Origin of the sequence: Prescottella subtropica (assembly GCF_005434945.1) — a bacterium.
In the GTDB taxonomy this organism is placed as follows: domain Bacteria; phylum Actinomycetota; class Actinomycetes; order Mycobacteriales; family Mycobacteriaceae; genus Prescottella; species Prescottella subtropica.
In genome coordinates this window covers 1-113566 of record NZ_SKCH01000008.1, presented here as the reverse complement: position 1 = coordinate 113566, position 113566 = coordinate 1, and the positions used below count along the sequence as shown (strand labels likewise).

The following is a 113566-nucleotide window of genomic DNA, read 5'->3' as shown; positions in this document are numbered from 1 at the left end:
GTTGTCCGACGCCCCGAAATAGCCGGGCACCGGCGTGACCGTGTCGTCCTGGACCCGGACCAGGCCACCGGACCGCAACGCGTGCAACACGACCGACGCGCCCGTCGTGGCCAGCGGATTGAACGACGCCACGTCCGCGGAGGTCCACCCGTCGGGGTACCTCGAGTCGAGGGGTTGACCGTCCGCGAGCAGGACGTACGGGCCGGAGATGCCGGCGTTCGTGAGCGTCCACACCACCTGTGCGGCAAGCAGTTCCCGGGTCTGGGTGTTCATCGTCCCGAGTCCCTGGAAGTCGACCCGGATCCCGCCGAGGCCGACTCCGACCTGGCTGGATCTGCCGTCGGCCTTCGTGACCGACCCGAGGATCGACGCACCGGACCCGAGTTCGTTGCGGACCGCACCCGCCAGCGACGGTTTCGGACCGTCGACGAGCAGTCCGATCAGTTGGGCGGCGACCTGGTCGGGGGCCGCCGCGATCCACCGCGGATCCGGGACCACCGTCTGTGCCGTCGGGTCGAGAAAGTACAGCGACCGGCGTTGGTACGAGTTCAGGAACTCGGGCCGGTCCAGGGTGACGCCGTTCGGTAGTTCGTCGATCCGCCACTGCCCGTCGACCCGGACCCAGCTGAACTTGGCCTCGTAATCGCCGTCCATCGCCTGGTACAGCCCGCCGACCTCGAGTCGGCCGACACGGTTGGCCCGCACCTTGTACACGGCCCGGTCCGACGAGCGGGATTCGAGGATCAGGTCGATCTTCTCGACGATCGTGGCACTCGACGCGTCGTCCCACCGTTCCGAGGCACCCTTGGTCAGATACTGGCGTGCCGCGAGATGCCGGTTGGCCGGATCGGTGCCGGCCCGGAAGAAGTCCCGCAGCAGCAGATCCGGCTCGCGCCCCGGGGCCGGTGCCTCGACGCTCGTCGTCACCGGGGACCGGACGATCGTGCCGATCGCCTGCGGCGCCGACGAATCCGGCAGGTTCGCACAACCCGCGACCACGGTCGCCACGATCGTGAGCACCGCCGGCAGCACCGTCGTGCGGGCACGACGCCGCACCCGACGCGACAATGCACCTCTCACGATTCGGGCTCCCCGTCCGCCGACGGTGACGGCAGCGGACGGTCCGGATCACTCCGGGACACAGCCGAATTCGCGTCCGCCGGATAGTCCACGGCGGGGCGGGACGGCGCCGCCGCACCCTCGTCGCCCGGTCCCCCCGACTCGTACGACTCGTCCTGCTCGTCCTGCTCCGGCACGGGGTCCGCAGTGCGGGGCCCGGTGTGCCGCGGTGCGGGCACGTCGATCGCGGTCGTACCCTCCGCGAGCAGCGCCGCCTCCGCCGTGGTCCCCGGCAGGGGCCGGCCCTGCACCAGTTTCCCGACCGTCGGTTTGAGCGGCAGCGGGCTGCGTGTCACCTTGCGGCCCCGCACCCGCGGCAGCGTCAACCGGAAGCACGCGCCGCTGCCGATCTCACCCCACGCCTCGAGCGCCCCGTTGTGCAGGTTCGCGTCCTCCACGCTGATCGCGAGACCGAGACCGGTTCCGCCGGAGCGTCGCACCCGAGACGGATCCGACCGCCAGAACCGGTTGAACACCAACTTCTCCTCCCCGGGGCGCAGTCCGACACCCTGGTCTCGCACGATGACGGCGGCCGCGTCGTCGTCGGCCCGCAGTCGCAGCAGCACCGGCTTGCCCTCGCTGTGGTCGATCGCATTGGCCAGCAGGTTGCGCAGGATCCGTTCGACCCGCCGCGGATCGACCTCGGCGATCACCGGTTCCTCCGGCAGGTCGACGATCAGTTCGGTGGACGTCTCCTTCGCGAGATGGCGCACCGTCGACACCGCGGCCCGCGCGCACATCCGCAGGTCCAACTGTTCGGAGGCGAGTTCGGCGACACCGGCGTCGTGCCGGGAGATCTCCAGCAGATCCCCGAGCAGGCTCTCGAACCGGTCGAGTTCCGCGACCAGCAACTCCGACGACCGTTTGAGGATCGGATCGAGGTCGTCGCTGCTGTCGTGGATGAGGTCCGCGGCCATCCGGACCGTCGTCAACGGGGTGCGCAGTTCGTGACTGACGTCGGACGTGAACCGCTTCTGCAGGTTGCCGAACTCCTCGAGCTGGGTGATCTGCTTGGACAGGCTCTCGGCCATCTCGTTGAACGACATCGCCAGCCGCGCCATGTCGTCCTCACCGCGGACGGGCATGCGTTCCTTGAGCCGGCCGTCGGCGAACCGCACCGCGATCCGCGACGCCGACCGGATCGGCAGCACCACCTGTCGGGCGACGAGCATCGAGATCGCGGCCAGCAGCACCGCGAGCACCGCGCCGCCGATGAGCATCGTGCCGCGCACCAACGACAGACTGCGGTCCTCGCTCGCGAGCGGGAACACCAGATACAGCTCGAGCGTCGAGATGTCCGACGCCGTCGGGCTGCCGATGATCAGCGCCGGGCCGGTGTAGCCGTCCGGGTCGGCGACCGTCGCGAACTGGTAGGCGATCTGGTTGGCGCGCACGAAATCCCGCAGGCTCGACGGGATCTGTGCCGCCGGACCCGCGGACGTGGGTTCGCGGGGGCCGTCGCCCGGGACGATGAGCACCGGATCGAACGTGCCCGCCGAACCCGCGTTCTGCCCGCTGTCCGGTTCGCGGTTCGTCAGGACCAGCCGGGCCGCCTCCAGCCGCACCTTGAGCGAACCGCTGTCGTCGGCACCGGCCAACTGCGCCTCGACGGTGCCCCGGGCACGGTCCATCTCCTCCGTCGCGGCGGTGATCTTCGCCTCGAGCAACCGGTCGGTGATCTGACTGGTGAGCACGACACCGAGAATCGTGATCACGATCAGGGACAACGACAGGGTCGACACGACGACCCGAAGCTGGAGCGAGCGCCGCCACACGTGGGCGAGCCAGTTGCTCGACGCCCTGCCCCAGCGGACCAGCGGCGCGAACACACGGTTCGGCCGCCGCCGGTTCCGGCGAGATCCGATCACGGCGGTCCGGCCTTGTAGCCGACCCCCCTGACCGTCAGGACCACCTCAGGATTCTCGGGATCCCTCTCGACCTTCGCCCGCAGTCGCTGCACGTGCACGTTGACCAGACGGGTGTCGGCCGCATGCCGGTACCCCCACACCTGCTCGAGCAGCACCTCACGGGTGAACACCTGCCGCGGCTTGCGGGCCAGCGCGACGAGCAGATCGAACTCGAGCGGCGTGAGCGAGATGAGCGCGTTGTCGCGCGTCACCTTGTGCGCCGGCACGTCGATCATGATCTCGCCGATGTTCAGGATCTCGGCGGGCTCCTCCTCGGTGCGGCGCAACCGCGCCCGCACCCGGGCGACGAGTTCCTTCGGCTTGAACGGCTTCATGATGTAGTCGTCCGCACCGGATTCGAGACCCAGGACGACGTCGACGGTGTCGGTCTTCGCGGTCAGCATGACGATCGGGACACCCGATTCGCCGCGCAGCACGCGGCACACGTCGATGCCGTTCATGCCGGGAAGCATGAGGTCGAGCAGCACCAGATCCGGCCGCGTCTCGCGCACCGCGGCCAACGCCTGGCTGCCGTCCCCCACCACGTACGGCTCGAAACCCTCACCGCGCAGCACGATGGTGAGCATCTCGGCGAGCGCCGTGTCATCGTCGACGACCAGAATCCTTGGCTTCATATCCCTATCGTTACATCTTCGGGGCTGCGAAATGTGGAAAGGCGCGCTCACGAATTCGGTGATCCGTCCGGCGCACTGTCCGATTACTGCACGAGTGTCAGCCTATCGGCCAGATCGTCCGGATCGGTATCGGGCGAAACGGTCCACCACTCGGAATTCCAGTTCGCCGTGGCCAACTCACGGTAGACCGCACCGGTCCGCGTCTGCAGACCGCTGTCCTTCTCGTAGGCGTCGAGGGTGCGCGCACTGTCCTGCGCCTCACGGCGACGGGCCCGCTCCTCGGCGAGCGCGACGGGCACGTCCAAGTACAGCTGCAGGTCGGGGCGCGGCATCCCCAACCGGCCGAACTCGAGCGCGTCCACCCACGCCACGAACTCCCCGTCGGCACCCTGGTGCAGGCGGGCCGCACCGTACGCCGCGTTGGAGGCGACGTACCGATCCAGGATGACGACGTCGTGGGCGGCGACCATGCCCCGCAGACCGTCGGCGGTGCCGGCCCGGTCGAGCGCGAACATCACGGCCATCGCGTGCACCGACCCGGCCAGATCACCGTGACCGCCCTTGAGGGCCTCCGACGCCAGATCCGCATGGATCGACGCCCCGTAACGCGGGAAATCGAGTGTCGCGACCCGCACACCCCGCTGCTCGAGTCGGGCGACGACCTTGCCGACGAGTGTGCGCTTGCCCGCACCGTCCAGCCCCTCCAGGGCGATCAGAGTTCCCACGGGAGACACAGTAGGCAGCTGCGCTGCTTGTGCGCACTTCTGGTAGTACCCACTACCAAAAGTGCGCACAGGCGGCTCTGCCGCTAATACCGGTAGTGCTCGGGCTTGTACGGGCCCTCGACGTCCACGCCGATGTAGTCGGCCTGATCCTTGGTCAGCTTCGTGAGCGACGCGCCGAGTGCCTCGACGTGGATGCGGGCGACCTTCTCGTCGAGATGCTTCGGCAGGCGGTACACCTCGTTGTCGTACTCGTCCGGCTTGGTCCACAGCTCGATCTGCGCGATCGTCTGGTTCGCGAACGAGTTCGACATCACGAACGACGGATGCCCGGTGGCGTTGCCCAGGTTCAGCAGGCGTCCCTCGGACAGCACGATGATGGAATGTCCGTCGGCGAACGTGAACTCGTCGACCTGCGGCTTGATGTTGACGCGGGTGACCTCCGGTGACCGCTCGAGCGTCGCCATGTCGATCTCGTTGTCGAAGTGGCCGATGTTGCCGAGGATCGCCTGATGCTTCATCTGCTTCATGTGTTCGAAGGAGATGATGTCCTTGTTGCCGGTCGCGGTGACGACGATGTCGGCCTGGCCGATGAACTCCTCGACGGTCTTGACGTCGTAGCCGTCCATCAGGGCCTGCAGCGCGTTGATCGGATCGACCTCGGTGACGGTGACGCGGGCGCCCTGGCCGCGCAGCGACTCCGCGCAGCCCTTGCCGACGTCGCCGTAGCCGCACACCAGTGCCGCCTTGCCGCCGATGAGGACGTCGGTGCCGCGGTTGATGCCGTCGATCAGCGAGTGGCGGGTGCCGTACTTGTTGTCGAACTTGCTCTTGGTGACCGAGTCGTTGACGTTGATCGCCGGGAACGCGAGTTCCCCGGCCGCCGCGAACTGGTACAGGCGCAGGACACCGGTCGTGGTCTCCTCGGTGACACCCTTGACGGACTCGGCGATCGCGGTCCACTTGCCGCCGTCGGCCGCGAGGGACCGACGCAGCAGCGCCAGGAACACCTTGTGCTCGTCGGAGTCGCCGTCCTCGGCGGACGGGACGACGCCGGCCTTCTCGTACTGCGCGCCGCGCAGCACCAGCATCGTGGCGTCACCACCGTCGTCGAGAATCATGTTGGCGGTCGTGCCCGGCCACGTGAGCATCTGCTCGGCAGCCCACCAGTACTCCTCGAGGGTCTCGCCCTTCCACGCGAACACGGGGACGCCCTTCGGCTCCTCCGGCGTACCGTGCGGGCCGACGACGACCGCGGCCGCCGCGTGATCCTGCGTCGAGAAGATGTTGCACGACGCCCAGCGAACTTCGGCGCCGAGCGCGACCAGGGTCTCGATGAGGACCGCGGTCTGGATGGTCATGTGCAGCGACCCGGAGATGCGGGCGCCCTTCAGTGGTGCCGCGTCCGCGTACTCGCGGCGCAGTTCCATCAGGCCGGGCATCTCGTGCTCGGCGAGGCGGATCTCCTTGCGCCCGAACTCCGCCAGCGACAGATCCGCCACCGTGAAGTCGATACCGCCCCGATGCTCGACCACCGGGCCTGCCGCTGCTGCTGATTCCGAAGGAACTGACGTCGTCATACTGCTTCTCCTGTCAACCGGCTGAACTGACCCACAGGTTATCGGGTGACGATCACCGGCCGGGGACGGGCGGCGGTCAGGTGCGGGTGACGACGTGCACGAACGGGGCCAGCAGCGCCGCCAGTTCCCGCGCATCGTCACGATCGGATGTCGGTGGCATCGACACGTAACTGAGGGCGACCCGGACGACGCCGTGCCCCAGAATGTCGGCGTCCGCATCCGATGCCCGAATCCAGCTGTGCCGGAACGCCTCCGCCAACCGCCTCGACGCCCGATCGATGAGCGGGGCACTGTCGATCGTGACGATCCGCAGCAGATCGGGCTTGGCGGCGCCACTGCGCAGCGACCGCACCAGCGGGTCGACGGCACTCGCCGCGAAGAACGCCGCGAACCCGTCGACGAGCGCGGCGTGCGCATCACCCGGATGCGCGTACACGGCCGCGGTGACCGCGTCGACGAACCGGTCGGCCAGGTGCAGGGCATACCCTTCGGCGAGGCCCTGCCGGCTGCCGAACTCGTTGTAGAGCGTCTGCCGGCTGACCCCGACCGCCGCCGCCACGTCCGTCATCGTCACCGACGGCCAGTCCCGTTCCAGCAGAAGGTCGTGTACCGCAGCGATGATCGACTCGCGCAGCAACTGCCGGGACGCCTCCGGGTACGGCGTCCGCCGTGGTGACTCGCTCATGGGACCGAGCCTAGAGACCGGTCTCAGCTGCGTTCGACCTCCACCATGAAGAAGTCCTCCTTGGCCGCACCGCAGTCCGGGCAGCACCAGTCGTCGGGGATGTCCTCCCACCGGGTGCCCGGGGCGATGCCCTCGTCAGGCCAGCCGAGTTCCTCGTCGTACTCGAATCCGCACTGCGCACACTGGTAGAGCTTGTAGTCCTTCATGATCACGGTCCCACCTGTTCGAAATCGATCTTCTCCCGGACCCCGCAGTCGGGGCAGCACCAGTCGTCGGGCACCGACGTCCAGTCCGTCCCGGCGGGAAATCCTTCCCGGGGTGCGCCGACGGATTCGTCGAACACGTACTCGCACACCGGGCATCGGTACGCGCTCATGCCGCACCGCCGTCCGCGCCGTACGCCGCGAGCAACTTCTCCCGCTTGCTCGGCTGCAGGTTCACCTTCGTGATGTCGCCGTCGTAGTGGGCGAGCACCCGCTTGTCCATGACGGCGCGCCACAGCGGCGGCACATAGGCGAGCATGATCATGCTCGCGTACCCGCTCGGCAGGTTCGGGGCGAGGTCCATGCTGCGCAACGTCTGGAACCGCCGTGTCGGATTCGCGTGATGGTCGCTGTGCCGCTGCAGGTGGTACAGGAAGATGTTGGTGCAGATGTGGTCGCTGTTCCAGCTGTGCGCCGGCGTGCAGCGCTCGTAGCGGCCGCTCGCGGTGTGCTGCCGGAGCAGCCCGTAGTGCTCGAGATAGTTGACGGTCTCGAGCAGCGTGAACCCGAACACGGCCTGCAGCACCAGGTACGGCGTCACCCCGATCCCGAAGACCGCGATCAGTACACCGAACAGCACCACCGACATCACCCACGCATTGAGAACGTCGTTGTGCAGCGTCCACGGACTCTTGCCGAGTCGTTCGAGCCGAGCCTTCTCCAGCCGCCACGACGAACGCAGGCTCCCCCACACGCTGCGCGGCAGGAACGCCCAGAAACTCTCCCCGAACCGGGAGCTCGCCGGGTCCTCCGGCGTCGCGACCCGCACGTGGTGGCCGCGGTTGTGCTCGATGTAGAAGTGGCCGTAGAACGACTGCGCGAGCGTCACCTTCGACAGCCAGCGCTCGAGGTCGTCCTTCTTGTGGCCGAGTTCGTGGGCGGTGTTGATACCGATGCCGGCGACGCAGCCGACGCTGATCGCGAGCCCGATCTTCGACACCACGCCCAGTCCGCCGTCGATCCCGAGCCAGGACAGGTCGTCCGCCGACCACAGGTAGCACGCGGCGACGAGGGTGAGCAGTTGCAGCGGGATGTACGCGTACGTGCACCACCGGTAGTAGCGGTCGTTCTCGAGCTGCTCCATCACCTCGTCGGGCGGATTCTGCCCGTCCGGCCCGAACCACAGATCGAGGATCGGCAGCAGCCCGTAGACGAGCAGCGGCCCGATCCACCACCAGACCGGGGCGACGGCGTCCAGCCCCACCCGGTTGCTCGCCCACACCAGGACCGTCGCGACGAACAGTGCGGTGGGCGGGATCAGGCCCAGCAGCCACAGGTACCGCTTCCTGTCCCGCCACACCGGTGCCGCGACGGCCCGGTCGCCCACATCGCTCGACATCGTCGTCCCCTTCCCGAAGGTCGCTGCTGTGAGCGACCTCACTCGAGAATGGACGATACGCGCCTAGATGTAAGCCGTCTAGACAATCGAGCTTATTTGTAAAGTCAGTTGTCGGTGCCGCCCCCGGCCGCCTCGGCTGCGGCAGCCTGCCGTTCCCGCACCGCGATCATCGAATGCTTGCGGCTGTAGGCGAAGTAGACGGCCACACCGAGCGCCATCCACACCAGGAACCGCAGCCACGTCTCGACCGACAGGTTGACCATCAGCCACAGGCACGACACGACGGCCAGGATCGGGACCAGCGGCACCAGCGGCACCCGGAAGCCACGCGGCAGATCCGGGCGGGTGCGGCGCAGGATCACCACACCGATCGACACCAGCACGAACGCGAACAGCGTGCCGATGTTGACCATCTCCTCGAGCGTGCCGATCGGGAAGACGGCCGCGAGAACGGCGACGACGACACCGACGATCACCGTGATCCGCACGGGGGTGCCGCGCTTGCTCGTCGGGGCGAGCGACCGCGGCATCAGTCCGTCCCGCGACATCGCGAACAGCACGCGGGTCTGGCCGAGCATGAGCACCATGACGACGGTCGTCAGACCGGCCAGGGCACCGAAGGAGATGAGGTTCTTGGCCCAGTCCATGCCGTTGAGCGCGAACGCCGTCGCGAGCGTCGAGTCGTCGCCCGCGAGCTCGGTGTAGTTGACCATGCCGGTGAGCACGAGCGAGACCGCGACGTACAGCACGGCCACGATCGCGAGCGATCCGAGGATGCCGCGCGGCAGTGCCTTCTGCGGGTTCTTCGTCTCCTCCGCGGTGGTCGCGACGACGTCGAAGCCGATGAACGCGAAGAACACCAGGCTCGCCGCGGCCAGCAGTCCGTACCAGCCGAACGCGCTGCCGCCGGCGCCGGTGACGTACGAGAACAGCGACTGGTGGATGCCCTGGCCGGTGTCCGTCGCCTCCGACGGCGGAATGTACGGCGAATAGTTCTCCGCCTTGATGTAGAACGCGCCGAGCACCACCACGAACAGCACGACGGCGACCTTGATCGCGGTGACCACCGCGGAGACCCGCGACGACACCTTGGTTCCGGTGGCCAGCAGCACCGTGATGATCGCGACGATGATCAGCGCACCCCAGTCGATGTCCAGCGGGCCGAGATGGAGGATCGTCCGCGAACCGCCGAGCACCTCACCGAGATACAGCGACCACCCCTTCGAGACGACGGCCGCCGCGAGCGCGAATTCCAGGATGAGGTCCCACCCGATGATCCACGCGACGAACTCACCGAACGTGGCGTACGAGAACGTGTACGCGCTGCCGGCGACGGGCACGGTGGACGCGAACTCGGCGTAGCACAGGGCCGCGAACGCGCACGCGATCGACGCGAACACGAACGCGAGGGACACCGACGGCCCGGCGACGTTGCCGGCGGTCCGCGCCGTCAGCGTGAAGATGCCCGCGCCGATCACCACCGCGACACCGAAGACCGTCAGATCCCACCCCGTCAGATCCTTGCGGAGTTTGGTCTCGGGTTCGTCGGTCTCGCGGATCGACTGCTCGATCGATTTGGTGCGGAACAGTCCGGAGCGAGTACTCGCGGGCTTCCTGGCGGGTGTCGCCATCGGGTCCTCCTCGGGAGGGGTGAGATGAGGGAAAGCCTATGCCGGGACACCGCCTGTCGGTACGGTCTCCCGACACCGCTATCCCACGGTGGTGCGGTACAGATCGGGTTCGATGTAGATCAACGTGGCGGCGGGTAGTGCGGTACGAATCCTCTTCTCTGCGTCGTCGATCGCGGTCGCGACGTCCCCGATGTCCAGCCCCGGCACGATCGCGACCTTGGCCGCGACCAGAATCTCCTCCGGCCCCAGGTACTGCGTGCGGCAGTGGATGACCCGGTCGATGCGTTTCCCGTCCACGAGGGCGGCGAGGATCGCGGCCTCCTCGTCCGGCTTCGCGGCCTCCCCGATCAGCAGGCTCTTCATCTCCACGATGAGGACGACGGCGATGACGCCGAGCAGTACACCGATGCACAGCGTGCCGATGCCGTCCCACACCGGGTTCCCGGTGAGCATCGTCAGGCCGACGCCGCCGAGCGCGAGGACCAGGCCCACGAGCGCGCCGCTGTCCTCGAGCAGCACGACCGGCAGCTCTGGGCTGCGCGACGTGCGGATGAACCCCCACCAGCTCGCGTTCCCCTTGAGCGGACGCGATTCCCCGACGGCGGTGCGGAAGCTGTATCCCTCGAGCGCGATCGCGATCACGAGGATGACGACGGCCACGAGCGGCGACGACAGGCCCTCGGGATGCTGGATCTTGTGGACGCCCTCGTAGATCGCGAACAGCGACCCGAGCGTGAACAGCACCAGCGCGACGACGAACGAATAGAAGTAGCGGTTGCGGCCGTACCCGAACTGGTGCAGGTCGTCGGCCTGCTTCTCGGCACGCTTCTGGCCGAGCAGCAGCAGCCCCTGGTTGGATGTGTCGGCCACCGAGTGAACCGATTCAGCCAGCATCGACGACGATCCGGTGACGAGGAATCCGGTGAACTTCGCGACCGCGATGCCCGCGTTCGCGGTCAGTGCCGCGAAGATCGCTTTCTTACCCCCATGAGCCGACACCGGCCACTCCTCCCGTCGAAAATGAGCGGGTCACAGGGTACGGCACGGAATTGCGTCGATCACAGCTCACCCGACGGCGGAGCCGACCCCGGCGACGAACAGCCGGGTGCGCTCGGCGCATGCCTGGATCCGGATGTCGCTGTCCGACGCCGAGATCCACACCGAGCCGCCACTCTCGAGGGCGAGGGACCGCGTCGCGCACGTCACCTTCGCGGCGCCGGACGTGCACAGCAGGATCTGCGGGCCGTCCGGTACGAACCCGGTCGCGGCCCCGTCGGCGGTGTCGAGATCGATCTTCGCGAGCCGGAACTCCGGGGCCTGGGTCGGGTAGACGCCCCATCCGGTCTCCGCCGCGGCGACCGGTGCCAGCACCGGGACGTCGACCGAGTCGAAGTCGAGCACCCGCAACAGCTCGGGGACGTCGACGTGCTTCGGGGTCAGCCCGCCGCGCAGGACGTTGTCCGAGTTCGCCATGATCTCGACGGCGGTGCCGTGCAGGTAGGCGTGCAGGTTGCCGGCGTCGAGGAACAGTCCCTGCCCGGGTTCGAGGGTGACCCGGTTGAGCAGCAGCGACGCCAGGACACCGGCGTCCCCCGGGTAACCCTCACTCAACTCGAGGGCTGTGCGCACCTCCGCCACGAACTCGGCGCCGTGCCCGTCGGGGTCGGACAGGTAGGTGACGCAGCCGTCGAGGACCGCCGGTAGCAGCGCCGACAGGGACGGCGACGGCAGGGTGATCCAGGTCGTGAACAGGGCGCGCAATCCACCCGAATCGGGTTGCCCGGCAAGCAGTCCCACATACGGGTCGAGTTCGCGCACGTCGAGGGCCTCGAGCAGTCGGACGGTCCGGTGCGGGTCCCGGAAACCCGCGAGCGCCTCGAATCGGGTGAGGGCCACGACGAGTTCGGGCTTGTGACTCGCGTCCCGGTAGTTGCGTTCGGGCGAATCGATCGGGATACCGGCCGCCTCCTCCCGCGCGAACCCCTCCCGGGCCTGCTCCGCACTGGGATGCGCCTGCAGCGACAGCGGCTCCTCGGCCGCGAGCACCTTGAGCAGGAACGGCAGCCGCACCCCGAAGTCGGTGATGCACCGGTCCCCGAGTTCGCGGGCCGGGTCGGCGTCGACGACGTCCCGCAGCGACCGGACGGCGCCGTCCTCGACGACCCGGGCCGGGTCGCCGGGATGCGCTCCCAGCCACAGCTCTGCTTCCGGATGCGCGCTGGGGCTGGGACGGCCGCGCAGTTCCGCGAGCGCGGTCCGTGATCCCCAGGCGTAGGACCGGAGCGCACCTTCGAGTGGGCGCACTAGTTACCACCGATCAAACGTAGATAGGCCGCACTCATCTCGAGTCGGCCGACGAGAACTGCCATCTGCTCGATGTCCCCGCGCGGGTCGGACACCGTCACCGGCTCCGGCCCGGGACCGCTCGCCGCGATGTCCGCCGGGTGGACGTGCTCGTGCACCGCCACGAGCACGTCCACGTCGGGCAGTGCCGCGACACGGCGTTCGGTCAGCAGTCGGGTCGCCTCCGTCGCGAGGACGAACACCCGCACCGGCAGACCGGGGACGGGGCCGTCGAGCTGCTCGTCGTGGAACAGCGGGTCGTATCCGGCCGCGTCGGACACGGTGGACGCCGTGAACCGCGGGACACCCGCGACCGCCTCCGCCAGGTCCGTCGCGGCGGCGATCGCGGCACCGGACCGCAGCAGGATCTCGCTGCCGTGCCGTGCCAGCTCGGTGGTGGCCGGTCCGTCGCCGGCCAGGACCACCCGCCGGCCCTGCATGCGGGCGGCGAGCGCCTTCGCCGGATTGTGGAAGACCTCGTTGCGGGGATGTGCCCGCAACGACTCGTCGTCGACGGCGTCGGCGAGCAGGCCCAGGTCCGGGCACACCGCGGCCGTCCGCTCGGATCCGAGGGCGGCGAGCACCGCGAGGAACACCGTGAGATACCGCAGCAGACCGTGCTGGTCGGGGACCGCGACCCGCGGCGGGAGTGGCACCGCACCACCGGCGCCCGCAGCCCGCAACGGGCCCTCGTCGGGTGCCGCGACGACCACCTCGGCACCACGCCGCAGCGCCCGGTCCACGGACTCGACGAGCCGCGGATCGCCGGCGTCGCCACCGGCGACGACGACCACGTCGAGCGGCCCGACCCACCGCGGGGTCACCGGACATTCGACGAGCGGCACACCGATCCGGCTGCCGACCGTCGCCGTGAACAGGCCGGCGGCCCGCGCCGCCCGGCCTGCACCGGTGACGAACACGATGCTGCGCGGCTGCAACCCGCGGAGCCGGGCGAGGGCACCCTCCTCGACGGCGGCGTGCGTCGCCCGGATCTGGGCGCCGCCGAGGGCCGCGAAACGAAGTGTGCCGTCGACATCCGCGGCGAGCAGCGCGTCGGTGTCGTCGAGGTCGAGCAGAGACGACGGTGCCGTCATGACCGACACACCTCCCTTTCTCCCACTCCCCTGTCCCCCCGACCGCTCCAGGTCACTCGAGTATCCCAGCTATTGCGCCGGCCGGGCGCGCACCACGGCGAGGATCTCGGTGACGATCGCGTCGACCGCGGCGGGAGTGCGTGCCTCGACGTTCAGGCGCAGCAGCGGCTCGGTGTTGGACGCCCGCAGGTTGAACCAGGCCCCGTCGGCGAGGTCGACGGTGACGCCGTCGAGCCGGTCCACGGCCGCCGTCCGGTCGGCGAACGCCTCGACCACCGCGGCGGTCCGCTCGGTGGCGTCGGCGACCGTCGAGTTGATCTCCCCGGACGCGGCGTAGCCCTCGTAGGCGCGCATCAGCTCCGAGAGGGGACGGTCCTGCTCGCCGAGCGCGGCCAGCACGTGCAGCGCCGCGAGCATGCCCGAATCGGCACCCCAGAAGTCGCGGAAGTAGTAGTGCGCGGAGTGCTCGCCACCGAACACGGCCGCCGTCTCGGCCATCTGCTGCTTGATGAACGAATGCCCGACGCGGGTACGGACGGCGGTGCCACCGAGCCTGCCGACCAGTTCGGGCACGAACCGGGAGGTGATGAGGTTGTGGATGATCGTGCCGCCGGGTTCCTTCCCCAGTTCCCGCTCGGCGACGAGCGCGGTCACCGCGGACGGCGACACCGGGTCACCGTTCTCGTCGACGACGAAGCAGCGGTCGGCGTCACCGTCGAACGCCAGACCGATGTCCGCGCCGGTCTCCCGCACGAACGCCTGCAGATCCACCAGGTTCGCGGGGTCGAGCGGATTGGCCTCGTGGTTGGGGAACGAGCCGTCGAGCTCGAAGTACAGCGGCAGGATCTCCACCGGCATCGGCCCGAACACGGCCGGCACGGTGTGCCCGCCCATGCCGTTGCCGGCGTCGACCGCGATCCGCAGCGGACGCAGCTCGGACAGATCCACCAGGCCGCGCACGAACGCCGAGTAGCGGTCGAGGACATCGTCCTCGGTGACCGTTCCGGCCGGCCCGTCGAACGCCGGGACACCCTCGGCGACCTCGCGGGCGATCACGGTCAGACCGGTGTCCTGGCCGACGGGCTTGGCACCCGCGCGGCACAACTTGATGCCGTTGTACTTCGCCGGATTGTGGCTCGCGGTGAACATCGCGCCCGGGCAGTCCAGCACCCCCGACGCGAAGTACAGCTGATCGGTGGACGCCAGGCCGATGTGCACCACGTCGAGGCCCTGCGACACGACACCGTCGGCGAACGCCCGGGACAGGGCGGGGGACGACTCCCGCATGTCGTGGCCGATCGCGACCCGCGTCACACGCTCACCGGCGGCCGGCTCGTCGCGGACCAGGCGCGCGAACGACGCCCCGACGTCACGGACGAAGTCGGCGTCGATCTGCTCGCCTACGACGCCACGCACGTCGTAGGCCTTGATCACGGCATTGACGGATTCGGCGGACCGCTCCACTGCTGAGTTCTCCTGCTGTTCGTTGATGCGACGCGCATTGTTCGCCGCACCGCTTGTCCGACCCGGTCGCGCGGACGCAATCGGGTCGGTCACCGAGCCTAGTGGGGAATGCCCCGGTCGCGCTTCCCGAGCGAAATGTCGGGGTTCGACGGGTCGGTCGGCAGCCGGAACGGGGAGAGACGCCTCAGTTGGCGGGATCGGGCAGAACCCGAAGATGACCGCGACGTCCGGTGCGTGCGGTCGGCGGGGTCGACGGCGCAGCCACAGCCGTCGACGTCTCGGCGGCCGATCCGGTGTCGGGGCGATGACGCTCCCCCAGGCCGGCCTCGCGGACGGCCTCGGCGAGCGCGGTGAGATCGTCCTCGTCCGGCGTGCTCGAGGAGAAACCACCCTCGTACCGCACCAGTTCCCAGCCCTTGGGGGCGGTGATCCGCGACGCGTGGCTCTCGCACAGGTCCCACGAATGCGGTTCCGCGACCGTCGCCAACGGCCCGACCACCGCGGTGGAATCGGAGTACACGTACGTCAGGGTCGCGACAGCAGGGTTCTTGCACCCAGGCCGGCAACAACGACGCAGTGATCTCACAAGCAAGGAGACTAACCCCAACTCCGCGGTTGGCCTACTCCGACACACGGGACTATCCCCCACCAGCATCGGCCGTCTCACCGGAGCGACCGCCGGGGGCCGTCACGGTAGGGTCCCCTCCATGTCCAGAGCTCGTCGTCCCCGCCCCCTGACGTCACGTTCGGTCACGCGGCGTGGCCGGGGAATCCGCGGACCGCTGCTGCCGCCGGGCCTGCCGGCGGCACGCACCCGCGCCGAGAAGTTCGACCATCTGGTCCTGAACGCGTTCGAACCCGTCGACGCACGCTGGCACGACCGGCTCACCAAGCTCGACATCGCGGTCGACGACGTGCCGCGCATCCGGGCGATCGACCCGGACTCGGTGAACTGGCCGCCGGAGGTGGTCGCGGACGGACCGGTACCACTGTCACGGCTGATCCCGGCCGGCATCGACCGGCACGGCACCACGACGCGCGCCCGTATCGTGCTGTTCCGGCGCCCCCTCGAACTGCGTGCGAAGACACCCGCCGACCTCGAGGACCTCGTGCACGACGTCCTGACCGAGCAGGTCGCGACGTATCTGGGGGTGGACCCGGACGTGATCGACCCCGGCCAGGTCTAGACGGCCGGGGTCTGTCGGAACACGGTGCGGGTCAGATGATTCCGCGCTTGAGGCGGCGGCGCTCCCGCTCCGACAGGCCACCCCAGATCCCGAACCGCTCGTCGTTCGAGAGCGCGTACTCGAGGCAGTCGGTCCGCACCTCGCACCCCAGGCAGATGCGCTTGGCCTCGCGGGTCGATCCGCCCTTCTCGGGGAAGAACGCCTCGGGGTCGGTCTGCGCGCACAGCGCGCGGTCCTGCCACTGCTCGTCCTCGTCGTCGTACACCGCGTCGAGGCCCGGAAGCAGGCTCAATCGGGGAGCACTCACTCCGAGATCGATATCGTCGAAACCCTCACTCGCCGGCAGACCCACTACCGCCCCCATCTTCGACTCGGTGTGCAATCGCTCACCGACCACGGTCAGAGGAGTTCCGGGAGTGTCGAACCCGTACTTCTGAACGTGCATCGCTCCGCCTCCTCACTTGTCGTCACTGCAGAGAGCCGAGGACACCCTCGAACCCTCGCTGTTCCTGCACTGCTGTTCCCACCCGACATTCGTCCCGACAAGTGCCCGAACGACGGTTCGAGTAGAGGCTCATACCGGGTGAACTCGCCCCACGAACCCGGAATGACATAAATGTGATTAGACACGCGCTGGCGTGTCGGGTCAAGCCGAAACGGGAAAGTCGTTTACCATCCCGCGCACGTCCCGCAATCGTGGTAGAACCCGACCGATTCGACGGCACCGCATAGGCTTCGGAACGTGAACGTGACTGTATTGGTTGGCGGCGTCGGCGGGGCTCGATTCCTCCAAGGAGTTCGGAACCTGCTCGAAGATGCCGGGAACGGCGGGGACGGCCCCGCGCATCGGATCACCGCCGTCGTCAACGTCGGCGACGACGTGTGGATGCACGGCCTGCGGATCTGCCCGGATCTCGACACCTGCATGTACACCCTCGGCGGCGGCATCGACCCCGAACGCGGGTGGGGTCATGCCGGTGAAACCTGGAATGCCAAAGAGGAACTCGCGGCCTACGGCGCCCAGCCGGACTGGTTCGGCCTCGGCGACCGGGACATCGCCACGCATCTGATCCGCAGCCAGATGCTGCGCACCGGCTACCCGCTCTCGGCGGTGACCGAGGCACTGTGCAACCGCTGGCAGCCGGGTGTCACACTGCTGCCGGTCAGCGACGACCGCAGCGAAACCCACGTCGTCGTCACCGATCCCGAGTCCGACCCTGCCGATCCGACGCAGAAGGCGATCCACTTCCAGGAGTGGTGGGTCCGCCACAAGGCGCAGATCCCCACCCACAGCTTCGCGCACATCGGCGCCGAGCAGGCGACACCGGCGCCGGGCGTGCTCGAGGCCATCGAGACCGCGGACGTCGTACTGTTGGCCCCGTCGAACCCGGTCGTGAGCATCGGCGCGATCCTCGCCGTCCCCGGCATCCGCGGCGCGCTGCGCACCACGGCCGCGAAGGTCGTCGGCCTGTCCCCGGTGATCGACGGGAAACCGTTACGCGGCATGGCCGACGAATGCCTGTCCGTGATCGGGGTGGAGACGTCCGCCGAGGCCATCGGCCGCCACTACGGGGCGCGCTCGGCGACCGGCATCCTCGACGGCTGGCTGATCCACTCCACCGACACCGCCGACGTGCCGGGGGTCGAGGTGCGCAGCGTTCCGCTGCTCATGACCGATCCCGACGCGACCGCCGACATGGTGCGCGCCGCCCTCGACATCGCCGGGGTTGCGCTGTGACCGTGCGCGATCACGGGGCCGGGCGGGCGATCGAGATCCTGCCGGTGCCGGGGCTGCCCGAGTTCCGGCCCGGCGACGACCTGTCCGCGGCGATCACCGACGCGGCGCCGTGGCTGGCCGACGGCGACGTCGTGGTCGTCACCAGCAAGGTGTTCTCCAAGGTGGAGGGCCGGATCGTGGCCTCCCCCACCGACCCCGACGAGCGGGATGCTGCACGTAGGCGTCTCGTCGACCAGGAGGCGGTACGGGTCGTGGCCCGCAAGGGCCGCACCCTCATCACCGAGAACAAGCTCGGCATCGTGCAGGCCGCGTCGGGCATCGACGGCTCCAACGTCGACGGCGCCGAACTCGCACTGCTGCCGGAGGACCCGGACGGCAGTGCCCGAAAGCTGCGGCAGGACATCGAGAACCGTCTCGGGGTGCGGGTCGCGGTCGTCGTGACCGACACGATGGGGCGGGCGTGGCGGATCGGGCAGATCGACGCCGCGATCGGGGCGTCCGGCATTCCGGTGCTGCACGCGTACGCCGGTTCGGTGGACGGTCAGGGCAACGAGCTGCTGGTGACCGAGGTGGCCGTGGCCGACGAGATCGCCGCCGCCGCCGACCTCGTCAAGGGCAAGCTGGGCGGCATGCCGGTCGCGGTCGTGCGCGGTCTCGCCGTGGACGGTCTCGACGCAGACGGTCTCGACGACGGCTCGTCGGCGCAGGATCTGATCCGCCGCGGCCCGGAGGACCTGTTCTGGTTGGGCACCGCCGAATCGTTCGAGCAGGGCCGGCGTGAGGCGCTGCTGCTGCGCCGGTCGGTGCGCGAATTCTCCGACGAGCCGGTGGACCCCGACGTGCTGCGCGCCGCGATCGCGGACGCGCTCACCGCGCCGGCCCCGCACCACACCCGTCCGGTGCGGTTCGTGTGGCTGCGCAGTCCCGACGTCCGGGCCCGCCTGCTGGACGCGATGCGCGAGCGCTGGCGCACGGATCTCGCGTCCGACGGCCTGGACGCCGAGCGGATCGAGATGCGGATCGCGCGCGGCGACATCCTGTTCCACGCCCCCGAGGTGGTGATCCCGTTCTGTGTACCGGACGGCGCCCACGACTATCCGGACGAGCGGCGCACCCGCGCCGAGTCGACGATGTTCACGGTCGCGGTCGGTGCCGCCGTGCAGGGGCTGCTGGTGTCGCTCGCGACCCGCGGCGTCGGCAGCTGCTGGATCGGGTCGACGATCTTCGCGGCCGACACCGTCCGGACCGCCCTGGATCTGCCCGCCGACTGGCAGCCGCTCGGGGCGATCGCCGTCGGACATCCACTCGAGCCGTTGACGCCGCGGGATGCGCGTGAGCCCGGCGACGCGCTGGTGGAGCTTTGAGTGCCCGGTCGCTGCACGCATCGGCGCGGGCGGCGCTCACGGACTGGGTCGCCGACTCCGACGACGCGGACTCGTTGCGGCACACCATGCTCGCGTTCCTCGACTCCGCCCCCGACGGCTGCCTGCGCGCGCACGCGCCCGGGCACGTCACGGCGTCGTCACTCGTCCTCGACGCCACCGGCGAACACGTGCTGCTCACCCTGCACCCGCGGGTGGGCCGCTGGATCCAACTCGGCGGGCACTGCGAGGAGGGCGACGACACCGTCGTCGACGCGGCCCTGCGGGAGGCGCGGGAGGAGTCCGGCATCGACGGTCTACGGATCGATCCGCGACTGCTGTCGGCGCACACGCACCCCATCACGTGCTCACTCGGCGTCCCCACCCGGCACCTGGATCTACGGTTCCTCGTCACCGCACCCGGCCCGGCCGCCGAGACGCCCGCCACCATCAGCGACGAATCCCAGGACCTGCGCTGGTGGCCCGTCGACGCCCTCCCCGACGGCGCCGAGAAGAACACCATCGACCACCTGGTCACATTGGCGCGGCGGCGGTGAGCACTCGCTGTGCGCCTTTTTGGTAGTGGGAGCTACCAAAAAGGCGCACGGGTGGCGTAGCCGCCTACAGCAGCGTCGCGGCGGTGGCGGCGACGACGTCGTCGACGGTGATGCCGGGGGCGGTTTCGACGAGGCGTAGTCCGTCGGGGGTGACGTCGAGGACGGCCATGTCGGTGATGATCCGCTGCACGCAGCCCTTGCCGGTGAGCGGCAGGGTGCATTCGTCGAGGATCTTGGGGTCGCCCTTCTTGGAGACGTGTTCCATCATCACGATGACGCGTTTGGCGCCGTGGACGAGGTCCATCGCGCCGCCCATGCCCTTGACCATGTGGCCGGGGATCATCCAGTTGGCGAGGTCACCGGTGGCGGACACCTGCATGGCGCCGAGGACGGCGACGTCGACCTGGCCGCCGCGGATCATGCCGAACGACTGCGACGAGTCGAAGAACGAGGCGCCGGGCATCGCCGTGATGGTTTCCTTGCCGGCGTTGATGAGTTCGGGGTCGAGTTCGTCCTCGGTGGGGTACGGGCCGACGCCGAGGACACCGTTCTCCGAGTGCAGGACGACGGTGATGTCGTCGGGCACGAAGTTGGGGACCAGGGTCGGCATGCCGATGCCGAGGTTGACGTACTGTCCGTCGGACAGTTCCTGTGCGACGCGCGCGGCCATCTGCTCGCGGGTCAGCTTCCGGGTGATCGTCTGAGTCATGCTCGTACCGTTCGCTTCTCGATTCCGACAGTGACCTTGCCCACGGGCACGACGCGCTGCACGTGGATGCCCGGGGTGTGGATCTGCTCGGGATCCAGTTCGCCCGGTTCGACGAGGTGTTCGACCTGCGCGATGGTGATGCGGCCGGACGCGGCGGCGGGCGGGTTGAAGTTGCGGGCGCTGCGCCGGTACACGAGGTTGCCGTGCCGGTCGCCCTTCCATGCGTGGACGAGGGCGTAGTCGGCGACTATGCCGTGTTCGAGGACGTACGTCTTGCCGTCGAACTCGCGGGTCTCCTTGGGCGGGCTGGCGACCGCGATGCCGCCGTTGCCGTCGTAGCGGCGCGGCAGTCCGCCGTCGGCGACCTGGGTGCCGACACCGGCCGGGGTGAAGAACGCGGGGATGCCGGCGCCGCCGGCCCGGAGCCGCTCGGCGAGGGTGCCCTGCGGCGTCAGCTCCACCTCGAGTTCACCGGAGAGGTACTGGCGCGCGAACTCCTTGTTGCTGCCGACGTACGACCCGATGGTGCGGCGGATGCGCCCCTGCTCGAGCAGCACACCGAGGCCGAAGCCGTCGGTGCCGCAGTTGTTGCTGACGGTCTCGAGGTCCGTCGCCCCCTGCGCGAGGAGTGCGTCGATGAGGATCTCCGGCACTCCGACCAGGCCGAATCCGCCGACGGCGATCGTGGCACCGTCCGGGATGTCGGCGACAGCCTCGGCTGCTGTGGCAATGACTTTGTCCATCATGGCGGCCAGCATACGACTATCTGTACGCGTTGTGAACTCTCGTCCGCATTACGAACACTCCCGCTCGAGATCGTTGATCGACCCTCGCGAACCGGCTAGGGTGTTCGCATAGCGTCTATACGTCCGCATTGCGAACGTCCTGCTCGTACCCTGCCCGCTGATTCCGTCACCGAGGTCCCCATGCTTCATCTACCCCCGCAGTACCCGCCGCTCGGTTCCGGCGTGAATGCGCCGCTCGATTTCGCCGACTACAAGACCACCCGCCTGCGCAGTCCGCGTCAGCCGCTGAAGTTGCTGCCGCAGCGACTCGGCGAACTCACCGGGCCCGTGTTCGGCGAGGACCGGGTCGCCCCCGGCGACGCCGACCTGACCATGGCCAACGGCGGCGAGGCGCAGGGACAGCGGATCGTCGTCCACGGCCGCGTCCTCGACTCGAACGGCACGCCCGTCCCCAACACTCTGCTCGAGGTGTGGCAGGCGAACGCCGCCGGACGCTACCGCCACATCGGTGACAACTGGCCGGCCCCGCTCGACCCGCACTTCGACGGGGTGGGCCGCTGCGCCACCGACGCCGACGGCCGGTACTCGTTCACGACGATCAAGCCGGGCGCGTACCCGTGGCGCAACCACGACAGCGCGTGGCGGCCGTCGCACATCCACTTCTCGCTGTTCGGGACGTCGTTCACGCAGCGTCTGGTGACGCAGATGTACTTCCCGGACGACCCGCTGTTCTTCCAGGACCCGATCTACAACTCGGTGCCCGCCGAGGCCCGGCACCGGATGGTCGGCGTGTTCGACTACGACGCGACCGTCGCCGACTGGGCCCTGGGTTTCCGTTTCGACATCGTCCTGCGCGGACGCGAGGCCACCCCGTTCGAGGACGACGAGGATCACGATGACTGACAGCACCGCCAACACCGCGCCGATCTACGACGTCACCCCCGGCGACTTCACCACCGCGGAGTTCGGGGTCACCCCGTCGCAGACGGTGGGCCCGTACTGGCACATCGGCCTGCCGTGGGCCGACGGCCCCGACGCCGCACCCGAGGGCACGCCCGGCCGGATCACGCTGCAGGTCACCGTGTTCGACGGGGATCGGGTCCCGGTCGCCGACGCGCTGATCGAGACGTGGCAGGCCGACGCCGCCGGACGCTTCACGCACCCGGACGATCCGCGGGGCGCGGCCGAGTCGGTGCCCGCGGGATTCCGCGGCTTCGGACGCGCCGGCGCCGACGAGACCGGCACCGCCGCGATCCACACCGTCAAGCCGGGTGCGCTGCCCGCCGAGAACCACACCGTCGAGGCACCGCACGTGAACGTCGGGATCCTCGCGCGCGGCATGCTCGAGCGTCTGTACACGCGCCTGTACTTCCCGGAGGACACCGCGGCGCATGCCGTCGACCCGGTGCTGTCGTCGCTGCCGGAGTCGCAGCGCGCCAAGCTGATCGCGCGCAAGACCGACGACGGCTACCACCTGACCGTCTATGTTCAGGACAGCGACCCCGACGGTGTCGAGACGCCGTTCTTCGAGTTGTGATCAGGAGTTTCCCGTGACGCACACCCGCGGCGACCTGTTCGACCCGATCTTCGGGGCCGGTGAGCTCGCCGAGACGGTCTCCGACCACGCCTGGGTGGGTGCACTCCTCGAGGTCGAGGCCGCGCTCACCCGCGCGGCCGCCACCGTCGGACTCGTCGACGCCGCCCACGCGGCGACGGTGACCGCCGTCGCCGCGCGCTTGGCCGCACCCGGTCGGATCGACGTCGCCGACCTGGGTCGGGCATCCGCGGCCGGCGGCAACCCGGTGATCCCGCTGGTGAAGATCCTGCGGGCCGCGTGCGCGGCGGAGGGGGTTCCGGCGGCGGCCGTGCACGTCGGCGCCACCAGCCAGGACGTCCTGGACTCGGCGCTGATGCTGCTGTCCAGCAACGCCGGACGCATCGTCACCGGCAACCTGCGGGCCGCGGCCGACGCCGCCGCCGACCTCGCCGGCCGACACCGCAGTACCCCCATGGTGGCGCGCACCCTCGGCCAGCAGGCACTGCCCACCACGTTCGGTGCGCTGGCGGTGTCGTGGTGCACCGGACTCGACGCCGCGGCCGATGCCGTCGAGACGGCCCTGTCCGCACTGCCCGCCGCGTTCGGCGGCGCGGCAGGCACTCTCGCGGCCGTCCACCCGCACGGCCTCGTCATGGCCGATGCCCTCGCCGACGATCTCGGTCTCGCCCGGCAGACCGTGCCGTGGCACACCGTCCGCACCCCGATCGCCGCCCTGGCGTCGGCGCTGGGACTCGCGGCGGGCACGGTGTCCAAGCCGGCCACCGACGTCGTCGCGATGGCGTCCACCGAGTTCGGTGAGGTCGCCGAGGACGCGCCCGGCGGCTCGTCGGCCATGCCGCACAAGCGCAATCCGGTCGCCGCGATCACCGCCCGCGCCGCGGCCCGGCGGGTGCCGGGCCTGGTGTCGACGATCCTGTCGTCGATGGACCACGAGTTCGCCCGCGCGGCCGGGGCGTGGCACGCCGAATGGGAGACGCTCACCGATCTGCTGCGGCTCACCGGCGGCGCCGCAGGACGGCTCGCGTCGAGCCTGACCCGACTGCACGTCCACCCCGGCGCGCTGGCCCGCAACCTCGAGGCGACCGGCGGGCTGATCCTCGCCGAACGCGTCACCCGAGCCCTGTCCGAGCACACCGATGCCGCCCGCGACATCGTCACCTCCGCAGCCGCATCCGGTGCCGCACTCGACGCCGACCCGGCGATCACCGCGCACCTGTCCCCGGAGACACTGCGCGACCTGCTCGACCCCGTGCACTACCTCGGCCACGCCGTCGACCTCGTCGACCGGGCCCTCGCCACCCGAACCACCGGAGGACATCCGTGACGGTAGACCTGCACCACGAGACCCACGGCGACCCGGCCGCACCGCCGGTCGTGCTGCTCGGCTCCCTCGGCTCCGACCTGCACATGTGGGATCCGCAGATCCACGCGCTCGCCGCTCGCTACCGGGTGATCGCCGTCGACCACCGCGGCCACGGCCGCTCCCCCGCCCCCGCCGGCCCGTACACGGTCGCCGACCTCGGCGGCGACGTGGTCGCGCTCCTCGACACGCTCGGGGTGGACGCCGCGCACATCGTGGGCCTGTCCCTCGGCGGCGCCGTCGGCCAGTGGCTGGCCGCGCACCGTCCGGCCCGGGTGCGGACACTGACGCTGCTGTGCACGTCGGCGCAGTTCGCCCCCGCCCAGCCGTGGCTGGACCGGGCCGCGGCCGTCCGCGCCGACGGTGTCGCGTCGATCGCCGAGTCGATCGTCGGACGCTGGTTCACTCCCGAACTGGCGCAGCGGGATCCGGAACTCGTCGAGCGGCACGTCGCGATGGTGTCCGGCACCTCCGACGAGGGCTACGCCGGCTGCTGCGAGGCGCTGGCGCAGTGGGACGGGCGGGCCGACCTGGCCCGTATCGTCGCCCCCACCCTCGTGATCGCCGGCGAGCAGGACGGCCCCACACCGCCGCCGGTGCTGGCGACGATCGCCGACGGTATCGCCGGTGCACACCTGCACGTCGTCTCCCCCGGCGCGCACCTCGCCAACGTCGAACAGGCCGGCCCCGTCACCCGGCTGATCGACCGGCACCTCGCCGGCTCCGACGCCGCCGCAGTCGCCGACGCCCGCCGCACCGTCCACGCCGTCGGCGAACGGGTACGCCGGTCCGTCCTCGGCGACACCCACGTGGACCGTTCGATCGCGGGCAGCACCGCATTCACCGAACCGTTCCAGGACTTCATCACCCGCACCGCGTGGGGCGACATCTGGGCCCGCGACGGCCTCGACCACCCCACCCGACGCCTGCTCACCCTCGCGGTCCTCACCGCCGTCGGCAACGACCACGAACTCGACATGCACATCCGGTCCGCGCTGCGGGCCGGGATCGACCCCGCACAGCTCGTGGAAGTATTCCTGCACACCGCGGTGTACGCGGGTGTGCCGAACAGTAACCGGGCGTTCGCGCTCGGCAAGCAGGCGATCGCCGACCTGGCGGACGCCGAGGGGAGTAGCTGACACGTGACCGACACGAGCGAGACGAACACGAGCGGGACCGCCGCGGCCTCCACCGATTACGTGCAGTCCCTGGCACGCGGGCTGTCCGTCATCCGGGCGTTCGACGCGGAGCATCCGCGCCGCACCCTCAGTGACGTGGCCCGGGCCACGGACCTGACCCGCGCCACCGCCCGCCGGTTCCTGCTCACCCTCGTCGAACTCGGCTACGTGCGCACCGACGGCTCCGTGTTCTGGCTGACCCCGCGGGTCCTCGAACTCGGCTACAGCTACCTGTCGAGCCTGTCCCTGCCCGAGATCGCCCGCCCGCACCTCGAGGCGCTGTCGCAGCGGGTCCACGAATCGACGTCGGTGTCGATCCTCGACGGCGGGGACGTCGTGTACGTCGCGCGTGTCCCGGTCAGCCGCATCATGACGGTGTCCATCACGATCGGCACCCGCTTCCCCGCGTTCGCGACGTCGATGGGTCGGGTGCTGCTGGCCGGGCTCGCCCCGGCCGCACTCGACGCTTACCTCGCCGGGGTCGATCTGGCGCCGCTCACCGGGCGCACCGTCGCCACCCGCGACGACCTGCGGGCCGCACTCGATCGGATTCGCGCGCAAGGGTTCTGCGTCGTCGACCAGGAACTCGAGGAGGGCCTGCGCTCGCTGGCCGCCCCGATCGTCGACGCGTCCGGCACCGTCGTCGCGGCCGTGAACATCTCGACCCAGGCGGCCCGGTACACGATCGAGGCGGTGCACGAGACGCTCGTGCCCGCCGCGGTCGAGACCGCCACCGCCATCTCCGCCGATCTGGCCCGAACCCAGACGAAATAATCTGTCGCACCGAGGAAGAACACATGCCTGACGCAGTCATCTGCGAGCCCCTCCGCACCCCCGTCGGCCGTTTCGGCGGCGTCTTCCGGGACATCGCGCCCGAGGATCTGGCGGCCACCGTCATCACCGAACTCGTCTCCCGCACCGGCATCTCCGGCGGCGACGTCGACGACGTGATCCTCGGTCAGGGTTCCCCCGGCGGCGAGGCCCCGGCGATCGGCCGGATCGCGGCCCTCAACTCCGGTCTGGGCGTGGACGTTCCGGGCCTGCAGGTGGACCGGCGTTGCGGCTCCGGTCTGCAGGCGATCATCCAGGCCGTCATGCAGGTCCAGTCCGGGGGCAGCGACCTCGTCCTCGCCGGCGGTGTCGAATCGATGAGCCAGGCCGAGTTCTACGCCACCGGCATGCGGTACGGCGTCCGCGGTGAGGCCGTCGCACTCAGCGACCGGCTGGCCCGTGCCCGGGTCACCGCCGGCGGCCGCAACTACCCGGTGCCCGGCGGCATGATCGAGACCGCCGAGAACCTGCGCGCCGAATTCTCGATCAGCCGCACCGACCAGGACGCCCTCGCCGTGCAGTCGCACCGGCGGGCCGTCGCCGCCCAGACCAACGGGGTGTTCGCGCAGGAGATCGTCCCGGTGACCGTCCCCCAGCGCAAGGGGGACCCGATCGTCGTCGACACCGACGAACATCCCCGCCCCGACACCAGCCTCGACTCCCTCGCGAAGCTGCGCCCGATCCGCGGCGCTGTCGACCCCGACGCCACCGTCACCGCCGGCAACGCCAGCGGCCAGAACGACGGCGCCGCGATCGCGATCGTCACCACGCCGGAGAAGGCGACGGCCCTCGGCCTGCGGCCCCTGGCCAGGCTCGCCAGCTGGGCCGTCGCCGGGGTGCCGCCGCGGACGATGGGCATCGGCCCGGTCCCGTCGACCGAGAAGGCCCTCGGCCGGATCGGCCTGAGCCTCGCCGACATGGGCGTCATCGAACTCAACGAGGCGTTCGCCGCCCAGGCTCTCGCCGTGACCCGCACGTGGGGTCTCGAAGCGGATGATCCGCGCCTGAACCCGAACGGCTCCGGGATCTCCCTCGGCCACCCCGTCGGTGCGACCGGCGCCCGCATCCTCGCCACGCTGTTGCGTGAGATGGACCGCCGCGAGACCCGCTGGGGCCTGGAAACCATGTGCATCGGCGGCGGCCAGGGCCTGGCCGCGGTGTTCGAGCGGATCGGCTGACGCGTCAGCCCGCCGTCGCCGCCTGCACGAGTGCGTACATTTCGGCGACGGCGCGGGCGCAGTCGTCCTTCGTGTAGCCGAGTCGGGCGGTCTCGGCGGGGTCGGTCTCGTAGGAGATGACGTTGCCGCGGCCCTGGACGATGAAGCTGTCCGGCAGCAGCGGATGTTCCTCGTCGCGGGACTCGATGGTGCGGTCCCCGCCGGCGGCGTCGACGAGCAGCTGGAAGTATTCGGCGAATGTGAGGTTCCGGTCGCCGATCAGGTAGGCCGTGCCGGATTCGCCCGCGGTCAGGGCTCCGCCGATGGCCTCGGCCAGGGAGCGCGCCGACATGTAGTTGGTGCCGCCGGCCGGGGCGAAGTCGGGGATCTGCGGCTCGTTGCCGGCGGCCCAGGAGAACAGTTTGCGGTACCGCTTCGCGGACACCCCGGCGTTGGCGCCGAGGATCGACGGCGGGTTCAGCGTCATCGCGGCGAAGTTCTCGTCGGCGAGCGCGCGGGCCCCCTCGTCGGCGGCCTTGCGGGCCGCGACGTACGGCATCGTGTCCGCGTACTCGGGACGCAGGTGGTGGTAGTAGCTGCCCACCTGCACGAACCGCGGCACCCCCGCCGACTTGGCGAGCGCCGCGAACCGCGGCACGCCCCCGGTCTGCGTCCGCTCCCAGAACGCGGCCTCGCCCGCGGCGTCCAGGCCCCGATCCATGTGCCGGATGTCCTGGCCCGCCGCGAACACGATGCCCTCGAACGGTGCCAGCTGGGCGGCGGTGAACGTCTGCTGCGTGTAGTCGCCGAGGAGCACCGGGAAGTCCCGCACCGGGGAGTCGTCGGCGAGCGGGTTGCGGGCGGCGACGGTGACGTCGTCGCCCCGATCCCGCAGATGCCGCGCCGCGTGGGCGCCGATCATGCCGGTACCGCCGACGATCAGGACCTTCATCGAATACCTCTTCCGTAGGTGGAGTGCGGGTGCACTGCCGAACCTACGGAAGAGGCGGGACCCGATGTGTCCTACATCTCACCGAGCGAGAGGATGCGGCCGTGTTCAGCCGAGCGGGGTGCCCACGTAGTTCTCGGCGAGCAGGGTGCGGCCCGCGACCGACCGGGTCACCATGTCGAGTTCGGCGACCTGACGGCGGTAGTCGAACCCGGACGCGTCGGGCAGCCGGTGCATCATCGACGACATCCACCACGAGAAGTGCTGGGTGCGCCACACCCGCGGCAGCACCGTCTCGGTGTACCCGTCGAGGCGTCCGCGGTGCCCGGTCTCGAAGAACGCGCCCATCGCCTTCGACAACTCGTACACGTCGGCGACGGCCAGGTTGAGGCCCTTCGCGCCGGTCGGGGGGACGGTGTGGGCGGCGTCGCCGGCGAGGAACAGGTTGCCGTGCTGCATCGGCTCGCACACGAAGCTGCGGAACTGCAGGATCGACTTCTCGAAGATCCGGCCGTCCTTGATCTCCGCGCCCTCCCCGTCGACGCGGGCGTGCAGCTCCGACCAGATGCGGTCGTCGGACCAGTTGTCCACCGAGTCGGTCGGATCGACCTGCAGGTAGTGCCGCTGGATCTCGGGGGTGCGGGTGCTGACGAGCGCGAAGCCACGCGGATGGTTGGCGTAGATGAGCTCGTCCGACGACTGCGGCGCCTCGGCGAGGATGCCGAACCACGCGAACGGGTACTGCCGGAAATGGTCCTGGCGGATCGACGGCTCCGGGATCAGCTTGCGGGTCTTGGTCCGCGAGCCGTCGCAGCCGGCCACCAGCACGCACGTGACGGTCTGCGGGTTGCCGTCGGCGTCGGTGTAGGTGATCGACGGGGTGTCGGACGTGTGGCCCAGCACCTCCACGTCGGAGACCCCGAACCGGATGTCGCCGCCGTCGGCGAGACGCTTGGCGATCAGGTCCTTCAATACCTCGTGCTGCGGGTACACGGTGACGGCGCGGCCGGGGACGAGTTCGTCGAACGCGATGCGGTGCCCGCGGCCACCGAACCGCAGTTCGATGCCGTGGTGCTCGTGGCCCTCGGCCCTCACCCGGTCACCCAGACCGGTCTCCACCATGAGGTCGACGGTGTTCTGTTCGAGCACCCCGGCCCGGATGGTGCCTTCCACCTGCTCGCGCGTGCGGGCCTCGAGGACGACGGAGTCGATGCCGCGCAGGTGCAGGAGATGGGACAGCATCAGTCCGGCCGGTCCGGCTCCGACGATGCCGACCTGGGTGCTCGGGTGAGTCATGGGTGGTTACTCCTCGGTAGGCGTGATCGCCCCCACTGTCCCGATCCGCACCCGACCACAGAACCCCAACTTTCACTCAGTGAAAGATCGTTTCGCGGCAGTGCCGGGAGATTTCGGTCACGCCAGATGCCGCGAGATTCCGCGCGCCGCGGCCCGCAGCGCCGGGATCAGCGGGGCCGGATCGTCGTCGGCGCCGACGACGACCGAGATCGACGCGACCACCTCCCCCGTCGACCGCGCGACCGGGGCGGCGACCGCGAGGGTCCCGATGTTGAGGTGTTCCCGGCACACCACGAACCCGGTGCGCCGGATGTCGTCGAGCACCTGCCGCAGCCGGTGCTCCGACGTGACCGTGGCGGGTGTGAACCGCTCCAGCCCGGCACCGAGGACTTCGTCGAGCAGTTCGGTGCCGCCGTGCGCGAGCAGCACCAGCCCGCCGCTCGACGCGTGCAGCGGGAGCCGGCCCCCGGCCCGCCCCACCACCGGGACCGCCCCACGCGCGGACAATCGTTCGATGTAGAGCGCCTCGAAGCCCTCCCGCACGATCAGCTGGACGTTCTCGCGGGTCGCCTCGTACAGGTCCTCGAGGTAGGGCATCGCGACCTGACGCAGTCCGTGCGCGCGGGGGGCGAGGGCCCCGAGTTCCCACAGCCGGACCCCGATCGCGTAGCGGCCGGCGTCGTCGCGCTCGAGGGCGCCGTGGGTCACGAGTTGTCCGCACAGCCGGTGGACCGTCGGCAGCGGCAGCCCGGTGCGCCGGCTCAGGTCCGACTGCGTCAGCCGCGGCCGGGCGGCGGTGAAGCAGCCGAGCACCGCGAAGGCCCGGCCGAGCATGCTGCGGTCCGGATCACGCGTGTCGCTCACGCTTCGAGTATCGCGACGTGTCCCGGAACTTCGGAAACGACCCGACAAACCACTTGGTACGGAGTTTGACATCGGCGTGTGACCCACCAAACAATGACCGTGTTCTAAAAATGAACGGTGGTTCGCATTGCGAACACGATAGTTTCGGAGATGGAATGAGCACCCTCGAACGACCCGTGACGCGCGGCGGCTCCGCGCTCTGGGTGGCCCCCCTGTGTTGGATCGCCGTCCTCCTCGACGGCTTCGACATGGTCGTGCTCGGCACGGTCATCCCGTCCCTGCGCGAGCACGGCGACTGGAACCTGAGCACCGGCACCATCACGAGCATCACGACGTTCGGTCTCGTCGGCATGATGATCGGCGCGCTCACCATCGGCACCCTCACCGACATCGTCGGCCGCCGTCGCGCCCTGATCTTCGCGGTCACCGCGTTCTCGGTGCTCACCCTGCTCTGTGCGCTCGCGCCGAACCCGTTCTTCTTCGGACTGTTCCGCTTCCTGTCCGGCATCGGCCTGGGCGGCGCCCTGCCCACCGCGCTCGCACTGGTCAACGAGTTCTCCAAGAAGCAGGGCGGCGGATCCGCGTCGACCCTGCTGATGACCGGCTACCACGTCGGCGCCGTCGCGACCGCCGCGCTCGCGCTCGTGCTCATCGACCCGTTCGGCTGGCACTCGATGTTCGTCGTCGGTGCGCTGCCGGCCATCGTGCTCGTCCCGCTGATGATCCGGTACCTGCCGGAATCCCCGTCGTACCTGCTCGCCCAGGGCCGGCGCGCCGAGGCCGAGCAGATCGCCGCCCAGTACGGTCTGACGCTCGACGAGACCGCGACGACCGCCGCCCCCGCGGCCGCGTCCGCCCCGGCCCGTGCCCTGTTCTCGCCGAAGTTCCTGCGCAACAGCATCGCGATCTGGGTCACGTCGTTCATGGGCCTGCTGCTGGTCTACGGCCTGAACACCTGGCTGCCGACGATCATGCGCGAGGCCGGCTACGACCTCGGCGCCGCCCTGACCCTGCTGCTCGTCCTCAATGCCGGCGCCGTCGTGGGCCTGCTCGTCGCCGGTGGTGTCGCCGACCGGATCGGCCCGCGAGCCGCATGCATCGCCTGGTTCGCCGGGGCCGCACTGTTCCTGGCGCTGCTCAGCGTGAACGTCGGGGGCGGCATCTACGTCATGGTGTTCCTGGCCGGCTGCTTCGTCTTCAGCGCCCAGGTGCTCGTGTACGCCTTCACCAGCGCCAGCCACCCCGCGAACATCCGCGCCACCGCGCTCGGCTGGTCGGCGGGTGTCGGCCGGATCGGCGCGATCTGCGGACCGCTGCTCGGCGGCCTGCTCCTCGACGCCGGCTACGCCGTGCCGTGGGGCTTCTACGCCTTCGCCCTCGTCGGACTCATCGGCCTGGTCGCGATCTCCACGAGTCGCGCCGTCACGCACGCCTGAGACTCCCCCTCGGGAACGACGAACGCCGATCGGATCAACTCCGATCGGCGTTCGTCGTTTTCTGCTGTCCCTACCGGATCGGGGCGAGGGCGGGCCGCTTCGCGGCGACACCGTCCCCCGACGACGTGCCGCGTACCCGGCGGCCGATCCACGGCAGCAGGAAGTCCTTCGTCCACACCAGGTCGGCGCGCCGCTGCGACGCCCGGTCGGCGGGCAGGTCCGGGCCGAGCGGGTCGACGACGATGTGGTGCTGCACGCCGAGCGTGTCGAGCACCCGGATCGCCATGTTCTGGTGGCCGGGTGTGGACATGTGCAGCCGGTCCCAGTCCCACATCCGCAGATCCCGGTACTCGTCGAAGCGCCAGAAGTCGACGAGCGTCGCGCCGTGCCGGTCCGCGACCTCACGCACCAGTTCGTTGTAGATCGCCGAGCGGCCGCGGATCTTCGAGAAGACCGACGAGAAGCCGGCGTCGAACGCCGTCCACACCAGCACCGTCGCACCGGTCGCGGCCAGTTTGCCGATCACCTCGTCGTACCGGGCCACCAGCGCGTCGAGGTCGACCGACGGGCGCATCAGATCGTTGCCGCCCGCATAGATCGTCACCAGGTCCGGCTCGAGTACGATCGCCGCGTCGAGTTGCTCGTCGGCGATCGGGCCGAGCAGCCGGCCACGCACCGCGAGGTTGGCGTACCCGAAGTCGGCGCTGCGGGTCGCCAGTTCCTCGGCGACCCGGTCCGCCCAGCCGCGCAGTCCGTTGGGACGGGTGGGATCGGGATCGCCGACGCCCTCGGTGAACGAGTCACCGAGCGCGACGTACCTGCGATAGACGGGTTCCTGCGACATCATTCCCCCAGTATTTCAGTAGCAAGACTAAGGAATGGCGGACTGTGCCGGATCCCACGCCGCCGGATCACACGTCGGTGCTGAACCGGACCCCACCGTCGGGCAGCGTGACACCCGGCCACACCCGCGCGCCACCGATCAGCTCGCAGCGGGCACCGACGTCGGCGCCGTCCCCGATCACCGCGTCACGGATCAGCGCGCGCGGACCGATCCGGGCACCGAACCCGATGATCGACCGTTCGACCACCGCACCGGCCTCCACGTGGGCGCCGTCGAACAGGATCGCCCCGTCGAGCCGGGCCCCGGCCCCGACCTCGGCGCCACGTCCGACGACGGTGCCGCCGATCAGCAGCGCACCCGGTGCCACCCCCGCACCGGGATGGACGAGGGATTCACCGCGCGGGCCGTCGAGCGCCGGCGACGGCGCGATACCGCGCACCAGGTCCGCGGACCCGCGGACGAAGTCGTCGGGGGTGCCCATGTCCCGCCAGTACGAGGTGTCGACGTGACCGAACACGCGCGCGCCGTCGGCGAGCAGCGCCGGGAACACCTCACGTTCGACGGACACCGGACGGTCCGACGGGATCTTCTCGATGATCTCGCGGCGGAACACGTAGCAGCCGGCGTTGATCTGGTCGGTCGGTGGATCCTGCGTCTTCTCCAGGAACGCCTTGACGCGGCCGTCGTCGTCGGTGGGGACGCAGCCGAACGCGCGCGGGTCACCGACCCGCACCAGGTGCAGGGTGACGTCGGCGTCGGTGCGGAAGTGGGTGTCGAGGACCGCGGTCAGGTCGGTGCCGCCGAGGACGTCACCGTTGAAGACCATGATGTTGTCGGCGCGCAGGCTCGGCAGCACGTTGCGGATACCGCCGCCGGTGCCCATCGGCTCGATCTCGGTGACGTACTCGATCTCGAGACCGAGATCGCTGCCGTCACCGAAATGCTCCTCGAAGACCTCCGCCTTGAACGACGTGCCCAGCACGACGTGGTCGATGCCCGCCTGCTTGATCCGCGCCAGCAGATGCGTCAGGAACGGCACCCCCGCGGTGGGGAGCATCGGCTTGGGTGCGGACAGCGTCAGTGGACGCAGCCGCGTGCCCTGGCCTCCCACCAGAACCACGGCATCGGTCGCCGAAGCAGTAGTCATTCTTTCCCCTCGATCTCGTTGTCCCGATTCTCGTCGGCGGTGCGCTGCCGGACGGCGGCCGCGACCGCGAGCTTCGACCGCAGGGCGAGTCCGCCCCGCAACGCCCACCGCAGCGGCGCCTGCCACCACTCGGGGTGGCGGTCGGCCTGGAAACGGTAGGCACTCTCGTGGTGGGCGGGCAGCATCAGTTCCGGATGCCGGCCCGCCGCATGTCCCTTCGCGTGGGTGACCTCGGCGGACGGCACGAACACGTTGAGCCAGCCGGCCCGGCCGAGACGGTCCCCCAGGTCGACGTCCTCCATGTACATGAAGTAGCGCGAATCGAAGCCGTCGATCGCGTCGAACGCGGCCCGGCGCAGCAGCAGGCACGATCCCGACAGCCAGCCTGCCGGACGCTCGGCGATCGTCTCACTGTCCTGCCGGTACCGCAGCGTCCACGGGTTCGACGGCCACACCGAACCGAGCACTGCGTGCCCGGCACCGGAAACGAGGTCGGGGACGGCCCGCGCCGACGGGTAGACGCTGCCGTCGGGTTCGCGGACCATCGGCCCCAGGGCGCCGGCGCGCGGCCACCGCTGCGCCGCGGCCAGCAGCTCGTCGATCGACCCGGGCGACCAGCGCACATCCGGGTTGACGACGAGCACGAACTCGATGCCGGGGTCGATCTCGGCGACGGCGCGGTTGATCGCACCGCCGTAGCCGATGTTGCCGCCGGTGCGCAGCAGCCGGACATGATCGTGAGCGGCGGCCGCGGCCTCGGGGGCGCCGTCGACCGAGCCGTTGTCGGCGAGGATCACCTGCGGATTCTCGGTCGTGGCATCGGCCAGCGTGCTCAGGAAATGCTCCAGATGCTCGCCCGGCGAGTAGGTCACCGTCACCACGGCCAGCTGCGAACTCACGCGGGCAAGCCTAGCCGCAGCGCCCGTATCGTCCTCATCCGAGCCGGGCCAGCGCGTCGGCCAGTGCGTCCCGCCACGGCCGCAGCGGTGTCAGACCCGCATCCGCCCACGACCGCGGCGACAGCACCGAGTAACCCGGACGCGGTGCGGGCCGGACGAACTCGGCGCTCGTGCACGGCCGCACCCGCTCCGGGTCGGCGCCGACACCGGCGAACACGGCCCGCGCCAGGTCGAACCAGGTGGCTGCGCCCGCGTTGGTGGCGTGCAGGGTCGTCACGCCGCGGCCGCCGGTGCGGGCGAGTTCGAGCAGCCCCGCCGCCAGATCGACCGCGTAGGTGGGCGAACCGAGCTGATCGTCCACGACCTGCACGGTGTCGCGTTCCCGCTCGAGACGCAGCATCGTCGCCACGAAATCCGTGCCCGCCCCGGAGTACACCCACGCGGTCCGCACGATCTGCGCGCCGGGCAGCATCTCCCGGACCGCCCGCTCCCCCGCGAGCTTGGTACGGCCGTAGACGGTGCGGGGGCCGGTGGGATCACCGGGTTCGTAGGGGGCGGCCGTGTCCCCCACCCGATCCCCCGCGAACACGTAGTCGGTGGAGACGTGGATCAGGTGGGCGCCGGTGCGGGCGCACGCGGTCGCCAGCGTGCGCGGCCCGACCTCGTTGACCGCGGTGGCCGACGCCTCGTCGGACTCGGCGGCGTCGACGGCCGTGTACGCGGCACAGTTGACCACGACCGTGTCCGGGCGCACCCGGGCCGCGACGGCGTCCGGGTCGGTGATGTCGAGATCCGTCGAACCGACACCGTCGGCGGCGACGCCCGCGTCCCGCGCACACTGCAGCAGTCGGCTGCCGAGTTGACCCCGCGCCCCCGTCACCAAAATCCTTCGCACAGCGACCGAGTCTGGCACGTCGGACCGCTGCGTGCCGTACCGGAGCACGATCACCGTTAGCCTGGAGCACAGTATGAGAACCGACCGTCATGGAGGCCGACGCGTGCCACAGGAGTCCACCGCACGGGAGGTGCCGCGGCCCCCCGCCCCGACCTCACGCAGACAGATCGCCATCGCGATCGCGGCGGTCCTCGTACTCGTGTTGACCGGATTCGCGTGGCGCAGCGTCGATTCCCTGCGCTCGAGCCTCGCCACGATCGGCGGTCTCGGACTCGGCGGCGGCAAGGACGGCGCCATCGACATCCTGCTCGTCGGCACCGACAGCCGCACCGACGCGCACGGGAACCCGCTCACCTCGACCGAACTCGAATCGCTGCGCGCCGGCGAGGAAGTGGCGTCGAACACCGACACGATCATCCTGGTCCGGGTGCCGAACGACGGCAGCTCCGCCACCGCCATCTCCATTCCCCGCGACGCGTACGTCAAGGTTCCCGGCATCGGCATGTCGAAGATCAACGCAGCCTACGGGGCCACGAAGGAGGCCGAGCGGCAACGTCTCGTCGAGGACGGCGAATCCGAGTCGTCGGCGGAGAAGAAGTCGACACAGGCCGGCCGGGAGGCGCTCATCGAATCGGTCGGCGACCTCACCGGCATCACCGTCGACCACTACGCCGAGATCGGCCTGCTCGGGTTCGTACTGCTCACCGACGCCGTCGGCGGTGTCGACGTGTGCCTCAACGCCGCTGTCGACGAACCGCTCTCGGGTGCGAACTTCCCGGCCGGCGAACAGACCCTCGACGGATCCGACGCCCTGAGTTTCGTCCGGCAGCGGCATGGACTGCCGCGCGGCGATCTCGACCGGATCGTCCGCCAGCAGGTGTTCATGGCATCCCTCGCGAGCGAGGTGCTCAGCGCCAAGACCCTCACCAACCCCGGCAAGCTCGGCAAGCTGACCTCCGCCGTGCAGCGTTCGGTGGTCCTCGACTCCGACTGGGACGTCATCGACTTCGCCACCCAGTTGCAGGACCTCGCCGGTGGCAGCGTCACGTTCGAGACCATCCCGGTCGTCGACATCAACGGCACCACCGACTACGGCGAGTCGATCGTCAAGGTCGACCCGAAAGCGGTCCGGAAGTACGTGGCCGGGCTCGCCGGGGAGGAACCGGCCTCCGACGACACCGAGACGTCCGACTCGACCGTCCCCACCACGATGCCCGACATCGACGTGTCCACGGTCACCGTCGACGTCGCCAACGACTCCAGCGTCGGTGGCCTCGCCACCAGCGTCGGCAACCTGCTCGAGAACGAAGGATTCGGGCTCGGCACCGTCGGCAACAACACCGGAAAATCGGTGTCGCGCAGCACCGTGTTCGCGAAGTCGGCCGACAGCGACGCCGCCCGCGCCGTGTCCGTGACCCTCGGCGGCCTGCCCGTCGAAACCGACTCGTCCCTGAAATCCGGTGCGGTGCGGGTCGTGGTCACCGGGGACTACTCGACGCCCACCACGTCCACGTCGACCACATCGAGGTCGGCCGAGTCGTCGGGGTCCTCACGGACGAGCACCACTGCCACCTCCCCCACCCCCGCCGAACCCGGCCCCCCGATCGACGCCGGCGGCACCGGCCCGCGCTGCGTCAACTGAAGGATATGTCTGTGACCGACCTGACCACCGCCCTGCTCGACCCGATCCTCGCCGCCGACCCGGCGGGCCCGCGGATCACCTACTACGACGACGCCACCGGTGAGCGCATCGAACTGTCCGCGATCACCCTCGCGAACTGGGCGGCGAAGACCGCGAACCTGCTGTGCGACGAGTTCGGACTGCTGCCCGGCGCTCGGGTGTCGGTGCTGCTGCCCGCGCACTGGCAGACCGCCGCCGTCCTGCTCGGCGCGTGGTGGGCCGGACTCGAGGTGACCCTGGGTGCCGACCCGGACGCCGACGCCGCCCTCGTCACCGTCGACCGACTGGACGACGTCGCGGATCTGCCGGAGGTGGCGGTGCTGTCGCTGGACGCGTTCGGCCGCCCCGTCCCGGACCTGCCCATCGGGGTCACCGACTATGCGACCGCGGTCCGCGTGCACGGCGACCAGTTCCGCGGCCTGGCACCGGGTTCCGCAACTCTCGACGGCCGCACGGTGGACGACGTCCTGTCCGCGGCCCGCGCCGCAGCCGCCGCCGACGGGGTCACCGGGACCGACCGGGTGCTGTCCACCCGATCCTGGTCCGACGCCGACGAACTCGTCACCGGACTGCTGTCGGTGCTGGCCGTCGGGGCATCGCTGGTACAGGTGAGCAATCCCGACGCCGAGAAGGTCGAGCGCCGCGTCGACGCCGAGAAGGTCACCCGCCGGCTGTCGTGAGGCCGGGTCAGTCGCTGCCGAGCAGATCCTGCGGCCGCACCAGGCCCACCTGGAACGCGTACAGCACGGCCTGCACGCGGTCGCGGGAGCCGGTCTTCGAGAGCACCCGTCCGACATGGGTTTTCACGGTGGCCTCGGAGACCACGAACGTCGCGGCGATCTCGGTGTTGGACAGTCCGTGGGCCATCGCCGCGAGGACTTCGACCTCGCGGGGGGTGAGGTCCTCGGGCAGCGTCGGCCGCACCGTGCCGCCGAGCATCGGCCCGACGTGCTGCAGCAGTTTCCGGGTGGAGCGGGCCTCGATGACGGCGTCGCCGCGGTGCACGGTGCGGATCGCGTCGAGCAGTTCCTCGGGCGGCACGTCCTTGAGGAGGAAGCCGCTGGCACCGGCGCTGATCGCGGACAGCACGTACTCGTCGTCCTCGAACGTGGTGAGCACCACCACTTTCGGTGACTCGTCGGCCGCGGTGAGACGCCGGGTGGCCTCGATGCCGTCCATGATCGGCATCTGCACGTCCATGAGCACGACATCGGCCGCGGTGTGGGCCAATGCTGCCACCGCGGCGGATCCGTCGCCCGATTCGAGGACCACCTCGAGGTCCGGTTGCGAATCGATCACCATGCGGAACCCCGCCCGCACGAGCTGCTGGTCGTCGACGAGGGCCACGCGAATCATGGTCGCCAGCCTAGGTGGCGGTGTACGGCAGCAGACCCTGCACCCGGTAGCCGCCGCCGGTGACCGGTCCGGCGGCCAGTCGTCCGCCGTGCAGTGCGGCGCGTTCGGTCATGCCGATCACGCCCTGCCCGCCCGGTGACGATGCGACGAGCGCAGCCGCACCGCCGCGGCCGTCGTCGATGATCGTGAGGTCGAGTTCCCGCTCACCCCACGACATCTCGACCCGTACCCGGGCGCCGGGGCCGGCATGCTTGAGGACGTTGGTGAGGGATTCCTGCACGATCCGGTACGCGGTCAACCCGGCGCCGGTGGACAGTTCCCGCGGCTCCCCCGACACCGTGAGGTCGACGGCGAGGCCGCCGCGCCGCAGGTCCTCCACCAGCCCGCCGATGTCGTCGGTACCGGGTAGAGCGGAGAACTCGCGGGGCCGGTCCTCCCGCAGCACCGACAGCAGTCCCCGCATGTCGGTGAGGGCCTGCCGGCCGGTCGCGGCGATCGTCGCGAGGGCGTCGAGCGCGGCCTGCGGATCCTTCGCGGCGCCGTAGCGGCCGCCGTCGGCCTGCGCGATGACGACGGTGAGCGAGTGCGCGACGATGTCGTGCATTTCGCGGGCGATGCGGGTGCGTTCACCGAGCGCGGCGAGTTCGGCTTCCTGGGCGCGTTCGAGTTCGAGGAGCCGGGCACGTTCGGCGAGCCCCTCGACCTCCTGGATACGCACCCGGCGCAGGTCCCCGAACGCCCACACCGCGATGACGAACACGACCAGCATTCCCGCGTTGGCGGTCGCGCCCTGCCACGTGCGTCCGTCGTACCCGAAGTATTCGACGCCCGCCACCGCGGCACCGAGCATCGCTACTACCAGTGCGGTGTAACTGCTCCAGCGCGGTCCGTAGGCGGCGAACGCGTACAGCGCGATCGGCACCGCGATCGCACTCGGCATCAGAACACCCGAGACCAGGAACAGGTGCGCGACCGCGAACCCGGCGACCACGAACCCGGAGACGACGGTGTGCGAGCGCCGCCACGCGAGCGGCACCGTCATGCCGAGCGAGACGATCACGTGCTCGGTGCCGCCGCCGACGGTCGCTGCCAGGCAGAACAACGACAGGAGCGCCGCCTCGGCACGGTCGATTCCGACCGCGTGGGCGGCGCTCCAGCGGTACCAGCGCTCACTCAGCCGAGAGCGCGCCGGACGGGGCGTCATGTGTCAGCCGAGCAGTTTCGCGCGCAGGGCCGCGTCCTTCTCGAGGACCATCTGTTCGAGCCCGGCCTGGAAGTCGGCCATGCGCTGACGCAGCGCGTCGTCGGACGCGCCGAGGATGCGGGCGGCGAGCAGACCGGCGTTGCGGGCGCCGCCGATCGACACGGTCGCGACGGGAACACCGGCGGGCATCTGCACGATCGACAGCAGCGAGTCCATGCCGTCGAGGTATTTCAGGGGCACGGGGACACCGATCACCGGCAGTGGCGTCGCCGAGGCGACCATGCCGGGCAGGTGGGCGGCGCCACCGGCACCGGCGATGATGACCTTGATCCCCCGGTCGGCGGCGTCACGCGCGTAGTCGAGCATGCGCTGCGGGGTGCGGTGCGCCGAGACGACACCGACCTCGAAGCGGACACCGAACTCGGCGAGCGCTTCGGCGGCGGCCTCCATCGTCGGCCAGTCCGAGTCGCTGCCCATGATCAGCCCGACGAGGGGCCCGTTCGATTCCGTCACTTGCTGTCTGCTCCCGTGTGCTCGTCGTAGTTGTCGGTCCATTCGGCGTGCGACAGCCAGTGCGCCGCCCGCTCGGCGCGCTCACGCACCGCCGCGACGTAGGCCGGATCGTCGATCGAACCGGACGCCGCACCCAGCACGTTGACGTGCCCGATCTTGCGGTCCTTGCGCTCACCCTTGCCGTACAGGTGCACCTTGGCGTCGGGCATACGGGCGAACAGGTGGTGCAGCCGCTCGTCCATGCTCATGAGGGGCGCTGTGGGCGCCCCCAATACGTTCGCCATGACGGTGATCGGCGCGAGTGGCGACGGGTCCCCGAGCGGATAGTCCAGGACGGCCCGCAGGTGCTGCTCGAACTGCGACGTGCGGGCGCCGTCCTGCGTCCAGTGGCCGGAGTTGTGGGGGCGCATCGCGAGCTCGTTCACGATCAGCGCGCCGTCGGTGGTCTCGAACAGTTCGACGGCCATCGCGCCGACGACCCCGAGTTCGGACGCGATCCGCAGTGCCAGCTGCTCGGCTTCGACGGCCCGGTCGGCGGGCAGGTTCGGGGCCGGGGCCAGCACGACCGCGCACTGTCCGTTGATCTGCACGGTCTCGACGACGGGCCACGACGCGCCCTGCCCGAACGGGGAGCGGGCGACCATCGCGGACAGTTCGCGGGTGAAGTCGACGGCCTGCTCGACCATGAGTTGCACGCCCTTGTCGAGCTGCGCGGTGACGATCCGTTCGGCCTCGTCGGAGTCGTCGGTGATCCACACACCGCGGCCGTCGTAGCCGCCGCGAACGGCCTTGATCACGACCGGCCAGCCGTGTTCGGCACCGAACCGCACGACGTCCTCGGCCCAGGTGACCTCGGTGAACGCCGGGATCGGGGCGCCCATCGCACCGAGCTTGCGGCGCATCGCCAGCTTGTCCTGCGCGTACACGAGGGCCTGCGGCGGCGGCTGCACGTTGACGCCCTCGGCGACGAGCACGTCGAGGTGCTCGGTGGGGACGTGCTCGTGGTCGAAGGTGAGCGCGTGGGACCCGATCGCGGCCGTGCGCAGCGCCTCGAGGTCGGTGTGGCTGCCGAGCACGACGTTCGGGCTGACCTGTGCGGCGGGCTCGTCGACGCTGCCGGCGAGCACCCGCAGGGTCTGCCCCAGCTCGATCGCGGCCTGGTGGGTCATGCGTGCGAGCTGTCCGCCGCCGATCATCGTCACCACGGGCATCCCGGTGGGGAGGTCACGCGGCGGGGTGGGGCGGGATTCGGATTCAGATTTGCCGGTCACGACACACCATGGTGTCATGTCTGCCCGCGGGAAGTGCCGTCGAGGTCGACGGGCGCCGCATCCTGTGAGGAACCTGAAAGATCCCGGTCCGGTGCATCCGGCGGAGCGCGGCTTCGTACAATACTTCGTTGTGTCATTCGTCGACGCGGCGCTGAGCCGAGTTCCCGAGCCCTTCCGGGCCCTCGTCCTGCGCCACCACGAGCTGGTCAAGTTCGCGATCGTCGGTGGCACGACCATGCTGTTCGACCTCGCGATCTTCTATTCGCTGAGCCTGACGGTGCTCGAACAGAAGCCGGTGGTCGCCAAGATCCTGTCCGGTGTCATGGCCACGATCTTGAGCTACATCCTCAACCGCGAGTGGTCGTTCAAGAACCGGGGCGGCCGTGAACGCCACCACGAGGCGCTGCTGTTCTTCACGATCAGCGGGATCGGTGTCATCATCGCCGCCGCACCGTTGTGGATCGCGAACAACGTCTTCGACGTCCGCTCGTCGGTCAGTTTCACGACGCTGATGGTCATCGACTTCGCACTCAACTACATCATCGGCAACCTGCTGCAGATGGTGTTCCGGTTCTGGTCGTTCCGCCGCTGGGTGTTCCCGGAGGAGACCGGCCACGAGAGCATCGACCGCGAAACCGTCTAACGCGGTTCGTGGATGCCCGTGACGCGGGTCGGCGCCTCCGCCCGGACCGGCGCCAGGAACGCGGCGAACAGTGCGGGCCGGCGACGTTGCAGCTCGAGCCGTCCCCCGTCGGCCTCGACGAGTGCCCGCGCGAGTGCCAGTCCGACGCCCGTCGAACCGGCCCCGGAGAAGCCGCGGTCGAAGATGTGCGGGGCGAGTTCGTCGCTGACACCTTCCCCTTCGTCGGACACTTCCACGCACACCCGTGACCCGCGCCCGCTCGACCCGGACACCTGACGCACCGACACCGTGCACGTGCCCGCCCCGTGTTTGAGCGAGTTGTCGATCAGCACCGACACCGCTTCCCGCAGCCGCGACCCGGTGGTCGCCGACATCAGGCGGGGCTCGCCGCGCAGTCGCAGGATCCGTCCGGCGTCCTTGAACGGTCCCTGCCAGTCGGCGACGACGCTCGCGAGTTCCCCGACCACCGACACCGGTTCCCGGTTGGCCGCGTCACTGGCCCGTGACGATCGCACCAGTTCGTCGACGGCGACGGTGAGCCGGTCGACCTGTGCCATCGCCTCCTCCGCCTCGTGGACGACGGCGGGATCGTCGTGCACGGACAGTTCGTCGAGGCGGAGCCGGATCGCGGTCAGCCGGCTGCGCAACTGGTGCGACACGTCCCCGACGAGCGCGTGCTCACGCTGCAGCCGCCGGGAGATCTCCACGGTCGCGGCGTCGAGGACGTCGGACACGCGGTCGAGTTCGGGGATGGCGTGGCGGCGCGAGTCGGGCCGGAAGTCGCCCTCGGCGAGCCGCGCGGCCCGTTCGGCGACGTCGCGCAGCGGGTCGGCGAGCCGTTTCGCGGTGACCACCGCGACCCCGGCGCCGGCGCCGATGGACGCGAGGACCAGCATCGTGACCGCACCCGCCGCCTGCCGTTGCAGTGAGCGCATGCGGTTCGACGGCGCCTCGAGCCGCAGCGACCCGGACGTGCCCATCGACAGGGATTCGACGAGCGGCGACGGCACCGACGCGGCACCGATGTCGAGGCGCGCCGCACCCTCGTAGGGCGTCGGGTAGACGACGACGAGTTTGCCGCCCTCGGGGACCACGAGCCGCAGCGATGTCGTGTCCAGGCCGCCTTCGACGACGCCGGTGTCGCCTTCCTGGCGGATGATCTCGGCGGCCATCCGGTCGAGGCGGGACTGCATCTCGTTGCGGGTGAAGTCCTCCACCCACAGCCACGCCGTGTAGATGAGCGGGACACCGAGCAGCAGTCCGGTGAGCAGGACGACGGCAAGGATCGACAGCAGGATTCTGCGGCGCACGGGCGTCCGGGCCTAGTCGGTGTTGATCCGGAACCCGACGCCGCGGACGGTCGCGATGCGCCGGTCCGCGGCGGCGCCCTCGTCGCCGATCTTGCGGCGCAGCCACGACATGTGCATGTCGAGGGTCTTCGAGCCGCGCAGTTCGACGTCGCCCCACACCTCGCGCAGGATCGTCTCTCGGGACACGACCTGGCCGGCGTGTTCGAGCAGCACCCGCAGCAGTTCGTATTCCTTGTTGGCCAGCATGACTTCGGAGCCGTTGACCAGTACCCGCCGCGCGGCGGGTTCGAGCCGGATCCCGGGCACCTCGACGACGACGTCCTCGCCGCCGCCGCTGCGGCGCAACAGGGCTCGCACCCGGGCCATCAGTTCGGCGAGCCGGAACGGTTTGCCGACGTAGTCGTCGGCGCCGGCGTCGAGTCCGACGACGAAGTCGACCTCGTCGGTGCGGGCGGTGAGCATGAGCACGGCCAGGTCGGGTCCGCCTGCCCGGAGTTGACGGCACACCTCGAGTCCGTCCATGCCGGGCAGCCCGAGATCGAGGATGAGGAGTTCGTAGTCCCCGGTGAGTGCCTGCTCGAGCGCGGCGGGGCCGGTCTGTTCGACGGTGACGGTGTAACCCTCACGGCCGAGCGCACGCGACAGGGGTGCGGCGATGGCCTCGTCGTCTTCGGCAAGCAGTACGGCAGTCACGCCCGACAGCCTACGGTCGCGGCGACGGAAGCGGTTCGATTACCAACGATTCCGATCATCGTGACGTTCGCGACCGGGCTCGTGGCCGGACTCGTGGCCCGACCGGCGGGGCGCGGTGTCGTCGGGTGCTCCCGCGTCGAGCACCTGGTGGTAGAGCAGTGAATGCACCTTCTGGACGTCGGGGATATCGTGGAACTCGAGGGGGTCGTCGGACGATGCGACGATCATCAGGGTTCCGGTGCGCAGCAGACGGTCGACGAGGCCGTGCCGGAACTGGACGTTGCTGATCCGGTTCATCGGGATGTCGATACCGGTGTGGGTGAGGACGCCGTGCCGGATCATGACGCGGCGGTCGGTGACGAGGAAGTGCGTCGACTTCCACTGCAGCGCCGGGACGAGGACCTTCCAGCCGACGAGCGCCAGCCACGCGACGCCGACCAGGATCGATACGGTCACGACGGCGCCGCCGGCCAGCCGGGACTGTGCGACCCCGAGCGCGAATCCGGCTATCGCCGTTGCCAGTACGAAGATCGCCGACGGGACGACGAGCATCTTCCAGTGCGGATGCCGGTGCAGCACCAGTTCCTCGTCCTCGGCGAGCGCATCCTGCGGGTATCCCATGACACGAGTGTGGCAGGCCCGACGGACACCTGAATACCCGGACGAATCACTCAATTCGTATTGTTCTGTGGCGCAGTCGGTCTCGCGCTATAGTTCGCGCAGCCGATACATGTCCGAGACGTCCCATGAGGTAGCGCTGCGGCGATCGTGTGTTTTGGGCACTGCCTCGTGCTCGGTGGTGGGAACGTCGTTCAGCACGAGGGGTGATCGAGTGAAGGTCGGATCGACGAGACGCCGAGCGCACCGGCTCCGCGCCGGAATGGCCGCAGTGGGTGCGCTGATATTGATGGCCGGTGCGGGAGCAGGTGTGGCCGCGGCCGCACCGACAGGACCCCCGGGGTCACTCGGATCGAACGGGTCGTCGGGGTCCAGCGGCTCCCTCGGATCGCTCGACCTGGGCGGCTCCCTGGGATCGAGCGGATCCCTGGGGTCGAACGGCCCGGCGGATCCGGCCACGGCCGCCGCGGCGGCGGACAGCTTCCGCGCACCGGCGTGTGACGCGACTGAATGGACTCCGACCGATCTGCAGTTGAACCTCACGGGGGAACGCCTGGCCAGCTACGAGGCCGGCAACGTGGTCCCGCTGTACGGCAACATGCACCCCACCCCGTACTTCGAGGAAGCTCCGGTCTGCGGTGTCCGTATGGTCGACGGCCAACCGGTCACCCAGTGGATGTACTGCACCGACGCGGCCCGCAGCACGTGCGCCAACCTCGATGCCGACGGAAATCCGATCAACGGCAATACCGGGGACCCGGTCGGGCCGATGCTCCCGCAGCCGAACAATCCACGGCTCACCGCCGACCAGGAACGGATCATCAGCTATCTGCTCCAACACGGTGTCGATTGGCCTGTCACCTACGAACCCGAGTTCGGCGGCACCGCCACCCACACAGACAACACCACGCAGGCCAATCGGCAAGGTCTCCAGATCGCAATCTGGTGTGTCACCGACTACGCGATCGTCACGGAGAACCCCGAGAACAAGCCGGCCTGCGACACGTACATGAGCGAGGAGATCCAGCAGGAGATCCTCGCCAAGGTTCCCGGCGTCGACCCGGTCCTCGACCTGACCCGTATCGAGCCGAGTCCCGGTGACGAGACGCCGGTCGGCAGCACGGCCCGGTTCACCCTCGAGACCAACATCCTGAACAAGCCTCTCGATCTGACCGTGGTCCCGGCGGGCGCGACCGTGACGGTGTGCGAGGGCGATGCCACCATCACCGGCGACACGATCACGGTGAACGGGACCACGGGGCAGACCGTCACCGTGACCCTGTGCGTCACGTACGACCAGGTGGGCACCGTCGATCTCACCGTCGAGGGAGTTCCGAACGGTGACAAGAACATCGAGTGGGATCAGGCCAACGCCGACAACCTGCACCCGTACCCCGACGAGGCGTACCTCGACTGCCAGGTCTTCGCGACCCTCGTCGAGAAGCCGCTGTCCGACGAAGCGGAGGTCACGTTCGTCGAGGAGGGCACCGGTTCCCTCGGCAGCCTCGGTTCACTGGGCAGCCTCGGCGGCTCCCTCGACGGCGGTTCGCTGGACGGCGGTTCGCTGGACGGCGGGTCCTTGGATACCGGTTCGCTCGAGACCGGCAGCGGCGACGCCGGATCCCTCGGCGCACTGGGCAGTCTCGGCGCCGGCAGTGCCGGCGCGGGCTCGCTCGGCAGCCTGGGCGCACTGGGCAGCCTCGGTGCCGGCAGCGCCGGTGCCGGCTCCCTGGGATCACTCGGCAGTCTCGGCGCCGGTAGCGCCGGTGCCGGCTCCCTCGGCAGCCTGGGATCCCTCGGCAGTCTCGGGTCGGTGGGTCCGGAAGGCCCGATCGTTCCCGAGGAGCCGGGTCCCGCACCCGGACCCGCGCCGGAAACCCCGCAGCAGCCGGGACCGGGCCAACAGCCTCAGCCCGCTCCACAGGGTGAACGCCCGAACGGCATCGACGGCGGTTCCGCCGAGATGAGCGCGGCAGCCAAGACCGGCGTCGGACTCGCGATCGCGCTCCTCGCACTCGGTGGCGTCGGAACCCTCGTGACGCTGCGACGCCTGCGGCGCGGCTGACCTGACCCGAACGACAAGCCCGGCCCGGTGCACTCTCACCGGGCCGGGCTTTTCGCTGCCCGCACACTGCGCGGGATGTCGACTTTGTCACAGCCGATACCTGTAACGGTCCGGAACAGCTTCCCGTTCTCCGGTAAACCCCCAGATCAACGATTCGAACGAACAGCCGACCGACCCGATCAGGCGTTTTCGATGCCCTGTTGCAATTCTGTTACATCGGGGCGTTTGACCTAGTCTTTGCCCCGACTGCAGGGGTCGGGGCCTCGGGACAACGTCGTCAAGAGTCATTGGGAGTGTTTATGCGTGCGAGAAGTCTGATGTCGCGTGGTGTGAGGGGAGGGATCGCCGCACTCGGCGCACTGGCACTCGTCGGTGGCGCCAGCGTGGGTGTGGCCGCCGCAGATCCCGCGGCCCCCGCCCTCCCGAAGATCGAGATCCCGGGGATCACCACCGCCGCGAGTTTCACCGCGCCGACGTGTGAGGCCACTGATTGGAACCCCACCGATCAGCAGCTGACCCTCACCGGGTCTCGTCTCGAGAGCTACAACGCCGGCAACGTGGTGCCGATGTACGGCAACTGGCCGGAAACGGCCTACACGGTGGAGCCGCCCGTCTGCGGTGTCCGCCAGGTCGACGGCCAACCGGTCGCCGAGTGGATGTACTGCACCGACGCGATTCGGAGCACATGCTCCAATCTCGACGGTGACGGCAACGTGCTGAACAGCACCACCGGGACCCCGGCTGGGCCGATGCTCCCGCAGGAAACGAACAAGCGGCTCACCGACGACCAGGTGAAGATCGTCAGCTACCTGCTGCAGCACGGCATCGACTGGGACGCGAACTACCCCACCTACGGCGGCCGGTCCACGCGGACCGACAACTCGTCGCAGCCCAACCGACAGGCGCTGCAGATGGCCGTCTGGTGTGTAACCGACGGCCGTAACTACGGCTCGCCCGAGGATGCAGTCAACTGTGACACCTATCTGAGCACGGCCAAGAAGGACGAGATCCTCGCACTCGCGCCCGCCGCCGAGTCCGTCCTCGATCTGGTCCGCACCGAGCCGACCCCCGGCGACGAGCTCCCCGTCGGCGAGACCGCGAAGTTCACGCTGACGACCAACCTGGTCGACCAGCCGCTGGCGCTCACCGTGCCCGCCGGCGCGACCGTCGAGGTCTGCGAAGGCGACGCTGTCATCGACGGTGACACCCTCACCATCGCGAAGACCGCCGGCGACACCGCCACCGTGGTCCTGTGCGTGACGTCCGAGCAGGAAGGCACCGTCGACCTGTCCGTCGCGGGCGCTCCGTCGGGCGACAAGAGCATCAGCTGGAATCAGTCGGATGCCGACACCCTGCACGACTACGAGACCGAGGGATATCTCGACTGCCAGGTCTTCGCGACGTTCGACAAGAAGAAGCAGCTGACTTCCGCGGCCGCCGTCACCTTCGTCGACGAGGACGGCACCGGTTCGGGCATCGTCGGCTCGGAGGACACCGGTTCGCTGGGTCTGGGCAGCCTCGGCAGCCTGGCGCTCGGTTCGCTGGGTCTCGGTAGCCTCGGCGCCGGTTCGCTCGGTGATCTCGGCAGCGCCGACCTGGGCAGCAGTGATCTGAACGGTTCGCTCGGCGGCGATCAGGGCAGCCTCGGCGGTTCGCTCGGGTCGACCGATCCCGAGGGCCCGAGCCAGCCGGGCACGCCCGAGCAGCCCGGCCAGCCGGAGAAGCCGACGACCCCGTCGACTCCGTCGCAGCCGGCCCCGGACAACGGCGGCCAGAACAACGGTCAGGGCAACGGCGGCGACCAGTCGGGCAACCAGGGCCCGCAGGGTGAGCGTCCGCACGCCATCGACGGCGGCGGCGCCGAGATGAGCACCGCAGCCAAGACCGGTGCCGGCCTGGCGATCGCTCTCCTCGCCCTCGGCGGTGTCGGCGCGATCGTGGCCGTGCGACGTATGCGTGGCTAATCTGATCTGAACACCTTCAGTGCAATGCCCGGCCCGGTGTATCCATCACCGGGCCGGGCATTGCGCTAGGCGCACTCGAGGGAAACGACATGGGCACACGTGGCAAGCACCGGCGTCGGCCGAACCTGTTCTGGACGTTGACGATCGGACTGGTCGCGCTCGTCGTCCTCGCGGCCGGCGGCATGCTGTTGCTGCGTGAACCGCAGCCGCAGAACACGGTCGATCCGAACCCGCCGAGTGTGTCCGATGCGGCGACGCCGACCGCGCCGCTCCCCGACATCGGAGAACTGGCCCCGCGTTCGCTGGTGCTGGGCCGGGTCGGGGTGACCGCCCCGATCGGGGTGTCGACCGTCCCCGGCGGTGTCCTCACCCCACCGAACGACGTGTCGACCGTCGGCATCTGGCTCGACGGTGCCACCCTCGACGCCGGCGAGGGCACCACCCTGCTGGCCGGGCACGTCAACATGATCGGCCAGGGCAACGGCGCCCTGTTCAATCTGGCGCTCATGCAGCCCGGCGACTTCATCTACACCTCCGACGACACCGGCTCACCCACAGCGTGGCGGGTGAGCCGGGTGGTCGAGCGGGCCAAGGCCGACGGTGTCGAGGAAAGCGTCCTCGACGGCCCCACCGGTCCGCGACGTCTGGCCGTCGTCACATGCGGCGGCGAGTTGACGTACGACAACGGTGTCGGCGACTACGAGGACAACATCTACCTCTACGCCGACCTGGTGGAGTGACGACCGAAACCGGTCAGGACAGTGCGCGACGCGCGACGAACGGTGCGGCGACGACGATGACGCCGTAGAGGATCATCCAGACGGCGACCACGACGACGAACACGCCGAGCGACATGGTCGGCTGCAGCAGCACGATCGCGCCGGCGACGACGCTGATCACACCGAGCACGATGCTCACGGCCCGGTTACCCGGCACCTCGGTGGCACCCGCGACGATGTCGAGCACACCGCGGAACACCCACCAGGCGCCGATCACGAGCGTGATGACGATGAGGGTCTGCAGCGGGCTGCGCAGGACCAGGAAGCCCAGCAGGACCGCCAGCGCACCGGACAGTCCGGTGAGGGTGCGGGATGCGGTGGGCGCGTTGACCTCCGCGAACGACCGGACGATCTGGACGATACCGAACGCGAACACCTGGATCGCGATGATCACGGCGGCGACGAGCAGTGTCGCATTCGGCCATACCAGCATCGCGATGCCGAGTCCGAGGGTGAGCAGACCGAACACGACGGTCAGGCCCGTCAGGAATCGGCCCGCGGCCTCGAGATCTCCGTCGGCGTCGGCCACCCAGACGCCACCGGCCTGGATCGGCGCTTCGTGTTGCGCATTCATCACGGCTCCCCTCGTCGCACACTGTGTCGAATCAGCGAAACCGTAACAGTCGGACGACTCCACCGACGGATGAAAACGCTTGCGGCGTTTCACCCGTCGCGGATGAAGTCACGGATGACATCACGGCGAACACTGACCTCGGAAGGCGCCACCGTGCCACCGTGACGGCCAGGATCGACCGAAAGGATCCGCGATGACGACCAGCACACCACCCACGCACAGTTCCGGCGGCACCAAGCAGGGTTTCGCGGCGGGTGCGTCGATCGCCGCCGCGATTCTCCTCATGACCGTGGGAATCCTGCAGATCTTCCAGGGCATCTCCGCGATCGCGAACGACGACGTGTTCGTCGTCGGACCGCAGTACGTCTACCAGTTCGACCTCGGCACGTGGGGCTGGATCCACCTGATCGTCGGCATCCTCGGCATCCTCATCGGCCTCGGCCTGCTCACCGGGGCGACGTGGGCGCGGGTGTGCGCCATCGTGATCGCGGCACTGTCGATCATCGCGAACTTCCTGTGGATCCCCTGGTACCCGCTGTGGTCGATCCTGATCATCGCGCTCGACATCGTCGTGATCTGGGCGGTGTCCACCTGGGATTCCGAGCGCGCGTAGGTATTTCGATACCGCTACACGGCACGCAGATGGGTGATGTCACCGGCCGACACCGCGACCGGTGACTCACCCGTCGGTGTGATGACCACGCGCCCTTCGTGATCGATGTCGGTCGCGATCCCCACCAGTTCCCGATCGCCCGGCAGCTCCGCGCGCACCTTCCGGCCGAGTGTGCCGCACCGCTCCCGGTAGTCCGACGCGAGACCGTCGACCTTCCAGCCTGCGGACTGCCATTCCCGCCACCGTGCGGCGAGCGCCCGCAGCAGCGCCCGCGCCAGCACCGACCGGTCCGTCACCTCGGCGCCCTCGAGCAGCAGCGACGTCGCCGTCGGGACCGGGCGTTCGTCCTCCGTCAGGGTCACGTTCAACCCGACACCGACGACGACGGTCGGGACCGGGGTCGTCGCCGCCACCTCCACGAGGATCCCGGCGAGCTTGCGTCCGTCGATGTGAACATCGTTGGGCCACTTGAGTTCCGCATCCACACCCGCGACGTCGCGCAGCGTGTCGACGACGGCGACCCCCACCAGCAGCGGTAGCCAACCGATGTCCGACAGATCCAGGCCCGGCAGGTCCAGCACCGCGGACACCGTGAGCAGGGCACGCGGCGGACTCACCCACGGTCGCGCGTGCCGGCCGCGCCCGTTCGTCTGGTATTCGGCGATCAGGACGCTGCGCGGGTAGTCCGGAGTCTTCGGCCGGGCGAGCAGATCGGCGTTGGTGGACCCGGTCTCGGCGACGACGTCGACACACGACCAGAAGGCGTCCGGATCACCGCCCGCGCCGCACACCAGGGCGCGTCGCAACACGTCGACATCGAGCGGGGGTCGGTTCAGGTCGGTCCACATCCGTCCAGCGTATGGTGCGATTGAAAAGTGACTCGTCAGTAGCTTAGGTTGAACAATTCAACTCGAAGCGACCTCACTCGAAAGCTGCCCGTCGGCCCTGGTTATGCTCCAGAACCATGACCAGTGTTCAGGAGCCGGCCGCGGCAGTGGCGGCGAATACCCCGGATATCCACACCACGGCGGGAAAGCTCGCTGACCTGCGTAACCGCCAGGCGCAGGCAATGCAGCCGATGGGCGAGAAGGCCATCGAGAAGGTCCACGCCAAGGGCAAGCTGACGGCCCGCGAGCGCATCGAGGCACTCCTCGACGAGGGCTCGTTCGTCGAGCTCGACGCCCTGGCCCGGCACCGGAGCACCAACTTCGGCCTGGCCGACAACCGTCCCGTCGGCGACGGCGTCGTCACCGGCTACGGCACCATCGACGGCCGCGACGTCTGCGTGTTCTCGCAGGACGCCACCGTGTTCGGCGGCAGCCTCGGCGAGATCTACGGCGAGAAGATCGTCAAGGTCATGGACCTGGCGCTCAAGACCGGCCGCCCGCTGATCGGCATCAACGAGGGTGCCGGCGCCCGCATCCAGGAGGGCGTCGTCTCGCTCGGCCTGTACGGCGAGATCTTCCACCGCAACATCCAGGCCTCGGGTGTCATCCCGCAGATCTCTCTGATCATGGGCCCGGCCGCCGGCGGCCACGTCTACTCCCCCGCGCTCACCGACTTCGTCGTCATGGTCGACGAGGCCAGCCAGATGTTCGTCACCGGACCCGACGTCATCAAGACCGTCACGGGTGAGGACGTCACCATGGAGGATCTGGGCGGCGCCCGGACCCACATGGCCAAGTCGGGTGTCGCGCACTACGTCGCCTCCGACGAGCAGGACGCCCTCGACTACGTCAAGGACCTGCTGTCCTACCTGCCGAGCAACAACCAGGCCGCGGCTCCGCGCATGCTGCCGTCGGATCCGATCGTCGGCTCGATCGAGGACTCGCTCACCGACGAGGACCGCGATCTCGACACGATCATCCCGGACTCGGCGAACCAGCCGTACGACATGCACGAGGTCATCCGCCGCCTCATCGACGACGGCGAGTTCCTCGAGGTGCAGGCCGGCCGCGCCGCCAACGTCATCGTCGGCTTCGGTCGCATCGACGGCCGCAGCGTCGGCATCGTCGCGAACCAGCCGATGCAGTTCGCCGGCTGCCTCGACATCGACGCCTCCGAGAAGGCGGCACGTTTCGTCCGCACCTGCGACGCGTTCAACGTCCCGATCGTCACCCTCGTCGACGTCCCGGGCTTCCTGCCCGGCACCGACCAGGAGTACAACGGCATCATCCGCCGCGGCGCCAAGCTGCTGTACGCGTACGGCGAGGCCACGGTCGGCAAGATCACCGTCATCACCCGCAAGGCGTACGGTGGCGCTTACGACGTCATGGGCTCGAAGCACATGGGCGCTGACGTCAACCTGGCGTGGCCGACCGCGCAGATCGCCGTCATGGGCGCATCCGGTGCTGTCGGCTTCGTCTACCGCAAGGAAATCAAGGCGGCCGAGGCGAACGGCGAGAACGTCGACGCACTGCGCCTGGAGCTGCAGCAGGAGTACGAGGACACCCTGGTGAACCCGTACGTTGCAGCCGAGCGCGGCTACGTCGATGCCGTGATCCCGCCGTCGCACACCCGCGGACAGATCGTCTCCGCGCTGCGTCTGCTCGAGCGCAAGATGGTCTCGCTTCCGCCCAAGAAGCATGGGAACATTCCGCTGTGACAGCCACCACTCGCGAAGATGTGCTCACCGACGCCGCGCTGCTCGAGGCGTCGACGCTCGAAGGAGCCGCGTTGGCCGACGCCGTCGCCGAACTCGAACCTGCCGCCACACCGTCGGCGGCCCCCGCGTTCAGCATCGTCAAGGGCAATCCGACGGACGAGGAGGTCGCGGTCCTGGTGACGGTGCTGGCGACCGCCTCGGCTGCGGCGGCACCGGCCGGCGACGGCCTGCCGCCCGAGACGTGGGGTGCACCCACCCGGATGCACCGCGGGTACGCGCCGTTCTCGCCGTACTCGTTCAACGCCCCGGTCGCGGCGCGACCGTTCTGATCGAACGGTCGTCCGAGTGACTCGACTGGTTCTCGCCTCGGCGTCCCCGGCACGGTTGACCGTGCTGCGGGGCGCCGGGGTCGAGCCCACCGTCCGTGTCTCCGGCGTCGACGAGGACGCCGTCATCGACCGTCTGGGCCCGTCCGCGGCCCCCGAGACGGTCGTCACCACGCTCGCCGAGGCCAAGGCCCGCGACGTGATTCCCGCGCTGATCGCCGACGGTCTCACCGACGCCGTCGTGATCGGCTGCGATTCGATGCTGCACATCGACGGGCAGTTGCAGGGCAAACCGCACACCGTCGAGGTCGCGCGGAAGCGCTGGCAGTCCATGGCCGGCCGCAGCGCCACCCTGCTCACCGGACACAGTGTGCTGCGGCTCGAGTCCGGCACGGTCGTCGCCGACGCATCCGACTGCAGCGGCACCGTCGTCCATTTCGGTTCCCCGTCCGACGAGGATCTCGAGGCGTACCTCGCGTCGGGGGAACCGTTGAAGGTGGCCGGCGCCTTCACTCTCGACAGTCTCGGCGGCTGGTTCGTCGAACGACTCGAGGGCGACCCGTCGAGTGTCATCGGGATCGGGTTGCCGCTGGTGCGGCGTCTGCTCGGTGAGGTCGGGGTATCCGTGGCCGAGTTGTGGGCCACCAACCCGGTCCCGCGTTAGCCGCGGCTCCGACTGCCGCTCCAACTGCCGCTCCAACTGCGTTCCATAGCAGCCACCATCGCGGCCGCCTTCGTCTTGGCACGGTCGGCGTCCGGTCCGGTGAACATCTCGTCGACCGTCGCGCACCACAGGTTCAGCCACCGCGCCAGTTTCTCCCCCGCCAGATCGTGCTGCCGGTGCAGCGCGTCGTGCACCGCCGCGAACGCGCCCTGGTAGCGGACGGTGCGGAACAGGATCTGCTCCCAGAAGTCGCCGACGACGGGCAGGTGCTCGTCGAGTCCGACGATCGCGAGGATCTCGAACGCGGACTCCAGGACCGGGTCGGTCAGGGCGCGCTCGTAGAACGCCGCCACGAGCCGGTCGATGTCGGCACGTCCGGTCAGGTCGCGGCGGCCGGTGGTGGGCACGCTCAGGGGCACGGTCACGGGACCCGATGGTACCGCCACCACTACCGGCCGGTAAGGTGCTTCGGTTCCGTTCGTTCCACCGAGCGATCGACCGCATAGAATCGTGGGTGGACCACCCTCCGCCACACACCCCCGCCTCAGGAGCCCATTCGTGCCCGTCGCACCCGACCCCCATCCCGCCTTCTCCGCGTATGCCCACCCGGAGCGTCTCGTCTCGACCGAGTGGCTGTCCGTCCATCTGGGCTCACCCGGCGTGAAGGTGGTGGAGTCGGACGAGGACGTGCTGCTCTACGACATCGGCCACATCCCCGGCGCGGTGAAGATCGACTGGCATCTCGACCTCAACGATCCGGTCACCCGCGACTACATCGACGGTGCGGCGTTCGCCGACCTGATGAGCCGCAAGGGCATCGAACGCACCGACACCGTGGTCATCTACGGCGACAAGTCCAACTGGTGGGCGGCGTACGCGCTGTGGGTGTTCACACTGTTCGGGCACGAGGACGTCCGCCTGCTCGACGGCGGCCGCGACGCGTGGCTGTCGGAGAACCGGGAGACCACGTTCGACGTCCCCGAACCGGCCGAGACCGGCTACCCGGTGGTGGCGCGGGACGACAGCGAGATCCGCGCGTTCAAGGACGACGTGCTCGCACACCTGGGCCGGGGTCCGCTCGTGGACGTCCGGTCACCGCAGGAATACACCGGCGAACGCACCCACATGCCGGACTACCCGGAGGAGGGTGCGCTGCGCGGCGGGCACATCCCGACCGCGGAGTCGATCCCGTGGGCGCGTGCCGCGGCCCCCGACGGCCGGTTCCGGGGACGGGCCGAGCTCGACGAGATCTACGGGCATCTGTCGCCGGAATCCGATGTGGTCGCCTACTGCCGGATCGGGGAGCGGTCGAGCCACACCTGGTTCGTGCTCACCCATCTGCTCGGTTTCCCGAACGTGCGCAACTACGACGGTTCGTGGACCGAGTGGGGCAACGTGGTGCGGGTGCCGATCGTCAAGGGTGAGCAGCCCGGCAGCCTGCCCGGTGCCGCAACGGAATCGGTGTCGTGAGCCTGCCGGAGAGCCTCGCCGAGATCGTCGACGACTTCGCCGCCGTCGACGGTCAGGACAAGCTGCAGTTGCTGCTCGAGTTCAGCCGCGAGCTGGCGCCGCTGCCGGCGGAGCTCGAGCAGGGCGCGATGGAGCCGGTCCCCGAATGCCAGTCGCCGCTGTTCCTGTCCGTCGACGACCGTGACCGGGATCGGGTGCGGCTGCATTTCAGCGCCCCACCCGAGGCGCCCACCACCCGCGGGTTCGCATCGATTCTCCATCAGGGCCTCGACGGGCACAGCGCCGCAACGATTCTCGCGGTTCCCGACGACTTCTACTCGGCGCTCGGGCTGGCGGACGCCGTCAGCCCGCTGCGCCTGCGCGGCATGAGCGCGATGCTCGCGCGCATCAAGCGGCATCTGCGTTCCTGACCGGAATTTCCGCCGTACCACCCCACCGGGCGAGCGATCCTCCCCGACAACTTCACTGTGACATCGTTCACTGCCGATACTGTTCACCGCCGCCACCGCGGCGGGACAAGAGATGGATTCTCCACGATGGAATTCACCGAGCTCGCGGACTACGCGATCTCTCCCGGCATGCTCACCGAGTGGTTACCCGAGGCCACCTCGCCCTGGGTCGACGACGCGCGCCCGGCGTCGTACATCCACGAGGCCCATCTGCGGCGCACCGCGGACGGCACCCACGACGACGGCCGCGAATCGTGGCTGGGTGCGGCCTTCCGGATGGAGGGTCCACTCGACCACGACGCGTTCCGTACCGCGGTGCGCGAGTGGATCGACCGGCACGAGCCGCTGCGCAGTCACGCCGAACTCGAGGCCGACGGCACGATCCGCCGGCGCACGGTCGCCCCGGGCGGCATCGACCTCGACGAGGTCCGGCACGAGTTCGAGTTCGACGAGGACACCGTCTACGAGCGGGTCCGTGACCTGTTCGACGAGTTGACGTCCCCGCACCGGTGGCCGGCGTACCTGTTCGTGACGCTCGAACACTCCGATCCCGACGGCGGATGCACGGTGTTCTTCGCCGCCGACCACTCGCTCATCGACGGGTTCTCGGTGGTGCTGGTGGCCAACGAGATCACCGCGCTGTACACCGAGGCCACCGCCGGCCCGCCGGCGCTGCTGGTCCCGGCGGGCAGCTACATCGACTTCGGCGCCGCGGAGCGAGCCGCGGCGACGGGCGTCGACCACCGGCATCCCGCCGTCGAGGTGTGGCGCGGCGCGCTGGTGCGGAGCAAGGGGCAGTTGGCGGAGTTCCCGCTGGATCTGGGTCCGCGTCCCGTCGAGCGGGTCGCGCAGCGGGCGGTGTCGGAGTGGGTGTTCGACGCGGCGCAGGCTGCGGCGTTCAACACGCTGTGCCACCGGGCGGGGCAGAACTTCTTCGCCGGGATCCTCGCGTGTCTCGCGGAGGCGAACCTCGACCTGACCGGCAGCACCCTGCTGCGCACGGTGACCCCCGTCCACACCCGGCACGATCAGCGGTGGGCGACGTCGCTGGGCTGGTTCGTCGGCCTGGCCCCCATCGAGTTCGACATCGCCGGCGCCCCCGAATTCGTGTCGGCCACCGCCCGTGCGGCCGAAGCGATCTCGGCGACGAGGCCGGCCGCGAAGATTCCGTTCGCTCGCGTCGAGGAGGTGCTCGGCGTGCCGATCCGGCCGCATTTCGTGGTGTCGTTCATGGACGTGCGGTTCGTGCCGATGGCGCAGGAATGGCCGGAGATCCAGGCGCGGGCACTGCGCAGTCGGCACTACACCCACGACGTCTACTTCTGGGTGAACCGGACACCGCACGGGGTGAACGTCTCGGCCCGTTTCCCCGGAACACCGATCGCCACCGAGAACGTGACCCGCTTCCTGGGCCGCGTCCGGCAGGCGTTGACGGCGACTCTCGCAGCGGAAACCTCTACTGGTCAGTAGGGTTGTGGCCTCCGGTCGAGCACCTAATGTGTAACCGCTATCCGGTTTCATCGTCCCTCGGAGCGGTGCTTACACTCCGAAGAAGATGCCAACCGACACCTGCCGGTGATGCCCCCGGGCAAGCCGCAGTGCCCGACCATGCGAAACACAGGAGGCTCAGTGCCCACTCCAGCCAGCGCGCAGATCACGAAGGTGCTCGTCGCCAACCGCGGCGAAATCGCTGTGCGGGTCATCCGAGCCGCGAAGGACGCCGGCTACGGTAGCGTCGCCGTCTACGCCGAGCCCGACGCGGACGCGCAGTTCGTGAAGCTCGCTGACGAGGCGTTCGCCCTCGGTGGCCAGACGTCAGCCGAGTCCTACCTGGTCTTCGACAAGATCCTCGACGCCGCGAAGAAGTCCGGCGCCGACGCGATCCACCCCGGCTACGGCTTCCTGTCCGAGAACGCCGACTTCGCGCAGGCCGTCCTCGACGCGGGCCTGATCTGGATCGGCCCCTCGCCGCAGTCCATCCGCGACCTCGGTGACAAGGTCACCGCCCGCCACATCGCCGAGCGTGCCCAGGCCCCGATGGCGGCCGGCACCAAGGATCCGGTCAAGAACGCCGACGAGGTCGTCGCGTTCGCGAAGGAGTACGGCGTCCCGGTCGCGATCAAGGCGGCCTTCGGTGGCGGCGGACGCGGCATGAAGGTCGCGCAGACCATCGAGGAGATCCCCGAGCTGTTCGAGTCGGCCACCCGTGAGGCCATCGCCGCCTTCGGTCGCGGCGAGTGCTTCGTCGAGCAGTACCTGGACAAGGCCCGCCACGTCGAGGCCCAGGTCATCGCCGACATGCACGGCAACGTCGTCGTCGCCGGCACCCGCGACTGCTCGCTGCAGCGCCGCTTCCAGAAGCTCGTCGAGGAGGCCCCCGCGCCGTTCCTGACCGACGATCAGCGTGCCCGCATCCACGCGTCCGCGAAGGCCATCTGCAAGGAAGCCGGCTACTACGGTGCCGGCACCGTCGAGTACCTGGTCCAGGGCGACACGGTCTCGTTCCTCGAGGTCAACACCCGCCTGCAGGTCGAGCACCCGGTCACCGAGGAGACCGCCGGCATCGACCTGGTGCGCCAGCAGTTCCTCATCGCCAACGGTGAGGAACTGTCCATCAAGGAGGATCCGACCCCGCGCGGCCACTCCTTCGAGTTCCGCATCAACGGCGAGGACGCCGGCCGTGGCTTCATGCCTGCCCCCGGCCCCATCACCGTCTACAAGGAGCCGACGGGCCCCGGCGTCCGCGTCGACTCGGGTGTCGTCGCCGGCGACGTCATCGGCGGCCAGTTCGACTCGATGCTCGCCAAGCTGATCGTCACCGGTGAGACCCGCGAGCAGGCGCTGCAGCGTGCCGCCCGCGCGCTCGCCGAGTTCGAGGTCGACGGCCTCGCCACGGTCATCCCGTTCCACCGCCACATCGTCGAGAACCCCGCGTTCATCGGCGACGGCGAGGGCTTCGAGGTCTACACCAAGTGGATCGAGACCGAGTGGGACAACACCATCGAGCCGTTCACCCCGTCGGGTGCCGCCGCGGACGACGACGAGAACCTGCCCCGTCAGTCGGTCGTCGTCGAGGTCGGTGGCCGTCGCGTCGAGGTGTCGCTGCCCGGTTCGTTCTCGGTCGGCAACTCGGGTGGCGCCGCCGGTGTCGTCCGTAAGAAGCCGAAGGCCCGTAAGCGCGGTGGCGCCGGTGCCGGTGCCGCGTCCGGTGACGCCGTGACCGCCCCGATGCAGGGCACCGTCGTCAAGGTTGCCGTCGAAGAGGGCCAGGAGGTCGCCGAGGGCGATCTGATCGCTGTCCTCGAGGCCATGAAGATGGAGAACCCGGTCACCGCCCACAAGGCCGGTGTCGTCACGGGTCTGTCGGTCGAGGCCGGCGCCGCCATCACCCAGGGCACGGTTCTCGCCGAACTGAAGTGATCTCCCTCCAGGGATAACCCGATCCACACTGTGCGCCCCGCGTTTCCGCGGGGCGCACAGTGCTTTCCGGACGGTAATCTCGACCGTATGGCCGACCTTCCCGACATGCGCATCAGCACCACCGAACGCGAACAGGCACTCGACACCCTGACCCGTCATTTCGGGGACGGGCGGCTCACGGTCACCGAATTCGACGAACGCAGCGGGCAGATCGCGGCGGCCGTGACGCGCGGTCAGCTCGACACGGTGTTCGCCGACCTGCCGGCGCTCACCCCGCCCCCGCCCGCGGTGTCCGACACCGACACCGACATCGACACCCGGCACGGCGGGGCGTCGTGGCGGGGCACCGCGATCACGGTGGTGCCGCTCGTGGCACTCGCCCTGTTCTTCCTCGTGCCGATCGCCAACAGCTGGGTGTTCTTCCTCCTGATCCCACTGACCGTCATGCTGCTCGGGAAGAAGGGTCGCGGCGGCTGCTGATGGCACCGATCCGAATCGACACCGGCCGACGCTACGTGCCACTCGCGATCGCCACGGTGATCGTGCTCGTGATGCTGTTCTCCCCCGGTTCCACCGTGCCGAGCGGCCCGGAGAACAGCGACAAGGTCACCCACGCGCTGATGTTCGCGGCGCTCGCGATCACGTCCCGCTACGCCGGCATCTCGGTGGCGTGGACCGCCGGCTGGCTGCTGGTGTTCGCGGGCCTGTCGGAGGTGCTGCAGGGGGCGCTGCCGATTCAGCGCAGCTGCTCGATCTGGGATGCGGTCGCCGACGCCGTCGGTATCGGGCTCGGGTTGGTGGCCGCGCGGGTGTTCGCGCGGCCACTGCGGATCACCGGGTAGGCGTCAGCCGTCGAGCAGGTGGGCGCGGATCTGCTGCTGCCGTGCCGCGTCGAGGCCGAGGCCGTCGGCGAAGTAGCCCTCGATCGTGCCGAACGTCTCCCGCATCCGCGTCAGCGCCGCATGCAGGTACTCGGCCCGCACCCCGAGGATGTCCTTCAGGACCTCCGGATCGCCGCCGGCCGCACCGAACTTGTCGAACGCGCTCGCGAACGTCGGCAGCAGCAACTCGTTGGTGAGCAGGTAGTCGTGGAAGACATCGTCCTCGTCCACCCCGAGGAGCAGCAGCAGTGACGCCGTCGCCCACCCGGTGCGGTCCTTGCCGGTGGTGCAGTGCACGAGCGCCGGCAGGGTGCCGGCGTCCGCGAGATCGGTGAACATCGTCCGGTACGACGCGACCGCGCTCGGCATGGTCACGAAGTCGCGGTAGTTGTCCAGCATGTAGCCGTGTGCCGGACGTTCCCCCATCATCGACACCGCGATCGACGGATCTTCCAGGAACGCCTTCATCTGCGCCGGCACGGCCTTGGTGGCGCGGTCGGCGAGTACGTCGAGCGCCACCTCCCGTGCCGACGCCGGCAACCGGTCCGGGGCGGCCACCCGTTCGGCGTGCGTGCGCAGGTCGAACACCGTGACCAGACCGAGGTCCGCGATCCGCGGTGCGTCGTCGACGGTGACCCGGCTCAGGTCCGTCGACCGGTAGAACCGGCCGGCGGCCACCGCCCCGCCGTCGCGGGTGCGGTAGCCGCCGATGTCCCGCAGGTTCGGGACGGAGTCGATCACAATGCTCGTACCCGGCGTCTCCGGTGTCGTCGTCATGCGGTCAAACTAGCCCAATTTCTTCGTCCGCAACTCGTGACCCTTCGACGTCTTGCAGCGTCCGGTCTCGAGATCCCACTGCCAGCCGTGCAGGTTGCAGGTCAGGTTGCTGCCCTCGACGACACCGAACTTGGACAGGTCGGCCTTGAGGTGCGGGCAGCGGCGCGCGATCTCGTAGCCGCCCACCTCGATGGACGCGCTGTCGTCGTGGGCCTCGGCGAACCAGCCGTCGGCGTACGCGATGCGCTCGTCGGTGAGGCACTTGAAGAACGTGTACAGGAACTCGTTGTAACCGCCGACCCGCCACGCCTCGAACCGGGTGGACAGGAAGATCGTGTTGACCCAGTCCGGTTCGTCGTCGCGCAGCACGGTGCGCACCAGTTCCGGGGCGATGCGGAAGCCGTACCGGTACTTGCCGTCGCCGTCCTGCGGCTCGCGCACGGTGCGGTTCGGGAAATCGAGGACGACGGTCTCGTCTCCCATGACGAGGCCGACGGGGTAGCCGATGCCGTCGCAGATCAGGTCGGACTGCGCCATGATCGGCTCGAACTTGGCCCGCAGTGGCCCGAGCAGCGGCTCGCCGTCGGCGGGCGCCCACGTGGCCTTCTCCGCCTCGATGACCGGCGCCAACCGGCGGGCCATGTCCTCGATGTAGGCGGCCTTGTCGGTGAAGATCGCATCGACGTCGGCGTCCGGGATCGGATGCGACAGGGTGGCCTTCTCCCCGTGGACGTCGACGGTCGAGCCGGGAATCATCAGCAGGCCGCCGTCGTTGCCGTGCAGGCGCATCTGCTCGAGGAACACGATCTGGTCGGGGAAGATGTTGCCCTCGTCGCCGTGGTCGTCGTTCAGGTCGCGCAGCGCGGGGTCGAGGAACACCGGCGGGCCCGCGGACGGCACCACCCAGGTGGCGCCGACCTGCTCGATGTAGCTGCGGCAGCGGTCCATGCCGCGCTGACGCTTCTGCTTGCCGAAGTTGCGCTTGGTGCCGGCCGGGATGTCGTACACCATCGGGTACCAGATGGCGCCCGAGTACTGCAGCAGGTGGATGTCGACGTGGCCGAACGCGTCGAGCAGCGGATCCATGTCGACGGGGCGGGCGTCGTTCATGTTGAAGCACACGGTCTCGCCGTCGGAGACGACCAGGCCGGAGTCGCCGATCGGGCCGTCGGCGGGGGCGCGCAGGGCGATGATCATGACGTCGAGCTCGCCCGGCTGGAGCGGAGCCTGCGGAGCGACCTCGATACCGGCGCCGCTGATCCGATGTTTCACGGAGTCCTGCGTCTCGAAGAACTTCGTGAAGCCGAGCCCCCGGAGTTCCCGCTCGAGGTCCGGCACCGGGTAGTCCGGCAACAGGACGGTGGCGTCCTTGTTGACGTGCTTCGCGAGCGTCTCCGGATCGAAATGGTCCTTGTGGAGGTGCGAGACGTACAGGTAGTCGACGTCGCCGAGGGCGTCCCAGTCGAGACCGGTGTTGTCCGGGAACGGGAACCACGACGCGAAGTACGCGGGATTGACCCACGGGTCGCAGAGAATCGACCCCGCCTCGGTCTGGATGTGGAATCCGGCGTGTCCGACGCTGGTGATCTGCACTCGTCTGCCTCCTCGATAGACCGTGTCAATCGTAACGAGGCCGTCGGACATCTCACGGCTGCGCACCGCCGATGTGGGCCGGAACACCGGGGATCGGGGTCTTCGGACCCACCCGGGGCCTACCGGGGATCGAGCAGGAGCCCGCGGGTGAGGAGCTCGAGTTGGGTCGCGACGTCGCGGCGGTCGCGTCCGTCGGTCGCGGCGACGCGCATGCCCGCCTCGTTGATCGCGCCGAGCAGCAACTGCGCGGCGAGGTCCGGGTCGACGCCGGGGACGAGTTGTCCGCGGTCGTCCAGTGCGGTGAGGAGATCCGCGATCAGCGCCAGGGAGCGTCCCTGGTCGATCGCCCGCCACCGGGACCATCCCAGAGCCGAGGGCGCCTCGAGGAACACGATGCGCCGGGCGGTGGGGTCCGCGGTGAGCACGTCGAGGAACGCCGTCCCCAGCGCGAGGAGGCGGTCGCGGGGATCGCCGTCCGTGCCGAGTGCGCGGTGGACGCGGTCGACGAGCGCCCCTTCCGTGCGGGCGAGGACGGCCTCCATGACCTCACCCATGTTGGCGAAGTGGTGGTAGAGGGCACCCCGGGTCATACCGGCGGCCTGACACAGGGTGGTCGTCGTGACGTCGGCGAACCCGTCTCGGGCGAACAGGTCCGTCGCGACGTCGACCAGTCGGTGCCGGGTCGCCTGCGCCTGCTCCTGCCTCAACGTCGCCATGACGCGAAATCCTACCCTTGACATACATACTGCATGTGAGATTCAGTCTGCATGTGAACAGAGAGCAGATCCGGCAGCTCGCCGGCAACGGAACCGAACTGATGCAGCACTTCGTGCCGCAGTCGCCGTTCGTGCAACTACTCGGCGTGACGGTCGAGGAACTGGCCGACGACGAGGCCACCCTGCGACTGCCGTGGCGACCCGAACTCGCGACGGTCGACGACATGGTCCACGGCGGGGCCATCGCGGCCCTCGCCGACATCACCGCAATGGCCGCCGCATGGTGCGGGCGCGCCCTGCCCGAGCAGCTGCGGGGCGTGACCACCTCCCTGGCGCTCGAGTTCCTCGAACCGGCGCGGGCCGAGGACCTGATCGGGCGGGGACGCCCGCTGCGGCGCGGCACCACCCTGACCGCCTGCGAGGTCGACATCGTCACCGCGTCCGGCGTCCCCGTCGCGAAGGCGCTGGCCAACTACAAGGTGGGCTGAACCGTGCTGACGATGAAGACCCGCTGCGAACTCTGCCGGACCCACCTGCCCGGCGACCGCGAGGCATGGATCTGCTCGTACGAGTGCACCTACTACGCGGCGTGCCGCGCCGGACTCGGCAGCTGCCCCAACTGCGCCGGTGAACTCGTCCCCCGCCCCCGGCGCACCACGGGAGCGACCGCCGTCGCGTCCCGGCTGCCCGCCCGGATCACCCGCAAGGTCGGTCTGACCCGTGGGAGGCCGTCGCCTACCGCTCGCCCGTGACGGCCGGATCGCGCAGGCACCGGTCGAGGGCGTCGACGGCGGCATCGAGTTCGGCGACCGTGACCGTCAGCGGCGGCCGGAACCGGATGCCGCGCACCCCCGTGGGCAGGATCAGCACGTGCTCGCGTTCCCTGAGGACAGTCACTGTGCGGTCCCGAATTTCCGCGGTGGGCAGCGTGATCGCGCACATCAGTCCGCGGCCGCGGGGTTCGGTGACCGCCGGGTGCCGCGCCGCCAGGTTCCCGAGCCTGCCGAGCAGGTGTGCGCCGCACCGCCGGGCCCGGTCGATCAGCCGGTCGGACTCGATCACCTCGAGGATCCGCCGGGCCCGCACCATGTCGGTGAGGTTGCCACCCCACGTCGAGTTGATCCGTGAACTCACCGTGAACACGTTGTCGGGGACATCGTCGACGCGGCCGCCGGCCATGATCCCGCACACCTGGACCTTCTTGCCGAACGCGACGACGTCCGGGGTGACGCCCAACTGTTGGTAGGCCCATGCGGTGCCGGTGAGACCGCAGCCGGTCTGCACCTCGTCGAAGATCAGCAGCGCGTCGTGCTCGAGGCACACCTGACGCATCCGCGCGAAGAACTCGGGCCGGAAGTGGTGGTCGCCGCCCTCCCCCTGGATCGGCTCGGCGAGGAAGCACGCGATGTCGTGCGGGTGTGCCGCGAACGCGCGCCGGGCCTGGGTGAGTGCGTGTTCCTCCGCGGCGACGACGTCCCGTCCGTCGGCGAGATAGGGCGCGTCGATCCGCGGCCAGTCGAACTTCGGGAAGCGGGCGATCTTGACGGGGTCGGTGTTGGTGAGCGACAGCGTGTAGCCGCTGCGGCCGTGGAACGCCTCGGTCAGGTGCAGCACTCGGGTGCCTCGCGCAGGATCGATCCCGCGGATCTCGTTCAAGCGGCTCTTCCAGTCGAACGCCACCTTGAGCGCGTTCTCCACCGCGAGCGCGCCGCCGTCGACGAAGAACAGGTGCGGCAGCGCCGGGTCGCCGAGGACACGGGCGAACGTGTCGACGAACCGCGCCATCGGGACGGTGTACATGTCGGAGTTGCTGGGCTTGTTGACCGCGGCCGCCGCGAGTTCGTCCCGGAACTCGTCGTCGTCGGCGAGCGCCGGATGGTTCATGCCGAGCGCCGACGACGCGAAGAACCCGAACATGTCGAGATAGCCTGTGCCGTCCCGCAGGTCGACGGTGTGGACGCCGCGGGAGTTCTCGAGGTCGAGGACGAGGTCGTATCCGTCCGTGAGCATGTGGGTGCTCAGGACGTCGTGCACTCGCCCGGCCGGCAGGTCCGAGTCACCGGCCGCGGGGCGGACCGCGGTGCTCATGTATCCAGGTTACGTCGGCACAACCGCCCCCGTCCGGTGTTCGACGCTCGTACGATCGAGGTGCGATGGCCGAAATCCACGAACTGCGGTCGAGATTCGCTGCGGCGCTGTCTCGCATGTACGGCCGTGAGGTGCCCGCCTACACGACACTCGTCGACGTCACCGAAGCCGTCAATACGGACTTCCTTGCCGCGCATCCGGATTCGGCGCAGCGACTCGGGAGCATAGAACGGGTGACGACGGAACGGCACGGCGCGATCCGGGTCGGCACCCCCGCCGAGATGCACGCTGTCGCCGTACTGTTCGCCGGTTTCGGAATGTATCCGGTGGGGTTCTACGACCTGCGGGAGGCGACCCCGCCGGTTCCGGTGGTCTCCACCGCTTTCCGGCCGATCGACCCCGGCGAACTGGCCCGCAATCCGTTCCGGGTGTTCACCTCGATGCTCACCACCGCCGACCGCCGCTTCTTCGATGCCGATCTGGGCCGACGGCTCGAGGCGTTCCTGACGCGTCGCCGCCTGTTCCCGGACGTGCTGTTGTCGCTGGCCCGCCGGTCCGCGGACGACGGCGGCCTCGACGAGTCGGCCGCGCACCGGTTCGTCTCGCTCGCGACGGCGGTGTTCGAGCTGTCCCACGAGCCCGTCGACCTGGCCTGGTACCGGGAGCTCGAGGCGGTGTCGGCGGTGGCCGCGGACATCGGCGGGGTGTCGAGTACTCACATCAACCACCTCACGCCGCGGGTCCTGGACATCGACGAGTTGTATGCGCGGATGTCGGCGCGTGGGATCACGATGATCGACCGCATCCAGGGGCCGCCGCGGCTCTCCGGTCCGGCGGTGCTGTTGCGTCAGACGTCGTTCCGGGCGCTGGCCGAGCCGCGCACGTTCGCGCTGCCGGACGGGTCGGTCGTCGACGGCGAACTGCGGGTGCGGTTCGGGGAGGTCGAGGCCCGCGGGATCGCGCTCACCCCGGCCGGTCGGGCCCTCTACGACGAGTTGACGGCGGCGGATCCGTCGAACACGGACGGATTGTGGGACAGCAGATTTCCGGCGTCGGAGGAGCTTCTGGAACGCGACGGGCTGGCCTATTTCACGTACCACGGCGGGGTCCGGGAGCCGATCGTGTACGAGGATTTCCTGCCGGCCTCGGCGGCCGGGATCTTCCGGTCGAATCTGGAGGCCGACGGTGCGGTCGCCGACGGTGTGGCCGGGGCCGTGTACGACGCCGGCACCCTCGCAGGCGCGATCCGCCGCGAGGTCCACGACCCGTACGAGCTGTACCGGCTCCAGCAGGAGCGGTCGAGAGAGGGACGATCATGACGCAACCGGGGTCCGGCACCTTCGCGGCGCGGGCGATGTCCGCGCTGGCACGGTGCGGCGCACCACTTCCCGACATCGCCGGTGATGCCGGGCCGGTACCGCTCACGGCCCGCACCCCGATCGACGGGTCGGTGCTCGCCTACCTGCATCCGAGCACGTCCACCGACGTGGACGCGGCGGTCGGCGGGGCATGTGACGCGTTCGCGGTGTGGCGGACGACGCCGGCCCCGGTCCGGGGTGCGGTGGTGCGCCGACTCGGGCAGTTGCTCGTCGAACACAAGGCGGATCTCGCGGATCTGGTGACCCTCGAGGTCGGCAAGATCCGCTCCGAGGCGCTCGGCGAGGTACAGGAGATGATCGACGTCTGCGAGTTCGCGGTCGGCCTGTCGCGGCAGTTGTACGGGCGGACGATGGCGTCGGAGCGGCCCGGCCACCGGCTGGCGGAGACGTGGCATCCGCTCGGGGTGGTGGCGGTGATCTCGGCGTTCAACTTCCCGGTCGCGGTGTGGGCGTGGAACACGGCGCTCGCGCTGGTGTGCGGGGATCCGGTGGTGTGGAAGCCGTCCGAGACGACACCGTTGACCGCGATGGCGTGTGATGTGCTGTTACGCCGGGCGATCGCCGACACCGGCGCCCCGGACGGTCTGCACCATGCGCTGTTCGGGGGGACGGTCACCGGGGAGCATCTGGTCGACGATCCGCGGGTGGCGTTGGTGAGCGCGACGGGGTCGGTGGCGATGGGGCGGGCGGTGGCGCCGCGGGTGGCGGCCCGGTTCGGCCGGTGCCTGCTCGAGTTGGGCGGCAACAACGCCGCGGTCGTGGCGCCGTCGGCGAACCTGGATCTGGTGGTGCGGGCGGTGGTGTTCGCGGCGGCGGGGACGGCGGGCCAGCGGTGCACGACGCTGCGCCGGCTGCTCGTGCACCGGTCGATCGTCGACGACGTGACCGAGCGGATCGCGTCCGCGTATCGGCAACTGCGCGTGGGTGATCCGTTCGACGACGACGTCCTGGTGGGGCCGTTGATCTCCGGGTCGGCGTTGCACGCGATGCATGCGGCGCTCGATGCGGCCCGCGCGGACGGCGGGACCGTCGTGACGGGCGGCGAGCGGGTCGGTTCCGGGGAATCGTTCTATGCGACGCCCGCCCTGGTGCGGATGCCGGGGCAGACGGCGATCGTGCGGGCCGAGACGTTCGCACCGATCCTGTACGTGCTCGCGTACGACGCGTTCGACGAGGCAATCGCCCTGCACAACGATGTGCCGCAAGGGCTTTCGTCGTCGATCTTCACCACCGACCAGCGGGAGGCGGAACGGTTCCTCGCCGCCGACGGCTCCGACTGCGGCATCGCGAACGTCAACATCGGAACGTCCGGCGCCGAGATCGGGGGCGCGTTCGGCGGCGAGAAATACACCGGTGGTGGCCGCGAATCCGGGTCGGACGCCTGGAAGGCGTACATGCGGCGCGCCACGAACACCGTCAACTATTCGGACCGCCTGCCGTTGGCGCAGGGGGTGGAGTTCGGGAGCTGACCGCACGATCGACCGCGGTGCGGGTGCTGCGCAGCGCATGCTCGAGCGTCGCGAGCCGGCGGCGGTCGTCCATGAAGTTCGGCCCCATCACCGCCAGGTCGGCGGCGGTGGCGTCGATCCGGATCACCCGGGTGCCCGACGCCGCGAGCGCCGCGACCTCGGCATCCAGGCCGGCGCTCATCCAGTTCCGCAGCATCCGCCGTTCGACCGCCGCCGGACCCCGGCCCGGGATACGGCCACGGGATGCCATGGGTGCCAGCACGATCACCTCGTCCAACCCGCGCCCGACCAACAGGTCGACGGACGCGGTGGACGCCGTCCCGCCGTCCACGTAGCGTCGGCCGTCGATCTCCACAGGCGGCATCCACCCGGGAATCGCCCACGACGCCCGCAACGCCTGCGACAGGGTCGCGATCGGCGCCCCGGTCGCACCGAACGCGACCCTCGTCCCGGATGCGTAATCCATGGCGACCAGCCAGGTTTCGGGATGCGTCACCCACCCGGAGTCGTCGGCCAGGGCGCGGGCCAGCCGGTCCAGCCAGCGCGCGTCGCCACCGCCGTCGGGCAGCAGACCGCTGAGCCCGGTGATCGTGGGCAGGCCGCGGCGCAGCAGACCCGGGGATCCGAGGCGGGGACGCGGCAACGGCGGGAACCGTCCGGGCGCACCGGCGAGATGCCGGGTGAGCGCCGGATGGGTGGGCTGCCCGAGGTGCATCGCGAGGATCTCGTCGACCCCGATCCCGCTACCGAGCATCGTGACCAGTTCCGCGCCGGCCGATGTTCCGGCCAGCACGTCGGCGTCCCGCGGATCCCAGCCGAGCGCATCCTGCACCGCGACCAGCGCGGCGACGGTCCAGGCGGCGCCGAGCGTGCCGCCGCATCCGATCACGAGCCCACGACGGAGATGTGTGTCACCCGAAGTCATATGCAGAAGCTAACACCGCCGACGCGGATACGGGCCCGCTCCGCCCCGACTCGGAGCGGGACCGCACGGCATCGGTTACAGCGTCGCGATGAAATCGAAGATCGCGGGCTGCACCGCCGGGTTCGCGGCATTGATGCCGTTGGAGGCGCCGATCGCGCCCCCGATCATGGCGCCGGGAATGCACCCGACGAACAGGAACAGCACACATCCGACGACCGCACCGACACCCGCACCGATCTGCGCGTTCATCTGGCCGCCGTTGTTCCAGCCCTTCTCGATCTCGCGCACCATGTTGGTGTAGGCGTCCTGCCGGGCGTCCACATTGTGCAGTGCCGAGACACTCTGCGCCGGGATCTCCGGGGTGAGGGTGAGACGGTTGCCGTCGACGGCCGCGGACAACGGCACGGTGGTGCCGGCGACCGGGTACGTGAGCGGGATGGTGCCGACCGTGGCACCGGACGGATCGACGACGTCGACGACATCGCCCGCGACCCGGAACGTGCCGGCATCGAAGACGGTGTCGAGCGACGTGCCGTTCGCGCCGATCTGGGTTTGATAGTGGATCGTCGCGGGTGGCGCAACCGGGTCCGCGGAGGCGGTACCGGTGGCGACGCCGAGCGCCGCGATCGCCAGTACGGACACGGCTGCAGTTCTGTGGAGTTTCACGGGGAGCTCCCCTCCTTGCAAGAAGACGGCCCCGACCAGGCCAAAGACCGTCCGGAACATCCACTAGACTAGTGAAGTCGAGGCCGGTCTGTACGGCCTAACGGAGATTCGATATCGAATTTCGAGCGACGGGACGACGCGGGGCGCCGTCCACCCCGTAGCGTCCACCGATGTCCGATTCAACCGCTTTTTCCGTGGGTTCCTGTCGGCGCCCACGGGCAGGACGGATCGCAGGAACGCCGTCCGTTGACCGTGACTCACGGTCACTCCTAGTCTGGCAACAGGAGCAGTTCCTTCCAGGAAGGCGGCAGCACGTGACCCGTTCGAATGTCCCAGCCGCCCCGGCACCCGCCCCCCTCGGCCCGGATTCGCTCACGTGGCGGTACTTCGGTGACTGGCGCGGCATGCTGCAGGGCCTGTGGGCGGGGTCGATGCAGAACATGCATCCCGGACTCGGGGCGGGCGTCGAACAGCATTCGCGGTTCTTCGAGGAACGGTGGGAGCGGCTGCTGCGGTCGCTGTATCCGATCGGCGGTGTCGTGTTCGACGGCGAGCGCGCCCACCACACCGCCGAGGAGGTCCGCGACTACCACCGCACCATCAAGGGCGTCGACGCTCGCGGCCGCCGCTACCACGCCCTCGACCCGGACACGTTCTACTGGGCGCACGCCACATTCTTCATGGGCACGATCCTCACCGCCGAGAACTTCATGGGTGGCCTCACCGAGGCACAGAAGCGCCAACTGTTCACCGAGCACGTCCAGTGGTACCGGCTGTACGGGATGAGCATGCGGCCCGTCCCGGCGACGTGGGAAGACTTCCAGGTCTACTGGGACCACATGTGCCGGGACGTTCTCGAGGACAACAAGGCCACCCGTGACGTCCTCGACCTCACCGGTCTGGAGCGGCCGCCGTTCCTACCGTGGCTGCCCGAGCCCGTGTGGCGGCTCGCCCGGATCCCGGTCGCGAAGGGGTTCGTGTGGCTCACCGTCGGCATGTACGACCCGCCGGTGCGGGACCTGCTCGGCTACCGGTGGAGCCCGCTCGACGCGTGGCTGCACCGCCGCACCGGGCAACTCGTGAACGCGGCGTTCCATCTGGTGCCGCCGCGACGACGCAAGCATCCGCGGGCCCGCGGCGGTCTGGACCGGGTCGGTGGACGCAGCCCGGCCGACGCCCCGCTCGTGCACACTCCGGCCCGGAATCTGCCGCCGGTGGGCCGCCGCGACGATCCCATCCACTACGCGCCACCGGTGAGCTGACTGTGCCACGCTGATCCGCATGGAATCGGATCTGCGTTCTGTGCTGCACCGGCCGCTGCTGAGCCGACGGGTCCCCCTCGACCGGGAGAACGCGGCGGCCCGCATCAGCGCCTACGTGTACGGCAACATCCTGATCCTCGCCGCACTGATCCCGATCACGGTGGCGCGCAGCGATTCCCGCGTCGTCGCGATCGTCGCCGGCACCGCGATCTCGACATTCCTCGCCCACATCTTCGCGGAGAGTGTCGGCAAATCGGTCCGCTCCGGTGAACAGTTGTCGACGCGGGAACGACTCGCCGAGGTCCGCGACTCGCTGCCGGTCCTCAGTTCCGCGGTCGTGCCGATCCTGGTGCTGGCCACCGCCTACGTCGGGTGGCTCGAACCGTTCACCGCGCAGGTGATCGCCGAGGTCACCATCCTCATCCGGATCGCGTCGATGGTCTTCGTCATCACCCGGCTACGCGGTCAGCGCCCCTCGGGGTCGACGCTGCTCGCCGCCGCTGTCCTGGCGATCGCCGCGACCGCCGTCGTCGTCCTCAAGGTCGTGCTGACCCACTGACCGTCACGGTGTGGTCCCCGGCACCGGTTCGAGGATTTCCACCCGCGCCTCGGGTGCGGCTGCGCGCAGGGCGTCGGCGGAGGCGTCGTCGGGGCGGGTCTGCGAGCACACCTCGGCCTCGACCCGCGCCCGGTACGTCTCGATCTCCCGGTCGATGGTCGCCTCGTCCCAGCCGAGGACGGGGGCGACCAGTCGGGCCACCTGTTCGGCGCAGTCGACGCCACGGTGCGGGTACTCGATCGAGATGCGGGTGCGCCGGGCCAGGATGTCCTCGAGGTGCAGCGCACCCTCCGCGGCGGCCGCGTACACGGCCTCGACCTGCAGGTAGTCGGGGGCGTCGGTGAGCGGGTCCAGCAGTTCCGGGGTGCCGGCGGCGAGGTCGAGGACCTCGTCGATCAGTGCGCCGTACCGGCCGAGCAGGTGTTTGATCCGGTACGGGTGCAGACCGTGCAGCTCCCCGAGTTGCACCGCCTGGTTGACGAGCGCGAAGTAGCCGTCGGCGCCGACGAGCGGCACCTTCTCGGTGATCGACGGCGCCACCCGCGCCGGAATGTCCTCGGCGGCAATGTCGACGGCGTCCTGACCCATCACCCGGTAGGTGGTGTACTTGCCGCCGGCGATCGCCACCAGTCCGGGCGCGACACGGGCGACGGCGTGTTCACGGGACAGCTTCGACGTCTCGTCGCTCTCCCCGGCCAGCAGCGGCCGCAGCCCGGCGTAGACGCCGTCGATGTCGTCGTGCGTGAGCGGGGTGACGAGCACGTTGTTGACGTGCCCGAGGATGTAGTCGATGTCGGCCTTCGTGGCCGCCGGATGCGCGAGGTCGAGATTCCAGTCGGTGTCGGTGGTGCCGATGATCCAGTGGTTGCCCCACGGGATCACGAACAGCACCGACTTCTCGGTGCGCAGGATGATCGCCGAATCGCTGACGATCCGGTCCCGCGGCACCACGATGTGCACCCCCTTGGACGCCCGTACCCGGAACCGGCCGCGCTGCCGCGACAGCGACTGGATCTCGTCGGTCCACACGCCCGTCGCGTTGATCACGACGTGCCCGCACACCTCGGTGATCACGCCGGTCTCCGAGTCCCGCACCCGCACCCCGGACACCCGGTCGGCCTCCCGCAGGAACCCGACGACCTGGGTCGACGTCCGCACCACCGCACCGTAGTGTGCAGCGGTCCGGGCGACCGTCATGGTGTGCCGGGCGTCGTCGACGACCGTGTCGTAGTAGCGGATGCCGCCGATCAGCGCGTTCCGTTTGAGTCCGGGAGCCATGCGCAGCGCCCCGGCCCGCGTCAGATGTTTCTGCGCGGGAACCGATTTCGATCCGCCCATCCGGTCGTACAGCAGGAAGCCGGCCGCCATGTAGGGCCGCTCCCACACCCTGTGGGTGAGTGGGAACAGGAATTTCAGCGGTTTGACGAGGTGCGGGGCGAGCGTCGCCATCGACAACTCCCGCTCGTGCAGCGCCTCCGCGACGAGCCCGAACTCGAGCTGTTCGAGGTAACGCAGGCCGCCGTGGAACATCTTCGACGACCGCGACGACGTGCCCGACGCGAAATCGCGGGCCTCGACGAGCGCGACCCGCAGGCCGCGGGTGGCGGCGTCGAGCGCGGCACCGGCCCCGACGACGCCGCCGCCGATCACCACCACGTCGAACTGTTCGGTTCCCAACCGCTCCCACGCCCGCGCGCGCTGCTGCGGACCCAGGAACTGCACACCAGGCTGCTTGTCCAACTCGGTCTCCCGTGGTTGTCGGCCGATCCCGATTCAGACTAGTAGGTTCGTGCCCAGACCGTGCGAGAGACGAGGACGACCGTGAGCCAGTACATCGCCGCCATCGACCAGGGCACCACGTCGAGCCGCTGCATGATCTTCGACCACGACGGCCGGGTCGTCGGCGTGGCGCAGAAGGAACACGAGCAGATCTTCCCGAAGCCGGGCTGGGTGGAACACGATCCGATCGAACTGTGGAGCAACACCCGCGAGATGGTCGGGTCCGTGCTCGCGAAGACGAACCTGACGGCCCGCGACATCGCGGCGGTCGGCATCACCAACCAGCGCGAGACCACCGTCGTGTGGGACCGGCAGACGGGTGAACCCGTCCACAACGCGATCGTGTGGCAGGACACCCGCACGGACCGGCTGTGCACCGAGATCGGCGGTGACGCCGGACCGGAACGGTTCCGGTCGGTGACGGGACTGCCGCTGTCGACGTACTTCTCGGGCCCCAAGGTGCGCTGGATCCTCGACCATGTCGACGGTGCCCGCGAGCGCGCGGAGGCCGGTGAACTGTGTTTCGGCACGATCGACTCGTGGATCGTCTGGAACCTCACCGGTGGCCTGCATGTCACGGACGTGACGAATGCGTCGCGCACGATGCTGATGAACATCGAGACGCTCGAGTGGGATCACGAGATCTGTTCCGCGATGGGCATTCCGGTGTCGATGCTGCCGGAGATCCGCAGTTCGTCCGAGGTGTACGGCGAGCTGGCACTGCAGGGAATCTCGGCGGGGGTTCCGGTGGCCGGCATTCTCGGCGATCAGCAGGCGGCGACGTTCGGGCAGGCCTGCCTGTCCGAGGGAGAGGCGAAGAACACGTACGGCACCGGCAACTTCCTGCTGCTCAACACCGGGACCACGCCGGTGCACAGTGAGCACGGGCTGCTCACCACCGTCTGCTACAAGCTGGGCGAGAAGCCCGCGGTGTACGCCCTGGAGGGGTCGGTCGCGGTGACCGGGTCGCTCGTGCAGTGGCTGCGCGACAATCTGGGGATCATCCGGTCCGCCAAGGACATCGAGCCGCTCGCCGGCACCGTCGACGACAACGGCGGCGCATATTTCGTGCCCGCGTTCTCGGGGCTGTTCGCGCCCCGGTGGCGACCGGACGCGCGCGGCGTCATCGTCGGGCTGACGCGGTTCGTGAACAAAGGCCATCTGGCTCGGGCCGCACTCGAGGCGACCGCGTACCAGACGCGGGAGGTGATCGAGGCGATGCGCGCCGACTCCGGTGTCGCACTCAGTGCGCTCAAGGTGGACGGCGGCATGGTCGTCAACGAGACGCTCATGCAGTTCCAGTCCGACATCCTCGACGTGCCGGTGACGCGTCCGGTCGTCAACGAGACCACCGCGCTCGGTGCCGCCTACGCGGCCGGTCTGGCCGTCGGATTCTGGGAGGGCGAGGACGACATCCGCGCCAACTGGGCCGAGGACAAGACGTGGCGGCCGCGGATGGACGACGCCGAACGCGACCGCCTGTACGCGGGCTGGAACAAGGCCGTCGAACGCACCTACGACTGGGTCGACGACGAGGCCCCCGTCGCGGACAGTCCCTCCGCATAGGTCTTCCACGCGTCGACGCGGCCCTGCCAGAAGGTCGCGTCGGGACCGGGCCCGGTTGCCCGTATCCGGACGGTGACGCCGGTATCGGTGGCCGCGAACTCGATCCGCACCTCGACTGCGAGGTCCGGTGCGCATCCGTCGTCACCGAACTGCATGACGATCGTGCCGCCTTCCACGAAGTCGACGACCCGGCCGGACTGCTCGGCCCAGTCGGTGAGGATCGCGCCTCCGAGATGCGCGTCGAACACGATTGCGCCCCACCACTGTGCGCGTCGTCGCGGGTCGATCAGGGCGTTCCACACCACGGCGAGGGATGCGTCGATCGTGGTGGAGACATCGACATCGGGCGGCGTCTGTGCCCTGCTTCCCGATTCCCCGGCCGCCGATTCGAGCAGTGCGAGGTCGTGGACGGACACCAGCACCGCAGCCGGCGCGCCGTGCCGCGTGATGGTGATGCGCTCTCCCCCGTACTCCGCGCGGCAGACCAGATCCCGCAACTGTGCTCGCGCCTCCCCGAACGGCACCGTCGTCGTCATGGCGAGGACGGTACGGATGGGCACCGACAGAACGTGTCAGCCAGCGTCCGAGCCCTTCCGGTTCCTGGTAGTGCCCCGCACTGCGATCGCGCCCCAGGCAAGCACCGCAACCGCCAAAGCCGGGTAGACGATTCGACTCGTCCTCCATCCTGGGCCAATCGCAACGAACTCGCCGGAATCGACATCTGTTCCACGACATTCGTGACCGATCGGCCACCACACCTGAACATCAGCAAGATCGCCCGGTGGCGGAATCTCCCAATCTGGCGGACGAAATCCGAACTCCTCGGGATATGCCTGTCGGCAGTTCGTGGCGTTCGCCCAGTGGTACTCGGCTACGAACCACCCGCTGAGTGCAACCAGCATGCCAACGCTCGCTGCGACCGCAAACAACGTTGTTGCACGACTCTTCGACCGCCACGCCACCAACACCGACATCACGAGCGCAATAAGGCCGATCACCAGAGGCGCCATGCCCCACAGCATCGCAGAGCGCGGCCCTCCCGCCGACAGGCACACTCCGGGCCGCAGCAGTTTTGTACAAAATTCGAGAGTTTGTACAAAATTGGTTTTACCGCGACGGTGTCTCTCCCGGATCACGTCCGGCACGTCTTCCGACCCCGGTCACGCGGTGTGCGCGTCGTATGCCGTCCGTAGCCGGGCGATCCCGTCCGCGAGCACCGGGCCGTCGTACGTCGCGAAGCACAGGCGGGCCGCCGACCGATGGGTGTCCGCGACCCCGAACGCGCCGCCGGGCACGAACGCGACGCCGTGACGCACCGCCGTGTCCAGCAGGGCAGCAGTATCGATGCCGTCGGAGAACTCGATCCAACAGAACATGCCGCCGCGCACGGCCGCATGCGCCACCCGGTCCCCGAACGAGACATCGAGGGCACCGACGAGGGCCCGGGCCCGCCCCGCATACGCGCCGCGGACGGTGTCCAGGTGCGACTCCAGCCACGGACCGTCCGCGAGCAGGTCGGCCGCGATCTGCTGTGTCAGCGACGAACCACACAGGTCCGCACCCTGTTTGAGCAGTTCGACGGCCTCGCACACCCGGCGGTCGCCGTGCAGCCAGCCGATCCGCAGGGCCGGCGCCAGAATTTTCGAGCCGCTGGACAGGCGCAGCACCCGATCCGAATACGCCGCGACCGGTGGCGGTGCGGGCGCATCGAACCACAGCTCGCCGTACGGGTCGTCCTCGATCACCCAGAACCCGTACCGGTCGGCGAGCGCCGCCAGATGCACCCGGCGCTCGTGCGCGAGCACCACACCCCGTGGATTGTGGAAATTGCTGACGGTGTGAACGAGCTTGGGCCGCAACCCCTCCCGTAGCACCTGCTCCAACGCCGCGGTGTCCATGCCGTCGGCGTCGAGCGCGACGGGCACCAGTGCGGCCTGCGCGGTCCGGAACACCTGCAGTGCCCCGGTGTAGCCGGGCTCCTCGACGACGACCGTGTCACCGGGATCGAGCAGCACCTGCGCCAGCAGACTGAGCGCCTGCTGCGACCCGTGCGTGACGACGACGTCCGACGCCTCGACGGCGCGTCCGATCCGGATGCTCTCCCGCGCCGCGATCACCTCCCGCAGCGGCGCCCACCCGGACGTCTCCCCGTACTGCACCGACCGCGGATCGGCCAGCGCCCGCTCGGCGGCCGCCGTGATGCGTTCACGCGGAACGAGTTCCGTCGCCGGGAGCCCGCCGGCGAGGCCGATCACGTCGGGGCGGGCGGTGAGGGTGAGCAGGTCCCGGATGGCGGAACTGCGGAGCCCGGACATCCGGGCGGACAACTGGACAGACGTGTCGAACGACATGCGACGACTCCCGTGGCGGCAGAACGAAGGTGGGAACACCCAGGTCGTCCCGGATCCGCGGGGCGGAGAGCGATGTGAGGGGCCGATGGTTCTCGGCCCCTCACATCATCACACGAATGCGTCCATCACATGAAACAATCGTTTCATATGATGAGACTCGTCAGTCGAGGTCGTCGTGGCGCATCAGCTGACGCGACGCCTCGGTGATCGACCCCGACAGCGACGGGTACACCGAGAACGTCTGCGCCAGATCGTTGACGGTGAGGTTGTTCTGCACGGCGATCGCGATCGGCAGGATCAGCTCGGACGCCGTCGCCGCCACCACGACACCACCGATGACCACACCCGTGGCCGGGCGGCAGAAGATCTTCACGAAACCGCGGCGCAGACCGGACATCTTGGCGCGCGGGTTGGTGTTGAGCGGCAGCATGACGGTGCGGGCCGGCACCTCACCGGCGTCGATCGCGGCCTGGCTGACACCGACGTTGGCGATCTCGGGACGGGTGAACACCGCCGACGCCACCGTCTTGAGCTTGATGGGGCTCACACCCTCGCCGAGTGCGTGGTACATCGCGATCCGGCCCTGCATCGCCGCGACCGACGCGAGCGGCAGCAGTCCGGTGCAGTCGCCGGCCGCGTAGATGCCCGACACCGTGGTCCGCGAGACCCGGTCGACGCGCAGGTAGCCGCCCTGACCGAGTTCGATACCGACCCGCTCGAGACCGAGGCCGTCGGTGTTCGGGGTGGAACCGACCGCCATCAGCGCGTGGCTGCCGGCCACGGTGCGGCCGTCCGACAGCTTGACCAGGACACCGCCGTCCTCGGTGCGCTCGACGGCATCGGCTCGCGCATGCTTGACGAGCGTCACACCACGCTCGGTGAGCACGTCCTCGAGGACCAGGGCGGCGTCGGCGTCCTCGTGCGGCATCATCCGGTCGCGGCTCGACACGAGCGTCACCTTGACGCCCATCTCGGTGTACGCGGACACGAACTCGGCACCGGTCACGCCGGAGCCGACGACGACGAGATGCTCGGGCAGTTCCTCGAGGTCGTACAGGTGACGCCACGTGAGGATGCGCTCGCCGTCCGGGACGGCACCCGGCAGGACGCGCGGGCTGGCGCCGGTGGCGATGAGGACGACGTCGGCGTCGAGGACCTTCTCCTCACCGTTGTGCAGGGTGGCGCGCACCTGGTGCGAGGCCATGCCGATCTGCGGGTCGATCAGCTCGGCGGTACCGGACAGCAGCTGCACACCGACGCTCTGGAGTCGGGCGCGGATGTCGGCGGACTGGGCCTGCGCGAGGTTCTTGACGCGGGAGTTGATCTGCGGCAGCGAGATCGTGGCACTGGACGGGTCGAGGGCGATACCCAGATCGGTGGCGCGGCGCATGTCGGTGCGGATACCGGTGGACGCGATGAACGTCTTCGACGGCACACAGTCGAACAGGACGCACGCGCCGCCGACGCCGTCGGAGTCGACCAGGGTCACCGATGCCTGGTGCTGCGCCGCCACCAGCGCCGCCTCGTATCCGGCGGGTCCGCCACCGATGATCACGATCCGGGTCATTCGTCCTCCAAGGTCGCCGCGGGGGCCGGGATCTCCGGCCACACCCGGTACAACGCTATTCCAGTGACCGGGAACACGCAGGCAACGGGTACCTCGCGGGTGCTATCCACGCGTCCGGTGCGCTGGTTCGCGACACCTGCCGGACATGCGCCCGCTACCCGTGGGCGCGGGCCACGGATTAGGCTTGCCGCCGTGCCGATCTATGCCGCGTACGGGTCCAACATGCACCCGGAACAGATGCTCGAACGCTGCCCGCACTCCCCCATGTCGGGTACGGGCTGGCTGCCGGGGTGGCGGCTGACGTTCAGCGGCGACGACATCGGCTGGGAGGGCGCACTCGCGACCGTCGTCGAGGACCGTGGCGATCCGGACGCCAAAGTGTTCGTCGTGCTCTACGACGTCCCGGCGGAGGACGAGGCGCGCCTGGACCGCTGGGAGGGCTCCGAGCTGGGCCTGCACCGCAAGATCCGGTTGCGGGTCGACACCCGGGACGGCCCGAACCTGGCGTGGCTGTACGTGCTCGACGCGTACGAGGGCGGCCTGCCGTCCGCCCGCTATCTCGGGGTGATCGCGGAGGCCGCCGAGATCGCCGGCGCCCCCGCCGACTACGTCCGCGGTCTGCGCACCCGCAACAGTCGCAACGTCGGCCCGGGCACCCCCGAGATGTAGTTCAGACCTGCAGGACCAGGTTCGTCAGCACCCGCACCCCGGTCACCAGCGCCCGCTCGTCGAGGTCGAACGTCGGCTGGTGGATGTCGAGTTGCGGGCCGTGACCGGACCACACGCCGAGCCGTGCCATCGCCCCCGGCGCCTCCTCGAGATACCAGGAGAAGTCCTCGCCGCCCCCGGACTGCGGGGTGTCGGCGAGCGCGTCCGGGCCGATCGGCCGGACCGCGTCCTCGAACATCCGCGCCGACTCCTCGTCGTTGACGACGGGCGGCACCCCGCGCCGGTAGTTGAGTTCGTACCGCACCCCTGTCGGTGCGAGCAGGCCGTGCACGATCTCCCGCACCGTCGGCTCGAGCAGCTCCCACGTGGCGTGGTCGCCGGTACGGACGGTGCCGGTGAGGATGCCGCTGCGCGGGATCGCGTTGGGCGCCTGCCCCGCACTGACCGCACCCCACACCATCACGGTGCCGCTGCGCGGATCGATGCGCCGGCTGAGCATGCCCGGCAGCCCGGTGACGACGGTGCCGATCGCGTACACCAGATCGGTCGTCAGATGCGGCCGGGACGTGTGCCCGCCCGGCGAGTCCAGGACGAGTTCGACGGTATCGGCGGCCGACGTGATCGCCCCCACCCGCACCCCGATGCGTCCCGCCTCGAGCCGCGGATCGCAGTGCAGCGCGAAGATCCGCGACACCCCCTGCATGCCGCCGGCGGCGACGACGTCGAGCGCACCGCCCGGCATCACCTCCTCGGCGGGCTGGAAGATCAGCCGCACCCCGACCGGCAACTGCGGCAACGAGTTCAGGGCGAGTGCGGCACCGAGCAGGATCGCGGTGTGGGCGTCGTGCCCGCACGCGTGCGCCACCCCGGGCACCGTCGACGAGTACGGTGCGCCGGTCGCTTCCTGCATCGGCAGTGCATCCATGTCGCCGCGCAACGCGATCCGCAGCCCGCCCGGGCCGATGTCGCAGATCACCCCGGTGCCGCCGGGCAGCAGCAGCGGCGACATCCCGGTCGTCGACAGTTGGGCGGCGACGAAACTGGTGGTCGCGAATTCGCGGCGCGCCAGTTCCGGGTTCGCGTGGAAGTGCCGCCGCCACCGCGACAGGTCCATCGTGTGTTCGGCCAGCCAGGCCTCGATACCCTCGTTCACCGACGCGCCACCCCCTCGAGAAGCCGGTCCCGCTGACCGGGATCGCGGGCGGCCCGGATCACGGTGTGCGCCAGGGCGATCGCGCCGTCGACCACCGCCTCGTCGGCGGATGCGGAGGCTGCGGCCGACGCGAACTCCGGCTGATGCGTCACCGCCCCGCGGGAGTCCAGGCCGATCACCGGGTGGATGCCGGGCACGACGTGCGTCACGTTGCCCATGTCCGTACTGCCCAGGGGGCGTGACGCTTCCAGTTCCACCGGAACCGGGGTGCGGCCCAGGTCGACGATCTCGTCGCGGTAGACGTCCGCCAGCCACGGGTCCGGCCGCAGCTCCGCGTACATCGGTGACACGGTGCGGATCCCGTGCGTGCACCCGGTGGCGAGCGCACCGGCCGCGAAACACGACTCGGCACGGACGGACAACTCGCGCAACGACTCCGCGGTCTGCGCCCGCAGGTAGTAGAGCATCTCGGCGCGTGCCGGAACGATGTTCGGGGCGATGCCGCCGTCGCTGACGATGCCGTGCATCTGCTGTCCGGGCGCCAGATGCTGGCGCAGCAACGCCAGACCGACCTGCGCGACGGTGACCGCGTCGGCGGCGTTGCGGCCGAACTCCGGCGCCGCCGACGCGTGTGCCTCCCGCCCGGTGAACGTGATCGCCAGGTCCGCGAGCGCGAGCGACGTGGCGCCGACGATGTCGAACGGGCCCGGATGCACCATGAGCGCGGCGGCGACGTCGTCGAACACACCGCGTTCGAGCATGAGGATCTTGCCGCCGCCGGTCTCCTCGGCGGGGGTGCCGATCACCCGGACGGTGATGCCGAGGTCGTCGGCGAGCGGGGCGAGCGCGAGACCCGCCCCGACCGCGGACGCGGCGATGATGTTGTGGCCGCACGCGTGCCCGATCTCGGGCAGCGCGTCGTATTCGGCGAGGACCGCGATCTCGAGGTCGCCGCTGCCGTAGCGGGCGTCGAACGCGGTCGGCAGGTCCGCGACACCGGTGTGCACGTCGAAGCCGTGCCCGCGCAGGAACTCGACGAGAAGCGCGGAGCTGCGGTGTTCCTCGAACGCGAGTTCGGGGGCGGCATGGATGGTGTGCGACAGGCCGATCAGGTCGGGGCGGGCGGCGGCCACCGTGGCCGACACCGCGGCCGGTTGCCGCGATGCCGAGGACGCTGACGAGGATCCCGCTCTCACGGAACCCAGTCTCTCACTCCGCGCCGCCCCGTCCCGGTCAACCGAAGCGGAAGTTGCTCTCGTCGGTCGTGACGGCGAGCGCGTCGAGGGCGTCCCGGTGCAGGCCTCGCTTGATGCCGGCGAGGTTCGCGCCGCGCGTCGAGACCAGCGCGGACGCCCGCGCGACCGCGGCAGCGAGGACGGAGTCCCCGGCAGGATCGTCGATGGTGGCGTCGACGATCCCGGCGGTGAGCGCGTCGGCGCCGCCGTAGCGTCGGCCCGTCGTCATGGCCTCGACCGCCGTCTGCCGGGGCAGGCGGGCCGTGAGCAGACCCGACATGCCCACCGTGAACGGCATGTTCAGCGTGACCTCGGGCAGGCAGAAGTAGCCGCGGTCGCCGCGCATGACCCGGAAGTCGTGGGCCAGGGCCAGCATCGCACCGGCCCCGAACGCGTGCCCCTGCACGGCGGCGACGGTCGCCGTCGGGAACGCCAGCAGCCGCGAGTAGACGGTGTGCACCCGGTCGAGGTAACCGGGCAGGTCCGCGAGGTTCCCGAACACCCAGTCGGTGTCGAGACCGTTGGTGTAGAACTTGCCGGTCGCGGTCGTGACCAGGGCCGCCGGGCCCTCGTGGGCCTCGACCTCGTCGAGCAGCGCGTGCACGGCGTCGATCCAGTCGGGGTGGAAGCGGTTCTCGTTGTCCGTCTCGCCCTCGGTGCCCAGGTACAGGACGAAGACGTCGCCGTCGCGATTCAGGTATGGCATGACGCGATACTACCCACGAGTAACATCGCGTGTCGCGGCTACTGTGTGCCGTCATGGGCACACTCGAACAGCAGGCCGCCGACGTCCTCGCCGAACGCACCGGCGTCGCCCGGCACGCGGCGGCCGTCGTCCTCGGTTCCGGGTGGCGGGCCGCCGCCGACGCCCTCGGCACCCCCACCGCGAGCGTGCCGATGACGGACCTGCCCGGCTTCGCGCCGCCGTCCGCGGAGGGGCACGCCGGGACGGTGCTGTCGGTGCGGGTCGGCGACGTCCCGGTCCTGGTGCTGCTCGGCCGCACCCACGCGTACGAGGGCCACGACCTCGCCCGCGTCGTGCATCCGGTCCGCACCGCGATCGCCGCCGGCGCGGCGACGGTGATCCTCACCAACGCAGCCGGCGGCATCCGTCCCGGCCTGCAGGTGGGGCAGCCGGTCCTCATCGGCGACCACCTCAACCTCACCGCCCGATCCCCGCTGGCCGGGGCGCAGTTCGTCGACCTGGTCGACGCCTACAGCCCGCGCCTGCGGGATCTGGCCCGCCGGATCGATCCGACGCTCACCGAGGGCGTGTACGCGGGTCTGCCCGGCCCGCACTACGAGACGCCCGCCGAGATCCGCATGCTCGCCACGCTCGGCGCCGACCTGGTCGGCATGTCGACGGTGCACGAGACGATCGCGGCCCGCGCCCTGGGCGCCGAGGTGCTGGGGGTCTCGCTGGTGACGAACCTGGCCGCGGGCATCACCGGCGAGAGTCTCGACCACGCCGAGGTCCTCGCCGCGGGACAGGCGTCGGCGGCACGCATGGGCACGCTGCTGCGCGACCTGCTGGCCCGGTTGTGATGCTCCGGTTCGGCACCGCGGGTCTGCGCGGGCCGGTCGGCGACGGCCCGGGCTGCATCAACGTCGGCGTCGTCGAACGTGCCACCGCGGGACTCGCAGCGTGGCTGCGGGAACGGTGTCCCGGCGGCGGGATCGTGGTCGTCGGTCGCGACGCCCGCCACGGGTCGGAGGAGTTCGCGGTCGCCGCGGCGGAGGTCCTGGCCGCCGAAGGGTTCGATGTGCGCCTGCTGCCCCGGCCGCTGCCGACACCGGTCGTCGCGTTCGCGGTGCGCCGCCTGGATGCGGTTGCGGGCGTGCAGATCACGGCGTCGCACAATCCGCCCGCCGACAACGGCTACAAGGTGTACATGCACGGCGGTGCCCCGCTCGCTGCTCCCGCGGACCGGGAGATCGAGGACGCGATCGCCCGCGTCGACCGGGTGCGGCGCGTCCCCGTCGTCCCGGTCGACGACGGACTCGTCGCCGCCTACCTGGAGCGGGTGGCGACGCTGCCGTCCGGGGCGCGCCGCGACATCCGTATCGCGCTCACGCCGCTGCACGGTGTCGGCGGCGCGACCGCGGTGGCCGCACTGCAGGCCGCCGGGTTCACCGACATCCACACCGTCGCAACACAGTTCGCTCCCGACCCCGATTTCCCGACGGTGACGTTCCCGAATCCGGAGGAGCCCGGCGCCACGGACGCCCTGCTCGCACTCGCGTGGGACGTCGGCGCCGACGTCGCGATCGCCCTCGACCCGGACGCCGACCGCTGCGCCGTCGGAGTACCCGGACCGGACGGCTGGCGGATGCTCACCGGCGACGAGACCGGCGCCCTGCTCGACGACCGGATCCTCGGGCGCGCGCCCGCAGGGTCACTGGCCGCGACGACGATCGTGTCGTCGACGCTGCTCGGCAAGATCGCCGACGCCCGCGGGCAGCGGTCGGCCCGCACGCTCACCGGATTCAAGTGGCTCGTGCGCGCCGGCGACGGCCTGGTCTACGCATACGAGGAGGCGATCGGGCACTGCGTCGACCCGGACGCCGTGCGGGACAAGGACGGAATCTCGGCCGCCGTGCTGGTGGCCGACCTCGTCGCCGATCCGGCGGGGCAGGGCCGGACCCTGCTCGACGCACTCGACGACCTCGCCGCCGAGTTCGGGGTGCACGTCACCGGGCAGGTGTCGCACCGGTTCGCCGGCAACGCCGACGTGGGCCGCGTCATGGCACGGCTGCGCACCCGGCCCCCGACCGAGATCGGCGGCGCCGCAGTGACGCTCACCGATCTCGCATCGGTGCGCGGGCCGCTGCGGACCGACGCCCTCGTGTTCACCGGGCCGGGTGTCCGGGTGACCGTCCGGCCGTCCGGCACGGAACCGAAGTTCAAGTGCTATTTCGAGGTGGTCGAGGAGGTCGTCGGCGGCGACGTGGCAGCGGCCCGGTCGCGAGCCGGGGACCGGGCCGCACGGGTGCGGCTCACACTCGAGGAGACGATCACATAACGGTTGATGTCGTGTCCGCCCGAATTGTGCGCATGTCCGGCACACTCGTCGGCGGACGAACGACCGAAAGGCTTACACGACATGCGCATTCCTCGGGGAACCCTCGCCGCACGGATCACCACGGCCGCCGCAACCGGCATCGCATTGCTGGCGCTCGCAGCCTGCGGCAGCAACGACAGCGGCACCTCGCCGACCACCACCGCGAGCACCACCACCGCCGCCGTGACCACGAGCACCACCACCTCGGCACCGGCGAAGGAGTCGGCCGGAACCCCCGCACCCACCGGATCCCCGTCCACGTCTGCATCCGCATCCGCATCAGCACCGGAGCCGGCCCCGTCCGGGGACGAGGGCGGCTTGGAGGCGCAGATCAGCTTCGACAAGGCCACCGGCATCGTCCTCGCGGAGGTGCCCGGCGGACGGATCACCGAATTGAAGCTCGAGGTCGAGAAGGGCGGAACGACGGTGTGGGAGGCCGACGTCGTCGCCACCGACGGTTCGGTCCGCGAGGTGACGGTCGACGCGGTCAACGGGCGGGTCCTGCAGAACACTCCCGCCCGCTGACCGCTGCCGGCAGTTCGGTCTAGCGCGGGCCGAACTGCCGGTCCCCGGCGTCCCCGAGACCCGGCACGATGAACGCGTTCTCGTCGAGGTCGTCGTCGACGGCCGCGACGATCAGCCGCACCGGATGCCCGGACGTCGCGAGCGCGTCGACTCCCTGTGGTGCGGCCACGACGCAGACCGCCGTGATGTCGGTGGCGCCGCGGGCGACGAGCAGGTCGATGGTGTGGACCATCGAACCGCCGGTCGCGAGCATCGGGTCGAGCACGTACACCGGGCGCCCGGACAGATCCGCGGGCAACGACTCGAGGTACGGCACCGGCTGATGCGTCTGCTCGTCACGGCCCATCCCGACAAACCCGACCTGCGACTGCGGGATCAGCGAACTGGCCTGCTCGATCATGCCGAGACCGGCCCGCAGCACCGGAACCAGCAGCGGCGGCCTCGCCAACCGGACCCCGATGGTCACCGCGACCGGCGTCGTGACCTCGAACTCCGTGATCGGGGCGTCCCGCGTGGCCTCGTAGATCAGCATCTGGGTGAGCTGCCGTAGCGCGGACCGGAACGTCGCGTTGTCGCTGCGTTCGTCGCGCATCCGGGTCAGTAGTGCTGCGGCCAGAGGGTGGTCCACCACCTGCGTTTCCATGACTGCCGAGGATAGTGGGGAACCGAATCGTGCGCCGCTGCGTCCAACCCGTCGACGGACCAGTATCGATGGGGGATGCGATGAGTGAGTTATCGGTGACGACGAGCGGGATCACCGGATTCGGGACGACCGCGGCGGGTCTCGCCGGCCGGGTCGGCACCGCCGACTCCGGGATCTCGGCGGATGGCGCCGGCCTGCTCGGGCCGGTGTTCGGGTTGATCGGCGGCGACTTCGTCGCCGCCTTCGACCGGGCCCGGGCCGCGCACTCGGCCGAACTGGGCCGGCTCGCCGGCACGTGGACGGCGATGAGTGACGCCGCGACCACGACCGCGGCCGCCTACGACGCCACCGACGCGCACACCGCGTCCGGTCTGAGCACGGGGGTGGCCCTGTGATCGACGTCCTCGCCCGCCCCGTCGCCGAACTGCTCGGCGCGTTCGGCACCGGCATGCTGCCGGCCGGATCACCGTCGGACGCGTTGCGTGTCGCGTCGGACACCCTCGACGCCGCCTACGCGATCGGCCGCACCGCGATCGGCGAACTCGACCGCGCCTGGTCCGGGATCGCCGCCGACGCCGCCGTCGGCAAGGTGCAGGCCACCCAGGCGTCGACGGTGGTCCTCTCGGATCAGGGCCGTGAGATCGCGACCGTCGTCGACACCGCGTCGGAGACGGTCCGCACCGGCACCGTCGAACTGCAGGCGATCCTCGATTCGTTCCTGGCGCAGGCCGCGTCGGCACTGCCACTGCTGGCCACCCCGGGCGGGCCGACGGTGCTGATCGCGTCCGCCCTCGACCACCTGCAGCGGGCGCTGACCGTCGTCGAACGGGTGCGCGGCGAACTGGCCGGGCACACCGCGGCCCTGGCCGAACTCACCGCACCCGATCCGGTGCCGGCACCGCCGCGGATCGTCGACACGGCGTTCACGCCCGCATCGTTCGACACCGGCTCACTCGGCAGCGGATCACTGGGTACCGGCTCGCTCGACACCGGCAGCGCCGGGAGCGTCGAGATCCTCCTGCCCGACGGCAGCACCGCCGTCGCCCCCAACCGGGAGGCCGCCGACGCCGTCCGCAACGCCCTCACCCAGCAGGGTGTGCCGTACCAGTGGGGCGGCACCTCCCCCGGCCAAGGTCTGGACTGCAGCGGCCTGACCCAGTGGGCGTACGGAGAGGCCGGCGTCGACCTGCCGCGTCTCGCGCAGGAGCAGAGCGTCGGCACCCCCGTGAACCAGGCCGACCTCATGCCCGGCGACCTCGCCGTGTGGGACGGCCACGTCGCGATGGTGATCGGCGGCGGCCAGATGATCGAGGCCGGCGATCCCGTCGCCGTCAGCGCGATCCGCACCGACAACATCGGTATGGGCTTCCACGGCTTCTACCGCCCCACCACCACGTGAGCGGGAGAACCATGACCATCGACAGCACAGTCCCCGCTCCCCCGCCCACCGCTGTCGCCACCAACCGCGCCGGCACCGTGACGGTCCGTGCCACCGAGACCGGTCTACCGGTCGGTGTCCGGATCGACCGTCGTGAACTGCGGTTCGGCGGTACGGAACTGGCCCGGCAGCTCCTCGTCCTGTGCCGGGACGCGGGCCGGGACGCCGGTGCGCAGCGACGCGACCGACTGGTGCGGGACGGGGTGCCGGCCGAACTCCTCGACCGGCTCGGGCTGCCGACCCACGACGACGTCGCCGCCGCGGACCGGGCCACCGCCGCGGACGTCGACGCCCCCGCGAGCTGGATGCGTCCGGCGTGAGCGGCCGCGACATGGACGCCCTCGTCGCGCGGGTGCGGGCGCAGGCGGACCGGTTCGGCGACACCCTGTCCGCGCTGGCCGCGATCCGCGCCGAGGCCGCGGGCCTCGACGGGCGGGTCCGGGTCGAGGTCGACGGCGACGGGCGGCTCACCGACCTGTGGATCACGGAATCACTGCACGACGTCGACGTCCGGGGCCTCGAACAGGCGATCGTCGACACCGCGCAGCGGGCCGCGGCCACCGCCGCGGCCGAACACGCCCGCCTCGCCGGGCCACTGTTCGATACGGGCGACACGAAGTGACCGGCGTCCGGCTATATCTTTGGCCGCGACGTCGCTAGGCTTCCGGCCATGGCTGGAGACATCGTCCCGATCGAACTCGGTGTGACCCGAGGCGACCTCGTCACGTTGTGGGCTCCCCGTTGGCGCGAAGGCGACGACGAGTGGGAGGCCTTCCTCGGCCATGAGGACGACCTGTACGGGTTCGAATCGGTCGCCGCGCTCGCGGCGTTCATCCGCACGAACGACGACAACGACCTCGTCGAGCATCCCGCGTGGCCGACGATCTCGAAGCTGGCGGCCCCCGAGCTCGAGCCCGAGGAGTCCGTCGCTTTCGATCTGGTCGGGGTGCTCGATCTCGCGGCCGGGGATCCCGAACCGCTCGCCGTCGCCGAGCTCGACGAGACGCTGACGATGGTGCGCACCCTCGGCGAGGTCTGCGACCTCGATCCGGTGGTGAAGTTCTTCGAGAACCATCCGGAGCTCGGGCACCTCCGGTTCGGTGTCGGCCAGTTCGCCGGTCGTGACGGCGAGAAGCTGTGGGACCGTATCGGGACCGCGATCGCCGACGACTGGGACGCTGTCCTCGATGCGATCGATGCGGTCGTCACCACCCCTGCCGTCGACGCCCAGGCGCTCGCCGGCGCCGAGGCCGAGATCCTCGCGACGCAGGAGAACGTCGTCGACGCCGACGACGATGCCGAGGCGGACGACGACTACGACGAGTACGAGTCCGGCACGGACGAAACCGACGACGAGGCAGAGGAGACGTTCTGGACCGGTGTCGGTATCGACCCCGTCAAGATCGTCACGTCCGAGACCACCCTGTTCTCGCTGCGCTGCTACCTCGACGATCATGCGGTGTTCCTCGGTAGCGGCGGACGCATCGCGGTCTTCGCCTCCGAGCGTGCCCTCGCCCGCTATCTCGCCGACCACCACGACCACGACCTGGCCCGGGTCAACACCTACGCGGAGGTACAGAACGCGGCCGTCGACGGCTCACTCGAGGTCGAGGTCACCGACGAGAACGTCTACGTCCTGCCGGGACTGGCGGACGACCTCGCTGCCGGCCCGGACGCCGTCGACGCCGACCAGCTGGAGTTGGCCGTCGAATTGTTCACCGATGCAGCGGACTTCGCGAAGGACGACGCCACCGATGCCGCGCTCGCGCCGTCGACACCGCTCGGCTGGTACGTCTCCTACATTCTCGAGCCCGCACCGGGCCGGATGACGCCGAACCCGCCGTTCGAGGCGGAGGCAGCCGCGTGGCGGACACTCGAGCTGGAGTTCGAGGCGCGGCTGCGCCCCGAATAACCGGAGCGGGCGGTCAGCCGATCAGGACGGCGTATCCCGGCTTGACGACGTCGTCGATCAGCGCCAGCCGCTGGTCGAACGGCAGGAACGCCGACTTCATCGCGTTGATGGTGAAGCGTTCGAGGTCGCTCCAGCCGTACCCGAAGGTGTCGACGAGGACGAGCATCTCGCGGCTCATGGTGGTGTCGCTCATCAGCCGGTTGTCGGTGTTGACGGTGACGCGGAACCGTTCCCGCGCCAGCAGGTCGAACGGATGCTCGGCGAGGCTCGCGACCGCCCCGGTCTGCACGTTCGAACTGGGGCACAACTCCAGGGGAATCCGCTTGTCCCGCACATAGTTCGCGAGCCGCCCCAACGTGACGGTGCCGTCGTCGGCGACGGTGATGTCGTCGGTGATGCGCACCCCGTGACCGAGCCGGTCGGTGCCGCAGAAGGCGACGGCCTCGTGGATGGACGGCAGGCCGAACGCCTCACCGGCGTGGATCGTGAAGTGCGCGTTGTGGTCGCGCATGTACTCGAAGGCGTCGAGGTGGCGGCTCGGCGGGTGTCCCGCCTCCGCACCCGCGATGTCGAATCCCACCACACCCCGATCCCGGAACCGGACGGCGAGCTCGGCGATCTCCCGGGAGCGGGCGGCGTGCCGCATCGCGGTGAGCAGGCAGCCGATCCGCAGCTCACGACCGTCGGCCCGCGCCGCCTCCACACCCTCCCGGAAACCGTCGAGCACGTGCTCGACGACGTCGTCGAGTCCGAGCCCGGCCTCGAGATGCTGTTCGGGCGCGAACCGCACCTCCGCGTACACGACGCCGTCCGCGGCCAGGTCCTCGGCGCATTCGCGGGCGACCCGGCGCAGCCCGGTCGGGGTCTGCATGACGGCGACGGTGTGGGCGAACGTCTCCAGGTAGCGCTCGAGCGAGCCCCCGGACGAGCCACTGTCGGCGGCGGACCGGAACCAGCCGGCCAGGTCGCCGGGGTCGCCGACGGGCAGGCCGCGGTAGCCGCAGTCTGCGGCGAGTTCGGCGACGGTGGCCGGACGCAGGCCCCCGTCGAGGTGGTCGTGCAGCAGCACCTTCGGTGCCCGGCGAAGGAATTCGAGTTCGAGCGGTGCCGTCATGGATCGAACCTAGTCACCGGACGCGTCCGGTGCGTGTCGTTCCGGTTCCCGGCAAGTTACCGACAAGTAGACACTTAGCAGTCGCCGACGGGTGGTATGAGACATTTTCCACATTGCATTCGCCACACGAATGGCCGTGACGGATCTGCGTCACACCGTCGACGGAACCGGCGACGCGCTCACACCACCCATCCGACCACCCGCCACGAGGACGACAGGCATTGTCGTGCAACAACTTCCGTAGCGACGGAACCGGAGGTCCCCACCCCATCGTCGGCCCACGGGCCGACTCGCCGGCAACCGCGACAACCACCTTCCAATATGGGAAGGCAAACCTAACAAGCGATTTCGGGGCCGTACGAACCGCGCGAGAGATTAGTTCCCGGAATCGGTTGGGTTTAGAGTTCACAGAAGTCGGTTCAGGTCCTCGTCGAGCCCGGGCTGCGGTAAATCCGAACAGCTGTGTGCCGGCTCGACGCGCCCACCAAAGACGTTGGAGGCACAGCACTCGATGAGCAGCACGACGGAAGCCGCTCCCACGAAGGAGCGCACCCGGTCGCTTTACCGGGGCGACCCCGGCATGTGGTCCTGGGTTCTACACCGGATCACCGGCGTCGCAACATTCTTCTTTCTTTTCGTCCATGTCCTGGACACCGCGCTGGTGCGCGTCAATCCGGACACGTACGACCGAGTCATCGAGACCTACAAGAACCCCCTTGTCGGTCTCATGGAGCTCGCCCTGGTCGCGATGGTGCTCTACCACGCACTCAACGGCCTGCGCGTGATGCTCGTCGACTTCTGGTCGAAGGGCCCGCAGTACCAGCGCGTCATGCTCTGGGTGATCATCGCGATCTGGTTCGTGGTCATGATCCCGGGCGCCGGTCGCATCTTCTACAACATGTTTGCGGGGCACTGACATGAGTGAAGCGAAGACTATCGCCACGGCGTACGACCGCCCGGCCAGCCTGGACCTTCCGCGTTCGCCGCGCCGCCAGGCCAAGAACAACTTCGAGCTCTACGCGTGGCTGTTCATGCGTTTCTCGGGCCTGGCGCTGATCGTTCTCGTCCTCGGCCACCTGTTCATCATGCTGATGCTCGACGACGGCGTGCACCGCATCAACTTCGCGTTCGTCGCGGGTCGCTGGTCCAGCCCGTTCTGGCAGATGTGGGACCTGACCATGCTCTGGCTCGCCCAGTTGCACGGCGGCAACGGCCTGCGCACGGTCATCGCGGACTACTCGCGTAAGGACTCCACCCGGTTCTGGCTCAACACGATCCTGGTCGTGTCGATGATCCTGATCATGGGCCTGGGCACCTACGTCATCTTCACTTTCGACCCCAACATCTCGGCGAGCTAGGGGAGCAGAACCTTCATGCAGGAACATCGTTATGACGTCGTCATCGTCGGTGCCGGTGGCGCCGGGATGCGCGCGGCCATCGAGGCCGGCCCCCGTACTCGCACCGCGGTCCTGACCAAGCTCTACCCGACCCGCTCGCACACCGGTGCAGCGCAGGGTGGCATGTGTGCTGCACTCGCCAACGTCGAGGAAGACAACTGGGAGTGGCACACCTTCGACACCGTCAAGGGCGGCGACTACCTCGCCGACCAGGACGCGGTCGAGATCATGGCCAAGGAAGCCATCGACGCGGTCCTCGACCTCGAGAAGATGGGTCTCCCGTTCAACCGCACGCCCGAGGGCAAGATCGACCAGCGTCGATTCGGTGGCCACACCCGCGATCACGGTAAGGCTCCGGTGCGCCGCGCCTGCTACGCCGCCGACCGTACCGGCCACATGATTCTGCAGACGCTGTACCAGAACTGCGTCAAGCACGACGTCGAGTTCTTCAACGAGTTCTACGCGCTCGACGTCGCGCTGACCGAGACCGAGAACGGTCCCGTCGCCACCGGTGTCGTCGCCTACGAGCTCGCGACCGGCGAACTGCACGTCTTCCACGCGAAGTCGATCGTCTTCGCGACGGGCGGCTCGGGCCGCATGTACAAGACGACGTCCAACGCGCACACCCTCACCGGTGACGGCATGGGCATCATCTTCCGCAAGGGCCTGCCGCTCGAGGACATGGAGTTCCACCAGTTCCATCCGACGGGACTCGCGGGCCTCGGCATCCTCATCTCGGAAGCCGTGCGCGGCGAGGGCGGCATCCTCCGCAACGTCGACGGCGAGCGTTTCATGGAGCGCTACGCCCCCACCATCAAGGACCTCGCGCCGCGTGACATCGTCGCCCGGTCGATGGTGCTCGAGGTGCTCGAGGGTCGCGGTGCCGGTCCGAACAAGGACTACGTCTACATCGACGTCACCCACCTCGGCGCGGACGTGCTCGAGGAGAAGCTCCCCGACATCACCGAGTTCGCTCGCACCTACCTGGGTGTCGACCCGGTCACCGAGCTCGTCCCGGTGTACCCGACCTGCCACTACGTCATGGGCGGTATCCCCACCCGCGTCACCGGTGAGGTCCTGCGCAACAACGACGAGCACGTCCCCGGCCTGTACGCCGCCGGCGAGTGCGCGTGTGTCTCGGTGCACGGCGCGAACCGTCTGGGCACCAACTCGCTGCTCGACATCAACGTCTTCGGTCGCCGCGCCGGCATCGCCGCCGCGGAGTACGCAGAGAAGACGGACTTCGTGCCGCTGCCGGAGAACCCGGCGAAGATGGTCGAGGAGTGGCTGGCGCTGATCCTGTCCGATCACGGCCACGAGCGGGTCGCGGACATCCGCAAGGAACTGCAGCAGACGATGGACAACAACGCCTCGGTGTTCCGCACCGAGGAGACGCTGACCACCGCGCTGAACGACGTGCGTGCGCTCAAGGAGCGCTACAACCACATCGTCGTGCACGACAAGGGCAAGCGCTACAACAGCGACCTGCTCGAGGCCATCGAGCTGGGCTTCCTGCTCGAGATGGCCGAGGTCACCGTCGTGGGTGCGCTGAACCGCAAGGAATCCCGCGGCGGTCACGCCCGCGAGGACTACCCCGACCGCGACGATGCGAACTACATGAAGCACACCATGGCCTACAAGCAGGGGACCGAGCTGATCTCGGATATTCGCCTCGACTACAAGCCAGTGGTTCAGACCCGCTACGAGCCGAAAGAGCGTAAGTACTGATGTCCGCACCTGTCTTGGACAAGGACGCCACCGCGCTGCCGCCCGTTCCCGAGGGCGCCGTCATGGTCACCCTCAAGATCGCCCGGTTCAACCCGGAAGACGGCCAGGGTTCGCACTGGGATTCGTTCCAGGTCCCGGCGCTGCCGACCGACCGTCTGCTGAGCCTGCTGCTGTACACGAAGGGCTACCTGGACGGCACGCTGACGTTCCGTCGGTCCTGCGCGCACGGCGTGTGCGGTTCGGACGCGATGCGCGTCAACGGTGTCAACCGTCTCGCCTGCAAGATCCTGATGAAGGACCTGCTGCCGGCCAACGGCCAGCCGGTCACCATCACGATCGAGCCGATCAAGGGTCTCCCGGTGGAGAAGGACCTGGTCGTCGACATGGAGCCGTTCTTCGACGCGTTCCGTGCCGTGAAGCCGTTCCTCATCACGTCGGGTGTCGAGCCGACGCGTGAGCGGATCCAGTCGCAGGCCGACCGTGCCCGCTTCGACGACACCACCAAGTGCATCCTGTGCGCCTGCTGCACCACGTCGTGCCCGGTGTACTGGAGCGACGGCAGCTACTTCGGCCCGGCCGCGATCGTGAACGCGCACCGCTTCATCTTCGACAGCCGTGACGAGGGTGCCGGCGAGCGTCTCGACATCCTGAACGACAAGGAAGGCGTGTGGCGCTGCCGCACCACCTTCAACTGCACCGACGCGTGCCCCCGCGGCATCCAGGTGACGAAGGCGATCCAGGAAGTCAAGCGCGCGCTGCTGTTCACGCGTAACTGATCCACCGCGTCACCGACGCACCCCCGTTTTGCGCACTTGGCGCTGTCCCCGACCCCGTCGGGACGGCGTCAAGTGCGCAAAACGCGTTTACGGGGTGGGGACGTCCCCGTCCGGCGCCTACCCTGGAGTCTCGTTATGACTGCACTCCCGAAGCCTGCACGGCAGCGGTCCCTCCCCGCGGCAATCGTCGCTGTGGCGACCTCCACCCTCGTCCTCTGCGCGCCCCTCGCGGCCGCGCAACCGCCGCTACCTGCCACCACCACTCCCCCGTTCAGTACCCCGAACACCGACGCGTGTCCGCACCGGGAGGTGCCGCCGCCGGCGATCGACCTGTCGGAGGTGCCGCGTCCCGGCGAGCCCGCCCCCACCCCGGTCCCGGTGCCCGCTGCACCCGTCGGCGGTGATGCGCTCGGTGCATGCGGGGTGATCACCGCCCCCGGCACACCGCCGCTGCCCGCCGACATCTCGGCGACCGGCTGGCTCGTCGCCGACCTGGGCACCGGGCAGGTGCTGGCCGCGAAGGATCCGCACGGCCGCTACCGGCCGGCCAGCACCGTCAAGGTGCTGTTGGCGCTCGTCGCGCTCGACGAACTCGATCTGGACACCACCGTCGTGGTGGACGCCGCGGCCGCGGACATGGAGGGCAGTTCCGCCGGGCTCGGAGTCGGCGGCACCTACACCAACCTGCAGTTGATGCAGGGCCTCGTGATGCGGTCCGGCAACGACACCGCCCAGGCGCTCGCCGAACAGCTCGGCGGCGAGCAGGCCACCATCGACAAGATGAACGCGAAGGCTGCCGCGCTGGGCGCCCTGGACACCCGCACGGCGTCGGTGTCCGGTCTGGACGGGCCGGGAATGGCGACGTCCCCGTACGACCTGGCGGTGATCTTCCGGGCGGCGATGCAGAATCCGACGTTCGCGCAGCTGATCTCCACGCACGAGGTCCTGTTCCCCGGACATCCGGCCGACCCGGCGAAACCGGACGACAAGCCGGTCGAGCCGTATCCGATCGTCAACGACAACCAGTTGCTGACGAACTATCCGGGGGCGCTCGGCGGCAAGACCGGTTACACCGACGACGCCCGGCAGACGTACGTCGCGGGCGCGGACCGTGACGGCCGGCGGCTCGCGGTGACGCTGATGGCCGCCGATGTGCTGCCGATCCGTCCGTGGGAGCAGGTCGCGCGCCTGTTCGACTACGGCTACGGTCTGGGCCCGGACGTGTCGGTGGGCACCCTCGTGGACGGTCCGCCCGCCCCCGAGCCGTCCCGTGTCGCGGTGGCCGGGCCGGACACGAGCGGCCCCGGCGGGATGGATCTGGCGACCGGATCGGATCTGCCGAACAAGGATGTGGCCGCGCGGGTGGCGATCGGGTTGGCCGGTGCGGGTGTGGTGGTCGGACTGCTGGTGTGGGCGCGGGTCCTGATCCGGCGGCGGCGACGCTGAACCGGCGGCGTCCGCCTCAGTCGCCGCGGCGGCGCCACAGTCCGGCGAGTCCGAGCGCGGCGAGTGCTCCGACACCGGTGAGCGTGGCCGCCTCCTTCGCGGAGACGCCGTCCCGGATCTGGACGCGGGGCCGGATGACGGCGGGGTCCGGTGGCGGTACGAACGCGTTCTCCAGGTTCTCCTTCGCGGTGGCCGCCCACGCGGTCGCGAACAGGATGAGCCGGGCGGTGAGGTTGCTGAACACGAGCAGGCCGAGGATGGGGCCGAAAGCGACACCGGCCGGCCCCTGGCTCACCGATGCCAGGTAGACCGCCCCCACCTGCCGGAAGACCTCGAACACGATCGCGGCGGCGACCCCGGCTCGGGCGGCGCTGCGTAGCGTGACCGGTTCCCGGGGCATCCGGGCGATCACCCACGTGAGCAGCGCCCACGTCGCGAGCAGGCCGATCAGCAGGGACACGATCCGCAGCACGACCCCGATCCCGGGGATGTCCTCGACACCGAGCCACGACACGACCTGCCGGGCGACGGGACCGTTGCTCAGCGCGGACAGGCCGAACGTCACCAGCATTGCGAGGGCGAGACCGACGACGGCCGCGAAGTCGTGGAGTTTGGTGGTGACGAACCCTTTTGCATTGTGGGTGTGCTCCCACATCGCGGTCAGCGCGTTCCGCAGGTTCGCGGTCCACCCGAGGCCGGCGTAGGCGGCGCCGAGCAGGCCGAGGACACCGACGGAGGCCCGCGATTCGATCGCCGAGTCGATCAGACCGTTGATCGTGTCCCCGAGTCCGCCGGGCATGGTCGTGCTCACCTGGTTCTGGATCTCGGTGAGCCATTCGGCGTTCCCGGCGAGCACGAAACCGGCGACGGCGAACGCCACCATCAGGATCGGGACGATCGCCAGAATCGTGAAGTAGGTGATTCCGGCGGCGTAGTAGTCGCCCTTCTGCGTCTGGTAGCGTCCGCCCGCCCGCACGAGGTGGTCGAGCCACGGCCGCGCCGCCCGCTGCCGGTCGAGAAAGCTGGGTGCGGCGTCGGCCATCGACGGACTACCTCCTGGTGGTGAGGAATCCCACCTTCTCATAGACCTGACCGAGAGTCCGGGACGCGACTTCGCGGGCCCGGTCTGCGCCCGCGGCGAGGATCCGGTCGAGTTCGCCGCGGTCGGCGAGGTAGCCGTCGACCTTCGCCTTGAGCGGGGTGACGAACTCGGCGAGCACCTCGGCGGTGTCCGACTTGAGGTCGCCGTATCCCTTGCCCGCGTAGCCGGCGACGAGGTCGTCGACGCTCGTCCCGGACAGCGCCGACTGGATGGTGAGCAGGTTGCTGACGCCCGGCTTGTTCTCCGGGTCGAACCGGATCTCACGGTCGTTGTCGGTGACCGCCGACTTGATCTTCTTCGCGGAGACCTTCGGGTCGTCGAGCAGGTTGATCAGACCGGCCGGGGTGGCGGCGGACTTGCTCATCTTCGCCCGCGGATCCTGCAGGTCGTAGATCTTGGCGGTGCCCTTGATGATCTGCGCCTCGGGCACGACGAACGTCTTGCCGAAGCGGGAGTTGAACCGGCCGGCGAGGTCGCGGGCCAGTTCGAGGTGCTGACGCTGGTCCTCACCTACCGGGACCCGCTGCGGGCGGTAGAGCAGGATGTCGGCGGCCATCAGCACCGGGTAGGTGAACAGTCCGACGCTGGCGTGCTCGCTGCCCTGCTTCGCGGACTTGTCCTTGAACTGCGTCATGCGGGCGGCCTCACCGAAACCGGTGATGCAGTTGAGGACCCACGCCAGTTCGGCGTGCTCGGGCACCTGGCTCTGCACGAACAGCGTCGACCGCTCCGGGTCGATACCGAGCGCGAGCAGCTGCGCGACCGCGCGCAGCGTCCGGCTGCGCAGTTCCTTGGGTTCCTGCGGCACCGTGATCGCGTGCAGATCGGGGATGAAGTAGAAGGCGTCGAAGTCGTCCTGCAGAGGCACCCACTGCTGCAGCGCACCGAGAAAGTTCCCGAGATGGAACGAGTCGGAGGTGGGCTGGATACCGGACAGGACGCGGGGCTTCGCCGTCGCCGGTGTTGCGGGGTTCGTCTCAGGAGTTTCTGCAGTGCTCGACATAATTCTCGATACTGTCACGCGCCGGGATCGGCGCTGCGAGGCAGGTGCACGCCGACCGCGGCGAACCGCGCCACCACCGCGTCCGCCTGCCCGGGACGGGCCTGCAGCACCACCGTCGCGGCGGCGTCGGCGACCGCAGCGGCGAACCACGACAGCTGTCCCGGCTGCTCCGCCAGCAGGGTGTCGGCGTCGAGGACGACGAGCACCGCACCGGCCCCGACGGTGTCGTCGATCTCGGCGAAGCACTCGTCGAACGCGTCCTTGTTGCGGCCGAAGTAGTACGGGAACTGCAGGGCAGCGGCGAGCTCGTCGAACAGGGCCGCGACCGTCGGCATCCGCCGGCCACGGACGTGCCGCACCGGACGGCCCGCGTCGCGCAGTTCCTCCTCGATGCCGGCGGTGCGACGCGGGTCCGCGACCAGCAGTGACAGACCCGGCGACACGATCATCAGCGCATCCTCGTGAACGTGTCGTAGTGATCGTCGGTGTACCACGCGGAGCCGTCGCTGCCGGTGACGATGCGCTCGGCGTCCCGGCCGCGTCCGGGCTGCTTCCGGTTGACGTCCCACTCCTGGTAGCGGACCTTCTGCCCGTCGGCGGACGCGGGCAGTCGGCCCTCGTGGTTGCCGAACGAGCGACCGCCCTCGGTGCCGGGGGCGTCCGACGGCGGCCACCGTCCGGCGTCGACCGCGGCGAGCGTCGCCCACACGGCCTGCGGGATCGCGGTGTCCGCGGGCGGGGTGGACGTCTTCGGTGCCGTGGGTTTCGGTGATGCGGGCTTCGGGGCGGTGGTTGCCGTGACACTCGTGGTCGCGGTGACACTCGTGGTCGCGGCGACCGAGGCCGAGTCGGTGTCGCCGCCGAGTTGGGTGGTGCCGACGAACACCGCGGCCGCCAGACCGGCGAGGGCGACGAGCAGCGCGATGATCGGGTTCTTCGACTTGGGCGCGGCCATCAGTGGAACTGCACCGTGACGGGAGCGTGGTCGGACCAGCGCTCGGCGTACGTGGCGGCCCGTTCGACGTGGGCCTCCTTCGCCCGGTCGGCCAGGCCGGGCGTGGTGAGGTGGTAGTCGATGCGCCAGCCGGCGTCGGTGTCGAACGCCTTGCCGCGGTACGACCACCACGAGTAGGGGCCGTCGACGTCCGGGTGCAGGCGGCGGACGACGTCGGTCCAGGTGCCGTCAGCGAGCAGGGCCTCGACCCAGGCCCGCTCCTCGGGCAGGAACCCGGACTTCTTGACGTTGCCCTTCCAGTTCTTGATGTCTCGTTCGGTGTGCGCGATGTTCCAGTCGCCGCACACCAGCATGTCCCGTCCGGCCGCGGCAGCCGTCTCGGCGCTGCGGGCCAGGTGGGCCGCGAACGACGCCATGAACCGCTGCTTCTGCTCCTGTTTGGGGGTGTCCGCCTCCCCCGTCGGCAGGTACAGGCTGCCGACGGTCAGCTGGTCGAAGTCGGCCTCGAGGTAGCGGCCGGCGTCGGCGAACTCGTCGTCCCCGAATCCGATCCGGACGGCGTCCGCGGGCCGCCGCGACAGCACCGCCACCCCGTTGCGTCCCTTCGCCGCGGGTTCCGCGGAGGCGACGTGCCAGCCGGCGTCCAGGGCGGGGGCGAGGGTGTCGCGCAGTTGGTCGTCGGAGGCTCGGGTCTCCTGCAGGCAGACGATGTCGGCGCGGGAGTCGGCGAGCCACGCGAGCAGGCCCTTGCGGGCCGCAGCGCGGACACCGTTGACGTTCACGGTGGTGATGATGTGAGGCACGCGGGCAACCGTAGCGGACGTCACCGGCGGGCCGTGAACACTGCGACGGCGAGCACCACGAGTCCCGCCGCGGCCAGTCCGGCACCGACGAGGGCGGGCGCGGTGTAGCCGAGACCGGCGGCGATGACGACGCCACCGATCCACGCACCGAACGCGTTCGCGGTGTTGAGGGCCGAATGGTTGAGGGCCGCGGCGAGGGTCTGGGCGTCGGCGGCGACGTCCATGAGCCGGGTCTGCAGGCCCGGCACCAGCGCCGACCCGGCGACCGCGATGAGGAACAGCACGATCATCGCGGTGTACGGGTTGCGGGCGGCGACCGCGAACACAGCCAGGCACACGACGAGCGCGGCGAGCACCACGAACAGGCCGCGGGTCAGGGCCCGGTCCGCGAGCACACCGCCGAGTGTGTTGCCGGCGACCATGCCGAGCCCGTACACCATGAGGGCGAGCGGCACGAGCGCCATCGGCAACCCCGCCACCTCCGTCATCGTCGACGCCACGTACGTGTAGACGGCGAACATGCCACCGAAGCCGACCATGCCGACGATCAGCGTCAGCCACACCTGTCCGCGCCGCAGCGCGCCCAGTTCGGTACGCGGGTCGCTGGTGCGCAGGTCACGCAGCGGCGGCACCCACGCCGAGATCGCGAGCACGGTCGCCACCCCGATGACGGCGACGAGGGCGAACGCACTGCGCCAGCCGAGGTTCTGGCCGATCCACGCGGCGGCTGGCACCCCGACCACGTTGGCGATCGCGAGACCGGCCATCACCGTCGCGACGGCCTTGGCGCGCTGCCCGCGGGCCGCCAGGTGCGCGGCGACGAGGGACGCGACCCCGAAGTAGGCGCCGTGCGGCAGACCGGCCGCGAACCGGGCGATCAGCAGCCCGCCGTAGTTCGGGGCGATGATCGCGGCCGCGTTGCCGACGGTGAACGCGATCATGAGTGCGATCAGCAGCACCTTGCGGGGGGTGCGGGCGGTCAGGGCCGCGATGAGCGGGGCACCGACGACGACACCGAGCGCGTACGCGGTGATGACGTGCCCGGCGGTCGGTTCGGAGACGGAGAGGCCGCCGGCGATCTGCGGGAGCAGTCCCATCGCCACGAACTCGGTGGTGCCGATACCGAAACCGCCCATCGCGAGCGCGATCATCGCCCGGCGGCGGACGGTGGACGAGACGGCGGAGGTCGAGAGTGCCCCGGTGGGGGCCGCGCTGGTCAAGATGTGCCTTCCGTGGAACGGAAACGGGACGTTCCCGTGTGAGGAACGTCCCGTTTCAGCGAAGTGCTACGCGATTACGCGCGGGCCTTCTGCAGGTTCTCGTCGAGGGTCGCGAGGAACTCCTCGGTGGTCTGCCAACCCTGGTCCGGGCCGATCAGCAGCGCGAGGTCCTTGGTCATCTGGCCGCTCTCGACGGTCTTGATGACGACGTCCTCGAGCTGGCTCGCGAACTCGATCAGCTCCGGGTTGTTGTCGAGCTTGCCGCGGTGCTCGAGGCCACGGGTCCACGCGAAGATCGACGCGATCGGGTTCGTCGACGTCGGCTTGCCCTGCTGGTGCTGACGGTAGTGGCGGGTGACGGTGCCGTGCGCGGCCTCCGCCTCGACGGTCTTGCCGTCCGGGGTCATCAGCACGGACGTCATCAGGCCCAGCGAGCCGTAGCCCTGCGCGACGGTGTCGGACTGGACGTCACCGTCGTAGTTCTTGCACGCCCAGACGTAGCCGCCCTCCCACTTGAGCGAGGAGGCGACCATGTCGTCGATGAGGCGGTGCTCGTAGGTCAGGCCCGCGGCGTCGAACTCGGCCTTGAATTCGTCCTCGTAGACCTGCTGGAACTCGTCCTTGAACATGCCGTCGTAGGCCTTGAGGATCGTGTTCTTGGTCGACAGGTAGACCGGGTAGTTGCGCTGCAGGCCGTAGGACAGCGAGGCCCGCGCGAAGTCCTGGATGGACTTCTTGAAGTTGTACATGCCCATGACGACGCCGCCGTCCTCGGGCATCTTCACGACCTCGTGCTGGATCGGCTCGGAGCCGTCCTCGGGGGTGAAGGTGAGGGTGACGGTGCCGGCCTGGTGGACCTTGAAGTCGGTGGCGCGGTACTGGTCACCGAACGCGTGACGGCCGACGACGACCGGCTTGGTCCAGCCCGGGACCAGACGCGGCACGTTCGAGATCAGGATCGGGGCACGGAAGATGGTGCCGCCCAGGATGTTACGGATGGTGCCGTTCGGGGAACGCCACATCTTCTTGAGGCCGAATTCCTCGACACGGTCCTCGTCCGGCGTGATGGTGGCGCACTTGACGCCGACGCCGTGCTTCTTGATGGCGTTCGCCGAGTCGATGGTGACCTGGTCGTCGGTGGCATCACGGTGCTCGATGCCCAGGTCGTAGTACTCGAGATCCACATCGATGTAGGGGTGGATCAGCTTGTCTTTGATGAACTGCCAGATGATGCGGGTCATCTCGTCGCCGTCGAGTTCGACGACCTTGCCTTCGACCTTGATCTTGGACATGGGGGCTTCGTGTCCTCCTAGGAAGTGTCCCTGATGCCGCCGACCGGGCACCAGGTCCCCTGGGTATCGGGGGTGCGCAGACCACTTTGTGGGTGAGTCCGCCAACGTTTCGATTATCCAACGTATCGGCTCGGGTCCCCCTCGACGGGATCGACCCAAACATGACGAGCGTACTGCTATTCGCCCGGATGGCAACCATCGAGCGGGAAACCTCACACCCTACTCACGGGTAACAATCGGGGTGGTGCGTGGCCGCACCCAGCGCAGGTAGGCGAGGGCGAGGAGCGCGAGCCAGGCGGCGCCGACGACGAGGGCGATGCGGGTGTCGACGTCGAAGGCCAGGAGGGCGATGACGAAGACGAGGAAGCCGATCGCGACGACCTGCCCGTACGGCCACAGCGGCACCGGGAACTTCAGCGCCGTCACCTCGTCGGCTGTCATGGTCTTCCGGGAGCGATACTGGGACAGCAGGATCATCAGCCACACGAAGACGGTCGCGAAGGTGGCGATGGACGCGATGACGAGGAACACCCGGTCCGGGATGAGGTAGTTGAGGAGGACGCCGACGAGCAGGGTGATCACCATGATGACGACGGTCATCCACGGCACACCGCCGCGGGAGACTCGACGCATCACCGCGGGCGCCTGACCGCGCTGGGCCATGCCGTACATCATGCGACCGGCGCCGAACACGTCGCTGTTGATGGCGGACAGCGCGGCGGTGATGACGACGATGTTGAGGACGGTGGCGGCCGGGCCGATGCCGAGACCGGAGAAGATCTCGACGAACGGGCTGCCCTGGGAGTCGACGGACTGCCACGGGTTGATCGCCATGATCACGGCCAGGGTGAGCACGTAGAACAGGATGATCCGGATCGGCACGGTGTTGATGGCCTTGGGGATGGTGCGTTCGGGATCCTCGGCCTCACCAGCGGTGATGCCGATGATCTCGGTCCCGCCGAACGCGAACATGACGATCGCGAAACAGCCGAGGAAGCCGCCGAAGCCGGTCGCGAAGAAGCCGCCGTCGTTCCACAGGTTGGAGACGCCGACGGACGTGTCGTGGATGCCGAACCCGAAGATCAGGATGGCGATACCGCCGACGATCATGCCGATGATGGCGGTGATCTTGACGAGGGTGAACCAGAACTCGACCTCGCCGAACACCTTGACGCTGAGCAGGTTGAGGGCGCCGATGAAGAAGACGACCGCGAGCACCCAGATCCAGCGCGGCACGTCGGGGAACCAGAACCCCATGTAGACGCCGAACGCGGTGACATCGGCCAGGCAGACCACGATCATCTCGAACGTGTACGTCCAGCCGGTGGCGAAGCCCGCGAACGGGCCGAGATGCTTGCTCGCGTACTCGCCGAACGATCCCGACACCGGGTTGCTGACCGCCATCTCGCCGAGCGCGCGCAGCACCAGGTAGATCACGGCGCCACCGATCAGGTACGCCAGCAGCACCGACGGGCCGGCCTTCTCGATCGCCTCCGCCGACCCGTAGAACAAGCCGGTGCCGATCGCGGACCCGAGCGCGATGAAGCGGATGTGGCGCGCCGTGAGACCGCGGTGCAGCGGTGCGGCGGTGTCTTTCACAATCGAACTCCCGGTCAGCGTGAGGGTGCGGTGTGGGTAATCGGTCGACAAGCAAGACTATTGCGGTGCGCCACGTCACAGCAGGTCGCTATGTCTGCGATGCGTTTCTCGCCGCCCTCCTTCCAACCGTCCGGTCGATACCGCTACTATCGGCGTTCAGGTCAAGAGTGTCAGCGTCAAGCCCCGGCTCGCTGGCCGGCAACCCTCCAACCGCGGTGGGGTGCCCCGGGTGATGACCAGGTTTCCCGACGAGAGTCGGGAGACAAGCGCGGGTCCGCTGGGACGGACCCACTGACCGGGCCATGCCCCACCGGAGGTTCATCATGATGTGTTGTTGTCGCAGATAGCTCAGCCCTCCCGGCGTATGCACGGCGCTGCGCCGACACCTACTCCCGAACCTGGAGCAGACGACTCATGACCGACATCACCGATGCCGCGACCGATCCGACGGCCACCTGGAGCTTCGAGACCAAGCAAGTCCATGCTGGTCAGCGCCCCGACGGCACGACCAATGCGCGTGCGCTGCCGATCTACCAGACCACGTCGTTCACCTTCGACAGCACCGACCATGCGGCGGCGCTGTTCGGCCTGGCCGAGCCGGGCAACATCTACACCCGCATCATGAACCCGACGCAGGACGCCGTCGAGCAGCGGATCGCCGCGCTCGAGGGTGGCGTCGCGGCGCTGATGCTCGCGTCCGGGCAGGCCGCGGAGACGTTCGCGATCCTCAACCTCGCGGGGGCCGGCGACCACATCGTGGCGAGCCCGCGCGTCTACGGCGGCACGTACAACCTGTTCCACTACACGCTGCGCCGTCTGGGTATCGACGTGTCGTTCGTCGAGGATCCCGACGACATCGAGCAGTGGCGTGCCGCGATCCGCCCGAACACGAAGGCGTTCTACGGCGAGTCCATCTCGAATCCGCGCAACGACATCTTCGACATCCCGGGGGTGTCGGCGGTCGCGCACGAGAACGGCCTGCCGCTGATCGTCGACAACACGATCGCGTCGCCGTACCTGATCCGTCCGCTCGAGCACGGCGCCGACATCGTCATCCATTCGGCGACCAAGTACCTCGGCGGTCACGGCACCTCGATCGCGGGTGTGATCGTCGACGGCGGCACGTTCGACTGGACCCAGGGCCGGCACGAGAACTTCACCACCCCGGACCCGAGCTACCACGGTGTCGTCTACGCCGACCTGGGCGCGCCGGCGTTCGCGCTCAAGGCACGGGTGCAGCTGCTGCGCGACCTCGGGTCCGCAGTCTCCCCGTTCAACGCGTTCCTCATCGCGCAGGGCATCGAGACGCTGAGCCTGCGGATGGAGCGGCACGTCGCGAACGCGAAGGCCGTCGCCGAATACGTCGAGGCGCATCCCGAGGTGACGACGGTGTCGTACGCGGGTCTGCCGTCGTCGCCGTGGCACGAGCGCGGCAAGACGCTCGCGCCGCGCGGCACGGGCGCCATCGTCACGTTCGAACTGGCCGGCGGCGTCGACGCGGGCAAGAAGTTCGTCAACGCGCTGACGCTGCACAGCCATGTCGCGAACATCGGCGACGTCCGTTCGCTGGTGATCCATCCGGCGTCCACGACCCATGCACAGCTCTCGGAGCAGGAACAGCTCGCCGCCGGTGTCACGCCGGGGCTCGTGCGCCTGGCCGTCGGTATCGAGGGCCTCGACGACATCCTCGCCGACCTCGAGACCGGTTTCGCGGCGGCGACGTCTTGACAGTCAGTTCGGTTCGCAACGCCCGTCCGGCGGGGTTCCCCCCGCCGGACGGGCAGTTGGGCTTCGTCGACATCGGCTCGGTCGAACTCGAGAACGGTGCGGTGCTGCCCGACGTCACCCTGGCCGTGCAGCGGTGGGGTGAGCTGTCCCCGAACCGCGACAACGTGGTCCTCGTCGAGCATGCGCTGACGGGTGATTCGCACGTGAGCGGCCCGGCCGACGCCGACCATCCCTCCCCCGGCTGGTGGAACGGGATGGTCGGGCCCGGCGCTCCGATCGACACGAACGAATGGTGTGTGCTGGCCACCAACGTGCTCGGCGGCTGCCGCGGCACCACCGGCCCCAGTTCCCTCGCGGCCGACGGCTCCTACTGGGGTTCCCGGTTCCCGGACATCACGATCCGCGACCAGGTGGCCGCCGAGGTGGCGCTCGCCGACCGGCTGGGCATCGACCGGCTCGCGGCCGTCGTCGGCGGCTCGATGGGCGGGATGCGGACGCTCGAGTGGATCGTCGGACATCCGGACCGGGTGGACGCGGCACTGGTGCTGGCGGTCGGGGCGCGCGCCACCGCCGACCAGATCGGCACCCAGACCACGCAGATGCAGATCGTCCGGAGCGATCCGGACTGGCAGGGCGGCAACTACCACGGCACCGGCCGGGTTCCGCGGACCGGTCTCGGGCTGGCCCGCCGGATCGCGCACCTGACGTACCGCACCGAGACCGAACTCGATTCCCGCTTCGCGAACGACCACCAGACCGGGGAGAACCCGTGGGGCGGTGGACGTTACGCCGTCCAGAGTTACCTCGACCATCAGGCCGACAAGCTGGTCGCCCGGTTCGATCCGGCCACGTACGTGCTGCTGACCGAGGCGATGAACCGGCACGACGTGGGCCGGGGCCGCGGCGGCGTCGACGCGGCGCTCGCGGCGACGGATGTCCCGGTGATCGTCGGCGGTGTCGACTCGGATCGGCTGTATCCGCTGCGGCTGCAGCAGGAACTCGCGGACGGGTTGCCCGGCTGCGACGGGCTGCGGATCCTCGAGTCGCGGGACGGCCACGACGGTTTCCTCACCGAGGCCGACGCGGTGGCCGAGCTGTTGAAGGAAACGATGGAACTGGCGCGCACCGCGCGCCGCTGAACAACTGTGCCCGGCCCGGACTCGACCCGTGTCAGTCGGTGCCGAGCGGGTCGATCGACGCGGCCAGGGTCATGATCGCGGCTCCGACGACCGTCATGGAGACGACGTCGAAACCTTTGCCGCGCACCGCGAGCAACCCCGCCTGGTCGGGCGCGAGGACGGCCCGGAATCCGGCGGCGAGCAGCGCGGCACCCCCCAGGACGAGGGCACCGCGCCGCCACCGATCGGCGAGGACCAGACCGAATGCGACCGCCACCACGAGGAGGACGGCCAGCATCGGCAGGTTCCTGCGCACGAATTGCGTCACGGACGCGTCCTAGCCGCGCAGACCGGCGAGCCGTTCGGCCCGCTCGACGACGTTGGCGAGCAGGAACGCACGGGTGAGCGGTCCGACACCACCGGGGTTGGGGGACACGAAACCGGCGACCTCGCGGACGTCGTCGGCGACGTCGCCGCGCAGTCCGTCGGCGGTGCGGGAGACACCCACGTCGAGGACCGCGGCACCCGGCTTGACCATGTCGGCGGTGATGAGTCCGGCGACACCGGCGGCGGCGACGACGATGTCGGCGCGACGCACCTCGGCCGCGAGATCCTTGGTGCCGGTGTGGCAGAGGGTGACGGTCGCGTTCTCACTACGGCGGGTCAGCAGCAGGCCGATGGGCCGGCCGATGGTGACGCCACGACCGACGACGGTGACGCGGGCGCCGTCGATCGGCACCTCGTAGCGGCGCAGCAGGTGCACGACACCACGCGGGGTGCACGGCAGCGTGGCTTCCTTGCCGAGGACGAGGCGACCCAGGTTGACGGGGTGCAGGCCGTCGGCGTCCTTGTCGGGGTCGATGCGCTCGAGGGCGGCGTTCTCGTCGAGATGCTTGGGCAGCGGCAGCTGCACGATGTAGCCGGTGCACTCGTCGTCGGCGTTGAGTTCGTCGATGACGGCCTCGAGTTCGGCCTGCGTGATGTCGGCGGGCAGGTCACGGCGGATGGAGGCGACACCGAGCTTGGCGCAGTCGTTGTGCTTGCCGCGCACGTACGACGCGGATCCGGGGTCGTCGCCGACGAGGATGGTGCCCAGTCCGGGCGTGATGCCCTTCTCCTTCAGGGCTGCCACCCTGGCCTCGAGGTCGAGGAAAATCTCGTCGCGGGTTGCTTTGCCGTCCAGGATCGTTGCAGTCACCCGACCATTGTTCCAGACGGTCAGTGTTCGACGACGAGGCCGTGGGCTGCGGCGTAGGTGACGGCCTGGGTGAGTTCGATGCGGGTGCCGTCGAGGTCGGCGGTGGTCCACAGGACGGGGTCGACGTGCGCGCCGCGGAGGTCGGCGCCGCCGAGTTTCAGGCCCTGCACGCGGGCGCCGAACAGGTCGACGGACTGCAGGATCGCCCCGCGCAGGTCGGCGCCGACGAGGTTCGCTTCCCGGAAGCGGGAGTCGGTGAGGTCGATGCCGCGCAGGTCGGCGCCGGCCAGTGACGCGAGCGTGAAGTCGACCTCCTCGACCTGGAGTGGTCGCAGCTGGCAGTCGGTGAACGTCGAGCCGAGGAGGCTGCAGCTGCGGAAACTGCTGTGCCACAGGGTGGCCCGCGCGAAGGTGCACGACCGGAAGGCCGTCGAGAAGTGATGCGAGTCGGCGAGGTCGGCGCCCGTGAAATCGCAGTCCGTGAACACTGTGAACTCGGTGCGCAACCCACTCAGATCGGCGTCCCGGAACGAGCACCCCGTGTAGTGCTGCCGGATCCAGGTCTGCTGGGGAAGACGCGCATCGGCGAAATCCTCCCCCACGATCTCCACGAGTTCTGCTGCCATACCTCCATGCTGCACGCGGGGGCCGACATGTGCGAATGCGCAGCGTGCGGCCGGGCGCGCCGAACGGGCGGTTTTCCGAGCATCGGCCGAGAGGCGTCCGCGACAACCGCCCGTTCGACGGCGGCAGGAGTTGTCAGTGGCTCAGTACGCTGCGTCAGCCCCGTACTGGGCCTGCGCCTGCGTGTATCCCTCGAACACGAGCTGCTCGATCAACCCTGCCTTCGAGAACGACGTGTACTCGAGATACTGCTTCGCGCTCTTCGCCGCCTGAGCGTTCCAATCCACCTTCACGCTGTCCACCGCATACGTCGCATCCGCAGTGGAGAAACCCTCGAACTCCAACTGCTCGATCAACCCACTACGAGAGAAGGCCGAGTAGTCGAGATACTGCTCCGCGGACCGGGCCGCGTTCCGCTGACTGGAACTGGCCTGCGGCTTCACCGGAACAGGCTCGACCGCCCGAGCCGGCGCGGGTGCCGGAGCCGCCGTCGACGCACGAACGCTCGACACCGTGGGCGTGACGTTCTGCACCGGAGCCGGCGCGGGTGCCGCCGACGACTCGACGGGCTTCGCGACCACGGTTTGGCTGCTGGGCTTCGGTGCGGCCGTCGTGGTCGAACTGGCGGGGGCCGCCGCGGTCACCGGGGTGCTCTCACCCGCGGAATCCGACTTCCCGGCCGCCCCGATCCCGATCCCGACGAACAACGCGACCACCACCGCGAGCACCCACGGCCACCGCCGCTGCTTGGCCGGCGTCGGCGTCGAAGCGGGCACCCCGAACTGCTCGGTGGGAGGAAAATGCTCAGTCATGTCGTGCTCCTGTGGAGAAGAGGCGCCGTCACCGACGCGCCCCCGCATATGCGGGAGCCACACAGACTGACAGAAGCCACCGACAAGAATGCTTCACCGGACACCTGGCAAGCTGGACGCCGTGTTCCGAGTGATGTTCCACCAGCCCTGCATTCCCCCCAATACCGGTAACGCGATCCGGATGGTCGCCGGAACGGGATGCGAGCTGCATCTTGTGGGTCCGCTGGGGTTCGATCTGTCGGAGCCGAAGTTGCGTCGCGCAGGCTTGGACTACCACGATCTGGCGTCGGTGACGGTGCACGAGAACCTCGAGGCGGCGTGGACGGCACTCGCCCCGGAGCGAGTGTTCGCGTTCACCGCCCACGCCTCCACCTCGTACGCGGACATCGCCTACCGGGCCGGTGACGTGCTGCTGTTCGGGCCCGAGCCGACCGGGCTGTCCGAAGAGGTGATGAGCGATCCGCACGTCACCGACCGGGTGCGGATCCCGATGGTGCCCGGACGCCGCTCCCTGAACCTGTCCAACGCGGCGGCCGTCGTCACCTACGAGGCCTGGCGCCAGCACGGCTTCGAGGGCGGCATCTGATCACGGCGCCGGGTAGCCCTGCGGCAGGTCCATGCCGCGGTCGGCCATGACGGCGCGCAGTCGAGTCGGGTAGTTGGTGATGATGCCGTCGACGCCGACGTCGATCAGTTCGTTCATGCGGGTGGCGTCGTCGACGGTCCACGGGACGACGCGGCGGCCGGCGTCGTGGGCGCCCTTGATCAGGTCCTCGTCGACGAGTGTGTGGGACGGCGACATGACGTCGGCGCCCAACTGCTTCGCGGCCGCGAAGATGTCGCCGCCGACGGCGTCGTAGTCGACGGGGCCGGTCCACGGCGATCCGGCGAGCCACTTCGGTTCGTCCCACAGCATCACCAGCGGGATCGACGGCTCGGCGGCCCGCACCAGCGGCAGCGAGCTCCAGTCGAAGCTCTGGATCATCACCTTGTCGACGGCGTCGGCCGCGCGGACCTCACGCAGGATCGCGTCGACGTACTCCTGCGGGGTGGCGGTCGTCTCGGGGCGGGCGGCTTCGATCTTCGTCTCGATGTTGAAGTGCACGTCCGCCTTGTGCGCGGCGGCGAGCGTGAAGACGTCCCGCAGCTGGATGAGCTTGTTGCCCTTGACGGTTTCGGCGTCCGGGTGCCCGGCCTGCTTCTTGTCGCAGTCGAGGGTCTGCAGCTGCGCCCACGTCAGATCGTGGATGGCGTCGCCGACGTACGGGAACTGCGGGTCGTTCGCGGTGGCGGGTGCGGTGTCCGAGCACTTCTTCGACGAGATCGTGGCGTCGTGCCAGACGACGGGCACACCGTCCTTGCTCATCACGATGTCCAGTTCGAGGGTCGTCACCCCCAGTTCGATCGCCTTCCGGAACGCGGGCAGCGACTCCTCGATGGTCTCGCCCAGGCCGCCGCGGTGCGCCTGCAGGTCGAAGCCGGCGGGCAGATTCGCACCCGGATCGGTCGATGAGCCGACCCCGAGTGAACCCGCGTCCAGCGACCCGGCGCCGAGGGACCCGAACAGGTCGGCCAGCGGCGACGCCGAGGCGGGAGCGGCAGCAATGCCGAGCGCGGCGACAGCGGCGACGGCCGCGGCGGCGGCGCGCACCGGGGAACGGCGAGAGTGCGACATGAGGGTCCTTTCACATCCGAAAACACCCCGAACGGGATGTACAGGACGGGACGCTAACAGCGTGCTACCTCGAATTCCTTTCGAGCACAGCCAGTTCCGCGACCGTTCACGAGCTCTTCCCGAGACGGCCGATCACGCGTCGGGCACCGTTCACCGACCGGAGCGGGCGATGTCGAGGAAGTCCCGGGCGGCACCACGCAGCCCGCGCACCTCGTCCCACACCGCGAGCAGTCGTCGCGGCATCCGCAGGCCCGCGACCGTGACGGCGACGAGTCGGCCGTCGTGCAGATCGGTGTCGACGGCGAGCGACGACACCACGGCGGGCGCGTTACCGGCGGCGACGGCGGCCTTGACCGCGGTGCACGAGGTGAGCTCCAGCAGCGGTGCGACGCAGCCGGGGACGGCATACTCGAGGGTGGTGCGGGTCCCGGAGCCGGGTTCACGCTGGACGAGCGGGGTGGCGGCCAGTTCGGTGACGGTAATCGGGGCACCCCGGATCCAGTGGTGGCCTGGCGGGACGACCACGACCAGCTCGTCGGCGGCCACCTCGACCGACCGCAATCCGTCCGGCTCGACCGGGCCTTCGACGAATCCGAGGTCGGCGACCCCCGCCCGCACCTGCGCGGCGACGTCGGCCGAGTTCCGCAGGTGCACCGACGTCACGACGGTCGGATGCTTGCGGCACATCGCGACGGTCCAGCCGGGCACCAGGTATTCGGCGATCGTCATGCTGGCGGCAACGGTGAGGGTGGCGGGCCGTTCCCCGTACAGCGCTGCGGCACCGGAGGCGAGTTCCTCGGCCGCGTCGAGGATCGTGGACGCCCATTCGAGGATCAGCGACCCCTCCGAGGTGGGTCGGACACCGCCGGCACCGCGATCGAACACCCGGATCCCGAGTTGCCGTTCCGCCGATCGCACACGGGCGCTCACGGCCTGCTGACTGAGGCCGTGTTCCCTGCCGGCGGCACCCATGCTGCCGAGCCGGCCGACCGTGACCAGGACGTCGAGTGCGGCGAGGTCCGGGACCCGGCGCGAAAGCGGCATAGACCCAGATTAGTGCGGACTACCGGTCAAGTGAGAGCGTCGATCGCCGCCTGCAACCGGGTCGTCGCCTCGGCGGCGACCTCCTCGAGCCTCGGATCACCGGTCACCTCGACCATGAGGGCCGGATTCATCGCCTCGACGACGACACCGTCACCGTCGGCTCGGACGACGACGTTGCACGGCAGCAGTAGCCCGATCTGCCGGTCCACGCCGACCGCGCGGTGCGCGAGCCCCGGATTGCACGCCCCGAGGATGAGGTACCGCTCCATGTCGGTGCCGATCTTCGCCTTCAGCGTCGCCTGCATGTCGATCTCGGTGAGCACACCGAAACCCTGCTGCTGCAACGCATCCCGAGTGCGGGTGACGGCGTCGTCGAAGTCGGCGTCCAGTCGTGTGCTGATTCCCAGATCCATCACTGACTCCCTACTCCTGCTCGGTTCACTGCGGTCAGGCGAGCGCGAGGAACAGCTTCTCGAGTTCCGCCTCGGTGAGCGGCTCGGACGCCGTCCCGTCCCCGGACAGGCACTCCCGCATCCCGCTCGCGACGATCTTGAAACCTGCCCGGTCGAGGGCCTTGGACACCGCCGCCAACTGCGTGACGACGTCCTTGCAGTCGCGGCCACTCTCGATCATCGAGATGACCCCCGCCAACTGTCCCTGCGCGCGGCGCAGGCGGTTGAGCACCAGGGCGATGCTCTCCTCGTCTCCGGTCATGTGAGACCTCCTCGTTTCCACCCCCACGGTACCGGTGGGGGTATCGATCGGCCATCCGTGCGCTGCAGCCCCTCCCCCCTCGCGTTTCGCGCACTTGTCGCGGATTCCCCACCGGAAAACTCGCGACAAGTGCGCAAAACGCGGGTGGGCGGGGGCGGGGAACTACAACTAGTGGTCGTCGGCGTTAGTTCGTCGGGGGTTCAGCCCCACGCGGTCGGGTCTGCGAGGTAGAGGCCGCAGGCGGTGTCGAGAGCGTCCTCGGCGGTGCCGGCGCCTTGGCCGGTGGGCAGG

At 69.5% G+C, this 113566-nt stretch carries 118 protein-coding genes and 1 riboswitch (1 of these 119 cut by a window edge); of the genes, 51 read left to right on the top strand and 67 right to left on the bottom strand.

Features of this window, described 5'->3' with window-relative positions; genetic code table 11:
* From lpqB to E0497_RS10220, 15 genes are all read right to left on the bottom strand, one after another.
* On the bottom strand, positions 1–1080 hold the 5' portion of the coding sequence (gene lpqB / locus E0497_RS10290; protein WP_421958331.1) for an MtrAB system accessory lipoprotein LpqB. Its footprint begins 723 nt before the window's first position; 1080 of the gene's 1803 nt are visible here — the first part of the coding sequence; its start codon is at positions 1078–1080; its stop codon lies off the left edge, out of view.
* Positions 1077–2987, bottom strand: coding sequence for an MtrAB system histidine kinase MtrB (gene mtrB, locus E0497_RS10285; protein WP_277751677.1), 1911 nt, complete (start codon positions 2985–2987; stop codon positions 1077–1079). The genes lpqB and mtrB overlap by 4 nt, the downstream gene beginning before the upstream one ends.
* The gene (mtrA, locus tag E0497_RS10280; RefSeq protein WP_137724697.1) at positions 2984–3661 is read right to left on the bottom strand and encodes an MtrAB system response regulator MtrA; all 678 of its coding nucleotides are present in this window, start codon (positions 3659–3661) and stop codon (positions 2984–2986) included. The genes mtrB and mtrA overlap by 4 nt, the downstream gene beginning before the upstream one ends.
* Positions 3662–3744: 83 nt before the next feature.
* Positions 3745–4386, bottom strand: coding sequence for a dTMP kinase (locus tag E0497_RS10275; protein WP_137724696.1), 642 nt, complete (start codon positions 4384–4386; stop codon positions 3745–3747).
* An 83-nt stretch (positions 4387–4469) separates the two neighbouring features.
* On the bottom strand, positions 4470–5963 hold the full coding sequence (gene ahcY / locus E0497_RS10270; RefSeq protein WP_137724695.1) for an adenosylhomocysteinase: 1494 nt from the start codon (positions 5961–5963) through the stop codon (positions 4470–4472).
* A 76-nt stretch (positions 5964–6039) separates the two neighbouring features.
* On the bottom strand, positions 6040–6648 hold the full coding sequence (locus tag E0497_RS10265; RefSeq protein ID WP_137724694.1) for a TetR/AcrR family transcriptional regulator: 609 nt from the start codon (positions 6646–6648) through the stop codon (positions 6040–6042).
* 23 nt (positions 6649–6671) lie between these two features.
* On the bottom strand, positions 6672–6854 hold the full coding sequence (locus tag E0497_RS10260; protein WP_084987262.1) for a rubredoxin: 183 nt from the start codon (positions 6852–6854) through the stop codon (positions 6672–6674).
* 2 nt (positions 6855–6856) lie between these two features.
* Positions 6857–7024, bottom strand: coding sequence for a rubredoxin (locus tag E0497_RS10255; RefSeq protein WP_137724693.1), 168 nt, complete (start codon positions 7022–7024; stop codon positions 6857–6859).
* Positions 7021–8250 carry an alkane 1-monooxygenase gene (locus tag E0497_RS10250; protein WP_137724692.1) on the bottom strand — a complete coding sequence of 410 codons (1230 nt, stop codon included), beginning with the start codon at positions 8248–8250 and terminating at the stop codon, positions 7021–7023. Before E0497_RS10250 ends, E0497_RS10255 begins: the two co-directional genes overlap by 4 nt.
* A gap of 104 nt (positions 8251–8354) precedes the next feature.
* The gene (locus E0497_RS10245; RefSeq protein ID WP_137724691.1) at positions 8355–9881 is read right to left on the bottom strand and encodes an amino acid permease; all 1527 of its coding nucleotides are present in this window, start codon (positions 9879–9881) and stop codon (positions 8355–8357) included.
* Between the two features lie 78 nt (positions 9882–9959).
* Complete coding sequence (locus tag E0497_RS10240) at positions 9960–10880, bottom strand: cation diffusion facilitator family transporter (protein WP_137724690.1); 921 nt, start codon at positions 10878–10880, stop codon at positions 9960–9962.
* A gap of 66 nt (positions 10881–10946) precedes the next feature.
* The gene (gene manA / locus E0497_RS10235; RefSeq protein ID WP_137724689.1) at positions 10947–12185 is read right to left on the bottom strand and encodes a mannose-6-phosphate isomerase, class I; all 1239 of its coding nucleotides are present in this window, start codon (positions 12183–12185) and stop codon (positions 10947–10949) included.
* Positions 12185–13318, bottom strand: a complete 1134-nt coding sequence (locus E0497_RS10230) for a tobH protein (protein ID WP_137724688.1) — start codon at positions 13316–13318, stop codon at positions 12185–12187. The genes manA and E0497_RS10230 overlap by 1 nt, the downstream gene beginning before the upstream one ends.
* Positions 13319–13387: 69 nt before the next feature.
* Complete coding sequence (locus tag E0497_RS10225) at positions 13388–14782, bottom strand: phosphomannomutase/phosphoglucomutase (protein WP_137724738.1); 1395 nt, start codon at positions 14780–14782, stop codon at positions 13388–13390.
* A 184-nt stretch (positions 14783–14966) separates the two neighbouring features.
* The gene (locus tag E0497_RS10220) at positions 14967–15368 is read right to left on the bottom strand and encodes a DUF3499 domain-containing protein (RefSeq protein WP_137724687.1); all 402 of its coding nucleotides are present in this window, start codon (positions 15366–15368) and stop codon (positions 14967–14969) included.
* 121 nt (positions 15369–15489) lie between these two features.
* On the opposite strand from E0497_RS10220, the gene E0497_RS10215 reads away from it, so the two are divergent.
* Positions 15490–15969, top strand: coding sequence for a metallopeptidase family protein (locus E0497_RS10215; protein ID WP_137724686.1), 480 nt, complete (start codon positions 15490–15492; stop codon positions 15967–15969).
* A 31-nt stretch (positions 15970–16000) separates the two neighbouring features.
* Here the strand turns inward: E0497_RS10215 and E0497_RS10210 are convergent, their stop codons facing one another.
* Positions 16001–16333, bottom strand: coding sequence for a WhiB family transcriptional regulator (locus E0497_RS10210; protein WP_137724737.1), 333 nt, complete (start codon positions 16331–16333; stop codon positions 16001–16003).
* Between the two features lie 378 nt (positions 16334–16711).
* Here E0497_RS10210 and cofD point away from each other — a divergent pair, with 378 nt between their 5' ends.
* Genes cofD through E0497_RS10195 form a run of 3 tightly spaced genes read left to right on the top strand, consistent with a single transcriptional unit; the run spans position 16712 to position 19625 of the window.
* A complete protein-coding gene (gene cofD, locus E0497_RS10205) occupies positions 16712–17707 on the top strand; it encodes a 2-phospho-L-lactate transferase (RefSeq protein WP_137724685.1) in 996 nt (331 codons plus the stop codon).
* Positions 17704–19071, top strand: a complete 1368-nt coding sequence (locus E0497_RS10200) for a coenzyme F420-0:L-glutamate ligase (protein ID WP_137724684.1) — start codon at positions 17704–17706, stop codon at positions 19069–19071. The genes cofD and E0497_RS10200 overlap by 4 nt, the downstream gene beginning before the upstream one ends.
* Positions 19068–19625 carry an NUDIX hydrolase gene (locus E0497_RS10195; RefSeq protein ID WP_137724683.1) on the top strand — a complete coding sequence of 186 codons (558 nt, stop codon included), beginning with the start codon at positions 19068–19070 and terminating at the stop codon, positions 19623–19625. The genes E0497_RS10200 and E0497_RS10195 overlap by 4 nt, the downstream gene beginning before the upstream one ends.
* 64 nt (positions 19626–19689) lie before the next feature.
* On the opposite strand, the gene E0497_RS10190 is transcribed toward E0497_RS10195, so the two are convergent.
* Positions 19690–20334, bottom strand: a complete 645-nt coding sequence (locus tag E0497_RS10190) for a CoA transferase subunit B (protein ID WP_137724682.1) — start codon at positions 20332–20334, stop codon at positions 19690–19692.
* Complete coding sequence (locus E0497_RS10185; RefSeq protein WP_137724736.1) at positions 20331–21077, bottom strand: CoA transferase subunit A; 747 nt, start codon at positions 21075–21077, stop codon at positions 20331–20333. The genes E0497_RS10190 and E0497_RS10185 overlap by 4 nt, the downstream gene beginning before the upstream one ends.
* A 183-nt stretch (positions 21078–21260) precedes the next feature.
* On the opposite strand from E0497_RS10185, the gene pcaH reads away from it, so the two are divergent.
* The 6 genes from pcaH to E0497_RS10155 are packed head-to-tail and all read left to right on the top strand — an operon-like array spanning position 21261 to position 27185.
* Complete coding sequence (gene pcaH / locus E0497_RS10180; RefSeq protein WP_137724681.1) at positions 21261–21983, top strand: protocatechuate 3,4-dioxygenase subunit beta; 723 nt, start codon at positions 21261–21263, stop codon at positions 21981–21983.
* Positions 21976–22617 carry a protocatechuate 3,4-dioxygenase subunit alpha gene (pcaG, locus tag E0497_RS10175; protein WP_137724680.1) on the top strand — a complete coding sequence of 214 codons (642 nt, stop codon included), beginning with the start codon at positions 21976–21978 and terminating at the stop codon, positions 22615–22617. Before pcaH ends, pcaG begins: the two co-directional genes overlap by 8 nt.
* Positions 22618–22630: 13 nt before the next feature.
* Positions 22631–23962: a lyase family protein gene (locus E0497_RS10170; RefSeq protein WP_137724679.1), complete on the top strand. Its 1332-nt coding sequence runs from the start codon at positions 22631–22633 to the stop codon at positions 23960–23962.
* Positions 23959–25137 (top strand): bifunctional 3-oxoadipate enol-lactonase/4-carboxymuconolactone decarboxylase PcaDC, encoded by a 1179-nt coding sequence (gene pcaDC, locus E0497_RS10165; RefSeq protein WP_137724678.1) that lies wholly within the window; start codon positions 23959–23961, stop codon positions 25135–25137. The genes E0497_RS10170 and pcaDC overlap by 4 nt, the downstream gene beginning before the upstream one ends.
* A 3-nt stretch (positions 25138–25140) precedes the next feature.
* Positions 25141–25950, top strand: coding sequence for an IclR family transcriptional regulator domain-containing protein (locus tag E0497_RS10160; RefSeq protein ID WP_137724677.1), 810 nt, complete (start codon positions 25141–25143; stop codon positions 25948–25950).
* A 23-nt stretch (positions 25951–25973) separates the two neighbouring features.
* Positions 25974–27185 carry an acetyl-CoA C-acetyltransferase gene (locus E0497_RS10155; RefSeq protein ID WP_137724676.1) on the top strand — a complete coding sequence of 404 codons (1212 nt, stop codon included), beginning with the start codon at positions 25974–25976 and terminating at the stop codon, positions 27183–27185.
* A 4-nt stretch (positions 27186–27189) separates the two neighbouring features.
* Here the strand turns inward: E0497_RS10155 and E0497_RS10150 are convergent, their stop codons facing one another.
* From E0497_RS10150 to E0497_RS10140, 3 genes are all read right to left on the bottom strand, one after another.
* Positions 27190–28116 (bottom strand): NAD-dependent epimerase/dehydratase family protein, encoded by a 927-nt coding sequence (locus E0497_RS10150; protein ID WP_137724675.1) that lies wholly within the window; start codon positions 28114–28116, stop codon positions 27190–27192.
* 105 nt (positions 28117–28221) lie between these two features.
* The gene (locus tag E0497_RS10145) at positions 28222–29409 is read right to left on the bottom strand and encodes a 4-hydroxybenzoate 3-monooxygenase (RefSeq protein ID WP_137724674.1); all 1188 of its coding nucleotides are present in this window, start codon (positions 29407–29409) and stop codon (positions 28222–28224) included.
* 117 nt (positions 29410–29526) lie between these two features.
* Entirely contained in the window at positions 29527–30243 is a 717-nt protein-coding gene (locus E0497_RS10140; protein WP_137724735.1) for an IclR family transcriptional regulator, read from the bottom strand.
* Positions 30244–30428: 185 nt separating this feature from the next.
* Between E0497_RS10140 and E0497_RS10135 the strand changes: the two genes are divergently transcribed.
* Positions 30429–31709, top strand: coding sequence for an MFS transporter (locus E0497_RS10135; RefSeq protein WP_137724673.1), 1281 nt, complete (start codon positions 30429–30431; stop codon positions 31707–31709).
* Between the two features lie 70 nt (positions 31710–31779).
* Here the strand turns inward: E0497_RS10135 and E0497_RS10130 are convergent, their stop codons facing one another.
* The 4 genes from E0497_RS10130 to rfbD all read right to left on the bottom strand — a co-directional run bounded on the left by E0497_RS10130 (position 31780) and on the right by rfbD (position 35479).
* Positions 31780–32556: an SGNH/GDSL hydrolase family protein gene (locus E0497_RS10130; protein ID WP_137724672.1), complete on the bottom strand. Its 777-nt coding sequence runs from the start codon at positions 32554–32556 to the stop codon at positions 31780–31782.
* A 64-nt stretch (positions 32557–32620) separates the two neighbouring features.
* The gene (gene manB / locus E0497_RS10125; protein WP_137724671.1) at positions 32621–33700 is read right to left on the bottom strand and encodes a mannose-1-phosphate guanylyltransferase; all 1080 of its coding nucleotides are present in this window, start codon (positions 33698–33700) and stop codon (positions 32621–32623) included.
* The gene (locus E0497_RS10120) at positions 33697–34599 is read right to left on the bottom strand and encodes a glycosyltransferase family 2 protein (RefSeq protein WP_137724670.1); all 903 of its coding nucleotides are present in this window, start codon (positions 34597–34599) and stop codon (positions 33697–33699) included. Before E0497_RS10120 ends, manB begins: the two co-directional genes overlap by 4 nt.
* 34 nt (positions 34600–34633) lie before the next feature.
* A complete protein-coding gene (rfbD, locus tag E0497_RS10115) occupies positions 34634–35479 on the bottom strand; it encodes a dTDP-4-dehydrorhamnose reductase (RefSeq protein WP_241665823.1) in 846 nt (281 codons plus the stop codon).
* Positions 35480–35567: 88 nt separating this feature from the next.
* Between rfbD and E0497_RS10110 the strand changes: the two genes are divergently transcribed.
* Positions 35568–37136, top strand: coding sequence for an LCP family protein (locus E0497_RS10110; protein WP_137724669.1), 1569 nt, complete (start codon positions 35568–35570; stop codon positions 37134–37136).
* A gap of 5 nt (positions 37137–37141) precedes the next feature.
* Positions 37142–37855: a TIGR03089 family protein gene (locus E0497_RS10105; protein WP_137724668.1), complete on the top strand. Its 714-nt coding sequence runs from the start codon at positions 37142–37144 to the stop codon at positions 37853–37855.
* A gap of 7 nt (positions 37856–37862) precedes the next feature.
* Here the strand turns inward: E0497_RS10105 and E0497_RS10100 are convergent, their stop codons facing one another.
* From E0497_RS10100 to E0497_RS10085, 4 genes are read right to left on the bottom strand one after another with little or no spacing between them, the layout of a single operon-like run.
* Positions 37863–38531, bottom strand: a complete 669-nt coding sequence (locus tag E0497_RS10100) for a response regulator (RefSeq protein WP_137724667.1) — start codon at positions 38529–38531, stop codon at positions 37863–37865.
* Positions 38532–38541: 10 nt separating this feature from the next.
* A complete protein-coding gene (locus tag E0497_RS10095; RefSeq protein WP_137724666.1) occupies positions 38542–39735 on the bottom strand; it encodes a sensor histidine kinase in 1194 nt (397 codons plus the stop codon).
* A 3-nt stretch (positions 39736–39738) separates the two neighbouring features.
* Positions 39739–40212, bottom strand: coding sequence for a 5-(carboxyamino)imidazole ribonucleotide mutase (purE, locus tag E0497_RS10090; RefSeq protein WP_137724733.1), 474 nt, complete (start codon positions 40210–40212; stop codon positions 39739–39741).
* A 32-nt stretch (positions 40213–40244) separates the two neighbouring features.
* Complete coding sequence (locus E0497_RS10085) at positions 40245–41537, bottom strand: 5-(carboxyamino)imidazole ribonucleotide synthase (protein ID WP_421958330.1); 1293 nt, start codon at positions 41535–41537, stop codon at positions 40245–40247.
* A gap of 112 nt (positions 41538–41649) precedes the next feature.
* Here E0497_RS10085 and E0497_RS10080 point away from each other — a divergent pair, with 112 nt between their 5' ends.
* Complete coding sequence (locus E0497_RS10080) at positions 41650–42162, top strand: GtrA family protein (RefSeq protein ID WP_137724664.1); 513 nt, start codon at positions 41650–41652, stop codon at positions 42160–42162.
* Here E0497_RS10080 and E0497_RS10075 read toward each other — a convergent pair.
* From E0497_RS10075 to E0497_RS10065, 3 genes are read right to left on the bottom strand one after another with little or no spacing between them, the layout of a single operon-like run.
* A complete protein-coding gene (locus E0497_RS10075) occupies positions 42159–43472 on the bottom strand; it encodes a sensor histidine kinase (RefSeq protein ID WP_137724663.1) in 1314 nt (437 codons plus the stop codon). The genes E0497_RS10080 and E0497_RS10075 overlap by 4 nt on opposite strands.
* Positions 43473–43484: 12 nt before the next feature.
* Positions 43485–44165: a response regulator transcription factor gene (locus E0497_RS10070; RefSeq protein ID WP_137724662.1), complete on the bottom strand. Its 681-nt coding sequence runs from the start codon at positions 44163–44165 to the stop codon at positions 43485–43487.
* 39 nt (positions 44166–44204) lie between these two features.
* A complete protein-coding gene (locus tag E0497_RS10065; RefSeq protein ID WP_137724661.1) occupies positions 44205–44786 on the bottom strand; it encodes a PH domain-containing protein in 582 nt (193 codons plus the stop codon).
* 268 nt (positions 44787–45054) lie between these two features.
* On the opposite strand from E0497_RS10065, the gene E0497_RS10060 reads away from it, so the two are divergent.
* The 3 genes from E0497_RS10060 (at position 45055) to E0497_RS10050 (ending at position 49552) form a co-directional block, all read left to right on the top strand.
* Positions 45055–46848 (top strand): hypothetical protein, encoded by a 1794-nt coding sequence (locus E0497_RS10060; RefSeq protein ID WP_137724660.1) that lies wholly within the window; start codon positions 45055–45057, stop codon positions 46846–46848.
* 299 nt (positions 46849–47147) lie between these two features.
* Positions 47148–48812 (top strand): hypothetical protein, encoded by a 1665-nt coding sequence (locus tag E0497_RS10055; protein WP_137724659.1) that lies wholly within the window; start codon positions 47148–47150, stop codon positions 48810–48812.
* Between the two features lie 89 nt (positions 48813–48901).
* Entirely contained in the window at positions 48902–49552 is a 651-nt protein-coding gene (locus E0497_RS10050; protein ID WP_137724658.1) for a class F sortase, read from the top strand.
* Between the two features lie 13 nt (positions 49553–49565).
* Here the strand turns inward: E0497_RS10050 and E0497_RS10045 are convergent, their stop codons facing one another.
* Complete coding sequence (locus tag E0497_RS10045; protein WP_137724657.1) at positions 49566–50165, bottom strand: HdeD family acid-resistance protein; 600 nt, start codon at positions 50163–50165, stop codon at positions 49566–49568.
* A 193-nt stretch (positions 50166–50358) separates the two neighbouring features.
* On the opposite strand from E0497_RS10045, the gene E0497_RS10040 reads away from it, so the two are divergent.
* Positions 50359–50778, top strand: a complete 420-nt coding sequence (locus E0497_RS10040; protein WP_137724656.1) for a DUF7144 family membrane protein — start codon at positions 50359–50361, stop codon at positions 50776–50778.
* A gap of 14 nt (positions 50779–50792) precedes the next feature.
* Here the strand turns inward: E0497_RS10040 and E0497_RS10035 are convergent, their stop codons facing one another.
* Positions 50793–51626 (bottom strand): biotin--[acetyl-CoA-carboxylase] ligase, encoded by an 834-nt coding sequence (locus E0497_RS10035; RefSeq protein WP_137724655.1) that lies wholly within the window; start codon positions 51624–51626, stop codon positions 50793–50795.
* A 116-nt stretch (positions 51627–51742) separates the two neighbouring features.
* Between E0497_RS10035 and E0497_RS10030 the strand changes: the two genes are divergently transcribed.
* From E0497_RS10030 to E0497_RS10020, 3 genes are read left to right on the top strand one after another with little or no spacing between them, the layout of a single operon-like run.
* Positions 51743–53383, top strand: coding sequence for an acyl-CoA carboxylase subunit beta (locus E0497_RS10030; RefSeq protein ID WP_137724654.1), 1641 nt, complete (start codon positions 51743–51745; stop codon positions 53381–53383).
* Positions 53380–53712 carry an acyl-CoA carboxylase subunit epsilon gene (locus E0497_RS10025; protein WP_137724653.1) on the top strand — a complete coding sequence of 111 codons (333 nt, stop codon included), beginning with the start codon at positions 53380–53382 and terminating at the stop codon, positions 53710–53712. Before E0497_RS10030 ends, E0497_RS10025 begins: the two co-directional genes overlap by 4 nt.
* A 16-nt stretch (positions 53713–53728) precedes the next feature.
* On the top strand, positions 53729–54373 hold the full coding sequence (locus E0497_RS10020) for a Maf family protein (RefSeq protein WP_137724652.1): 645 nt from the start codon (positions 53729–53731) through the stop codon (positions 54371–54373).
* On the opposite strand, the gene E0497_RS10015 is transcribed toward E0497_RS10020, so the two are convergent.
* A complete protein-coding gene (locus tag E0497_RS10015; RefSeq protein ID WP_241665822.1) occupies positions 54370–54798 on the bottom strand; it encodes a group III truncated hemoglobin in 429 nt (142 codons plus the stop codon). The two genes, E0497_RS10020 and E0497_RS10015, sit on opposite strands and share 4 nt — an antisense overlap.
* A 133-nt stretch (positions 54799–54931) precedes the next feature.
* On the opposite strand from E0497_RS10015, the gene E0497_RS10010 reads away from it, so the two are divergent.
* The 6 genes from E0497_RS10010 to E0497_RS09985 all read left to right on the top strand — a co-directional run bounded on the left by E0497_RS10010 (position 54932) and on the right by E0497_RS09985 (position 60554).
* Complete coding sequence (locus E0497_RS10010; RefSeq protein WP_137724651.1) at positions 54932–55843, top strand: sulfurtransferase; 912 nt, start codon at positions 54932–54934, stop codon at positions 55841–55843.
* Positions 55840–56253: a SufE family protein gene (locus E0497_RS10005; RefSeq protein WP_137724650.1), complete on the top strand. Its 414-nt coding sequence runs from the start codon at positions 55840–55842 to the stop codon at positions 56251–56253. Before E0497_RS10010 ends, E0497_RS10005 begins: the two co-directional genes overlap by 4 nt.
* Before the next feature lie 126 nt (positions 56254–56379).
* Complete coding sequence (locus E0497_RS10000; protein ID WP_137724649.1) at positions 56380–57762, top strand: condensation domain-containing protein; 1383 nt, start codon at positions 56380–56382, stop codon at positions 57760–57762.
* Positions 57763–57921: 159 nt separating this feature from the next.
* Positions 57922–59712 carry an acetyl/propionyl/methylcrotonyl-CoA carboxylase subunit alpha gene (locus tag E0497_RS09995; RefSeq protein ID WP_137724648.1) on the top strand — a complete coding sequence of 597 codons (1791 nt, stop codon included), beginning with the start codon at positions 57922–57924 and terminating at the stop codon, positions 59710–59712.
* A gap of 87 nt (positions 59713–59799) precedes the next feature.
* Positions 59800–60192 (top strand): DUF1707 SHOCT-like domain-containing protein, encoded by a 393-nt coding sequence (locus E0497_RS09990; protein WP_137724647.1) that lies wholly within the window; start codon positions 59800–59802, stop codon positions 60190–60192.
* Entirely contained in the window at positions 60192–60554 is a 363-nt protein-coding gene (locus tag E0497_RS09985) for a VanZ family protein (protein WP_137724646.1), read from the top strand. The genes E0497_RS09990 and E0497_RS09985 overlap by 1 nt, the downstream gene beginning before the upstream one ends.
* 3 nt (positions 60555–60557) lie before the next feature.
* On the opposite strand, the gene E0497_RS09980 is transcribed toward E0497_RS09985, so the two are convergent.
* From E0497_RS09980 to E0497_RS09970, 3 genes are all read right to left on the bottom strand, one after another.
* Positions 60558–61370: a tyrosine-protein phosphatase gene (locus tag E0497_RS09980; RefSeq protein ID WP_137724645.1), complete on the bottom strand. Its 813-nt coding sequence runs from the start codon at positions 61368–61370 to the stop codon at positions 60558–60560.
* Positions 61371–61379: 9 nt separating this feature from the next.
* A complete protein-coding gene (locus E0497_RS09975) occupies positions 61380–62963 on the bottom strand; it encodes a Rieske 2Fe-2S domain-containing protein (protein WP_137724644.1) in 1584 nt (527 codons plus the stop codon).
* A gap of 119 nt (positions 62964–63082) precedes the next feature.
* Complete coding sequence (locus E0497_RS09970; protein WP_137724643.1) at positions 63083–63679, bottom strand: TetR/AcrR family transcriptional regulator; 597 nt, start codon at positions 63677–63679, stop codon at positions 63083–63085.
* Between the two features lie 35 nt (positions 63680–63714).
* Between E0497_RS09970 and E0497_RS09965 the strand changes: the two genes are divergently transcribed.
* Positions 63715–64167 (top strand): PaaI family thioesterase, encoded by a 453-nt coding sequence (locus E0497_RS09965; protein WP_137724642.1) that lies wholly within the window; start codon positions 63715–63717, stop codon positions 64165–64167.
* Between the two features lie 12 nt (positions 64168–64179).
* Positions 64180–64431 carry a DUF1272 domain-containing protein gene (locus tag E0497_RS20970; protein ID WP_137724731.1) on the top strand — a complete coding sequence of 84 codons (252 nt, stop codon included), beginning with the start codon at positions 64180–64182 and terminating at the stop codon, positions 64429–64431.
* Here E0497_RS20970 and lat read toward each other — a convergent pair.
* Complete coding sequence (lat, locus tag E0497_RS09955; protein WP_137724641.1) at positions 64415–65767, bottom strand: L-lysine 6-transaminase; 1353 nt, start codon at positions 65765–65767, stop codon at positions 64415–64417. The genes E0497_RS20970 and lat overlap by 17 nt on opposite strands.
* Before the next feature lie 65 nt (positions 65768–65832).
* On the opposite strand from lat, the gene hglS reads away from it, so the two are divergent.
* The gene (gene hglS / locus E0497_RS09950) at positions 65833–67086 is read left to right on the top strand and encodes a 2-oxoadipate dioxygenase/decarboxylase (protein WP_137724640.1); all 1254 of its coding nucleotides are present in this window, start codon (positions 65833–65835) and stop codon (positions 67084–67086) included.
* Complete coding sequence (gene amaB / locus E0497_RS09945) at positions 67083–68615, top strand: L-piperidine-6-carboxylate dehydrogenase (RefSeq protein WP_137724639.1); 1533 nt, start codon at positions 67083–67085, stop codon at positions 68613–68615. The genes hglS and amaB overlap by 4 nt, the downstream gene beginning before the upstream one ends.
* Here the strand turns inward: amaB and E0497_RS09940 are convergent.
* Positions 68563–69540, bottom strand: a complete 978-nt coding sequence (locus E0497_RS09940; RefSeq protein WP_137724638.1) for a patatin-like phospholipase family protein — start codon at positions 69538–69540, stop codon at positions 68563–68565. The two genes, amaB and E0497_RS09940, sit on opposite strands and share 53 nt — an antisense overlap.
* A gap of 75 nt (positions 69541–69615) precedes the next feature.
* Complete coding sequence (locus E0497_RS09935; protein ID WP_241665821.1) at positions 69616–70206, bottom strand: DUF8020 domain-containing protein; 591 nt, start codon at positions 70204–70206, stop codon at positions 69616–69618.
* 314 nt (positions 70207–70520) lie between these two features.
* Between E0497_RS09935 and E0497_RS09930 the strand changes: the two genes are divergently transcribed.
* Both E0497_RS09930 and E0497_RS09925 read left to right on the top strand, forming a co-directional pair.
* Positions 70521–71468 carry an oxygenase MpaB family protein gene (locus E0497_RS09930; RefSeq protein ID WP_241665820.1) on the top strand — a complete coding sequence of 316 codons (948 nt, stop codon included), beginning with the start codon at positions 70521–70523 and terminating at the stop codon, positions 71466–71468.
* A 19-nt stretch (positions 71469–71487) separates the two neighbouring features.
* The gene (locus E0497_RS09925; protein WP_137724636.1) at positions 71488–72027 is read left to right on the top strand and encodes a hypothetical protein; all 540 of its coding nucleotides are present in this window, start codon (positions 71488–71490) and stop codon (positions 72025–72027) included.
* A gap of 3 nt (positions 72028–72030) precedes the next feature.
* On the opposite strand, the gene E0497_RS09920 is transcribed toward E0497_RS09925, so the two are convergent.
* A complete protein-coding gene (locus E0497_RS09920) occupies positions 72031–73767 on the bottom strand; it encodes a glycerol-3-phosphate dehydrogenase/oxidase (protein WP_137724635.1) in 1737 nt (578 codons plus the stop codon).
* A gap of 81 nt (positions 73768–73848) precedes the next feature.
* On the opposite strand from E0497_RS09920, the gene glpK reads away from it, so the two are divergent.
* Positions 73849–75372 carry a glycerol kinase GlpK gene (glpK, locus tag E0497_RS09915; protein ID WP_137724634.1) on the top strand — a complete coding sequence of 508 codons (1524 nt, stop codon included), beginning with the start codon at positions 73849–73851 and terminating at the stop codon, positions 75370–75372.
* Here the strand turns inward: glpK and E0497_RS09910 are convergent.
* From E0497_RS09910 to E0497_RS09895, 4 genes are all read right to left on the bottom strand, one after another.
* Complete coding sequence (locus E0497_RS09910) at positions 75321–75908, bottom strand: type II toxin-antitoxin system prevent-host-death family antitoxin (RefSeq protein WP_137724633.1); 588 nt, start codon at positions 75906–75908, stop codon at positions 75321–75323. The two genes, glpK and E0497_RS09910, sit on opposite strands and share 52 nt — an antisense overlap.
* Before the next feature lie 36 nt (positions 75909–75944).
* Positions 75945–76517 (bottom strand): hypothetical protein, encoded by a 573-nt coding sequence (locus E0497_RS09905; RefSeq protein WP_137724632.1) that lies wholly within the window; start codon positions 76515–76517, stop codon positions 75945–75947.
* A gap of 15 nt (positions 76518–76532) precedes the next feature.
* A complete protein-coding gene (locus E0497_RS09900; protein WP_137724631.1) occupies positions 76533–77723 on the bottom strand; it encodes an aminotransferase-like domain-containing protein in 1191 nt (396 codons plus the stop codon).
* A 160-nt stretch (positions 77724–77883) separates the two neighbouring features.
* On the bottom strand, positions 77884–79290 hold the full coding sequence (locus E0497_RS09895) for an NAD(P)H-quinone dehydrogenase (protein ID WP_137724630.1): 1407 nt from the start codon (positions 79288–79290) through the stop codon (positions 77884–77886).
* A 192-nt stretch (positions 79291–79482) separates the two neighbouring features.
* Between E0497_RS09895 and E0497_RS09890 the strand changes: the two genes are divergently transcribed.
* Positions 79483–79959, top strand: coding sequence for a gamma-glutamylcyclotransferase family protein (locus E0497_RS09890; protein WP_137724629.1), 477 nt, complete (start codon positions 79483–79485; stop codon positions 79957–79959).
* Position 79960: 1 nt separating this feature from the next.
* Here E0497_RS09890 and E0497_RS09885 read toward each other — a convergent pair whose 3' ends face one another.
* From E0497_RS09885 to E0497_RS09875, 3 genes are all read right to left on the bottom strand, one after another.
* Complete coding sequence (locus E0497_RS09885) at positions 79961–81073, bottom strand: amidohydrolase (RefSeq protein WP_421958332.1); 1113 nt, start codon at positions 81071–81073, stop codon at positions 79961–79963.
* A gap of 35 nt (positions 81074–81108) precedes the next feature.
* On the bottom strand, positions 81109–82257 hold the full coding sequence (locus E0497_RS09880; protein WP_241665827.1) for a M20 family metallopeptidase: 1149 nt from the start codon (positions 82255–82257) through the stop codon (positions 81109–81111).
* Positions 82258–82345: 88 nt separating this feature from the next.
* Entirely contained in the window at positions 82346–83053 is a 708-nt protein-coding gene (locus E0497_RS09875; protein ID WP_137724627.1) for an enoyl-CoA hydratase/isomerase family protein, read from the bottom strand.
* Between the two features lie 53 nt (positions 83054–83106).
* Between E0497_RS09875 and E0497_RS09870 the strand changes: the two genes are divergently transcribed.
* From E0497_RS09870 to E0497_RS09860, 3 genes are all read left to right on the top strand, one after another.
* Positions 83107–83892, top strand: a complete 786-nt coding sequence (locus tag E0497_RS09870) for a purine-nucleoside phosphorylase (RefSeq protein WP_137724626.1) — start codon at positions 83107–83109, stop codon at positions 83890–83892.
* Positions 83892–85370, top strand: a complete 1479-nt coding sequence (locus E0497_RS09865; RefSeq protein WP_137724625.1) for a phospho-sugar mutase — start codon at positions 83892–83894, stop codon at positions 85368–85370. Before E0497_RS09870 ends, E0497_RS09865 begins: the two co-directional genes overlap by 1 nt.
* 81 nt (positions 85371–85451) lie before the next feature.
* The gene (locus E0497_RS09860) at positions 85452–85934 is read left to right on the top strand and encodes a PepSY domain-containing protein (RefSeq protein ID WP_137724624.1); all 483 of its coding nucleotides are present in this window, start codon (positions 85452–85454) and stop codon (positions 85932–85934) included.
* 19 nt (positions 85935–85953) lie between these two features.
* On the opposite strand, the gene upp is transcribed toward E0497_RS09860, so the two are convergent.
* Positions 85954–86577, bottom strand: coding sequence for a uracil phosphoribosyltransferase (upp, locus tag E0497_RS09855; RefSeq protein WP_137724623.1), 624 nt, complete (start codon positions 86575–86577; stop codon positions 85954–85956).
* A gap of 80 nt (positions 86578–86657) precedes the next feature.
* Here upp and E0497_RS09850 point away from each other — a divergent pair, with 80 nt between their 5' ends.
* The 5 genes from E0497_RS09850 to E0497_RS09830 are packed head-to-tail and all read left to right on the top strand — an operon-like array spanning position 86658 to position 89927.
* Positions 86658–86972 carry a type VII secretion target gene (locus E0497_RS09850; protein ID WP_137724622.1) on the top strand — a complete coding sequence of 105 codons (315 nt, stop codon included), beginning with the start codon at positions 86658–86660 and terminating at the stop codon, positions 86970–86972.
* A complete protein-coding gene (locus E0497_RS09845; protein WP_137724621.1) occupies positions 86969–87976 on the top strand; it encodes a C40 family peptidase in 1008 nt (335 codons plus the stop codon). Before E0497_RS09850 ends, E0497_RS09845 begins: the two co-directional genes overlap by 4 nt.
* A gap of 11 nt (positions 87977–87987) precedes the next feature.
* Positions 87988–88335 carry a hypothetical protein gene (locus E0497_RS09840; RefSeq protein WP_137724620.1) on the top strand — a complete coding sequence of 116 codons (348 nt, stop codon included), beginning with the start codon at positions 87988–87990 and terminating at the stop codon, positions 88333–88335.
* Positions 88332–88637 carry a YbaB/EbfC family nucleoid-associated protein gene (locus E0497_RS09835; protein ID WP_137724619.1) on the top strand — a complete coding sequence of 102 codons (306 nt, stop codon included), beginning with the start codon at positions 88332–88334 and terminating at the stop codon, positions 88635–88637. The genes E0497_RS09840 and E0497_RS09835 overlap by 4 nt, the downstream gene beginning before the upstream one ends.
* A gap of 48 nt (positions 88638–88685) precedes the next feature.
* Complete coding sequence (locus E0497_RS09830; protein ID WP_137724618.1) at positions 88686–89927, top strand: primosomal protein; 1242 nt, start codon at positions 88686–88688, stop codon at positions 89925–89927.
* A 13-nt stretch (positions 89928–89940) separates the two neighbouring features.
* Here the strand turns inward: E0497_RS09830 and E0497_RS09825 are convergent, their stop codons facing one another.
* Positions 89941–91041, bottom strand: coding sequence for an adenosine deaminase (locus E0497_RS09825; RefSeq protein ID WP_137724617.1), 1101 nt, complete (start codon positions 91039–91041; stop codon positions 89941–89943).
* Positions 91042–91552: 511 nt separating this feature from the next.
* Here E0497_RS09825 and sdhC point away from each other — a divergent pair.
* The 5 genes from sdhC (at position 91553) to E0497_RS09800 (ending at position 96388) form a co-directional block, all read left to right on the top strand.
* A complete protein-coding gene (sdhC, locus tag E0497_RS09820; RefSeq protein WP_137724616.1) occupies positions 91553–91957 on the top strand; it encodes a succinate dehydrogenase, cytochrome b556 subunit in 405 nt (134 codons plus the stop codon).
* Position 91958: 1 nt separating this feature from the next.
* Positions 91959–92399, top strand: a complete 441-nt coding sequence (locus E0497_RS09815) for a succinate dehydrogenase hydrophobic membrane anchor subunit (RefSeq protein WP_137724615.1) — start codon at positions 91959–91961, stop codon at positions 92397–92399.
* 15 nt (positions 92400–92414) lie between these two features.
* Positions 92415–94166 carry a succinate dehydrogenase flavoprotein subunit gene (sdhA, locus tag E0497_RS09810; RefSeq protein WP_137724614.1) on the top strand — a complete coding sequence of 584 codons (1752 nt, stop codon included), beginning with the start codon at positions 92415–92417 and terminating at the stop codon, positions 94164–94166.
* The gene (locus tag E0497_RS09805) at positions 94166–94942 is read left to right on the top strand and encodes a succinate dehydrogenase iron-sulfur subunit (protein WP_137724613.1); all 777 of its coding nucleotides are present in this window, start codon (positions 94166–94168) and stop codon (positions 94940–94942) included. Before sdhA ends, E0497_RS09805 begins: the two co-directional genes overlap by 1 nt.
* Before the next feature lie 135 nt (positions 94943–95077).
* Positions 95078–96388 (top strand): D-alanyl-D-alanine carboxypeptidase family protein, encoded by a 1311-nt coding sequence (locus E0497_RS09800; protein WP_137724612.1) that lies wholly within the window; start codon positions 95078–95080, stop codon positions 96386–96388.
* A 16-nt stretch (positions 96389–96404) separates the two neighbouring features.
* On the opposite strand, the gene yhjD is transcribed toward E0497_RS09800, so the two are convergent.
* From yhjD to E0497_RS09760, 8 genes are all read right to left on the bottom strand, one after another.
* Positions 96405–97430: an inner membrane protein YhjD gene (gene yhjD, locus E0497_RS09795; protein ID WP_137724611.1), complete on the bottom strand. Its 1026-nt coding sequence runs from the start codon at positions 97428–97430 to the stop codon at positions 96405–96407.
* A gap of 7 nt (positions 97431–97437) precedes the next feature.
* Positions 97438–98493: a tryptophan--tRNA ligase gene (gene trpS / locus E0497_RS09790; RefSeq protein ID WP_137724610.1), complete on the bottom strand. Its 1056-nt coding sequence runs from the start codon at positions 98491–98493 to the stop codon at positions 97438–97440.
* A 14-nt stretch (positions 98494–98507) separates the two neighbouring features.
* Entirely contained in the window at positions 98508–98942 is a 435-nt protein-coding gene (locus E0497_RS09785) for a barstar family protein (protein ID WP_137724609.1), read from the bottom strand.
* Entirely contained in the window at positions 98942–99448 is a 507-nt protein-coding gene (locus E0497_RS09780; protein ID WP_137724608.1) for a guanyl-specific ribonuclease, read from the bottom strand. The genes E0497_RS09785 and E0497_RS09780 overlap by 1 nt, the downstream gene beginning before the upstream one ends.
* Positions 99448–100251: an exodeoxyribonuclease III gene (locus tag E0497_RS09775; protein ID WP_170312931.1), complete on the bottom strand. Its 804-nt coding sequence runs from the start codon at positions 100249–100251 to the stop codon at positions 99448–99450. The genes E0497_RS09780 and E0497_RS09775 overlap by 1 nt, the downstream gene beginning before the upstream one ends.
* 20 nt (positions 100252–100271) lie before the next feature.
* Positions 100272–101471 carry an MFS transporter gene (locus tag E0497_RS09770; RefSeq protein ID WP_421958329.1) on the bottom strand — a complete coding sequence of 400 codons (1200 nt, stop codon included), beginning with the start codon at positions 101469–101471 and terminating at the stop codon, positions 100272–100274.
* Between the two features lie 74 nt (positions 101472–101545).
* Complete coding sequence (locus E0497_RS09765; protein WP_137724606.1) at positions 101546–102763, bottom strand: NADP-dependent isocitrate dehydrogenase; 1218 nt, start codon at positions 102761–102763, stop codon at positions 101546–101548.
* Between the two features lie 219 nt (positions 102764–102982).
* Complete coding sequence (locus E0497_RS09760; protein WP_137724605.1) at positions 102983–104362, bottom strand: amino acid permease; 1380 nt, start codon at positions 104360–104362, stop codon at positions 102983–102985.
* 159 nt (positions 104363–104521) lie between these two features.
* Positions 104522–104637: riboswitch (SAM riboswitch) on the top strand.
* 139 nt (positions 104638–104776) lie between these two features.
* On the opposite strand from E0497_RS09760, the gene E0497_RS09755 reads away from it, so the two are divergent.
* Together E0497_RS09755 and metX are read left to right on the top strand one after the other, a co-directional pair.
* Positions 104777–106090 (top strand): bifunctional o-acetylhomoserine/o-acetylserine sulfhydrylase, encoded by a 1314-nt coding sequence (locus tag E0497_RS09755; protein WP_137724604.1) that lies wholly within the window; start codon positions 104777–104779, stop codon positions 106088–106090.
* A complete protein-coding gene (gene metX / locus E0497_RS09750) occupies positions 106087–107229 on the top strand; it encodes a homoserine O-acetyltransferase MetX (RefSeq protein WP_137724603.1) in 1143 nt (380 codons plus the stop codon). The genes E0497_RS09755 and metX overlap by 4 nt, the downstream gene beginning before the upstream one ends.
* A 31-nt stretch (positions 107230–107260) precedes the next feature.
* Here metX and E0497_RS09745 read toward each other — a convergent pair whose 3' ends face one another.
* From E0497_RS09745 to E0497_RS09730, 4 genes are all read right to left on the bottom strand, one after another.
* Positions 107261–107506, bottom strand: a complete 246-nt coding sequence (locus E0497_RS09745; protein ID WP_170312940.1) for a DUF3017 domain-containing protein — start codon at positions 107504–107506, stop codon at positions 107261–107263.
* Positions 107507–107545: 39 nt separating this feature from the next.
* Positions 107546–108406 carry a bifunctional methylenetetrahydrofolate dehydrogenase/methenyltetrahydrofolate cyclohydrolase gene (locus tag E0497_RS09740; RefSeq protein WP_137724601.1) on the bottom strand — a complete coding sequence of 287 codons (861 nt, stop codon included), beginning with the start codon at positions 108404–108406 and terminating at the stop codon, positions 107546–107548.
* 20 nt (positions 108407–108426) lie between these two features.
* On the bottom strand, positions 108427–109032 hold the full coding sequence (locus E0497_RS09735; protein ID WP_137724600.1) for a pentapeptide repeat-containing protein: 606 nt from the start codon (positions 109030–109032) through the stop codon (positions 108427–108429).
* A 141-nt stretch (positions 109033–109173) separates the two neighbouring features.
* Positions 109174–109842: an Ltp family lipoprotein gene (locus E0497_RS09730; RefSeq protein ID WP_137724599.1), complete on the bottom strand. Its 669-nt coding sequence runs from the start codon at positions 109840–109842 to the stop codon at positions 109174–109176.
* Positions 109843–109963: 121 nt separating this feature from the next.
* Between E0497_RS09730 and E0497_RS09725 the strand changes: the two genes are divergently transcribed.
* Positions 109964–110428 carry a tRNA (cytidine(34)-2'-O)-methyltransferase gene (locus tag E0497_RS09725; protein WP_137724598.1) on the top strand — a complete coding sequence of 155 codons (465 nt, stop codon included), beginning with the start codon at positions 109964–109966 and terminating at the stop codon, positions 110426–110428.
* Here E0497_RS09725 and E0497_RS09720 read toward each other — a convergent pair whose 3' ends face one another.
* From E0497_RS09720 to E0497_RS09705, 4 genes are all read right to left on the bottom strand, one after another.
* Positions 110429–111517: a glycerophosphodiester phosphodiesterase family protein gene (locus tag E0497_RS09720; RefSeq protein WP_137724597.1), complete on the bottom strand. Its 1089-nt coding sequence runs from the start codon at positions 111515–111517 to the stop codon at positions 110429–110431.
* Positions 111518–111667: 150 nt separating this feature from the next.
* Positions 111668–112561, bottom strand: coding sequence for a LysR family transcriptional regulator (locus E0497_RS09715; protein WP_137724596.1), 894 nt, complete (start codon positions 112559–112561; stop codon positions 111668–111670).
* A 26-nt stretch (positions 112562–112587) separates the two neighbouring features.
* Positions 112588–112974 carry a DUF302 domain-containing protein gene (locus E0497_RS09710; protein ID WP_137724595.1) on the bottom strand — a complete coding sequence of 129 codons (387 nt, stop codon included), beginning with the start codon at positions 112972–112974 and terminating at the stop codon, positions 112588–112590.
* Between the two features lie 34 nt (positions 112975–113008).
* The gene (locus E0497_RS09705; protein WP_137724594.1) at positions 113009–113275 is read right to left on the bottom strand and encodes a metal-sensitive transcriptional regulator; all 267 of its coding nucleotides are present in this window, start codon (positions 113273–113275) and stop codon (positions 113009–113011) included.
* Between the last annotated feature and the right edge of the window lie 291 nt (positions 113276–113566).

Bases quoted from the DNA above. Each gene is read 5' to 3' on its own strand.
- mtrA (WP_137724697.1), bottom strand. From the start codon at position 3,661: ATGAAGCCAAGGATTCTGGTCGTCGACGATGACACGGCGCTCGCCGAG.
- E0497_RS10045 (WP_137724657.1), bottom strand. From the start codon at position 50,165: ATGAATGCGCAACACGAAGCGCCGATCCAGGCCGGTGGCGTCTGGGTG.
- E0497_RS09720 (WP_137724597.1), bottom strand. From the start codon at position 111,517: ATGTCGCACTCTCGCCGTTCCCCGGTGCGCGCCGCCGCCGCGGCCGTC.
- E0497_RS10130 (WP_137724672.1), bottom strand. From the start codon at position 32,556: ATGATGTCGCAGGAACCCGTCTATCGCAGGTACGTCGCGCTCGGTGAC.
- E0497_RS10095 (WP_137724666.1), bottom strand. From the start codon at position 39,735: ATGACGCCCCGTCCGGCGCGCTCTCGGCTGAGTGAGCGCTGGTACCGC.
- E0497_RS09860 (WP_137724624.1), top strand. From the start codon at position 85,452: ATGCGCATTCCTCGGGGAACCCTCGCCGCACGGATCACCACGGCCGCC.
- E0497_RS09850 (WP_137724622.1), top strand. From the start codon at position 86,658: ATGAGTGAGTTATCGGTGACGACGAGCGGGATCACCGGATTCGGGACG.
- E0497_RS10255 (WP_137724693.1), bottom strand. From the start codon at position 7,024: ATGAGCGCGTACCGATGCCCGGTGTGCGAGTACGTGTTCGACGAATCC.
- E0497_RS09805 (WP_137724613.1), top strand. From the start codon at position 94,166: ATGTCCGCACCTGTCTTGGACAAGGACGCCACCGCGCTGCCGCCCGTT.
- E0497_RS09730 (WP_137724599.1), bottom strand. From the start codon at position 109,842: ATGACTGAGCATTTTCCTCCCACCGAGCAGTTCGGGGTGCCCGCTTCG.
- E0497_RS09830 (WP_137724618.1), top strand. From the start codon at position 88,686: ATGGCTGGAGACATCGTCCCGATCGAACTCGGTGTGACCCGAGGCGAC.
- E0497_RS10215 (WP_137724686.1), top strand. From the start codon at position 15,490: ATGTCCAGAGCTCGTCGTCCCCGCCCCCTGACGTCACGTTCGGTCACG.
- E0497_RS09755 (WP_137724604.1), top strand. From the start codon at position 104,777: ATGACCGACATCACCGATGCCGCGACCGATCCGACGGCCACCTGGAGC.
- E0497_RS10040 (WP_137724656.1), top strand. From the start codon at position 50,359: ATGACGACCAGCACACCACCCACGCACAGTTCCGGCGGCACCAAGCAG.
- E0497_RS09840 (WP_137724620.1), top strand. From the start codon at position 87,988: ATGACCATCGACAGCACAGTCCCCGCTCCCCCGCCCACCGCTGTCGCC.
- E0497_RS09895 (WP_137724630.1), bottom strand. From the start codon at position 79,290: ATGACCCGGATCGTGATCATCGGTGGCGGACCCGCCGGATACGAGGCG.
- E0497_RS09785 (WP_137724609.1), bottom strand. From the start codon at position 98,942: ATGATCGTGTCGCCGGGTCTGTCACTGCTGGTCGCGGACCCGCGTCGC.
- E0497_RS09765 (WP_137724606.1), bottom strand. From the start codon at position 102,763: ATGTCCAAGATCAAGGTCGAAGGCAAGGTCGTCGAACTCGACGGCGAC.
- E0497_RS09970 (WP_137724643.1), bottom strand. From the start codon at position 63,679: ATGGCGACGTTGAGGCAGGAGCAGGCGCAGGCGACCCGGCACCGACTG.
- E0497_RS09865 (WP_137724625.1), top strand. From the start codon at position 83,892: ATGCTCCGGTTCGGCACCGCGGGTCTGCGCGGGCCGGTCGGCGACGGC.
- E0497_RS10035 (WP_137724655.1), bottom strand. From the start codon at position 51,626: ATGTGGACCGACCTGAACCGACCCCCGCTCGATGTCGACGTGTTGCGA.
- E0497_RS09710 (WP_137724595.1), bottom strand. From the start codon at position 112,974: ATGGATCTGGGAATCAGCACACGACTGGACGCCGACTTCGACGACGCC.
- E0497_RS20970 (WP_137724731.1), top strand. From the start codon at position 64,180: ATGAAGACCCGCTGCGAACTCTGCCGGACCCACCTGCCCGGCGACCGC.
- E0497_RS10140 (WP_137724735.1), bottom strand. From the start codon at position 30,243: ATGCTCGGCCGGGCCTTCGCGGTGCTCGGCTGCTTCACCGCCGCCCGG.
- E0497_RS09985 (WP_137724646.1), top strand. From the start codon at position 60,192: ATGGCACCGATCCGAATCGACACCGGCCGACGCTACGTGCCACTCGCG.
- E0497_RS10085 (WP_421958330.1), bottom strand. From the start codon at position 41,537: ATGACACCATGGTGTGTCGTGACCGGCAAATCTGAATCCGAATCCCGC.
- sdhA (WP_137724614.1), top strand. From the start codon at position 92,415: ATGCAGGAACATCGTTATGACGTCGTCATCGTCGGTGCCGGTGGCGCC.
- purE (WP_137724733.1), bottom strand. From the start codon at position 40,212: ATGGGCAGCGACTCGGACTGGCCGACGATGGAGGCCGCCGCCGAAGCG.
- E0497_RS10210 (WP_137724737.1), bottom strand. From the start codon at position 16,333: ATGGGGGCGGTAGTGGGTCTGCCGGCGAGTGAGGGTTTCGACGATATC.
- E0497_RS10050 (WP_137724658.1), top strand. From the start codon at position 48,902: ATGGGCACACGTGGCAAGCACCGGCGTCGGCCGAACCTGTTCTGGACG.
- E0497_RS09800 (WP_137724612.1), top strand. From the start codon at position 95,078: ATGACTGCACTCCCGAAGCCTGCACGGCAGCGGTCCCTCCCCGCGGCA.
- yhjD (WP_137724611.1), bottom strand. From the start codon at position 97,430: ATGGCCGACGCCGCACCCAGCTTTCTCGACCGGCAGCGGGCGGCGCGG.
- E0497_RS09780 (WP_137724608.1), bottom strand. From the start codon at position 99,448: ATGGCCGCGCCCAAGTCGAAGAACCCGATCATCGCGCTGCTCGTCGCC.
- E0497_RS10055 (WP_137724659.1), top strand. From the start codon at position 47,148: ATGCGTGCGAGAAGTCTGATGTCGCGTGGTGTGAGGGGAGGGATCGCC.
- upp (WP_137724623.1), bottom strand. From the start codon at position 86,577: ATGGAAACGCAGGTGGTGGACCACCCTCTGGCCGCAGCACTACTGACC.
- E0497_RS10135 (WP_137724673.1), top strand. From the start codon at position 30,429: ATGAGCACCCTCGAACGACCCGTGACGCGCGGCGGCTCCGCGCTCTGG.
- ahcY (WP_137724695.1), bottom strand. From the start codon at position 5,963: ATGACGACGTCAGTTCCTTCGGAATCAGCAGCAGCGGCAGGCCCGGTG.
- E0497_RS10230 (WP_137724688.1), bottom strand. From the start codon at position 13,318: ATGACGGCACCGTCGTCTCTGCTCGACCTCGACGACACCGACGCGCTG.
- E0497_RS09715 (WP_137724596.1), bottom strand. From the start codon at position 112,561: ATGCCGCTTTCGCGCCGGGTCCCGGACCTCGCCGCACTCGACGTCCTG.
- E0497_RS10065 (WP_137724661.1), bottom strand. From the start codon at position 44,786: ATGGGATACCCGCAGGATGCGCTCGCCGAGGACGAGGAACTGGTGCTG.
- E0497_RS10185 (WP_137724736.1), bottom strand. From the start codon at position 21,077: ATGGACAAAGTCATTGCCACAGCAGCCGAGGCTGTCGCCGACATCCCG.
- pcaG (WP_137724680.1), top strand. From the start codon at position 21,976: ATGACTGACAGCACCGCCAACACCGCGCCGATCTACGACGTCACCCCC.
- manB (WP_137724671.1), bottom strand. From the start codon at position 33,700: ATGACTACTGCTTCGGCGACCGATGCCGTGGTTCTGGTGGGAGGCCAG.
- E0497_RS09980 (WP_137724645.1), bottom strand. From the start codon at position 61,370: ATGACGACGACACCGGAGACGCCGGGTACGAGCATTGTGATCGACTCC.
- E0497_RS09885 (WP_421958332.1), bottom strand. From the start codon at position 81,073: ATGGACCTGTCGCGGTGGCGGCGGCACTTCCACGCGAACCCGGAACTG.
- E0497_RS10155 (WP_137724676.1), top strand. From the start codon at position 25,974: ATGCCTGACGCAGTCATCTGCGAGCCCCTCCGCACCCCCGTCGGCCGT.
- E0497_RS10000 (WP_137724649.1), top strand. From the start codon at position 56,380: ATGGAATTCACCGAGCTCGCGGACTACGCGATCTCTCCCGGCATGCTC.
- E0497_RS10265 (WP_137724694.1), bottom strand. From the start codon at position 6,648: ATGAGCGAGTCACCACGGCGGACGCCGTACCCGGAGGCGTCCCGGCAG.
- E0497_RS10150 (WP_137724675.1), bottom strand. From the start codon at position 28,116: ATGAAGGTCCTGATCGTCGGCGGTACCGGCATGATCGGCGCCCACGCG.
- E0497_RS09940 (WP_137724638.1), bottom strand. From the start codon at position 69,540: ATGACTTCGGGTGACACACATCTCCGTCGTGGGCTCGTGATCGGATGC.
- E0497_RS09990 (WP_137724647.1), top strand. From the start codon at position 59,800: ATGGCCGACCTTCCCGACATGCGCATCAGCACCACCGAACGCGAACAG.
- E0497_RS10110 (WP_137724669.1), top strand. From the start codon at position 35,568: ATGAGAACCGACCGTCATGGAGGCCGACGCGTGCCACAGGAGTCCACC.
- E0497_RS09910 (WP_137724633.1), bottom strand. From the start codon at position 75,908: ATGACGACGACGGTGCCGTTCGGGGAGGCGCGAGCACAGTTGCGGGAT.
- E0497_RS10250 (WP_137724692.1), bottom strand. From the start codon at position 8,250: ATGTCGAGCGATGTGGGCGACCGGGCCGTCGCGGCACCGGTGTGGCGG.
- E0497_RS09875 (WP_137724627.1), bottom strand. From the start codon at position 83,053: ATGCCATACCTGAATCGCGACGGCGACGTCTTCGTCCTGTACCTGGGC.
- E0497_RS10100 (WP_137724667.1), bottom strand. From the start codon at position 38,531: ATGATTCGCGTGGCCCTCGTCGACGACCAGCAGCTCGTGCGGGCGGGG.
- E0497_RS09815 (WP_137724615.1), top strand. From the start codon at position 91,959: ATGAGTGAAGCGAAGACTATCGCCACGGCGTACGACCGCCCGGCCAGC.
- hglS (WP_137724640.1), top strand. From the start codon at position 65,833: ATGGCCGAAATCCACGAACTGCGGTCGAGATTCGCTGCGGCGCTGTCT.
- E0497_RS10145 (WP_137724674.1), bottom strand. From the start codon at position 29,409: ATGACTCACCCGAGCACCCAGGTCGGCATCGTCGGAGCCGGACCGGCC.
- E0497_RS09900 (WP_137724631.1), bottom strand. From the start codon at position 77,723: ATGTCGTTCGACACGTCTGTCCAGTTGTCCGCCCGGATGTCCGGGCTC.
- lat (WP_137724641.1), bottom strand. From the start codon at position 65,767: ATGAGCACCGCGGTCCGCCCCGCGGCCGGTGACTCGGACCTGCCGGCC.
- E0497_RS10190 (WP_137724682.1), bottom strand. From the start codon at position 20,334: ATGACTCAGACGATCACCCGGAAGCTGACCCGCGAGCAGATGGCCGCG.
- E0497_RS09735 (WP_137724600.1), bottom strand. From the start codon at position 109,032: ATGGCAGCAGAACTCGTGGAGATCGTGGGGGAGGATTTCGCCGATGCG.
- E0497_RS10260 (WP_084987262.1), bottom strand. From the start codon at position 6,854: ATGAAGGACTACAAGCTCTACCAGTGTGCGCAGTGCGGATTCGAGTAC.
- pcaH (WP_137724681.1), top strand. From the start codon at position 21,261: ATGCTTCATCTACCCCCGCAGTACCCGCCGCTCGGTTCCGGCGTGAAT.
- amaB (WP_137724639.1), top strand. From the start codon at position 67,083: ATGACGCAACCGGGGTCCGGCACCTTCGCGGCGCGGGCGATGTCCGCG.
- E0497_RS09925 (WP_137724636.1), top strand. From the start codon at position 71,488: ATGGAATCGGATCTGCGTTCTGTGCTGCACCGGCCGCTGCTGAGCCGA.
- E0497_RS09745 (WP_170312940.1), bottom strand. From the start codon at position 107,506: ATGCTGGCCGTCCTCCTCGTGGTGGCGGTCGCATTCGGTCTGGTCCTC.
- E0497_RS09870 (WP_137724626.1), top strand. From the start codon at position 83,107: ATGGGCACACTCGAACAGCAGGCCGCCGACGTCCTCGCCGAACGCACC.
- sdhC (WP_137724616.1), top strand. From the start codon at position 91,553: ATGAGCAGCACGACGGAAGCCGCTCCCACGAAGGAGCGCACCCGGTCG.
- E0497_RS09825 (WP_137724617.1), bottom strand. From the start codon at position 91,041: ATGACGGCACCGCTCGAACTCGAATTCCTTCGCCGGGCACCGAAGGTG.
- trpS (WP_137724610.1), bottom strand. From the start codon at position 98,493: ATGTCGAGCACTGCAGAAACTCCTGAGACGAACCCCGCAACACCGGCG.
- E0497_RS10105 (WP_137724668.1), top strand. From the start codon at position 37,142: ATGTCTGTGACCGACCTGACCACCGCCCTGCTCGACCCGATCCTCGCC.
- E0497_RS09705 (WP_137724594.1), bottom strand. From the start codon at position 113,275: ATGACCGGAGACGAGGAGAGCATCGCCCTGGTGCTCAACCGCCTGCGC.
- E0497_RS10245 (WP_137724691.1), bottom strand. From the start codon at position 9,881: ATGGCGACACCCGCCAGGAAGCCCGCGAGTACTCGCTCCGGACTGTTC.
- E0497_RS10030 (WP_137724654.1), top strand. From the start codon at position 51,743: ATGACCAGTGTTCAGGAGCCGGCCGCGGCAGTGGCGGCGAATACCCCG.